Annotated in this window: 109 protein-coding genes, 2 tRNA genes and 2 pseudogenes (1 of these 113 cut by a window edge); 55 read left to right on the top strand and 58 right to left on the bottom strand. The window is 61.9% G+C overall.

Annotation, left to right across the window (positions count from 1 at the left end):
* Positions 1-83 precede the first annotated feature (83 nt).
* Entirely contained in the window at positions 84-455 is a 372-nt protein-coding gene (locus KU306_RS01240; RefSeq protein ID WP_007542764.1) for a hypothetical protein, read from the top strand.
* Between the two features lie 134 nt (positions 456-589).
* Here the strand turns inward: KU306_RS01240 and KU306_RS01235 are convergent, their stop codons facing one another.
* A complete protein-coding gene (locus tag KU306_RS01235; protein ID WP_007542766.1) occupies positions 590-2818 on the bottom strand; it encodes a CDC48 family AAA ATPase in 2229 nt (742 codons plus the stop codon).
* 196 nt (positions 2819-3014) lie between these two features.
* On the opposite strand from KU306_RS01235, the gene larC reads away from it, so the two are divergent.
* Entirely contained in the window at positions 3015-4616 is a 1602-nt protein-coding gene (gene larC, locus KU306_RS01230) for a nickel pincer cofactor biosynthesis protein LarC (RefSeq protein WP_258302628.1), read from the top strand.
* Positions 4617-4634: 18 nt separating this feature from the next.
* Here the strand turns inward: larC and KU306_RS01225 are convergent, their stop codons facing one another.
* The 3 genes from KU306_RS01225 to KU306_RS01215 all read right to left on the bottom strand — a co-directional run bounded on the left by KU306_RS01225 (position 4635) and on the right by KU306_RS01215 (position 6963).
* Positions 4635-5054, bottom strand: coding sequence for a VOC family protein (locus tag KU306_RS01225; protein ID WP_007542770.1), 420 nt, complete (start codon positions 5052-5054; stop codon positions 4635-4637).
* Positions 5055-5173: 119 nt separating this feature from the next.
* On the bottom strand, positions 5174-6097 hold the full coding sequence (locus tag KU306_RS01220) for an alpha/beta fold hydrolase (protein ID WP_258302627.1): 924 nt from the start codon (positions 6095-6097) through the stop codon (positions 5174-5176).
* Between the two features lie 134 nt (positions 6098-6231).
* Complete coding sequence (locus KU306_RS01215; RefSeq protein WP_258302626.1) at positions 6232-6963, bottom strand: hypothetical protein; 732 nt, start codon at positions 6961-6963, stop codon at positions 6232-6234.
* 96 nt (positions 6964-7059) lie between these two features.
* Between KU306_RS01215 and radB the strand changes: the two genes are divergently transcribed.
* Positions 7060-7749, top strand: a complete 690-nt coding sequence (gene radB / locus KU306_RS01210; RefSeq protein WP_049918751.1) for a DNA repair and recombination protein RadB — start codon at positions 7060-7062, stop codon at positions 7747-7749.
* 86 nt (positions 7750-7835) lie between these two features.
* On the opposite strand, the gene KU306_RS01205 is transcribed toward radB, so the two are convergent.
* Positions 7836-8978, bottom strand: a complete 1143-nt coding sequence (locus KU306_RS01205; RefSeq protein WP_258302625.1) for a CBS domain-containing protein — start codon at positions 8976-8978, stop codon at positions 7836-7838.
* A gap of 468 nt (positions 8979-9446) precedes the next feature.
* Between KU306_RS01205 and KU306_RS01200 the strand changes: the two genes are divergently transcribed.
* The 6 genes from KU306_RS01200 (at position 9447) to KU306_RS01175 (ending at position 19213) form a co-directional block, all read left to right on the top strand.
* Positions 9447-11540, top strand: coding sequence for a type II/IV secretion system ATPase subunit (locus tag KU306_RS01200; protein WP_258302624.1), 2094 nt, complete (start codon positions 9447-9449; stop codon positions 11538-11540).
* Positions 11530-13662, top strand: coding sequence for a type II secretion system F family protein (locus KU306_RS01195; RefSeq protein ID WP_193788115.1), 2133 nt, complete (start codon positions 11530-11532; stop codon positions 13660-13662). The genes KU306_RS01200 and KU306_RS01195 overlap by 11 nt, the downstream gene beginning before the upstream one ends.
* A gap of 4 nt (positions 13663-13666) precedes the next feature.
* Positions 13667-15895: a head GIN domain-containing protein gene (locus KU306_RS01190; RefSeq protein ID WP_258302623.1), complete on the top strand. Its 2229-nt coding sequence runs from the start codon at positions 13667-13669 to the stop codon at positions 15893-15895.
* Positions 15896-15898: 3 nt separating this feature from the next.
* Positions 15899-17689 carry a DUF7289 family protein gene (locus KU306_RS01185; protein ID WP_258302622.1) on the top strand — a complete coding sequence of 597 codons (1791 nt, stop codon included), beginning with the start codon at positions 15899-15901 and terminating at the stop codon, positions 17687-17689.
* An 86-nt stretch (positions 17690-17775) separates the two neighbouring features.
* Entirely contained in the window at positions 17776-18153 is a 378-nt protein-coding gene (locus tag KU306_RS01180; RefSeq protein WP_258302621.1) for a DUF7980 family protein, read from the top strand.
* Positions 18154-18313: 160 nt separating this feature from the next.
* Positions 18314-19213 carry a hypothetical protein gene (locus KU306_RS01175; protein WP_258302620.1) on the top strand — a complete coding sequence of 300 codons (900 nt, stop codon included), beginning with the start codon at positions 18314-18316 and terminating at the stop codon, positions 19211-19213.
* Positions 19214-19285: 72 nt separating this feature from the next.
* On the opposite strand, the pseudogene KU306_RS19015 reads toward KU306_RS01175, so the two are convergent.
* The 4 genes and pseudogenes from KU306_RS19015 to KU306_RS01150 form a co-directional block, all read right to left on the bottom strand.
* Positions 19286-20667: pseudogene (locus KU306_RS19015) on the bottom strand (dihydrolipoyl dehydrogenase family protein).
* Positions 20668-20776: 109 nt separating this feature from the next.
* Positions 20777-21721 (bottom strand): DUF7282 domain-containing protein, encoded by a 945-nt coding sequence (locus KU306_RS01160; RefSeq protein ID WP_258302618.1) that lies wholly within the window; start codon positions 21719-21721, stop codon positions 20777-20779.
* 475 nt (positions 21722-22196) lie between these two features.
* Positions 22197-22631: an ester cyclase gene (locus tag KU306_RS01155; protein WP_258302617.1), complete on the bottom strand. Its 435-nt coding sequence runs from the start codon at positions 22629-22631 to the stop codon at positions 22197-22199.
* A gap of 191 nt (positions 22632-22822) precedes the next feature.
* Positions 22823-23251, bottom strand: coding sequence for a DUF7979 domain-containing protein (locus KU306_RS01150; RefSeq protein ID WP_258302616.1), 429 nt, complete (start codon positions 23249-23251; stop codon positions 22823-22825).
* A 116-nt stretch (positions 23252-23367) separates the two neighbouring features.
* Between KU306_RS01150 and KU306_RS01145 the strand changes: the two genes are divergently transcribed.
* From KU306_RS01145 to KU306_RS01135, 3 genes are all read left to right on the top strand, one after another.
* Positions 23368-23769: a hypothetical protein gene (locus KU306_RS01145; RefSeq protein ID WP_258302615.1), complete on the top strand. Its 402-nt coding sequence runs from the start codon at positions 23368-23370 to the stop codon at positions 23767-23769.
* A gap of 304 nt (positions 23770-24073) precedes the next feature.
* Entirely contained in the window at positions 24074-24835 is a 762-nt protein-coding gene (locus KU306_RS01140; protein ID WP_258302614.1) for a hypothetical protein, read from the top strand.
* Between the two features lie 17 nt (positions 24836-24852).
* Positions 24853-25389: a hypothetical protein gene (locus KU306_RS01135; protein WP_258302613.1), complete on the top strand. Its 537-nt coding sequence runs from the start codon at positions 24853-24855 to the stop codon at positions 25387-25389.
* A gap of 385 nt (positions 25390-25774) precedes the next feature.
* On the opposite strand, the gene KU306_RS01130 is transcribed toward KU306_RS01135, so the two are convergent.
* The 5 genes from KU306_RS01130 to KU306_RS01110 all read right to left on the bottom strand — a co-directional run bounded on the left by KU306_RS01130 (position 25775) and on the right by KU306_RS01110 (position 27577).
* Positions 25775-25849: transfer RNA gene (locus KU306_RS01130), tRNA-Val, on the bottom strand.
* 71 nt (positions 25850-25920) lie between these two features.
* Positions 25921-26169: a hypothetical protein gene (locus KU306_RS01125; RefSeq protein ID WP_007542799.1), complete on the bottom strand. Its 249-nt coding sequence runs from the start codon at positions 26167-26169 to the stop codon at positions 25921-25923.
* A 264-nt stretch (positions 26170-26433) separates the two neighbouring features.
* A complete protein-coding gene (locus tag KU306_RS01120) occupies positions 26434-26640 on the bottom strand; it encodes a hypothetical protein (protein ID WP_258302612.1) in 207 nt (68 codons plus the stop codon).
* 164 nt (positions 26641-26804) lie between these two features.
* Positions 26805-27338: a cob(I)yrinic acid a,c-diamide adenosyltransferase gene (locus KU306_RS01115; RefSeq protein WP_007542801.1), complete on the bottom strand. Its 534-nt coding sequence runs from the start codon at positions 27336-27338 to the stop codon at positions 26805-26807.
* The gene (locus KU306_RS01110) at positions 27335-27577 is read right to left on the bottom strand and encodes a glutathione S-transferase N-terminal domain-containing protein (protein ID WP_007542803.1); all 243 of its coding nucleotides are present in this window, start codon (positions 27575-27577) and stop codon (positions 27335-27337) included. The genes KU306_RS01115 and KU306_RS01110 overlap by 4 nt, the downstream gene beginning before the upstream one ends.
* Positions 27578-27776: 199 nt before the next feature.
* Between KU306_RS01110 and KU306_RS01105 the strand changes: the two genes are divergently transcribed.
* The 5 genes from KU306_RS01105 to KU306_RS01085 all read left to right on the top strand — a co-directional run bounded on the left by KU306_RS01105 (position 27777) and on the right by KU306_RS01085 (position 31460).
* Positions 27777-28868 carry a metal ABC transporter substrate-binding protein gene (locus KU306_RS01105; protein WP_007542806.1) on the top strand — a complete coding sequence of 364 codons (1092 nt, stop codon included), beginning with the start codon at positions 27777-27779 and terminating at the stop codon, positions 28866-28868.
* A complete protein-coding gene (locus KU306_RS01100; protein WP_258302610.1) occupies positions 28865-29665 on the top strand; it encodes a metal ABC transporter ATP-binding protein in 801 nt (266 codons plus the stop codon). Before KU306_RS01105 ends, KU306_RS01100 begins: the two co-directional genes overlap by 4 nt.
* Positions 29665-30660 carry a metal ABC transporter permease gene (locus KU306_RS01095; RefSeq protein ID WP_007542809.1) on the top strand — a complete coding sequence of 332 codons (996 nt, stop codon included), beginning with the start codon at positions 29665-29667 and terminating at the stop codon, positions 30658-30660. Before KU306_RS01100 ends, KU306_RS01095 begins: the two co-directional genes overlap by 1 nt.
* 122 nt (positions 30661-30782) lie before the next feature.
* Positions 30783-30911, top strand: a complete 129-nt coding sequence (locus KU306_RS01090; protein ID WP_258302609.1) for a hypothetical protein — start codon at positions 30783-30785, stop codon at positions 30909-30911.
* A gap of 132 nt (positions 30912-31043) precedes the next feature.
* A complete protein-coding gene (locus KU306_RS01085) occupies positions 31044-31460 on the top strand; it encodes a hypothetical protein (RefSeq protein ID WP_258302608.1) in 417 nt (138 codons plus the stop codon).
* Positions 31461-31470: 10 nt separating this feature from the next.
* Here KU306_RS01085 and KU306_RS01080 read toward each other — a convergent pair whose 3' ends face one another.
* Positions 31471-31959: a hypothetical protein gene (locus tag KU306_RS01080; protein ID WP_258302607.1), complete on the bottom strand. Its 489-nt coding sequence runs from the start codon at positions 31957-31959 to the stop codon at positions 31471-31473.
* A gap of 81 nt (positions 31960-32040) precedes the next feature.
* On the opposite strand from KU306_RS01080, the gene KU306_RS01075 reads away from it, so the two are divergent.
* Positions 32041-32223 carry a DUF7838 family putative zinc beta-ribbon protein gene (locus KU306_RS01075; protein ID WP_007542815.1) on the top strand — a complete coding sequence of 61 codons (183 nt, stop codon included), beginning with the start codon at positions 32041-32043 and terminating at the stop codon, positions 32221-32223.
* Between the two features lie 22 nt (positions 32224-32245).
* Here the strand turns inward: KU306_RS01075 and gcvPB are convergent, their stop codons facing one another.
* The 5 genes and pseudogenes from gcvPB to KU306_RS01050 all read right to left on the bottom strand — a co-directional run.
* Positions 32246-33667 (bottom strand): aminomethyl-transferring glycine dehydrogenase subunit GcvPB, encoded by a 1422-nt coding sequence (gene gcvPB / locus KU306_RS01070; protein ID WP_007542817.1) that lies wholly within the window; start codon positions 33665-33667, stop codon positions 32246-32248.
* On the bottom strand, positions 33667-35010 hold the full coding sequence (gcvPA, locus tag KU306_RS01065; RefSeq protein WP_258302606.1) for an aminomethyl-transferring glycine dehydrogenase subunit GcvPA: 1344 nt from the start codon (positions 35008-35010) through the stop codon (positions 33667-33669). Before gcvPA ends, gcvPB begins: the two co-directional genes overlap by 1 nt.
* A 1-nt stretch (position 35011) precedes the next feature.
* Entirely contained in the window at positions 35012-35392 is a 381-nt protein-coding gene (gcvH, locus tag KU306_RS01060) for a glycine cleavage system protein GcvH (protein ID WP_007542820.1), read from the bottom strand.
* Positions 35392-36483 carry a glycine cleavage system aminomethyltransferase GcvT gene (gene gcvT / locus KU306_RS01055; RefSeq protein WP_258302605.1) on the bottom strand — a complete coding sequence of 364 codons (1092 nt, stop codon included), beginning with the start codon at positions 36481-36483 and terminating at the stop codon, positions 35392-35394. The genes gcvH and gcvT overlap by 1 nt, the downstream gene beginning before the upstream one ends.
* 912 nt (positions 36484-37395) lie before the next feature.
* Positions 37396-37563 (bottom strand): annotated as a pseudogene (locus KU306_RS01050) (hypothetical protein); the annotation flags it as partial.
* Between the two features lie 93 nt (positions 37564-37656).
* Between KU306_RS01050 and KU306_RS01045 the strand changes: the two are divergent.
* Together KU306_RS01045 and KU306_RS01040 are read left to right on the top strand one after the other, a co-directional pair.
* On the top strand, positions 37657-38646 hold the full coding sequence (locus KU306_RS01045; RefSeq protein ID WP_258302603.1) for a glycine zipper family protein: 990 nt from the start codon (positions 37657-37659) through the stop codon (positions 38644-38646).
* Positions 38647-38781: 135 nt separating this feature from the next.
* Entirely contained in the window at positions 38782-38913 is a 132-nt protein-coding gene (locus KU306_RS01040; protein ID WP_258302602.1) for a hypothetical protein, read from the top strand.
* A gap of 71 nt (positions 38914-38984) precedes the next feature.
* On the opposite strand, the gene KU306_RS01035 is transcribed toward KU306_RS01040, so the two are convergent.
* Positions 38985-40241, bottom strand: a complete 1257-nt coding sequence (locus KU306_RS01035) for an aminoacyl--tRNA ligase-related protein (protein WP_258302601.1) — start codon at positions 40239-40241, stop codon at positions 38985-38987.
* A 726-nt stretch (positions 40242-40967) separates the two neighbouring features.
* Here KU306_RS01035 and tuf point away from each other — a divergent pair.
* A complete protein-coding gene (gene tuf / locus KU306_RS01030; protein ID WP_007542834.1) occupies positions 40968-42230 on the top strand; it encodes a translation elongation factor EF-1 subunit alpha in 1263 nt (420 codons plus the stop codon).
* 52 nt (positions 42231-42282) lie between these two features.
* Here the strand turns inward: tuf and KU306_RS01025 are convergent, their stop codons facing one another.
* From KU306_RS01025 to KU306_RS01015, 3 genes are all read right to left on the bottom strand, one after another.
* Positions 42283-42549, bottom strand: a complete 267-nt coding sequence (locus tag KU306_RS01025) for a DUF7999 family protein (protein WP_258302600.1) — start codon at positions 42547-42549, stop codon at positions 42283-42285.
* Positions 42550-42908: 359 nt separating this feature from the next.
* Positions 42909-44201 (bottom strand): ATP-grasp domain-containing protein, encoded by a 1293-nt coding sequence (locus KU306_RS01020; protein WP_258302599.1) that lies wholly within the window; start codon positions 44199-44201, stop codon positions 42909-42911.
* Positions 44202-44456: 255 nt separating this feature from the next.
* Complete coding sequence (locus KU306_RS01015; protein ID WP_007542839.1) at positions 44457-46025, bottom strand: S8 family serine peptidase; 1569 nt, start codon at positions 46023-46025, stop codon at positions 44457-44459.
* 219 nt (positions 46026-46244) lie between these two features.
* Between KU306_RS01015 and KU306_RS01010 the strand changes: the two genes are divergently transcribed.
* The 6 genes from KU306_RS01010 (at position 46245) to hmgB (ending at position 54523) form a co-directional block, all read left to right on the top strand.
* The gene (locus KU306_RS01010; RefSeq protein ID WP_007542841.1) at positions 46245-46721 is read left to right on the top strand and encodes an NYN domain-containing protein; all 477 of its coding nucleotides are present in this window, start codon (positions 46245-46247) and stop codon (positions 46719-46721) included.
* Positions 46722-46865: 144 nt separating this feature from the next.
* Positions 46866-47714: a TatD family hydrolase gene (locus KU306_RS01005; RefSeq protein ID WP_258302598.1), complete on the top strand. Its 849-nt coding sequence runs from the start codon at positions 46866-46868 to the stop codon at positions 47712-47714.
* A 137-nt stretch (positions 47715-47851) separates the two neighbouring features.
* A complete protein-coding gene (locus KU306_RS01000; protein ID WP_007542845.1) occupies positions 47852-48439 on the top strand; it encodes a DUF2150 family protein in 588 nt (195 codons plus the stop codon).
* Between the two features lie 87 nt (positions 48440-48526).
* Positions 48527-50101 carry a hypothetical protein gene (locus tag KU306_RS00995; RefSeq protein ID WP_258302597.1) on the top strand — a complete coding sequence of 525 codons (1575 nt, stop codon included), beginning with the start codon at positions 48527-48529 and terminating at the stop codon, positions 50099-50101.
* Positions 50102-50230: 129 nt separating this feature from the next.
* Positions 50231-53122, top strand: a complete 2892-nt coding sequence (locus tag KU306_RS00990) for a type IV pilin N-terminal domain-containing protein (RefSeq protein ID WP_258302596.1) — start codon at positions 50231-50233, stop codon at positions 53120-53122.
* A 63-nt stretch (positions 53123-53185) separates the two neighbouring features.
* Positions 53186-54523, top strand: coding sequence for a hydroxymethylglutaryl-CoA synthase (hmgB, locus tag KU306_RS00985; protein WP_258302595.1), 1338 nt, complete (start codon positions 53186-53188; stop codon positions 54521-54523).
* A gap of 169 nt (positions 54524-54692) precedes the next feature.
* Here hmgB and KU306_RS00980 read toward each other — a convergent pair whose 3' ends face one another.
* Positions 54693-54995, bottom strand: a complete 303-nt coding sequence (locus KU306_RS00980) for a DUF5789 family protein (protein WP_007542850.1) — start codon at positions 54993-54995, stop codon at positions 54693-54695.
* A gap of 138 nt (positions 54996-55133) precedes the next feature.
* Positions 55134-55841, bottom strand: coding sequence for a helix-turn-helix domain-containing protein (locus KU306_RS00975; protein ID WP_007542851.1), 708 nt, complete (start codon positions 55839-55841; stop codon positions 55134-55136).
* A gap of 141 nt (positions 55842-55982) precedes the next feature.
* Here KU306_RS00975 and KU306_RS00970 point away from each other — a divergent pair, with 141 nt between their 5' ends.
* Positions 55983-56621 (top strand): metal-dependent hydrolase, encoded by a 639-nt coding sequence (locus KU306_RS00970; protein ID WP_258302594.1) that lies wholly within the window; start codon positions 55983-55985, stop codon positions 56619-56621.
* A gap of 50 nt (positions 56622-56671) precedes the next feature.
* Positions 56672-57199 (top strand): GNAT family N-acetyltransferase, encoded by a 528-nt coding sequence (locus KU306_RS00965; protein ID WP_258302593.1) that lies wholly within the window; start codon positions 56672-56674, stop codon positions 57197-57199.
* 25 nt (positions 57200-57224) lie between these two features.
* Here the strand turns inward: KU306_RS00965 and KU306_RS00960 are convergent, their stop codons facing one another.
* The 5 genes from KU306_RS00960 to fabG all read right to left on the bottom strand — a co-directional run bounded on the left by KU306_RS00960 (position 57225) and on the right by fabG (position 61583).
* On the bottom strand, positions 57225-57806 hold the full coding sequence (locus KU306_RS00960) for a DUF7978 family protein (RefSeq protein ID WP_258302592.1): 582 nt from the start codon (positions 57804-57806) through the stop codon (positions 57225-57227).
* A 102-nt stretch (positions 57807-57908) separates the two neighbouring features.
* Positions 57909-58634: a GNAT family N-acetyltransferase gene (locus tag KU306_RS00955; RefSeq protein WP_258302591.1), complete on the bottom strand. Its 726-nt coding sequence runs from the start codon at positions 58632-58634 to the stop codon at positions 57909-57911.
* On the bottom strand, positions 58631-59269 hold the full coding sequence (locus tag KU306_RS00950) for a GNAT family N-acetyltransferase (RefSeq protein WP_258302590.1): 639 nt from the start codon (positions 59267-59269) through the stop codon (positions 58631-58633). The genes KU306_RS00955 and KU306_RS00950 overlap by 4 nt, the downstream gene beginning before the upstream one ends.
* 99 nt (positions 59270-59368) lie before the next feature.
* Positions 59369-60673 (bottom strand): MFS transporter, encoded by a 1305-nt coding sequence (locus tag KU306_RS00945; RefSeq protein ID WP_258302589.1) that lies wholly within the window; start codon positions 60671-60673, stop codon positions 59369-59371.
* Between the two features lie 172 nt (positions 60674-60845).
* Positions 60846-61583, bottom strand: a complete 738-nt coding sequence (gene fabG, locus KU306_RS00940) for a 3-oxoacyl-[acyl-carrier-protein] reductase (protein ID WP_049918756.1) — start codon at positions 61581-61583, stop codon at positions 60846-60848.
* 141 nt (positions 61584-61724) lie between these two features.
* Between fabG and KU306_RS00935 the strand changes: the two genes are divergently transcribed.
* Positions 61725-63188, top strand: coding sequence for a replication factor C large subunit (locus tag KU306_RS00935; protein WP_258302588.1), 1464 nt, complete (start codon positions 61725-61727; stop codon positions 63186-63188).
* A gap of 30 nt (positions 63189-63218) precedes the next feature.
* Here KU306_RS00935 and KU306_RS00930 read toward each other — a convergent pair whose 3' ends face one another.
* The 7 genes from KU306_RS00930 to KU306_RS00900 form a co-directional block, all read right to left on the bottom strand.
* Positions 63219-63923, bottom strand: coding sequence for a UbiA family prenyltransferase (locus KU306_RS00930; RefSeq protein ID WP_007542863.1), 705 nt, complete (start codon positions 63921-63923; stop codon positions 63219-63221).
* A gap of 162 nt (positions 63924-64085) precedes the next feature.
* Positions 64086-65675, bottom strand: a complete 1590-nt coding sequence (locus KU306_RS00925) for a histidine kinase N-terminal 7TM domain-containing protein (protein ID WP_425499530.1) — start codon at positions 65673-65675, stop codon at positions 64086-64088.
* 472 nt (positions 65676-66147) lie between these two features.
* Positions 66148-66381, bottom strand: coding sequence for a DUF8106 domain-containing protein (locus KU306_RS00920; protein ID WP_258302586.1), 234 nt, complete (start codon positions 66379-66381; stop codon positions 66148-66150).
* Between the two features lie 58 nt (positions 66382-66439).
* Positions 66440-67168 (bottom strand): amino acid ABC transporter ATP-binding protein, encoded by a 729-nt coding sequence (locus KU306_RS00915; RefSeq protein ID WP_007542869.1) that lies wholly within the window; start codon positions 67166-67168, stop codon positions 66440-66442.
* The gene (locus KU306_RS00910) at positions 67165-67998 is read right to left on the bottom strand and encodes an amino acid ABC transporter permease (RefSeq protein ID WP_258302585.1); all 834 of its coding nucleotides are present in this window, start codon (positions 67996-67998) and stop codon (positions 67165-67167) included. Before KU306_RS00910 ends, KU306_RS00915 begins: the two co-directional genes overlap by 4 nt.
* A gap of 45 nt (positions 67999-68043) precedes the next feature.
* Positions 68044-68847 carry a basic amino acid ABC transporter substrate-binding protein gene (locus KU306_RS00905; RefSeq protein WP_258302584.1) on the bottom strand — a complete coding sequence of 268 codons (804 nt, stop codon included), beginning with the start codon at positions 68845-68847 and terminating at the stop codon, positions 68044-68046.
* 223 nt (positions 68848-69070) lie between these two features.
* Complete coding sequence (locus KU306_RS00900; RefSeq protein WP_193788122.1) at positions 69071-69862, bottom strand: COX15/CtaA family protein; 792 nt, start codon at positions 69860-69862, stop codon at positions 69071-69073.
* Positions 69863-70039: 177 nt separating this feature from the next.
* Here KU306_RS00900 and KU306_RS00895 point away from each other — a divergent pair, with 177 nt between their 5' ends.
* The gene (locus tag KU306_RS00895; RefSeq protein ID WP_258302583.1) at positions 70040-71146 is read left to right on the top strand and encodes a M24 family metallopeptidase; all 1107 of its coding nucleotides are present in this window, start codon (positions 70040-70042) and stop codon (positions 71144-71146) included.
* Between the two features lie 131 nt (positions 71147-71277).
* On the top strand, positions 71278-73533 hold the full coding sequence (locus KU306_RS00890; protein ID WP_258302582.1) for an NADP-dependent malic enzyme: 2256 nt from the start codon (positions 71278-71280) through the stop codon (positions 73531-73533).
* A gap of 142 nt (positions 73534-73675) precedes the next feature.
* On the opposite strand, the gene KU306_RS00885 is transcribed toward KU306_RS00890, so the two are convergent.
* A complete protein-coding gene (locus tag KU306_RS00885; protein WP_258302581.1) occupies positions 73676-74362 on the bottom strand; it encodes a twin-arginine translocase subunit TatC in 687 nt (228 codons plus the stop codon).
* A 155-nt stretch (positions 74363-74517) separates the two neighbouring features.
* Between KU306_RS00885 and KU306_RS00880 the strand changes: the two genes are divergently transcribed.
* The gene (locus tag KU306_RS00880) at positions 74518-75294 is read left to right on the top strand and encodes a sulfite exporter TauE/SafE family protein (protein WP_007542882.1); all 777 of its coding nucleotides are present in this window, start codon (positions 74518-74520) and stop codon (positions 75292-75294) included.
* 107 nt (positions 75295-75401) lie between these two features.
* On the opposite strand, the gene KU306_RS00875 is transcribed toward KU306_RS00880, so the two are convergent.
* On the bottom strand, positions 75402-76034 hold the full coding sequence (locus KU306_RS00875; RefSeq protein ID WP_007542884.1) for a ribonuclease H family protein: 633 nt from the start codon (positions 76032-76034) through the stop codon (positions 75402-75404).
* A gap of 151 nt (positions 76035-76185) precedes the next feature.
* Here KU306_RS00875 and KU306_RS00870 point away from each other — a divergent pair, with 151 nt between their 5' ends.
* From KU306_RS00870 to KU306_RS00845, 6 genes are all read left to right on the top strand, one after another.
* Positions 76186-77817, top strand: coding sequence for an ABC transporter substrate-binding protein (locus tag KU306_RS00870; protein WP_258302580.1), 1632 nt, complete (start codon positions 76186-76188; stop codon positions 77815-77817).
* 3 nt (positions 77818-77820) lie between these two features.
* Positions 77821-78819 (top strand): ABC transporter permease, encoded by a 999-nt coding sequence (locus tag KU306_RS00865; RefSeq protein WP_007542888.1) that lies wholly within the window; start codon positions 77821-77823, stop codon positions 78817-78819.
* 16 nt (positions 78820-78835) lie between these two features.
* Positions 78836-79900, top strand: coding sequence for an ABC transporter permease (locus KU306_RS00860; protein WP_007542890.1), 1065 nt, complete (start codon positions 78836-78838; stop codon positions 79898-79900).
* A gap of 1 nt (position 79901) precedes the next feature.
* The gene (locus KU306_RS00855; protein ID WP_258302579.1) at positions 79902-81068 is read left to right on the top strand and encodes an ABC transporter ATP-binding protein; all 1167 of its coding nucleotides are present in this window, start codon (positions 79902-79904) and stop codon (positions 81066-81068) included.
* Positions 81061-82392: an ABC transporter ATP-binding protein gene (locus tag KU306_RS00850; protein ID WP_258302578.1), complete on the top strand. Its 1332-nt coding sequence runs from the start codon at positions 81061-81063 to the stop codon at positions 82390-82392. Before KU306_RS00855 ends, KU306_RS00850 begins: the two co-directional genes overlap by 8 nt.
* Before the next feature lie 99 nt (positions 82393-82491).
* A complete protein-coding gene (locus KU306_RS00845; RefSeq protein ID WP_258302577.1) occupies positions 82492-83430 on the top strand; it encodes a DMT family transporter in 939 nt (312 codons plus the stop codon).
* Positions 83431-83436: 6 nt separating this feature from the next.
* Here the strand turns inward: KU306_RS00845 and KU306_RS00840 are convergent, their stop codons facing one another.
* Positions 83437-83718, bottom strand: a complete 282-nt coding sequence (locus tag KU306_RS00840) for a DUF8072 family protein (RefSeq protein ID WP_258302576.1) — start codon at positions 83716-83718, stop codon at positions 83437-83439.
* Positions 83719-84082: 364 nt separating this feature from the next.
* Here KU306_RS00840 and KU306_RS00835 point away from each other — a divergent pair, with 364 nt between their 5' ends.
* The 4 genes from KU306_RS00835 to KU306_RS00820 all read left to right on the top strand — a co-directional run bounded on the left by KU306_RS00835 (position 84083) and on the right by KU306_RS00820 (position 86336).
* The gene (locus tag KU306_RS00835; RefSeq protein ID WP_007542901.1) at positions 84083-84346 is read left to right on the top strand and encodes a DUF8028 family protein; all 264 of its coding nucleotides are present in this window, start codon (positions 84083-84085) and stop codon (positions 84344-84346) included.
* A gap of 126 nt (positions 84347-84472) precedes the next feature.
* The gene (locus KU306_RS00830; protein WP_007542902.1) at positions 84473-85456 is read left to right on the top strand and encodes an aldo/keto reductase; all 984 of its coding nucleotides are present in this window, start codon (positions 84473-84475) and stop codon (positions 85454-85456) included.
* A 68-nt stretch (positions 85457-85524) separates the two neighbouring features.
* Positions 85525-86094 (top strand): DUF1684 domain-containing protein, encoded by a 570-nt coding sequence (locus KU306_RS00825; protein WP_007542904.1) that lies wholly within the window; start codon positions 85525-85527, stop codon positions 86092-86094.
* Between the two features lie 53 nt (positions 86095-86147).
* Entirely contained in the window at positions 86148-86336 is a 189-nt protein-coding gene (locus KU306_RS00820) for a DUF8178 family membrane protein (protein ID WP_007542906.1), read from the top strand.
* A 52-nt stretch (positions 86337-86388) separates the two neighbouring features.
* On the opposite strand, the gene KU306_RS00815 is transcribed toward KU306_RS00820, so the two are convergent.
* From KU306_RS00815 to KU306_RS00800, 4 genes are all read right to left on the bottom strand, one after another.
* Entirely contained in the window at positions 86389-86862 is a 474-nt protein-coding gene (locus tag KU306_RS00815) for a type IV pilin N-terminal domain-containing protein (RefSeq protein WP_258302575.1), read from the bottom strand.
* Positions 86863-86964: 102 nt separating this feature from the next.
* Entirely contained in the window at positions 86965-87396 is a 432-nt protein-coding gene (locus KU306_RS00810; RefSeq protein WP_258302574.1) for a type IV pilin N-terminal domain-containing protein, read from the bottom strand.
* Positions 87397-87500: 104 nt separating this feature from the next.
* The gene (locus KU306_RS00805) at positions 87501-87977 is read right to left on the bottom strand and encodes a type IV pilin N-terminal domain-containing protein (RefSeq protein WP_258302573.1); all 477 of its coding nucleotides are present in this window, start codon (positions 87975-87977) and stop codon (positions 87501-87503) included.
* On the bottom strand, positions 87978-88400 hold the full coding sequence (locus KU306_RS00800; RefSeq protein ID WP_258302572.1) for a type IV pilin N-terminal domain-containing protein: 423 nt from the start codon (positions 88398-88400) through the stop codon (positions 87978-87980). It abuts the gene before it with no gap.
* A gap of 852 nt (positions 88401-89252) precedes the next feature.
* Here KU306_RS00800 and KU306_RS00795 point away from each other — a divergent pair.
* Both KU306_RS00795 and KU306_RS00790 read left to right on the top strand, forming a co-directional pair.
* Positions 89253-91973, top strand: a complete 2721-nt coding sequence (locus tag KU306_RS00795) for a DUF7827 domain-containing protein (protein ID WP_258302571.1) — start codon at positions 89253-89255, stop codon at positions 91971-91973.
* A 231-nt stretch (positions 91974-92204) separates the two neighbouring features.
* Positions 92205-92492 carry a hypothetical protein gene (locus KU306_RS00790; protein WP_258302570.1) on the top strand — a complete coding sequence of 96 codons (288 nt, stop codon included), beginning with the start codon at positions 92205-92207 and terminating at the stop codon, positions 92490-92492.
* A gap of 77 nt (positions 92493-92569) precedes the next feature.
* Here the strand turns inward: KU306_RS00790 and KU306_RS00785 are convergent.
* A tRNA-Met gene (locus KU306_RS00785) sits at positions 92570-92718 on the bottom strand.
* 128 nt (positions 92719-92846) lie between these two features.
* Between KU306_RS00785 and KU306_RS00780 the strand changes: the two genes are divergently transcribed.
* On the top strand, positions 92847-93908 hold the full coding sequence (locus tag KU306_RS00780; RefSeq protein WP_258302569.1) for a DUF7115 domain-containing protein: 1062 nt from the start codon (positions 92847-92849) through the stop codon (positions 93906-93908).
* Between the two features lie 12 nt (positions 93909-93920).
* Here KU306_RS00780 and KU306_RS00775 read toward each other — a convergent pair whose 3' ends face one another.
* Together KU306_RS00775 and KU306_RS00770 are read right to left on the bottom strand one after the other, a co-directional pair.
* Entirely contained in the window at positions 93921-95153 is a 1233-nt protein-coding gene (locus KU306_RS00775; RefSeq protein ID WP_258302568.1) for an RNA-guided endonuclease InsQ/TnpB family protein, read from the bottom strand.
* 128 nt (positions 95154-95281) lie between these two features.
* Complete coding sequence (locus tag KU306_RS00770; RefSeq protein ID WP_007542925.1) at positions 95282-95653, bottom strand: DUF5830 family protein; 372 nt, start codon at positions 95651-95653, stop codon at positions 95282-95284.
* A 90-nt stretch (positions 95654-95743) separates the two neighbouring features.
* Here KU306_RS00770 and KU306_RS00765 point away from each other — a divergent pair, with 90 nt between their 5' ends.
* Complete coding sequence (locus tag KU306_RS00765) at positions 95744-96385, top strand: TVP38/TMEM64 family protein (protein WP_007542927.1); 642 nt, start codon at positions 95744-95746, stop codon at positions 96383-96385.
* A 5-nt stretch (positions 96386-96390) separates the two neighbouring features.
* On the opposite strand, the gene gpmI is transcribed toward KU306_RS00765, so the two are convergent.
* On the bottom strand, positions 96391-97986 hold the full coding sequence (gpmI, locus tag KU306_RS00760; protein ID WP_258302567.1) for a 2,3-bisphosphoglycerate-independent phosphoglycerate mutase: 1596 nt from the start codon (positions 97984-97986) through the stop codon (positions 96391-96393).
* A 126-nt stretch (positions 97987-98112) separates the two neighbouring features.
* On the opposite strand from gpmI, the gene KU306_RS00755 reads away from it, so the two are divergent.
* The gene (locus KU306_RS00755; RefSeq protein ID WP_258302566.1) at positions 98113-98805 is read left to right on the top strand and encodes a DUF1405 domain-containing protein; all 693 of its coding nucleotides are present in this window, start codon (positions 98113-98115) and stop codon (positions 98803-98805) included.
* Positions 98806-98870: 65 nt separating this feature from the next.
* Positions 98871-99542, top strand: a complete 672-nt coding sequence (locus tag KU306_RS00750; RefSeq protein ID WP_258302565.1) for an ArsR/SmtB family transcription factor — start codon at positions 98871-98873, stop codon at positions 99540-99542.
* Positions 99543-99554: 12 nt separating this feature from the next.
* Here KU306_RS00750 and KU306_RS00745 read toward each other — a convergent pair whose 3' ends face one another.
* Complete coding sequence (locus tag KU306_RS00745) at positions 99555-100046, bottom strand: hypothetical protein (RefSeq protein ID WP_258302564.1); 492 nt, start codon at positions 100044-100046, stop codon at positions 99555-99557.
* A gap of 106 nt (positions 100047-100152) precedes the next feature.
* Positions 100153-100308, bottom strand: a complete 156-nt coding sequence (locus KU306_RS00740; RefSeq protein ID WP_007542756.1) for a hypothetical protein — start codon at positions 100306-100308, stop codon at positions 100153-100155.
* Positions 100309-100628: 320 nt separating this feature from the next.
* Here KU306_RS00740 and gatD point away from each other — a divergent pair, with 320 nt between their 5' ends.
* Together gatD and KU306_RS00730 are read left to right on the top strand one after the other, a co-directional pair.
* Positions 100629-101876: a Glu-tRNA(Gln) amidotransferase subunit GatD gene (gatD, locus tag KU306_RS00735; RefSeq protein ID WP_258302563.1), complete on the top strand. Its 1248-nt coding sequence runs from the start codon at positions 100629-100631 to the stop codon at positions 101874-101876.
* Positions 101877-101880: 4 nt separating this feature from the next.
* Entirely contained in the window at positions 101881-102801 is a 921-nt protein-coding gene (locus KU306_RS00730; protein WP_258302562.1) for a GNAT family N-acetyltransferase, read from the top strand.
* Between the two features lie 18 nt (positions 102802-102819).
* On the opposite strand, the gene KU306_RS00725 is transcribed toward KU306_RS00730, so the two are convergent.
* Positions 102820-103845 carry a sensor histidine kinase gene (locus tag KU306_RS00725; RefSeq protein WP_258302561.1) on the bottom strand — a complete coding sequence of 342 codons (1026 nt, stop codon included), beginning with the start codon at positions 103843-103845 and terminating at the stop codon, positions 102820-102822.
* A 156-nt stretch (positions 103846-104001) separates the two neighbouring features.
* Positions 104002-105084, bottom strand: coding sequence for a glutamine-hydrolyzing carbamoyl-phosphate synthase small subunit (gene carA / locus KU306_RS00720; RefSeq protein WP_258302560.1), 1083 nt, complete (start codon positions 105082-105084; stop codon positions 104002-104004).
* Positions 105085-105181: 97 nt separating this feature from the next.
* Here carA and KU306_RS00715 point away from each other — a divergent pair, with 97 nt between their 5' ends.
* The 4 genes from KU306_RS00715 (at position 105182) to KU306_RS00700 (ending at position 107407) form a co-directional block, all read left to right on the top strand.
* Positions 105182-105595, top strand: coding sequence for an Lrp/AsnC family transcriptional regulator (locus KU306_RS00715; protein WP_007542948.1), 414 nt, complete (start codon positions 105182-105184; stop codon positions 105593-105595).
* A gap of 74 nt (positions 105596-105669) precedes the next feature.
* Positions 105670-106239: an NUDIX hydrolase gene (locus tag KU306_RS00710; protein WP_007542949.1), complete on the top strand. Its 570-nt coding sequence runs from the start codon at positions 105670-105672 to the stop codon at positions 106237-106239.
* The gene (locus KU306_RS00705) at positions 106226-106645 is read left to right on the top strand and encodes a desampylase (RefSeq protein WP_258302559.1); all 420 of its coding nucleotides are present in this window, start codon (positions 106226-106228) and stop codon (positions 106643-106645) included. Before KU306_RS00710 ends, KU306_RS00705 begins: the two co-directional genes overlap by 14 nt.
* A 63-nt stretch (positions 106646-106708) precedes the next feature.
* The gene (locus tag KU306_RS00700) at positions 106709-107407 is read left to right on the top strand and encodes an SDR family NAD(P)-dependent oxidoreductase (protein WP_007542951.1); all 699 of its coding nucleotides are present in this window, start codon (positions 106709-106711) and stop codon (positions 107405-107407) included.
* 52 nt (positions 107408-107459) lie between these two features.
* On the opposite strand, the gene KU306_RS00695 is transcribed toward KU306_RS00700, so the two are convergent.
* The 5 genes from KU306_RS00695 to KU306_RS00675 all read right to left on the bottom strand — a co-directional run.
* Positions 107460-107642, bottom strand: coding sequence for a hypothetical protein (locus KU306_RS00695; RefSeq protein ID WP_007542952.1), 183 nt, complete (start codon positions 107640-107642; stop codon positions 107460-107462).
* A 44-nt stretch (positions 107643-107686) separates the two neighbouring features.
* Positions 107687-108964, bottom strand: a complete 1278-nt coding sequence (gene kynU, locus KU306_RS00690) for a kynureninase (RefSeq protein ID WP_258302558.1) — start codon at positions 108962-108964, stop codon at positions 107687-107689.
* A gap of 96 nt (positions 108965-109060) precedes the next feature.
* A complete protein-coding gene (locus tag KU306_RS00685; RefSeq protein WP_007542954.1) occupies positions 109061-110086 on the bottom strand; it encodes an AIR synthase family protein in 1026 nt (341 codons plus the stop codon).
* Between the two features lie 341 nt (positions 110087-110427).
* A complete protein-coding gene (locus KU306_RS00680; RefSeq protein ID WP_258302557.1) occupies positions 110428-111378 on the bottom strand; it encodes an alpha/beta fold hydrolase in 951 nt (316 codons plus the stop codon).
* Positions 111379-111531: 153 nt separating this feature from the next.
* Positions 111532-113137 carry the 3' portion of an amino acid permease gene (locus KU306_RS00675; protein ID WP_258302556.1) on the bottom strand. The gene runs 620 nt beyond the window's last position, so the window shows 1606 of its 2226 coding nt (coding positions 621-2226); its start codon lies beyond the right edge, outside the window; it ends in the stop codon at positions 111532-111534.

Below are 113137 nucleotides of genomic sequence, written 5' to 3'. Positions count from 1 at the left end.
ATTCTGAACCAATAGGTTAAGGATTGACAGACCCGCCTCACGTCTGACTCAACACTTTTATGTCTATGTTTTGTCTCGAAAGCATGGCTGACTCCAAAGCCCTCTCGATTGGTGTCCTCGCTAGCGTATTCGCGTCTGGGGTGTACTATCTCGATGGGTCGTGGGACGCACAATTACTGTTGGTTCTCGGACTCACGTGGGGCATCGCCGGGTGGGTAGTGACCCGAAACCGGTCCGCTTTGAAGAACCCGAACACTGTGCCGCAGATTCTGTTCGTTCTCTTGGTGATGGGACTCCCGCAGTTCGGTATTCACTCGGACCTTTCACTTGGAACGCTTCGAAGTCCGCTTATACTGTTCGTGATGGGTGTCGCAGTTGCCGGAATTGGACTCGGAGCAGAGGTGAGTACGTCACCCGCTGAAGAACAGAGTACTACGGTCGCTTCTGCCGACTGACCCGCTGCCGGATTTTCCTCTAGTCAAGACGCTATCGCTATCGTACCCCTCGGATTCGTCAGAACCGAATCGTCAGACAGCGCGTCCGCTACCGTCCCAATACGCTAAAAAACGAAGACCCCGCAGGCGTCGGCTTACTGGAAGCCGATACGGCCGTCGCGGGTGTCGGGCGAGAGTCCCTCGCGGGAGCCACCCTTGAACTGGTCTTGAATCTCTTCGTAGTAGCGCATCAGGTCTTCCGTGATGGTCGGCCGCACCGACTCCATCGCCTTGCGGAAGTGCCGCATCTCGATTTCCTCGGCGTCGTCGCTCTCACGGAGTGCCTCGATAGCTGCCTCGCGGCAGATGGATTCGAGGTCCGACCCGACGTAGCCGTCGGTAATCTCGGCGATTTCGCGGAGGCTCACGTCCGGCGCGAGCGGGCTCGACTGGGTGTGGATGTCCAGAATCTGCTCGCGGCCTTCCTCCTCGGGCTGGCCGATGAGGACGAGCCGGTCGAAGCGACCCGAACGGATGAGCGCGGGGTCAATCATGTCCGGGCGGTTCGTCGCCGCGATGACCATGACGTTGCCGGCGTCTTCGAGGCCGTCCAACTCGGTCAGGAGTTGGTTGACGACGCGCTCGGAGACGTTGTTACCCATGTCGTTGCCGCGGGCTGGCGCGAGGGCGTCCAACTCGTCGAAGAAGATGATGGTCGGCGACACCTGCCGCGCCTTGCGGAAGGTCTGCCGAATCGCCTTCTCCGACTCACCGACCCACTTCGACAGCAGTTGCGGCCCGCGCACCGAGATGAAGTTCGCGTTCGTCTCGTTGGCGACGGCCTTCGCGATGAGGGTCTTCCCCGTCCCGGGTGGGCCGTAGAGGAGAACGCCTTTCGGTGCCTCGATGCCCATGCGGTCAAACTTCTCGGGAGTGACGAGCGGCCACTCGACGCTCTCTTTGACCTTCTGTTTGGGGTCTTCGAGACCGCCCACGTCCTCCCACGTGACCTTCGGAATCTCGACGAGCACCTCGCGCATCGCCGAGGGTTCGACCTCACCGAGGGCACCGCCGAAGTCGTCGTTCTTGACGACCATCCGGTCGATGAGACTCGGCGGGATGTCCTCGCGGTCGAGGTCGATTTCCGGCAGGTAGCGGCGCAATGCCTTCATCGCCGCCTCCTTGGTCAGCGCCTCGATGTCGGCACCGACGAAGCCATGGGTGTCGTCGGCCAGCGTGTCGAGGTTCACGTCGTCCGAAAGCGGCATGCCGCGGGTGTGAATCTGGAGAATCTCCTTGCGGCCCTCCTCGTCGGGCACGCCGATTTCGATTTCGCGGTCGAATCGACCGGGACGACGCAGCGCGGGGTCGACAGAGTCGACGCGGTTCGTCGCCGCGATGACGATGACCTGACCCCGGGCTTCGAGGCCGTCCATCATCGTCAAGAGTTGGGCGACGACGCGGCGTTCGACCTCGCCGGTCACGTCCTCGCGCTTCGGCGCGATGGAGTCGAGTTCGTCGATGAAGATGATACTCGGCGACTCCTCTTTGGCGTCCTCGAATATCTCGCGGAGTTGCTGTTCGGACTCGCCGTAGTACTTCGAGATAATCTCCGGGCCAGCGATAGAGAAGAAACTGGCAGAGGTCTCGTTGGCGACCGCGCGGGCGAGGAGCGTCTTCCCCGTCCCGGGCGGGCCGTGAAGCAGCACCCCTTGCGGCGGCTCGATGCCGAGCTTTTGGAAGATTTGCGGGTGCTTCATCGGCAACTCGACCATCTCGCGGACGCGCTGAATCTCGTTGGTCAGGCCACCGATGTCCTCGTAGGTGATTCCGCCGCCGGTCTTCTCGAATCCCGAAATCGGCTCCTCGCGGAGGTCGACCTCGGTGTCCTCGGTGACGAGGACGACGCCTTCGGGCTTCGTCTCGACCGAGATGAGCGGAATGGCCTGTCCCGGCGACCGCATGAACGGGTGGTTCGTACTCGACATCACCGGGACGATGTCGCGTTCGACCACGGGCCGCTTGAGAATCTGCCGTTTGACCATCCCGGCCGCGTCGGAGCCGAACTGCACGCTCGCCTCCTCCGGCGGCGCGAGCACGAGCTTGTCGGCCTTCTTGGCCTCTGCTTTCCGGATGGTCACGCGCTCGCCGATGCTCACGTCGGCGTTCTGCCGAGTGAATCCGTCGATGCGAACCGTATCCGTATTCCAGTCTTGCCGGTCTGCCCGCCACACCTTCGCGGCGGTCGTCTTCCCTCCTTCTATCTCGATGATGTCGCCCGGTGAGAGCTTGAGATGGAGCAGGGTGTCCGGGTCAAGACGGGCGATACCGCGCCCCGAGTCGTTCGGGTACGCCTTCGCCACTTCGAGTTGGACTTCGTTCATAGTATCCTCGCGGGGATGCTGATACCTGTGAGATGCCTTCGGATAAGTTCTTCCCCGAGTCGACCTCGGCGACAGTACTCCCGCAGGTGACAGCCTACCAGACCCTACGGCAGGTAGCTACTAATCCCTACCGACTAAACACCCCCCGGCCGCGACGATGCCGGGCGTTTTTACCCTTCGACAGCAACGAATTGGTATGCGACTGCTCGCGTTCGACGGCCGGATGGGTGCCAGCGGCGACATGCTCCTCGGTGCGCTCGTCGCCGCCGGTGCCGACCCGGACGTCCTCTCCCCCGTCGAGGATGCCCTCGACGTCTCCTACCGTGTCCGTACCGTCGACAAAAACGGCATCTCGGCGACCAAAGTCGACGTGCTTCTCGCCGAGACCGACGGTGGCGACCCGCGTGGCGAAGGCCACGACGCGGACGAATACGGGCACGAAGACGATTCAGACGCCGATGCTAGCGAGGGCGTCGACGACGATGCTAACAGCGACACCAGCGACACCAGCGACACCAGCGACGCCGGCGACGCTAACGACGCCAGCGACGACGACCCACGCCGTGAGCACCACCTCCGTGGCAGTCTGGCCGGAGGGAGCGGCCACGGGCACAGTCATTCCTACGAGGACAGGCACGGTCATTCCCACGAGGACGGACACAGTCACGGTCACGGGCACTCTCACGGGCATTCCCACCACCACGGTGACGACGGTCACCACCACCACGACCACACTCACAGCCACGGCGACGGCGACCATCACGAACACTCCCACCATCACGACCACACCCACGCCGAGGGACACGGCCCACACCGAACCTATCCCGAGGTCGTCGAACTCGTCGAGTCGATGGACCTGCCGGACTCGGTCGTCGCGGACGCGACGGCTATCTTCCGCATCCTCGGCGAGGCCGAAGCCGAGGTCCACGGCACCGACCTCGAAGCGACCCACTTCCACGAGGTCGGTGCGGACGACGCCATCGCCGACGTGGTCGGAACGTGTCTCCTCCTCTCGGACCTCGACGTCGAGCGCGTCGTGACCGGCCCCATCTCGGTCGGCGGCGGCGAGACGACGATGAGCCACGGAACCTACCCGATTCCCGCGCCCGCGGTCCTCAACGTCGTCGAACAGGCCGACTGGTCCATCCGCGGCGGGCCGGTCGAGGCCGAACTGCTCACCCCGACCGGGGCCGCCATCCTCGCGCACGTCGCCGAGGGCGTGGAGACGCTCCCCTCGATTTCGGTCGAGTCGTCGGGCTACGGCGCTGGCGGGTGGGACTTCCCCGACCACCCGAACGTCCTCCGGGCAATCGTCGGCGACGGTGGCTCACGACTCGTCCGAGACGACATCTCCGTCCTGGAGACCAACCTCGACGACGTCGAACCCGAGGTTCTCGGGAGCCTCCAAGAGACGCTGAAAGACGCCGGCGCGCGCGACGTGACTATCCTCCCGACGACGATGAAGAAGTCCAGACCCGGTCATCTCGTGAAGGTCATCGTCAAACCCGACGACGTCGAGCGCGTCGCCTACCGCCTCGCCGTCGAGACGGGAACGCTCGGAATCAGAGAACACGGCGCGGGGCACCGCTGGACGGCACGCCGCGAGTTCGAGACGGCGTCGCTGGACATCGACGGCGACACCTACGAGGTCGCGGTCAAGGTCGCAAGCGACGTCGACGGCGACGTCTACGACCGCAGCGCCGAGTACGACGACGCGCTCGCGGTGGCGAAAGAGACGGGTCTCGCAGTTCGAGAAGTGATGCGCCGAGCGGTCGATGCAGTCGTAGAAAACGACTGACTGCACCGACTCGACTGCTCAATCGTCGGTGAGTTGCGGATACGCGACCTCCCACAGGTGGCCGTCAGGGTCGGCGAAGTACCCTGAATAGCCGCCCCAAAACACCTCTTGTGCGGGCTTGACGATGTCTCCGCCCGCGGCTTCGGCCTCTTGGAGAGCGGCGTCGACGTCCGACTTCTCGGAGACGTTGTGGGCAATCGTGACGCCCGAGAAGTCGCGTTTTTCTGGAGCGGAGACGGCTTCCAGCGGGACGGTCGCGTCCTCGGCGAGCGCGTCCCACGGATAGAGCGCGAGCCACGTCCCGTCGAGCGTGAAGAACGCGATGTCACTGTCGGTGTCGCGGTCGCGCAGGGGGAATCCGAGGCCGTCGCGGTAGAAGCGAATCGACTCGTCGAGGTCCGACACGCCCAGTGTCACGACCGTTATGTTCGGGTCCATTCAGAAGCGGTCGCTCGGTGTGGTGATAAACACAGCGCGGGCGAACGATTCACACCTCACAGCTCTCAGCTCACACCTCACAGCCCTCAGCTCACACCTCACAGCCCTCAGCTCACAACTCACAACTGTTCGAGGAAGTCCCGAACCAGCGGTACGAGGTCGGGGCCGAACTCCTCTTGGACGTAGTGGCCGACCCCGTGGAGTCGGACCGACGAGGAGTTCGCGAACAGTCCCTCGAACGTTCGAAGTTCCGCCGGGCGGAACGCCCTGTCTTCCATCCCCCAGATGATTCGCGCGGGGAGGAACGCGATGCGCTCGCGGCGTTCCCACAGCGACGAGAGCCACGCGGTCGAATCGAGAATCGCCTTCGGAAACACCGCTGTCGCGGTTCTGTCGCCGCGGTTCGCCATGCGGTACTGCTCGCGTGCCGCCGCCGAGAGCTTCGAGCGGTCGGCGAATCCCATCGGCATCACCACCCGCGTAAAGAGGTCGAACCGTTCGATGAGTTCGCGGCCGAGACGACTTCCGAGGAGCGACGAGAAGCGACTGAAGTGCGTCTCGTCGTTCACGGGCCACATCCACGTGTTCATCACGACCAGCCCGCGGACGTTGTCGGGGCGCCCGATGGCGTACGAGAGACCGATTGGGCCGCCCCAGTCTTGGACGACGAGGACGACGTCTTCAAGTTCGAGTTCGTGGATGAACTCCTCGACGACGGCGGCCTGGGATTCGGGCTGGTAGGAAAAGTCGGCGGGGCGTTCCGACAGCCCGAACCCGAGGTAGTCGAGTGCGACACACCGGTATTGGTCGCGCAGGCCGCGAATCAGGTGTCGGTAGAGAAACGACCACGTCGGGTTCCCGTGGAGCATGAGCAGCGTCGCCGCCCCGCCATCGTCCGGCCCCTCGTCGACGTAGTGAACCGCACCGGCCGAGAGACCGAGACACTTCGATTCGAACGGATAGGCGTGTCTATCGACCCACTCTGTTCCGTCGTGAATTGACGAGAGCGACTCGTCGAGCGCGCTCGGGCTGACGGATGTCATAGGCTGGAGATACGCGCCGAACCCGTATAAGCCCGAACCCCGGAACACGCGAATTCGGGAGTTAGACGCGGACTAATCGGAACAATCCGGGACGAAACGAGTGGTTGAACGGCTGGCGTGACACCGGCGACGACTCACGCTTCGCGCTCGCGGTGTTCGTCCAGCGCCTCCTCGACACTCAACTCGCCGCCAGCGACGCGGCGGGCCAGTTCGTCGTCTATCGTCCGGTTGTCCACGGACTGCTCGCGAGACTTGGATTTGATGCGCTGGAGCTCGCCGTCGGTCGGTTCTATCTCGCGGGAGTCGATTCGCTCGCCGTCTATGCGTGCGATGTTGACCGCGGCGAGCACGTCACCCATCCCGCGCGCACCGGAGCCGAGATAGGGGGTCGTACCGGTCTCGTCGACGAGTTCGACCGGTACGTCGTCGAGGTCGTTGATGATTTTCGCACCCTGGAGGCGCGCGCCGTCGCCGATTCGGACTAGCGGGTCGACGGCGTCGTCCGTCTCGCTTCGGATGACGTCGACGGCGTCTGCGAGCGGGACGTGGAACGCCGCGACGACCGTCTCACCCGAGAGGACGGCGATTCCGGGTCTCGTTCCCGGGTCGACGCCGACGACGATTCGTCCGCCGCCGCCGCGGAGTGTCGCGAGCGCCTCGTCGACCGCGCGGCGAGCGTCGTCACCGGTCGCGGTCACTCGCGAGCAGTCGGTTTCGACCTCGTCGTCGGGGCTGGTGATGACGACTCGGGCGCGGTCCGGCAGGGGGTCACCCGGTTCGACGGTGGTGAAGGTGACCCCGCGACTTCGGAGTTCGGCCACGGCTTCGTGGTAGAGTTCGAAGTCCGCGGTGGCGACGACTATCACGCTGAGAGCTTCGTGACCGAGCGGATAAAGCGTATCGCGATTTCACACCCCGGCTGGACCGAGGACTTTTTCGGTCGGTGGCGCACACCTTTCGTCGTGACAGAGCCAGTCTCCACCGGGTGTAAACCCCTCGACGACCTGCTCGACGGCGGCTTCGAGCGCGGGACGGTCACGCAAGTCTACGGCCCGCCGGCGGCCGGAAAGACGAACGTCGCCCTCTCGGCAGCCGTTCGCGTCGCCGCCGAGGGTGGAACCGTCGTCTACATCGACACCGAGGGACTGTCGGTCGACCGGTTCCAACAACTCGCCGAAGCGGTCGCCCCCGGCGACGTGGAGGCCGTGACATCTCGACTGATGATAAGCGAGGCGTACGACTTCGAAGACCAAGAGCAGGCTGTCCGCGACGCCAGCGAGTTCGCCGAACAGGCCGACCTCATCGTCGTCGACTCCGCGACGGGGTTCTATCGCCTCGAACGCGCCGGCGAGGGCGACGGCGGCGAAACGCTCCGCCGCGTCGCGCGACAGGTGACGCATCTCCTCTCGATTGCGCGCAAACACGACATCGCGGTCGTCCTCACGAATCAGGTGTACTCCGACCCCGACTCCGACCGCACGCGGGCACTCGGCGGCCACACCCTCGAACACTGGACGGGAACGGTGCTCCGTCTCGACCGCTTCCGGGGCGGAAACCGCCGGGCGACGCTGGAGAAACACCGCGCGAAGCCTGCCGGAGAGAAGGCGGCGTTCAAAATCACCGACCGCGGGCTGGCCGGAACCGAGTTTTAACTGGAATTAGGCGACGCTGTCTGGATTCGGTCTCAAAAAAAGCGTTCGAGCGCGGTTCGGTGCGTTCTGACGGCGTTTTCGCCGAGTTACAGTTCGTTGAGCTTCCGCAGGAGTTGGCCGCGGTAGCGCTCGTCTGCTTCGAAGCCCTTCACTTCGAGGACGTTGCGTTCGAGCTTGTCGAGCGCGACGTGGAACGCGTGTTCGGCACCGTAGCCTTCGCCGCTTCCTGCCAGTTGGCCGTGGCTCGTGCGGAGCCGAATCTGGCACTGGATGAGTGGCGTGCCGCGGAGTTTCTCTTTGTGTTCGTGGAAGCGAACGTGGGCGTGGTGGACGTTCATCCGCTGGTATTTGTCTGCCACCTGCGTGATGGCCGAGACGATATCGCCGCGCTGGAGCGTCTCCAGCAGGTCGATGTTCGTCACCTGGACGTCCATCTGTTCTTCTTCCGTGTAGGTGAGCGCGCGGAGCACGTCGGTCTTGGTCAGGACGCCGAGGACTTCGCCGTCGTCCTCTTCGGGCGTGACGACCAGCCCGGCGATGTCCTGTTCGAGCATCCGGGCAACCGCATCACGGACGCTCTCGTCGGGCGTCGCCGTGAGTGCCGGACTCGTCATCAGGTCGTAGACCGGCAGGTCGAGCATCCGGTCGGTGTCGCCGCGGCGGTCCTGCTTGCCCTGTCGCCCCTCGTCGCGCACCATGAACTCGACGAGATCGTAGGTGGTCAGAACGCCGGTGAGGCGCTCGTCCCGGTCGATGACCGGCAGGCGCGAGATACCGTGTTCGCGGAGCAGGTTGATGGCCTGTCCGAGGTGGTCGCGCTCGCCGATGGTCACGACGTCGCTCGTGAAGATTTGCTCGACAGTCAGCGTGTCGAGATTTTCGAGGACCGCTTCGAGGATGGCGTTCTGGGTGATGATGCCGTACTGCTTTTCACCCTCGTAGACGGGAGCGACCTTCGTGTCGCCCTCGACGAGCATCCGTGCGACCTCTCGCACGTTCTCGTGACGGTCCAGTTTCGGGACGGGTTTCATCAGCGCCGACGCCTTCGTGTCGTCCTCGACGTGCGAGTTGATGAGTTGCTTCTCACCAATCACGCCCGCGTATTCGCCGCCCTCGCCAACGATGACGCCCTTGGGGTTCTCGCGCTCGAAGATTGCGCGGACCTTGCCTAATCGCTCGTTGGCATCGACCTCGACGAAATCAGGAGTGGCGATATCAGCAATATCCATAATACACGTTGATATAGAACCCATCCTCTCTTGAAACTTCGTCCCATTTTTACCCCACAAGAAACAGCGAAATCGCAAGGCCTCGGAGGGGTAGAACCCCCGAATTCGAACGATAGACGCGCCAATGACTGTGTTTGGCATACTCATGGTATAGTACGACATGATTTTTCGAGTACATCATCGGTCAGTGGCCCGGGCAGCGACGACACGCGGCCGGGGTCGCGCCGACGATTAGGGTTGATGTCGTGCGCGCGAGGAGCGTACTCAATCGTTCTCGTTCGACAGAAATTTCGTTCTCGTTCCACAGGAATCCCGTGTTCGAGCGCGCGCTCACCTCGTCGGGACGGATATAATTCACAAATCCGAAGATGGCCGAATTCGGGCAGTAGGTGTGCCCTAACCTACTGAATTCGAACCCGTAGCCGCTCCATACTTACAGGTATTCCTACCGTTCTCTCCTCCAAGACAATGACGGCCCCTGACACGAACCCGACGAACAACGAAGACGGTACCGAATCGGCCCGAACCGACGGTTCCGGCACGGAACTGGTTCCAACGACTGGACCGGAGGAGATGACCGAGCGCGTCTCGGAGCTTCCTATCCCGGCGTCTGACCGAATCGAATACGGACCGACCGAAAACGTCACCGAAGCGTTCAAACACGAAGACGAAATCGAACGGCCGGAGACGCTTCGCGAGGCGGTGCTGAAGGAAGTCAAAGCGTACTTCGCGGGCATCGACCCCGAGACCGCCTTCGCGCCAGCGCCTCCCGAGGAGTTCATCGAGACGCGATTCTTCGACTTCTCGTTCCTCGAAGGTTCCGAGGACGTCGAACACTACTGGGTGAACAAACCTTTCGCGTTCGTCTCCATCCTCTACGACCCCGAACTCCGCGAACACCGGTACCACGTGAGCGAACCGCAACTCGACACGTTCGAGAACTTCGTCCGCGACGACCTCACGAAGATTCTCCGTAACAGCCTCCTGTACCGCGACCTCGAAAACGAGGGCGAACGTGAGGAAGTGTTCGACGAAGAAGCCCGAGACATCATCTCCGAGCACGCCGCGACGGTCGAAGACGGCTCTCTCTGGAAGCTGTTTTACTACCTCCTCCGCGACTTCATCTACTACGGTCGTATCGACCCAGTGATGCGCGACCCGGGCATCGAAGACATCTCCTGTGACGGCGACGAGGTCCCGGTGTACGTCTTCCACGGCGTCTACCGCGACATGCCGACGAACGTCGTGTTCGACGACGGCGACCTCTCGTCGTTCACGATTCGCCTCGCGCAACGCGCGGGCAAGCAGGTGACTGTCTCCGACCCGCTCGTCGACGCCAGCCTCCCCGACGGGTCGCGCGTGCAGTTGACCCTCGGCTCCGACATCGCCACGCGCGGGTCGAACTTCACCATCCGGAAGTTCTCGGACGTGCCGCTGTCGCCGGTGGACCTCGTCCGGTGGAACACCTTCAGCGTCGAGCAGATGGCGTACTTCTGGCTCGCCATCGAGAACAACCGCTCTCTCATCTTCGCGGGCGGGACGGGGTCGGGCAAGACTACCTCGATGAACGCGGTGTCGTTCTTCGTCCCTGGCCACGCGAAGGTAGTCTCTATCGAGGACACCCGTGAAGTCACGCTCCCCCACGAAAACTGGATTCAGTCGGTCACGCGCGACACCTTCACCGCCGACGGTCGCGGCGAAGTCTCGATGTACGCGCTCTTGCAGGCCGCCCTCCGGCAGCGTCCCGAATACCTCCTCGTGGGAGAGATTCGGACCGAAGAGCGCGTCGCTCTGACCTTCTTCCACGCCATCGCCACGGGCCACACCGCGTACACGACGTTCCACGCTGACTCCGCGGAGGGCGTGGTCCACCGGATGCAGAACGAACCGCTCGGGGTGCCCGAACAGATGCTGTCGGACCTCGACATCATCTCGGTCCAAAAACAAATCTACCTCGACGGGGACCGGACCCGCCGCAACGTCGGCGTCACGGAAATCGTCGACGCAGACGGCGAGGGGTCGATAGACCTCCACGACGTGTTCCAGCGAAACCCGACGAACGACACCCACGAGAAAGTCGCCGACTCCGAGGTGCTCGCCGGTATCGCGGCCGAACGTGGCTGGACCAAGGCCGACCTCGAATACGAACTGGATATCCGCGCCGACGTCCTCCGATACCTGGCCGCAGAAGGTATCGACGACTACCGCGACGTGGCCGCGATGATTCGCCGGTTCGAACGCGACCGCGAGGGTGTTCTCTCGCTCGTCTACGAAAACACGTCGCTCGCGACGGTCGAAGACGCAGACGGGGATTCGGCGGGCGAGTCGTACGACGAAGACGACGAACTCTCCGCCGAGACGGAGGAACTCCTCGAAGACCTGTTCGACCTCCACATCGGCGACGCGGCCGACACCGGTGACGACGGCTCTGGTACTGCGGACGACTCGGACTCCGAGATGATATTCGGTGAGCCGGACCCCGAGGTTGCGAACGGCGACCCAGACCCCGCCGACGCTGGCACTGGGGACGCCGACGACGAGGAGGATGCCGATGAGCTCTGATACCGAGACTTCGGTCCCGCTGCCCGACTACGAGGTCGAGCAGTACTTCCCACGGGAACACCTCGACGAGTCGCCCGAGGAGGTCCGTCGGCTCCGCGACCGATACGGATACATCCGGGCGTACTTCAAGCGCCACCCGTCTGGACACCGCGACTTGCAGCGCTGGCTGAACCAGGCACGGGTGGGGACGACCTACGACATCTACCTCACGCAGTCTATCAAACTGGCCTTCATTACGACGCTCGTCGGGGCTGTTCTCGGGGGCGTCGCGGCTGTGGTACTGGCCCGGCTGGGCATCCTCGCGAACGTCTCCAGCCCCCTGCGGCTCGGTCTCTCGTCCGAACTCATCGCGCCGCTCCTCCAGTACAAAGTCGCCATCCTCGCGTGGGCGCTCGTGCTCCTCGCAGGGCTTATCTTCGGAGGCGGGACCTACTACGCCCGATACTACATCCCGAAGAGCCGAGCCGAGATGCGCGGCCGGAGCATCGACATCCTGCTCCCACACGCCATCGTCTACATGTACGCCCTGAGCCACGGCGGCATGAGCTTCCTCGAAGTCATTCGCTCTGTCGCCGAGGCAGACGACTACGGCGAGGTCTCCCGCGAGTTCGAGATGATTGCCCGCGACATGGAACTGTTCGGCAACGACCTGTTCACCGCGCTCCGAAACTCCCGGAACCTCACGCCCTCGATAAACTTCGAGCAGTTCCTCGACGACTTGCTGTCGGTGCTCGACTCCGGCGGCGACGTCACCGCGTTCTTAGACCGCGAATCGTCGACCTACCTCGAAGAGGCCCGCGACGAGCAAGAGGAGTTCATCGAGACGCTCTCGATGCTCTCGGAAGTGTTCGTCGCGGCGTTCGTCGCCGCGCCGCTGTTGCTCATCGTGACGCTGATGGTCATCAGCTTCCTCGGCGGCGACACGCTCGTCCAACTGTACGCGCTGAACTACCTCATCTTCCCACTCGGGATGGCGTTGTTCCTGCTGCTCGTGGACGTGCTGTCGGCTCCGTACACGCAGGACACGGTCGAAACCCAACACGACGTGACCGTCGTCGAAGAGCTTCGAGAGGCAATCAGCGACGCGGCCTCGGTTATCCGCCGCGAGATTGAACGCACCCGAGCGGAACGCTGGGGTGACGGCAACGTCGTCGCCTCCGACGGGGGAATCGTCGACGTTCGATACGACACGTACCGCCGCTCGAACGTCCTGTACACGCTCCGTGACCTCGTCGGCAACCCCGTCGACCTGATGAAGCGGCAACCGTACCTCTCGGCTGTCGTCACGGTCCCACTCGCGCTCGCAGCGATGGTCGCGGTACTCGTGCTCGGATTGGCGACGCCGACCCTCGACGCGATGCTCGCGAATCCCTACAACACCACCGTGTGGCTGGCTGTGGTGCCCTTCGGCATCGTCGCGGTTCCGCTGATGGTGTTCCACGAGATGCGCGTCCGCCGCGAGCGAAACCTCGAACGGCGGTTCCCGGACACGCTCAACCTGCTTTCGAGTGCCAACCAGATGGGTATCCCACTCGTCGAGTCGCTGGCACTCGTCGCACGCTGGTCGAACGGAGCCCTCGCGGACGAACTCCGCGCACTCCGCAACGACATCCGGTGGAACCACGACGCACACGCCGCCCTCATGTCCTTCGCCCGGCGACTCGGCGTCCCGCAACTGTCGCGGGTCATCCGCCTCATCGCCAGTGGTGGCCGGACTAGCGGCGACCTCTCGCGCGTCCTCAGTGTCGCCGCCGAGGACACCCGCAACCGGTACAAACTGGAGAAGTCCCGCCGTCGCGCCATGGGTTCGTACATCGCCATCGTGGTCATCGGGTACTTCGTGTACCTGTTTGTCATCCTGATGCTCGGCGCGAGCTACCTCGCGCCGCTCGCCGAGATGACTGCCCCCGAGACGTCCGCCGCCAACGGACAGAGCCTCCCCATCGGCATCTCGTCGATTCCAATCAGCAGTTACCACATGGTGTTCCTCCACTCCGCGCTCATTCAGGCGATTGGCAGTGGGCTGCTCGCCGGAAAACTCGCCGACAACAGCGCCCTCAGCGGGCTGAAGTACGCACTCGGTCTCGCTGCGCTGGCGCTCGTCGCGTTCGCACTGGTGTAAGACAATGACTCGAAATACCCCCTCCAACAGACACGACCATTCGCCTCGCAGGCACGACCACTCGTCACGTAGGCACGACCACTCGCCACGCAGACACAGCCTCCGCGGAGTCGTCGCGAACGCCGTTCGCGGCTGCTCGCGCTTCCGAACCGACGACCGGGCGGCTTCGGCCGTCCTCGGGACGATGTTCGCCTTCGCGCTCGTCGTCTCGGTCGTCGCGATGGTCCAGGTCTCGGCGGTTCCCGCGTGGAACCAACAGACCGAGTTCGAACACCTCACCGAGGCCGAAAGCGACTTCGCCGCGTTCGACGAGAGCGTGTCGAAAGCGGTCGACAACCGACAGACGCGTGCGACCATCGACGCCGGCGTCGACTACCCGACCCGCGCGCTGTTCCTGTCGCCCGCAGCCGGCTCCGGAAACCTCCGGACGACTGCCCCTGCGACAGCCCGTATCGACGGTGCGGTTGCGACCGGCGAAGCCGGCACCTACTGGGACGGCTCCGAACACACGTTCGACACCCAGCAGTTCGTCTACCGCCCGGACTACCGCTACCTCCAGAGTGAACCCGCGCTCGTTCACGAAGGAACCACGCAGTACACCGCCTACGCCGGAAGCGAGGTCGGTGCGACCCAGTCGCTCATCGACGGAACGAAGATTTCGCTCGTCTTCCTCGAAGGGAACATCGACACCTCGGCCGGCGAGGCCCAGACGTTCAGCGTCGTTCCGCTGAGTTCGGGTACCGACTACATCACGGTCTCCGACACCGGCACGCCGATTACCATCTCCGTGCCGACCCGTCTCTCGGAATCGACGTGGCGGTCGATGTTGGCCTCGGAGCCGAACGTTCAGTCTATCACGTACACGAACGGGACCGACTACAACACCCTGACTGTCGAACTCGCGCCCGGAAAGACGTACGACCTCCAACTCTCGCGAGTCGGCATCGACACGCCGGGTGCGACCCAAGAACCGGCCTACATCGTGGACGTCGAGGGTGACGATGCTGTCGTCCCGCCGGGGGCGACCCACCGCGCCGTCGTCGAGGTCCGTGACGCCCAGAACAACCCCGTGCCGAACGCGGCTGTCAAGGTGAACACCGGGTTGACCGACGAAAGCGGCCGTGTCGCCGCCCGCGACAACGGAACCATCTCGACTGTCACCGACAGCGACGGTCGAGCGACGTTCGTCTACACAGCGACGAGCAGCATCGACGGCGTCACCGCCGACCAGTTCGACGTCATCGTGGAGAACTCCTCTGGTACCGAAGTCGACCGCGTGACGTTCGACGTGCAACTGCAACAAGGCGGCGTCACCGACCCGCTTCGCGGGCTCGTCGCTGCCATCGGTGACCCCGGATTCGCCTACGCGGACGTGGATGAAAACGGTGAGTTCAACGGAGCCGACTACCGCGTCAACGACACCGGAAGCGGCTCTGACGTGGTCTACGACGCCGGTTCTGACCGACTCGTCGTGCCCCCGAGCGTCGGAACAATCGCCACCGACGGCGACGTGACACTCGAAGGTGAGGGCGTCTCACTCCACGTCGACGTGGTGACGACCGGTTCGAACAGCGATATTACGGTCGACGCGCACTCCAAGTCCGTCGAGGCGGTCGGCGTGGGACTCCTCTCGGTCAAAGGCAAGGACGTCGAGGTGACGGCCGGTGACGAAATCGACCTCTCTGGGGCCTCGATAAACCAAGGTGGCAAGGGTGACGTCACCGTCTCCGCCACCAACGACCTCGACCTCGACAACGCCGGAATCAGCTCTATCGAGTCGAACCGTGACATCACCGTCGAGTCGACATCGGGGGTCATCAGCGCCCGAAGCGCCGACCTCAGCGGAAACGGTGACGTCAGCGTCATCGGCGAGAACGGCGTCGACCTCACGGGTGCCGCAGTCTCAGGTGTCAAGGACAACCGAGGTATCTACATCGACTCCGCATCCGGTGGCATCAACCTCAACGGCGTGGTCATCCTCGGTGACGGCGGGTCCGAAATCGACGCCGAGGCCAACATCTACGTCGTCGGTTCCAACATCGCCTCCTCGAAGGGAAGCGCGAACAGCGACGTCATCATGACGTCCCACACCGGGATGGTCAGCGGCCGCGAAGCGGCCATCTCCGCGAAGCGTGACGTCGTCATCACCGCCGCGACGCGCATCTCCCTGCCGAACTCCTCGATAGAGGACAAGGATAGTCCCGAACTGAACGCTCCGGTGGTGGAGACATAAGCCATGTCTCGGTTCACCACTTCCAGCCGAGGAACCTCCGAAATCCTCGGACTCGTCTTCGCGTTCGGCCTCGTCGTCTCCGTCATCGCGATGGTCCAACTCGCGGGCGCACCGGTCTGGACGGCCGGTGACGAAGCAGACCACAACGAACGCGTCTCGAACGACCTCGCGTCGCTCGACACTGAAATCTTCCGCGCGTCGGGGCTCGACTCCGGCGGCCGCGTCGCAGTCGACAGCGACGTCTCGTACCCCGAGCGGTATCTCGTGGTGTCACCGCCAGACAGCACTGGCACCTTCCGAGTCGACGATACTGATTCGGTCACTATCACGGGCGTGTCGGCCGTCGGACCTGAGTCGGTCTTCTGGAATGGGTCGAGCCACACCTACACGACCAGCTCCATCGTCTACGCGCCCGAATACGCCGAGCGCGACGAATCCAGGTTGATTATCGAAAGCGGCGTCTCGTACCTCGACGACGACGGAAACGCCGTCGTCAACCGCCAGTCGCTCGTCCGTGGCACGTCAGTCACGCTCGTCTTCTTCGAAGGCGACCTCGACGGGCACACGACTGCCGGTGACACCGTCTCGGTCTCGCCGGTTTCGGTTCGCACCGAATCGCTTTCGGTCTACAACGCCACCGACCCGGTTCGCATCTCGGTTCCGACCTCGCTGTCACAGGCGGAGTGGAACGACCTCATGGCGGAGGAACCGCACGCACAGGTGGCCTCGTACACGCCGAGCGGTGACCACGCTATCGTCACTATCGAACTCGACGCGGGCGTTCAGTACGACTTCCGAATCGCCCGCCTCGGCGTCGGCGAAGCGCTAGAGCCGAGCCCCGCTGCCTACGCGATTCCAGTCGAGGGTGAGCACGCCGCAGTTCCGGCTGGAGGGTCCACGGCACTCGTGGTCCGAGCGTTCGACCGATACGGCGCGCCCGCAGCCGGTGCGACCGTGACTATCCAGTCGCCCACGCCACTCGGTGGGACCGTCGCCCCAACTCATGGAACCACGGCTGTCGCCGACGAATCGGGGCGAATCCGGCTCTTGTACACTGCGCCGGGCAACGTCACCGGTATCCAGTCCGACAACGTTACCCTCACGCTCGACGGCGCGAGCGGTCCCGGCGAGACCATGACGATTCCGCTGGAAGTCCGCGGTGTTGGCGAAACGTACGACATCACCGGTGCGGCCGCGACGCCGACACCCACGCCGACGCCCACGCCGACACCGACTCCAACACCAACGCCCACGCCCACGCCGACTCCAACACCGACACCGACGCCGGACAACGACTTCACTATCGACGACGGGACGGTCATCCCCTCGGTCGACTTCAGAGGTGACTTTGAACTCCTCGGAAGCGCCATCAAGAGCGGTAACAGAGACGTTCCAGTCGAAGTGACGTTCACCGTCGGTGGGGAGACCCACTCACCTGCGGACTGGGAGAACGTCAACGATGGGAACGAGCGGTCGTTCAACGCGACCGGTAACGCTGGTGAAGAAATCCACCTCATCGCCGCTGCCGACGGGTACGTCACGGCAAACTCCTCGGAAGACCACGACCAGGTCAGAGTGCTCCGCGACGGTGACCCGGTGCCGGACATCAAGGGTTACAACGGCCAAGACGACGCAGAGGAGTTCGTCCAACCCTACATCAGTGATGACGGACAGACGATGGAACTGGACGACAACCAGGCTATCTACCTGTTCGAACTCGGGACGAGAAACGAGAACAGCGGCGCGTACGACCTCCAAGACGCCGTTATTCTCGTGACGCTCTGGGAGGACTAACTCGACTCCCACCGCATCCCACTCGGGACAGCCACGACGCTGAAAATGATAGCAACAGTATTCTTCTTGGCAGACAATAGCTAGCAATGGAACCGCGTAGAGTCAAGGGCGGACTCTTCGCACTCATCGGATTCGTTCTCTCGCCGCTTTCGTGGTGGAACGACCTCGTGGTCAACCTACCACTCGCGTACGGGTTCGGTCTCCTCGTCGCACTCGTCGCCCGCGAGTGGTTTCTGCCGGGCGTCGTCGCAGGATACTGGCTGACGAACATCGTCGGCTTCGTGCTCCTGCACAAGGGCGCACTCGATGTCGTGTCCGACGAACCCGTTCCGTATTCGAAACACGCCCTCGCGAAGGACCTCGCGCTCTCTGTCGGGTACACGCTCGTCGTCGTCGCGCTCATCTGGTACGGCGTTTTGACCGTCCCGGACGGCCTCCTCAGCGCCGCGGGAAACGGTCCATAAGCGTGACTGTTGTTTCGGTTTTCGCCGAGTAAACCCCACTCGTATCAGGTTATGTGAGGATGAATCGACAGGAATTCCTGACAATTGTTTTATAACAATATCGGCTTGGGTCGTCTCTCAGGTATAGTGGCGAGTTGGTCCTGGCCACTCGACTCGAACAATGACTCACGACGAACAACTCGAATCATACGGACTGACGCGGCGGGTGCTGTTGAAGGCCGCCGGGACGGCGACCGCACTCGGTGTGAGTGCTGGTGCATTCGCCGGGACGGCGCTGGCGGGCGACTTACCGGACGACATCTACTGGTGTAACTGCGAATCGGTCAAAGCAACTGGGTTCCGCAAAGACGCGTTCGACAAACTGGAAGTCGTCGTCTACGACGGCGGGTTCACGTACGTCGAAATCCCCAAGTCGGACTTCAAATCGATGGACGGGAAGTACTACTTCGAGTACGAGGCGTCGACTAGTCAGTCGCTCATCGCTTTCCGGGTGATGGTCGACAGCACGTGGCGGTACTATCCCAACCCGAGCGAGTGCGCCGAGGAACCACTCGAAACGTACGTCGAAGAACGCGGCCCAGTCACCCTCGGGGACATCGAAGGCGAGAGCAAGAACGTCTGCGGGAGGCTCTGCCCGCCCCCGGACGACGTGTGGTTCTGTGGCTGCAGCCAAGTCAGCGCGTACTGCCCCGAAAACGGAAACGGCGGACACGGCTACACCCTCGTGTTAAAGAAAGAGGGAAGCAGCGAACTCCACACCATGTTCGTCGCCGCCGACAGTGATGGCCTTGTCAACAAGGAGGTCTCAGAACCCTACGGTATCGTGGGTCTGAAGACGTCCGACGGCGTCATCCTCAACCCGAACAACTGTGCAGTGCGGTGGCACAGCGCGGTCGAGGGAGCGTACGAAACCCTCGAATTCGACCTCGAAAACATCTGGACGGCCGCCTGTGGCAGCCGTAAAAAGGTGAAAAACGCCGCGGACGGCCCCGGTCCAGAGCGCGGACGCCGTCGCGGTCGTGGTCGTGGTCGCGGACGTGGACGCGGTCGCGGCAGATAAGCGATAGCGCAGACACCTGCGTCATCGCTCCGGAAGACCGCACCCGAACCCGACATCCTCTTTTCGCGCCCGCTATTCGTGAGCCACCCGCTCGCTCGCGTCCGAGAACGCGTTCGCCATCACCTTGTTCAACGCCGGATGGACGTGGATGGTATCGGCCAGTTGGTGGACTGACAGGCCGTGTCTGACCGCAATCGTCGCCTCGTGGATGAGCATCGATGCCTCGTGGCCGATGGCGTGGACGCCGAGAATCTCCCCGTCGGCCGGTGACGCGAGGACCTTGACGAATCCGTCTTCGAGCTTCAGCGCCCGCGACATCGCCGTGTCTGTGAACGCCGCTCGGCCGACCACGTAGTCGGTGCCGTCCTCGCGTAGCTCTTGTTCTGTCGCACCGACACCCGCGACTTGCGGGTCGGTGAACACCGCGTGTGTGAGCCCATCGAAGTTCGCTTCGCGGACCTTTCCGTGGACGATGTTGTCCGTGACGACCTCGACTTCGTAGTCGGCCGAGTGTTTGAACATCGCGTTGCCGGCGATGTCACCCGACGCCCAGACGCCCTCGACGCTCGTCTCCAGTCGGTCGTTCGTTCGAACGAATCCACGCTCTCGAGTTCGACGCCCGTTGCATCGAGATTCAGACGGTCGGTGTTCGGTCGCCGACCGAGCGCCACGAGGAGGTCGTCGCCGGAGACAGCGACTGTCTCGCCCGACTCGTTCTCCGCGTGGACGGTGACTGTCTCGCCGTCCGAGGAAACGCTGGTCGCGCGGAAGCCGGTGTACACCTCGTGTCTCGTCTCGGCGATGTCGGTGAACGCCGCGGCAACGTCTTCGTCCTCGCGCGGGAGGAGTGTGTCCATCATCTCGACGAGCGCTACGTCGGTCCCGAGCGACTGGAAGTAGTAGCCGAGTTCGGCGGCGATGTACCCGCCGCCGAGGATGACCAGTCGGTCGGGGAGGTCGCGGAGTCGGATCGCCTCGGCGCTCGTGAGAGAGTCGGTCTCTCGAAGACCGTCGATTGCACCCGGAACCAGCGGTCGACTCCCTGCCGCGATGAGAATCTGGTCTGCGGTGTACTCCCGCCCGTCGATTTCGACGGTGTGGTCGTCGACGAACCGTGCTTCGTGTTTGAACAGCGTGAGGTTCTCCTGTTCGACTTTCTGCGACGCCATTCGCTCGGCGATGGGGTCGAGCGTGCCGAACACGTCGTCGACGATGCCGGGCACGTCCACCGATTCGACGCTCGATTCGATTCGGAACCGGGGCGCATTCCGAATCTGGTTCAGACGCGTCGCGTGCTGAATCAGCATCTTCGATGGGTTACACCCGCGATTGAGGCAGGTGCCACCGAGTGGTCCGGGTTCGACGAGTGCGGTCTCCAACCCTTCGGCGGCCGCGTTCGATGCCACCGTGTTTCCGGTTCCGCCGCCGATGACGACGAGGTCGAAGTCTGTCATAGATTGACAAACTCCCGATTCCCGAATAAGGTCACGCCGCTTTGGGGGTCCGGTCGCACAAACGGCGCGTCTGTGCCCGTCACCCCACAGTTCGTTTTGAACTACCGTCTCACACGACGAGGACGGACTGGACAGTCGTCGTTTCGTTCGGCGTGGTTGCGGTTTCGTTTGGCGAGGTCGTCGTTTCGTTCGGCGTAGTTGCGGTTCCGTTCGGTGTAGTCGTCGTCTCGTTTGGCGTGGTCGGCTCCGATACGACGGTTACGAGCCCTTCGTCGGTGACTGGTGCTCCGTCGTCCGTGTAGGGGCCGTCTTCGCTCCCGTTCGTCTGCACGAAGTCGAACGTTTCGTTACCGTTGGTGTCGAGGTGCGGCATCGCAGTCAGGGTGGTGTTTTCGACCACTGGAGTGTCGAGCATCACCGACACGTTCGTGTGGGTCCCGGGAGCGAGATGCGCCGACGCACCGACGATTGCGCCGCTCTCGTTGTGAATTGCGACGAACCCGCCGTCAGAGAGCGTCGCGTTCGCGACGGTCACCGACGTTCCATCGGTGGTCTGGTTGTCGAACACGACGCTGGCCGTCGGGGGTGGCGTCTCCGACACCGTCAGGGTCGTCACCTCACCCGTGTCTCGCGCTTCGATACCGTGGATGTACGTCCCCTCGTCGAGACCCTCGGCACTCACCGTGAACGTGATTGTCTCCGTCTCGTTCGGGTTCAACGCCCACCCTCGTCGCTCGACGACGTCACCTTCGAACCGGAACTCGACGCACTGAATCAGCGGGACGTCGTTCGGATTCGTGACGTCCGCCGACACCATCACCTCGTCGCCCGGTTGGACGGTCGATGGTGCCGAGAGATTCGACACGTCGAACGACTCGGAAGACGTGTTCGCGGGGAACGGACACGTCTGTGTCTGTGCGTGCTGGGCTGTCTGTACTGCTCGGTCAGTGGCGTGTGTGCCGTCGTCGACGGCCCCGATTCCGGGGGCTGCGGCCGCCACGGTGACGGCCACGACGACGACGAGCGCGCCAGTGAGGTACATTCTCACACTCATGTTCCTGCGGAGACACGCTACCGAGCGAACTGACAAATACCAGTGCGACCGTTTCACTGATTTTTCGACTCACGTGTCGCGTTACGTGACGACATACGCGGTTAGACCGTGTTTGATGGCCGTTCGGGAATGGATCTGTTTCCGAACCGTGACCTGTCGAGGCCCACGATATTTCACGCACGACTGTGTCGGTTAATTGTCATTCCATCGAGTCTGTGTCGTTCGTGAGAGAGTCGTTCCGGCGAGACTGACTTCGGTTAGCAACGGTGACGTTCGACTGGGAGCTTCAGTCGGCTCCGATATGGGAGGAATCGCCGGTGACGGTGCTCGTCACTCCGAGTGGTCGAGTGGCGATTCGTCGGGTCCCGTTTCCGGAGGTGTGAGAGGCCGAGCATTTGGTCTCGCAGTACACCGGCTCACCGGCTCTCGGATGAGTACACGGCAAAAAACCCGCCTCGGAAGGCGGGGGCGATTCTCAGTCGGCGGGTGACTCGACGACCCCGAGTTGTTGCATGACGCCCATCATATCGGCGAGGGGCCACGATTCGACGAGTTGGTTGTCTACGATGCGATTGATGACGATGCCCTCGGATTCGACCTCGACGCCGGTCGGTTCGACGCCCATGAACTCACCTTCGTGGGTGCCTTGGAGCGTCACCCGACTGACGACCTTGTCCCCCTCGACAATCGTGTCCGCTTCGGTGAGCGTCAGGTCGGGAAACGCCGTTCGGAACATCTCGACGCTCTCTTTGTAGTCGGCCGGCCCGCGAGCATCGTGCGGGACTGTCGGATTGTGCTCGACGTAGTCCGCAGCCACGATTTCGTCTACGAGGTCGAGGTTCCCCTCGCTCCAGATTTCACTATGCAGACGGTGGACTACGTCTTTCTTCTCGGCTTCGGTCGTTGCCATCTTCTCCCCCTCCGGTGCTCGGTCGATTCGCTCGCCTCCTACCGGTCTCACTGCGACCCACGCTGTCCCCCGGTGAGCACCATTTGCACTTCGGCTTGTGCAATGTTAACTATTGTCAATTATGTGGGTGAGGGGTTCCGTTCCACCAACTGATGAGGTGGTGATTCGGTAGCGCCCGTTTCGGGCCGTACTCACCTGACTGCCACGCGGACGAAGTACCACGTCCCGTCGTGGTTCACGAACTCGGGGCGGCCTTCGTCGTAGTAGTCGAACGGATTGGTCTCGTTCGGCCGGAAGGTGAGTTGGCCTTGGTTTCGGACTCGCTGGAACGTCTGTTGCTGGTCGGCCGTGAGGTTCTCGAAGGTGCGACAGTTGACGGCCTCCGACGAACAGTTGCCGGGGTCGTTCTGGCTTATCGAGACGAACTGCGTGCCGTGGGCGTATCCCGACGTTGCCGAGGTCGGGGTGGGTGTCGCGGTCGCCGTGGTCGTTCCCGCTGTCGTGGGTGTTCCCGGAGTTGTGGTCGTTGCTGAGGGTGTTCCTGCCGGACTCGTCGTGGCACAGCCTGCGAGAACCACGACACACACCACAAGGACAGCCTGGAGGGCAATTCGTGGCATTCAATTTTCACTTTGGCCGGGGCTGGTAAATGAGTTCCTTCCGTCGTTTTCTGCGGTTGTCAGTCGAATCTCCGACCCCCAGAAGGCACATATCCCCCTTCGTACACTGTACTGGCATGGAAGACACGTCCCGCCGACGCATCGCCGGTCTCTCGGCGCTCGCCTTTGCCGTCTGCTTCGGGGGACTGACCGCGCTGCGGGTGTGGCAGGCCGCACCCCCGACGCCCGTCCAGTCGCTTGTCGTCGACGTGGTGCTCCTCCTGCTCGTCGCTGCCATCGCATACTTTGTCTACCGGGGCGGCGGTGCCATCGAGAGTTGGCTACTCGCGCTCGGCCCGAGTCTCGCGTTCACGTTCAATTTGTTCATCCCCGTCTCGGCGATGGAGTCGGTCGTGTGGGTTCTCTACCCCCTCGGGAGTGGCGTGCTCATCGCGGTCCTCCTCGGCGGGATGGGCTTTGGCGTGGGCTACGCCGGGCGGACGTTGCGGAGGGCACAGGAAGTTGGTGAGTCGTCGTAGGGCGAATACCAAGGAACAGGAGCCCAAGCCTTGGAACTTACTCCCCTATCTTGAGTAGCCTTGATCCAGATTATGCAATTACCGTACACCATACTGGAATCACGTGTCCTGATATTCCAATTCATATAAGTCGATCTGGGAATGGTGGGAGAGAAAAGAACCAGGTTGAGTACTTTAGACCCGGTTGTGTCTGAAAAGTGCTTATAATATTTGTATGGCCGAGATATCCTGGACATCTATGGCGCGCATATATGGCGGTCGGGCGCGATAGATTTATGGCGGGAGATGTCGTACCTGTAACGTAATGACATCCGTCGAACTTCCTAGCCGAGCCAAACCAGAGGTTCTTCACGCCGTCTGTGGCCACCTCCGGCAATTTGACGGCTCAAAAAAGCAGAACCTCTATGACGAAATGAAGACTGACCAGCGCCAGATTCGTGCCGCGTTAGATTATGGTGCCAAACTAGGATTCTTGACGGTTGAAGACGGGTTTGCCACGAACACGGGAAGAGGATCAGGCCTCAGCTACGCTAGAAATATCGAAGACGAGTCCTCACAAACTGTGTTTCAGGAAGCCATTGAATCCTATGACGCGTACCGAGACACGTTACTCAGGATTCACGCAGAAGACTTGGTAGAGGATGTCAAGGATAAGCCAGCGATTAAACAGAGTTCTTTTAAACAGAAGGCAGAGGAATCGACTGGAGATAGCCATGCAGATCGAGCAATCAACCTCTTAATCAAGACGTGTCAGGCGGCTGGGCTAGGGAAGTTTGTTACGGGTAGGAAGGGATTCGAAACACGTCTTGAGATTTCTGACGAATATGATGAATTCATCAACAAACTTGCAGATAAATACCAAACACCAGAACCAGAAGAAACGGTTGAAGATGAGCCAACTATAACTAAAGGAGGTGCCAAAGGCGATTCCACAGATATTGATGAGATAGTTCTCAAAGCAGATCAGGTCTCGGAGCAGTTGAAATTAAAAGTCGAATACGACGTTACTAACAAGAGCGAAAACCAAATTGCAAGTCTTGTCCAGCATATTCGGAGTTATAACTGAGTTCACGGAGTCACCACATGGAAGGCCTACTGAAGGTACTCAGCGTGCTTGTTCCGTTGGCAGTAGGCTATGCGACTTGGCTCGGAACTGTTACTGAAGCACCTTACGAGAGACGGACTCGTGTGAGACGCGCAGTCGAAGGGAAAAAATTCTCTTCAGGGGAGCTCACCATTCGAGCCGGTCGCGTGACGTTTTCAGAAAAGAAAACCTACCGGTACAAATTCAGAAAACTCATTCCTACCTTCCGAAGGTTGGATGGGGAAACAGTTGTCAGGCTCCATTCTGACGGAGGAGAGATTTCGATTCGGGCCGATGGGTTCGGCCCAACTGAGTATCTAGATGGGGCACTTAAAACCACGACCCGTCTCAAAGAAGGGCATCCACATTTTGAATGTGACAGGAACTACGGAGAAGATGAGACTGTGAAACTCAGGATTGAATCGTGGGAGGTATCACCTATATTGGAATTGTTAGAAGGGGTCCCGGCACATCTTCACGAAACACTTGATAATTATCCAGGGGAGTCGGAATACAGGTTTAAGAGTCAAAGGTAATGTGTTGTTATCTGGCCATTCTTGAACTATCTATGAGAGGTACACTACTTTGTTTGAGGTCACTCTACTAGAAAATTTGATAGTATTGGCCGTTGTCTTGTTGAATCCAGACATAATACTACCAACTCAGAATCCAGACATAATACTACCAACTCAGAATCTCGTAGTTGCCTACTCCCCACTAAAGGACTGAGGCAATGGATAGGACAGATTCGGACTTCGTGAGACGACTGTCTCACGTACTCACGCTCGCTTTGCTCGCGTGAACCTCACTCGCAACGAGTTGCTCGCTGGTTCGAATCTGCCGTCTCCATTTTCGATTCCACGGACTCCTCGCGCTGCTCACTCCGTTCGCTATCGCTCGGAGTTGCGAGGAATCAGAAAATGGGTTGGGGCAGATTCGAACTGCCGACCTGCTCCGTGTGAAGGAGCCGTCATAACCTGGCTAGACCACCAACCCGGCTACAAAGTCTGCTTCCCTTCGCCGTCAATTAAGACTTACGTTGTGGCCCGATTAGGGGGACCGAGCCACTACTCAGTCCGCTCGACGCGACGGCGAACCTTTCTGGCGGCCCGCCGCCCGCGAGTGGCCGCCCGGCGCGCACCGTACTCCACGCGCTCGCGCCGCGACTGCGGCCCCATCTCCTCTTCGTCCATCTCTCGTCCCATCGCTTCCATGATGCGCCGACGCAGCGGTTCGCTCTCCTCTTTCAATCCGGTGTAGAGGTGGTCGAACCCGCGTCGGAAGTAGTACCGTGCATCGCTGAAGTGTCGATTCATACCTGAAGATAGTCTCGGAGAAAAGAAAACGATTATGCTATTCGGTACCGAGTGTCATATTCTCCTGAAAGAGCGATACACTTTAGTAATTCTTAGGCATGCCTAAAACACGGGCAAGTCGGCCACCGACTTTGCCGACACCCCCGTCATGCGTCTGTCCCTCCGGGACGGTAGAACCGTGGGCACGATTCATCCGTCCTGGACTCTCTTCTCTCGCCGAGCAGTGCGTCTAAACCCCTCGTACAGCGGTCTCGCCGCGTCGTCTCACTCCGGTTCGTCGTCCGGCACCCGGTCGTACACGCCGCAACTCGTCGTGGTTATCTCGCCCGCCGCGACTAGCCGCGCGCAACAGGCCTCGACGGTGAACAGGTGCGAGTCCAGCATGAGCGCGACTTCGGCGGCGTGGAGCGGTCCGCGACGTTCGAGCACCTCGACCACTCTCGCGTCGAGGTCCATCGCGTTAGTCTGCACCCTGTGGTTCCCACCACGAGCACTCGCTACAGCGGTCGATTCCGGTTACGAGTGTGGTGTCGCCGCCGCAGTTTGGGCACGGTTGTCGTGTCATCGTACGCAGTCGGTCACACCGCATTCGATAGGAAAGGGTACCCAACCATAGACGGGTTCAGTTCGGAATCTCAGTATGTCGGCGATTCTTCGGGCACGCCATCGCGCGCGTTCACCAGTCGAGCGTAGACGAACAGCGCGTCCGAGAGGCGGTTGAGATACGCGACGACCGACTCGTTGACCGACTCCTCACCGGCGAGCGCGACGACACGGCGTTCCGCGCGGCGGCTCACCGCCCGTGCGTGGTGAAGCTTCGCTCCCGACTCGCTTCCGCCGGGGAGGATAAACGACGTGAGTGGGTCGAGTTCCTCGTCCGCGGTGTCGATCCAGTCTTCGAGGTCGTCGACGTGTTCGTCTCGAATCTGCGGGTCGTCCTCGTCCGGGTCGGGGTTCGCGAGGTCGGCCTGCACGATGTGGAGGTGGTTCTGAACCAGTTCGAGTACTTCGTCCACGTCGTCGTAGCCCGTCGGTCGGACCGTCCCGAGCAGCGCATTAAGCTCGTCGACGGTGCCGTATGCCTCGATTCGGTGGCTCGTCTTCGACACCCGGGTCATGTCCCGGAGGTCGGTCATCCCCTCGTCGCCGCGGCCGGTGTAGACCTTCATTGTGCTAGTGTCTGGTCGATGTACTGCAGGATGTTCTCGCTTTCTGCCATCGTCACGCCCCGTTCCTCGTCGACGAGGACGGGGACGGCGCGCTGGCCACTCACTCGCTTGACCTCGTCGCGGTCGGAGTGGAGTGGCTCGACCCAGTTCGTCTCGTAGTCGATGTCGGCGGTCTGGAGGGCGTCGTGGACTGCCTCACAGTACGGACACCCGTCGAGCGCGTACAGCACGGTTTCCATAGCCCGGCGTTCGGTCCCCGCGGCCAAAGAGATACTGGAGGCTCCCGCTCTCGTTCACCCCGGCCAGGAAAAACCACGCGTTCAGATTCTCTTGGCATGGTTTTCAGGCTCCTTGGGCGGCGTTCTGGTGCTTTTTAGATTCGTCTAAACATCAGATTAGAACAGCAATCATAAATACTGTCACTGTACTACAACTGAGATGATGGAAGACGAAACCCGCGCAGACGGAACGTATCTCTCTCGCAGACGTGTCCTCGCAGCAGGTTCGAGCCTCGCCGCAGCAGGGCTCGCCGGATGTACCGGTGGCGCTGTAAGCGGAGACAATGACGAGAACTCCGGGTCGGGCGAGAACGCCGACTCCGAAGATGGTCCCGTCGCTGTCGCGTCTTTCTTTAGTTTCTACGACTTCGCTCGCAAAATCGCAAAAGACACCCCGGTCACGGTGAAGAACCTGATTCCGACTGGGCTTCACGGCCACGGCTGGGAACCCGACGCAAGCGTCACGCGCGACATCATCGAAGCGGACGCGTTCATCCACGTCGGCAAGGACTTCCAACCGTGGGCCGACCGTGCGATTCAGACGCTGAAAGACGACGACGTCGACACCCAACTCATCAACGTCCGCGAGGGCGTCGAACTCGTCGAACTCGCCGCCAGCCTCGACAGGGACGAAGAGGGTGTCGGCGAAGGACGCGGCAAGGACCCTCACTTCTGGCTCGACCCACAGCGCGCGAAAACCTCCGTGGACAACATCACGGAAGGGCTCGTCGAACTCGCCCCCGACCACGAAGAGACGTTCCGAGACAACGCATCGACCTACAAGACCGACGTTCTCGACCGAATCGACCAAGACTATCAGGACATCTTCGACCGTGCATCGCGGGACGTCGTCCAACTGGCCGCCCACAACGCGTTCCAGTACATCGGCGTCCGCTACGGTGTCGAGATGCGCCCACTCGTCGTCAACCTCGCGGCCAGCGGCGACGTGAAGCCCTCCGACATCACGGAGGCAAAGCAGGTCATCAGCGACAACGACATCAAGTACATCGGTGCCGGAGTCTTCGAGACCCGAAAGCCCGCGAAACAGCTCATCGCTGAGACTGCAGTCGAGGCGTACTACCCCGTGACCCCGTACGCGGGCGTCCGCAAGGATTGGGTCGAGAACAACTGGGGCTACGAAGAAATCGCGTACAAAATCAACATGCCCACCTTCGAAGTCGTCCTCGGCAACAAGTCCCCGGCCGAGGCGGGCTACGACGGATGGGACAGTGAGTGGAGGAACTTCGAATGAGTATCTTAAACGGTGAAGAACAGTCAGAAGCGGAATCGACCGCCGAGTCACCGGCTGAACCAGCGGACCCGCTTATCGAACTGTCGGACGTCGAGTTCGGCTACACCGCGGCCCCCGTCGTGGAAAACATCTCGCTCAGTATCGCACAGGGCGAGTACGTCGCCATCGTCGGCCCGAACGGGTCGGGCAAGTCGACGCTGATGAAACTCATCCTCGGCTTGCTCCGCCCCGACGAGGGCTCTGCATCGCTCTTCGGCGAACCGTCGCACACGTTCGACGACGGTGCCCGAATCGGGTACGTCGCCCAGCACGCGAGCGCCTCGAAGGAGATGCCCATCACTGTCCGCGAAGTCGTGAAGATGGGGCGGTTCCCCCACGTCGGCTTCGGGATGCTCTCGGCCGACGACCACGAAATCGTCGACGAAGCACTCGCGACAGTCGGCATGTCGGACTTCGCCAACCGACGAGTGACCCAACTCTCCGGCGGCCAACGACAGCGAGCATTCATCGCTCGCGCGCTCGCGGGCGAAGCCGACTTGCTCGTCCTCGACGAGCCGACCGTCGGTGTCGACGCCGAGTCGGTCGACGCGTTCTACGACCTGCTCGAATCGCTCAACGACGAGGGCATCACGATTCTCCTCATCGAGCACGACCTCGGCGCAGTCACCGACCACGCAAAGCGCATTATCTGTCTCAACCGCGAAGTATACTTCGACGGCCCGACCGACGACTTCGTCGAGAGCGACGCACTCGCGCGGGCGTTCGGGACGGCCGCGACGGTGATGGGTGAGACGTGATGCACGTCGAACTGTTCACCCTGTTGCAGGCCGGGCCGTTAGACACGGCGCTCGCACCGCTCTACTGGTTCCTCTCGCTTTGGTCGGACCTGCTGTTCTTCGTCGAGGGCGTGACTGGACTGGAGTTCCTCCAGTACCGGTTCATGCACCGTGCCATCCTCGTCGGACTCTGTATCGGCGTGATGGCACCCCTCATCGGGACGTTCCTCGTCCACCGGCAACTCGCACTCATCGGCGACGCGTTGGCACACACCGCCTTCGCCGGTGTCGCAGTCGGGTTGTTCCTCAACGGCGTGTTCAGCCTCGGCGTCTCGCCGTACCTGACTGCCGTCATCGTGGCCGTCATCGCGGCGCTCCTCATCGAACTCATCTCCGAGGCGACCGACGCCTACAACGACGTGTCGATGGCAATCGTGCTCTCGACCGGGTTCGCGCTGGGGACGGTGCTCATCAGCCTCAACGCGGGCGGTCTCGCGGTCGGCATCAATCAGTACCTCTTCGGGAACCTCTCGACGGTCTCCGCCGAGAACGCGGCCATCCTGCTCGTTCTCTTCGGCATCATCGTCGCGACCGTCGGCCTCACCCGGAACCAACTGCTCTACGTCACCTTCGACGAAACCGCGGCCGCGGTCTCCGGCATCTCGGTCACGTGGTACAACCGCGTGATGGTCATGCTGACCGCCTTGGTCGTCGTCGGTGCGATGCAGATTATGGGTGTCATCCTCGTCGCCGCGATGCTCGTCGTCCCCGTCGCGGGCGCGGCGCAGGTCTCGAAGAGCTTCACCCAGTCGCTTCTGGTCTCTGTGGTCCTCGCTGAACTCGCGGTCCTCCTCGGTATCGGTGTGTCCTACTACGGCGGTGCGACCGCCGGGGGCGTTATCGTCCTCGTCGCCGTCGCCATCTACGCCGTCTCTGTCATCGTCGGCAAACTGCAGGAACGGGCGAGCGACGATTCTGTCCCTGAATTGGGAAGCATCGACTCCACCGAAGCGTAGCCAGACACTGAACGCCGCAGCGATTCGCTTCATGCTCGCATCTCGACACTGAGTGGGAGCGAACGCGATAGCCTCCGTCTCCGAAAAAGACATCATGAGTCCAACAGAATTGGGGATATACGATGAGCACTCACTCACATGACGGTATCGGTGGCATCCTCGTGTACACGCTGTTCCTCCTCGGGACAGTGATTATCGGCCCTCTCGAAGCGGTAATGGGGCTCGCGCTCTACTGGCTGTTCAGTAACTAGAACAGGCGATGCCCAAGACGACCGAACGCCGACCGACTCGTCGCCAAATTCGGCACGTACTTCGTCGAGTACGGAACCGAACTCTACGAGGCGGCGGCGCCACACGAGCGACTGGACGCAGTCGTCCCGGACGTGTTCGACTACCTCCAAGCGAGCCGCGACCGACTCCCAGAATCCCCCTCGCCGTCGATTCTCGTCACTGACTTCTCACCGGCGAACCTGATGAGTCGAGATGGGACCCCACCGGAGAGTGTCGAGGAGCTCACGGGCGTTATCGACCTCGAACGAGCGAAAATCGGCCCGCTGGAGTTCGCCGCCGTCAACGCCGAGTATCTGCTAACCCGCTACATCGACGACCCGGAGCCTGTTCGCGAGGCACTCTACGACCCATTGCCGTTCGGACCAGATATTCCGCAACGTGACTTCTACCGCGTGCTCGCTATGGGACGGTCGGTGGCGGCGCTTCCGTTTTGGTACGACCCCGAAAGCGACCTGTACGAACAGCGGGCGAGTGCGATTGCGAGCGAACTCGACCGAATCGTTCGCTGAATCCAGTCTCTCACTTCGAGTCGCTTCCGTAGACGTTGCCTGTCGGGTCCCAAACGAGGTCGACGACGCCGCCGATACCGAGCAGGATGAGCAAGATGGGCAGGTCTGTCGGTGCGCCAAGAATGTACGCACCCACGCCGATGACGCCGAGGGGGACTGCAGCGATGCGACTGATGTGCGGTATCTGCTGCGAGAGCAGATTACTCCCGGCGTACGCCGTCAGCGAGGCGAGAAGCACGACGCGAATCGCTGCTTGCCCGCGGGCGACCGACCAGATAGTCATCGCACCGAGGAGAACCGTGAGTAGGCCGAACACGAGTCTCCGAACGGTTCGCGCAGTTGGGTTCACGAGGGCGAGCACGGCCACCGTTTCGTCTGGGAGGACGATAATCTTTTGACACGTGGGCGTAGGTCGCGCGCCGGTGTTCGTCGACCGACTGGCGTCTACGCCAGATAGTGGCCCGGACGCGTCTTCTTTCGAGGCTAACCACCATTTCATATCGCGTTATTTGATTTATAAGAGCTGTCACAGCGCCCACGAACCAATATCTTCAACAACGACTACAACGGATTCGACCCCATGAGCGACCTCGAAATCGAACGCGAATGCCCCGAGTGCGGCAACGACACGTTCTACCTCGCCGCCAGCATGGAGATTCACCTCGGCAAGAAGACCAAGTGGAGTTGCACCGAGTGCGACTACGGGTACATCCACATCACGGACGATATCGAGACGTACGCGAAAGCGGAAGCGGAAGCGTAAGGCCGCAAAAAGAGAGTTTTCGTTATTCGTCGTCGCCGAGCGCCTGCCACGAGAGCCGTGGGTTCCGCGCCGCAGAGACTTGGTCGATGCGGCGGGCGCTCGTCTTCGTCGGCGCGGTTTCGAGTGCTTCGTCGGAGTCCGCGTAGGCGGCGTTGAAGGCGTGCGCGAGGTCGTCCAAAGACGCCTTGTCTTCGACTTCCGTCGGCTCGGTGAGCATCGCCTGCGAGACGAGTTCGGGCCACTTCGTCGTCGGCGGGTGGACCCCGTAGTCCAGCATGCGCTTGGCAACGTCCGCAGCGTCGCGGTCGCCCGACGTCGCCGCGAACTCGTGGTGGAACGGTCCGTACGGGACTTCGAGGTCGAGTTGCGAGGCCAGATAGTTGGCGTTCAACACGGCCTTGGCGCTGGCGTCCGACAGGCCCGAATCGCCGAGGCGGGCGATGTAGGCGTAGGCCTTCACGAGGACGAGCCAGTTGCCACCGAAGCCGTGGACCTTGCCGATAGACGACTCAGGCTCGAAGAGTTCGTAGCCCGCGGCCGTCTCTCGGACCATCGGACTCGGAAGGTAGTCGGCGAGTTCGTCGACGACACCGACCGGTCCAGCACCGGGTCCGCCGCCGCCGTGGGGCGTGGCGAACGTCTTGTGGACGTTGTAGTGCATGATGTCGAAGCCCATGTCGCCGGGGCGAGCGCGGCCCAGAAGGGCGTTGAAGTTCGCGCCGTCGTAGTAGAGCAGGCCACCGGCGTCGTGGACCATCTCCGAGATTTCGAGGATGTCGCGCTCGAACAACCCGAGCGTGTTCGGATTCGTGAGCATGAGCGCGGCCGTCTCCTCGGAGATAGCGGCGTCGAGCGCCTCGATATCGACGCGACCGTCCTCGTCAGACGGGAGTTCGACCACGTCGTAGCCCGCCAGCGCGGCGGACGCGAAGTTCGTCCCGTGAGCGGACGCCGGGATGATAATCTCCGAGCGGTCGTCGCCTCGGGCCTCGTGGTACGCTTTTGCGATGAGAATGCCGGTGAACTCGCCTGCGGCACCAGCGGGAGGCTGGAGCGTCACGGCGTCCATGCCGCCGATTTCGGCGAGTTGCTCCTGGAGGCCGTGGAGCAGGCCGAGGGTCCCCTGAATCGTCCGGTCCGAGCGGTCCGGGTGGACGGCGGCGTTCGGGTCGGCCGCGACGTCCTCGGTGAACGAGGGGTTGTACTTCATCGTACAGGAGCCGAGCGGGTACGGACCCAACTCGACGCTGTAGTTCATCTGCGAGAGGCGCGTGTAGTGGCGCGCGAGTTGCGGTTCGGACAGCCCCGGGAGCGTGAGTTCGTCACGCGTCAGGTCGTCCGGGAGGACGCCGTCGGCGTCCACTTCGACCGTCGTGCTGTCCTTCTCCGAGAGGAGCGGTTCGTAGTGGTCGTCGCGGCTGAAGCGTGCTTGGTCGAAGTTCATCAGGCTACCTCCTCGAAGGCCGCGACCAGTCTGTCGGCGGCATCGGCGTTCACGTCGGTGATACAGACTTGCAGGTGGTGGTCGTCGAGCGTGTGGACCGCAAAGCCGCGCCCCGCGAGGTCGTTCGCGATGGCGGGTGCTGGCTGGTCCGTGTGGACGACGAACTCCCGGAAGTGGTGCCGGTCGTAGACCGGTGCTCGCAGGCCGGAGATGTCGTCGAGTCGCGCTGCGAGGTCACGCGCATCGGTGACTGCGCGGGTCGCGAGGTCGACGAGGCGGTCCGGGCCGAGCCACGCGATGTGCATTGCGGTTCGGAGCGCGACCCACGCCTGATTCGTACAGATGTTGGACGTGGCGCGTTCCTTCCGAATGTGCTGTTCGCGCGTCTGGAGCGTCAGCGTGAACGCACGCATGTCTTCGGCGTCCTCGGAGGCACCGACGAGACGGCCCGGAACCTGCCGGAGGAACTTCTCGCGAGTCGCGAAGATTCCGAGGCCCATCCCGTAGGAGGTGCCAAGCCCGAGGGCGTCGGCCTCGCCGACGACGACGTCGGCACCGACGCTCGCGGGTTCTTCGAGGAGCGCCAGCGCGACCACGTCGCTTCCGAGACAGAACAGCGCGTCGTTCTCGTGGGCGAGGTCGCCGATTTCGGACAGGTTCTCTTCGATAACGCCTCGGACGGTCGGACTCTCGGCGTACACCATCACAGTCTCGTCGCCGACGAGGTCCGAGAGGGCGTCGAGGTCGACAGCGCCGTCGTCCATCGGGTAGTCGCCGATTTCCATATCGGCACCGTCGAGATAGTTTTCGAGGACGCCCAGTCGCCCTTCCTGAAGGTGTTCGGGAACGAGGACGCGGTGGCCGCTCGCACCACGTCGAAGGCGGTCTGCGAGCAGCGCGGCCTCTGCGAGGGCCGTCGCGGCGTCGTACATCGAGCAGTTTGCGACCGGTAGGCCGGTCAGTTCGACCAGCATCGACTGGTACTCGAACAGGGCTTGCAGGAAGCCCTGTGCGATTTCCGGTTGGTACTGCGTGTAGGAGGTGAGGAACTCCGAGCGACGCGAGAGGTCGTCCACCAGCGCGGGCACGTAGTGGGCGTGGTGGCCGCGACCGAGGAACTCGGTCAGCTCTTCGTTGCGAGCGAAGAGGTTCGCGATAGACTCGCGAAGGTCGCGCTCGTCGGTGGCGTCGATGTCAAACTCGCCGTCGAATCGAACGTCTTCGGGGATGTCGAAGAGCGATTCGGCGCTCTCGACCCCGACGGCGTCGAGCATGGCGGCTTCGTCCGCGTCAGTGTGTGGCGCGTAGGGACTGCCGTCCCGGCGTCCGTTTCCAGCCGTCATCTCACTCCGTCTGCTCGCGGTACTCCTCCGGCGAGAGGAGGTCGTCGAACTCGTCGGACGAAGACGGTTCGAGTTCGAGCATCCAGCCGTCGCCGTAGGGGTCCTCGTTGACGAGTTCCGGCGCGTCGAAGAGGTCCTCGTTGACGGCGACGACCGTCCCCGAGACGGGGGCGTAGAGGTCGGAGACGGCCTTGATACTCTCGACGACACCGAATTCGTCGCCAGCGGTAATTTCGTCGCCCTCGTCGGGGAGTTCGACGAACACGACGTCGCCCAGTTCGTCCTGTGCGAAGTCGGAGATGCCGATTTTGACGGTGTCGCCGTCGGTGGTCGTCCATTCGTGCGATTCCAGGTACTTTCGGTCGTCGGGAATTTCGAACATTAGTTGTCGATGAAGGGTGGTGTAACGATTTCTGCGCGTTTCTCACGGCCGCGAGCGAGGACGGTGAGTTCTGTTCCGTCGTCGGCGTACTCGACGGGGACGTATCCGAGTCCAATCGGCTCAGAGAGCGTCGGACTCATCGTTCCGCTCGTCACGGTTCCGATGACGTCGCCGTCCTCGGTGGCGATGTCGTAACCGTGTCGGGGAACACCTCTGTCGAGGAGCGTGAGGCCGACGAACGTCTCGTCGACGCCCGCGTCGTGCTGCTGTTCGAGGGCGTCGCGGCCCACGAACTCGGTGTCTAACTTGACGACGAAGCTGATTCCGGCCTCGTACGGCGTTCGCGGTTCGTCCTCGGGGTCGAAGTCTTGCCCGGAGAGCAGGAATCCCATCTCCATGCGGAGGGTGTCGCGGGAGCCGAGTCCGCACGGGATGGCGTCCAGTGCCGACCACACGGTCTCGGCGTCGTCCCACGGACAGAGGACTTCGAAGCCGTCCTCGCCGGTGTAGCCCGTTCGGGCGACCCAGCACTCGACGCCAGCCACGTCGGCGTACTGCGCTTGGAACTTCGAGAGGTCGCCGACTGGTTCGTCGGTCGTCGCAGAGACGGTTTCGAGCGCGTCGGGGCCTTGTACCGCGAACATGGCCCAGTCTTCGGTCACGTCCTCGACGGTCGCATCGAGGTCCCACTCGTCGCGGAACGAGGTCCACCGGTCGTACATCTCTTCGTCGTGTCCGGCGTTCGGGATGAAGAGATACACCGGGTCGTCCCGGTCGGGAAGACGGTAGACGACGGTGTCGTCGATGATGATTCCATTGTCGTCCACGATGGCCGAGTACTGCGAGTCACCCGGTTCGAGGACCGTCACGTCGTTCGTCGTCAGGCGTTGCATCAGCGCGGTTCCGTCCGGCCCGGAGACTTCTATCTCACTCATGTGTGAGACGTCGAAGATACCCACGGACTCGCGAACGGCCGCGTGTTCTGCCCTGATGGAGTCGTACTCCACGGGCATGTCCCATCCGCCGAACTCGGTGAACTGTGCCCCCGCGTCGGCGTGGACATCGTACAACGGCGGCTTGCGAAGGCCCATACAGGCCACTGCGAACTACGGTAAGTAATGCTTTGGTATCTTCCCTCTCGGTGTGTGCACGATAGTGCATCATTTGGTACTTGGATTCGGGAGAAAACACCACAATCCCGCACTCACCTGCGAAAAAATTGCCGTCCGAGCCGGTCTTGGAAACGCTGCCGAATGTGGAGATAAACCAGATGCTGCAATACAGAATCGGATTTCGTCGAGCCAGTCGGAGCAAAGCGGCTGGTTGTATCGTCGCTTCGGCAGTGTAAGATTCGGACGAGTGTACGAACTCGTCGAGTGGCCGACCTACGAGAGCGGTCCGTACCCAGACATACCCGCCGGCGAGCAGCTATTCGACCGCCAGGACGTCGCGGACATCATCAACGGCGAGTTCTGAAAACGGAGCAGAGCCAATTACCAACTCCTGAGTACCCCACTCAGTTGAATGTCGATTCGGAGGGGGTACTCTGTCGAGACCGTTCGTTGGGAACCGGAGCCAAGTGTACGAGTTCTCCGGCGTCCGTTTCCATCCACTCTTCACCCGTCTCTGAGTTCCAACAACAGACGCGCCAGATTCCGTCCTCTAATCGCTCCCAGATTTCGACGTCTGAGTAATACTGTCCGTCCGACCCAGAGTAACAGGTGTTCATTACGAGCCGGCCCTCCCCACACCGAACTGTCCGGGCATTTCGTCGAAGTTCATGGTTTTCTCTCCCAACCGAACCGACCACACAGGTGCACCACGACCAGTCTGACCCACACCAGACTGAGACGACTGAGGCACCCATCATGAAGACTGGGTCAGAGTCGTGCCCACCACAACACTGTTTCGTGGTCCACCGTGCAGACGGTATCCGCACTAACGCTCTTCTCCGACACGAATCTGACACCTAGTCACCTAGGTGAGTGCAGAGCAGAATGCGGCTAGCTACCTAGGTCGAAGATCGCTCGCCGCCGGTTTTTCTGTGGGTCGGTCGCGAAGCTGTCGGCGAGTTCGACGTCGCCCGTCTCACGGAAGCGGTTCCCGAGGACGACCTTTCGGGGAATCCCGAGGAGGTCGCTCTCGGCGAATCGCTCACTGATAGTCTGGTCATTCAACGGAGCATGTTCTCGACTTCCACACTCCGTCAGGAGTTAACAACCCTGCCACAATTTTTTATCAATTGTCTAACTATAATGAATTGGATGTTTGACAAGATAAACCGACGAAGATTCATCCGCGTTAGTGGTACCACTCTTGGATTGACTTCCCTCACCGGACTCGCATCTGCAAATGGTTCTGACGAAGAGGAGGCTGTTGAGGTAAGAATCGATACGGCTGTGGAGAATGGAACAAAGTATGCCGTCTCAATTGCTCGTAACAAAACGACAAAAGAGATCGATGGAACGATTCTCCCAGTTCCAGTTGACGAAGATGATAGATTAAAAAAGGATGATGATTCAAATAGTGACAACCTTACTATGTACGGGATTTCTGATGACATTCTATCAGAGATTCAACCATCCGTTTTCAACGAAGAAGGGAGCAGAGCAAATGACGGGGGTACTACGATTTCTCAGACGGATTCAAAACAGTCTGACATCTGGGGTCCCCTCCGTGACGTTGCAAAGCAATCTAGTTCTAATTCAAAAATAGTCACTACCCAGGAAGAAGGCCTCCTAGAGAGCGTCGTGAAGGAGATTGCTGCAGGCACAAAGGAGTCAATTAACCGGCTGGGTGTGTATTATATTGAAAGTCCAGAAGGTACGGACTGTGACGCGACAAAGAACAAAAATCCCCATCGGCAATTCTGTGGGTCAATTGATTATGAAAAAAGTCTTGGTGAGTTCACCGAGGTCATCGTTTCAGGCACTCTTGGAGCTATTGTTGGTGCTGCAATATCCGGAGGAGTTGGAGCGGGAATCGGCACGGTAGTTGGTGGAATTGCTGGATTCGCGATTAAGGAGCTCAAAGACAAAACAAACGCTTCGTTTGTGTTCCGAGATATTGATAAATGTGCATTTGGTGCCTGCGCACCAGTTGTCAAACCATATGTGAGTGGTTTATGCATGGACGAAGATGAGGACCTCCTTAGTATTGACGTGGGTGGGATTCGTGACATCCCAGGAGCTCATCTTGAAAATGGGGTCTCAGTCTCCACTGGATACCGGGATGTGTACAAAATCTCAGACTAGTTTAATAAATAACTCAGAGTAAAGCAATAACATATCATGAAAAAAGAGATAGTCGACTTCTGGGAGGTGGTTAATCAGGGTTTCGAGTATCCGCTACTGAGCGCTCTAATTGTTGGGTTATTCGTTGGCCTCGGAATGATGTTGATCGAAGATGTCGCTACGACCGTCGTCAGCGCTCCTGACGTTCTCGTCGTCGTCACGATGATTCTCGGTGGAGCGACGGTCGCACTGGTCATCTCGGACTCGCTCTTGAAAGCAGGCCTCTGATACCGACACCATCTACGGTAGTCATTCGAGGTGGTGGGTGCGGCTGACTGGGAGAGTTTCCCAGGGTACGACTACCCGGTGATCACGTCCGAAACCACCTCGGGCGCGACGAATCGGGTCTCGCCGTCTCGCGTTTCGAGTTCGACGTCGCCCGTCTCACGGAAGCGGTTCCCGAGGACGACCTTTCGGGGAATCCCGAGGAGGTCGCTCTCGGCGAATCGCTCACCGATAGTCTGGGCATCGTCGTCGAACAGAAGCACCTCGTCGCGACCGCACGCGTCGTAGATGCGGTCGGCCGCGTCCGCGAGGTCACCCTCGTATTCGAGGGGGATAATCGAAACCTCGTAGGGAGCCACGCTTCCGTGGTCGGTGCCGGGCCACCGAAGCCCCTCGTCGTCGCCGTGTTGTTCGACGAGCGTGTGGAGGAGGCGCTCGACGCCGATTCCGTAGCTTCCCATCTGGACGAGTCGCTTCGAGCCGTCGACCGTGTCGAGCGTGAGGTCGGCGGGCTTGGAGTATCGCGTCCCGAGTTTGAACACGTGTCCGACTTCGATGCCCTCGCCTGCGACGAGGGTCTCCCCGCAGTCGGGGCAGGTGTCGCCTTCGCCGAGGGTGGTGCCGGGCGATTCGTCGGTGACGCCGACGCGACACCCGTCAGTCTGGCAGTAGACGAGTTCCTCGGACCCGGTTTCGACGGGGGCGACGAACTCCTCGGAAGTCGAGCCACCCATCACGCTGTTCGACGCGTCGACGACGACGAAGTCGAGCCCGACCGCGTCGAAGATGCGACAGTAGGCGTCCCGGACGCGAGCGTACCACTCGTCCAGCGACGCTTCGGTCGCGTGGAGGCTGTAGGCGTCTTTCATCGTGAACTCCTTCGTTCGGAGCAGTCCGTTTCGGGGATGGTCGTCGCGGTGTTTCCGTTCGACCTGATACAGGAGGAGGGGAGCGTCCTCGTAGGACCGAACGGTGCCCTCGACGAGGTGGACGATTCCTTCCTCGTGCGAGGGCGCGAGACACATCGCCTGCCCGTCGCGGTTTTCGAAGGTGAACATCTCACCTTCGAAACTCCCCCAGCGACCGCTCTGTCTCCAGACGTCGCTGTACTGGAGGCTGGGGAGGCTGACGGCCTGTCCACCGATGGCGTCCATCTCAGTTCTGATTCGGGTGATGAGCTTCTGTCGGACACGCTCGCCCGTGGGTGTGAACCCGAACAGGCCGCTTCCGAACTGTCTGACGAGTCCGGCACGTACCGCGAGTTCGACAGCGTCGTTCTCCCAGCCTTCGGTCTCGCGGCTGGTGAACAGGGTCGCGTCGCTACGCCGCATTGCGCTCACCTCGGGCGTAGCGGGTGCTGTGGAACTTGACGGATGACAGTGAACTGCTCGTCAGTACTCGGGGAGAAACAGCGTCGATACGACTATCGCGGAACCCAGCCGTGAGCCACGTCCGACTCACGGCTTCGAATGCAGGTTCGGTTGCTTCGAGTCATGCGACCGGAACGACTCGGTTCCTGTTATTAAATCCCCGTGACACTACTGTCGAAGTCGGGTGTGGTGCTCCTGGTCATCTCGGGTTCTCGAACAGTTCCGCCAACCGCAGATAGATTTATCAACCCAGAGTGCGACTTAGTTACTATGATAGTTGTAAAGAATTCCGAACTCGACACCACCGCTCGCCAGACAGCAGTCCGCCGCACGGCCACCTTCTCCGAGATGGCCGAAACGATGCGAAGCATCTGATTGCGTGAATTTGCGCACTCGTTTTCGGTCCTTTGACCATTAGTCCCTGACAGTCACGCTCGGCAGTTTCACGTGAGGGCCACCCCTAACAGTCACTTCTGACAGTTACACCTCACTTGGTACTTGCTCCGACAATCGCACGTCGGAATTCTAACACATCGTGTCTAGTAACATATGTTCTGTAAGAAATATCAGTTCAATTGATATACCTAAACCGCCGAATTTCAGGTTCTCACAGCGTACATTTCGGGACAACGGATATACTCTTGGATGTCATATTCAACTAGAACGGGCGACAGCGCCCTGGATACTATGGCAGACAAACCACACCAAAACCTGGCCATCATCGGGCACGTCGACCACGGGAAATCGACCCTCGTCGGCCGACTCCTGTTCGAGACAGGCAGTATACCCGAGCACATCATCGAGCAGCATCGAGAAGAGGCTGAAGAAAAGGGGAAGTCCGGATTCGAGTTCGCGTACGTGATGGACAACCTCGCCGAAGAGCGCGAGCGCGGCGTCACCATCGACATCGCTCACCAGCGGTTCGACACGGACAAGTACTACTTCACCATCGTCGACACGCCCGGACACCGCGACTTCGTCAAGAACATGATTACGGGCGCGTCGCAGGCGGACCACGCGCTTCTCGTCGTCGCCGCCGACGACGGTGTCGCGCCGCAGACCCGCGAGCACGTCTTCCTCGCCCGGACGCTGGGCATCGAGACGCTCATCGTCGGGGTCAACAAGATGGACGTCGTCGACTACAGCGAAAACACCTACAAACAGGTCAAAGAGGAGGTTCAGCAACTCCTCCAGCAGGTCCGGTTCGACTCGGACGACGCCCACTTCATCCCCATCTCCGCGTTCGAGGGGGACAACATATCCGAGCACTCGGAGAACATGTCGTGGTTCGATGGACCGACGGTGTTAGAGTCGCTAAACAACCTTCCGGAACCGTCGCCGCCGACCGACGCACCGCTTCGCGTCCCGATTCAGGACGTGTACACGATTTCCGGTATTGGGACAGTTCCCGTCGGCCGCGTCGAGACGGGAGTGCTCAAAACCGGTGACAACGTTCGGTTCATGCCCTCGGATGCGGGCGGCGAGGTCAAGACCATCGAGATGCACCACGAGGAAGTCCCGGAGGCAGGCCCCGGTGACAACGTGGGGTTCAACGTTCGCGGTGTCGGCAAAGACGACATCCGCCGCGGGGACGTCTGTGGCCCGGCCGAGGACCCGCCGTCGGTCGCCAAGACCTTCCAAGCGCAAATCGTCGTCATGCAGCACCCCTCGGTCATCACCGCCGGGTACACGCCGGTCATCCACGCCCACACGGCACAGGTCGCGTGTACGTTCGAATCAATCGACCAGAAGCTCGACCCGGCGTCCGGCGAAGTTGCAGAGGAGAATCCGGACTTCATCAAGGCTGGCGACGCCGCAATCGTGACGCTCCGGCCGCAGAAGCCACTCAGCATCGAACCGTCGTCAGAAATCGCCGAACTCGGAAGCTTCGCCATCCGCGACATGGGCCAAACCATCGCGGCCGGCAAAGTCCTCGAAGTCAACGAGTGAGCCTATCGCCGGCCTCGCTTCACTCAGCCATTTTCTCGCACTCACAGGGCAGTTAGCGATTGCTCTCGGCGACGTGCTCTCCCGAGTAGAGTGCCGACACCTTCCAGACGTTCGCTCTGACACCTGCTCTCACGAGGTCCATTCGAACCCTGTCACCGGGCCGGTGGTCTGCGAGGTACGAACGAAGCATCTCGTCGGCGTACGCCGCGACGTGATAGGTCGACCCGTTGTCCCCTCGGACTGTCGCTGTTCCGTGGTCGTTCACTTCTCGAACGACCGTGTACACTTCCGGCTCCCCCACCACCATTGTCTGGGACATAGTCGTTAATCACGGGTACATTGCCAATAAATCTGCCTCAAAAACCAATAAACGAGACGATTGTTGTCTTTCTGTGTGCTGAATACCCATATTTGTAATTGCAGAGTGGTGGCGGACGTGCGACGGCCGACAGAAAGGGTCGAACCCGAAACCGCTCCGTGAACGAATACCGCTCTCCGACCGATTGTGGGATGGGTGGAGTGGGACATCTCGCGGGGTGGACACCATCCAGAAGAATGGTGGTGTCGTGGGAGTCGACACGCCACACGAGTACGGTCTGTCAGCAACGGAGGGCCGGGCTCGGAAGGATGTATGAAGGAACGAAGGATAACGAACAGGCTTGATATGGCAAGGTCGGTTTAGGTGTCCGAGTCGTCTTTGACGCGGCGACGAACGTCGACGTAGAAATTCCGCAGGACGTCGCGGCCGATGTGGAGTGGGTCGTCTGGGTCTTCGACGAGGACAGCCGTCACGGTCTGGCGCTGGTCCGCGAGTTCGACGACGACGTCGACCTGCGGTTGGGCGTCCTCGTCGTCGAGGACTGACGGTGGTTCGGCGCCGACTTCGGTCGCGAGCGCCGCGTCGATACGCGTCTTGGCCGCGCCCGTGTCGATGCGGGCCAGCACTTCCTTCGAGCCACTGATTCCCGTGACGGTGACGCGCTCTGCGTAGCCGACGACTGGAACACGGTCGTCGTGGACTGACGACGGGGCGTCTTCCGGGGGCGACCCGTCGAGGACGTGGGACAGGCGCTCGACTGTCTCGTCATCGATGGTGTGGCCAACTCGTTCGAGCGCGAGGCGGGCGATGTACACCGCCGGAGAGCGCCCGGTCGCTCGGAAGAGCCCGCGGAACCCGGCCGTCGGATTGACCTCCAAGACCAGCCACCCGTTTGGTCCTTCGATGAGGTCGACGCCCGCGTAGTCGAGGCCGAGCGCTCGAACTGCACGGAGTGCGATTCCAGCAGCCTGTTGGGACAGGTCGTCGGTGGCGTCTTCGACTGTCCCGCCGAGGGCGACGTTCGTCCGCCAATCGCCTGCCGGAGCGTACCGATACATAGCCCCGATGATTTCGTCGCCCACGATGTAGACGCGCAGGTCGCGGTGGTCGCCGTCTTCGGGGTCGAGATACGTCTGGATGAACGCACGCCGACCATCCACCGTCGGCGAAATCGTCTTGTCGTGGTCGACTAACCAGGTTCCGCCGCCGTTGGTTCCGATGGCGGTCTTGTAGACGAACGGGAGTTCGAACGCCGAGCGCGCGTCGTTCAGATGTGCTTCGTCGGTCGCGAGGTAACTGTGCGGGACCGGGACGTCAGCCGCCGCGAGGCGTGTCGCGGTCGCGTGTTTGTGGATTGAAAAGAGGACGTTTCGCGGGTCGTTGAGAACGGGGCGCGCGGCGGCGTAACAACTGGCGATAGAGAGGTCTTCGAGCGGTGTCGACGACTTCGAAAGGAGGAGTCGATTGACGACGACGTCTACGTCCGGTTCGAATGCAACACCCGTCTCCGAGACGTCGATGCCGATTGCCTCCTCGTGGAGCCAGACGGCGTCGTGGCCGACTGCTGCAACCGCGTTGCTAATCGCCTTCGTCTCGCGGCTATTGTGAAACGACAGGATTCCAACCGTCACTGTCGCCGAGTCCCCAGACATACGAGACGTAGGCGACGAAGGTGTATCAGCACGTCGGGCCCTGTGATGGGAGACGTTCGTCCGCAAGAGGCGTCAGCCCGAGCGACGGGCTTTCGCCTGTGATGGCGCGCGGGAATTCGGGCCCACCGTGCTCATGAAGATGTCACAGTCATGGACACTAGCACCACGCTCCCACGTGGTGATTCTGGTACCTGCTCGCCGGGAATCGGAGACGGCGGGACTGACGTCAGCCTGCCGTCTCCGCTGGAGTGGTGCTTACTCCTTCTCGGTGATAGTCACCGTGTAGCTGCCACTTCCCGAGTAGCTGTCGACCATCATGGCGAGGTCGGCCGACGTGTCGGGGTTGTCGATGGTAATCTGCTCGTTGCTGTCGGTGGTCCACGAGCGGTAGTCGTAGGTGCTCGTCGAGGGGCACGTGCCGGAGCCCTCGTTGACGTAGAGGTCGAAGTCGGCGTTGGTCGGGCCACTGAGTTCGACGACGACCTGGGACGGGGAGCTGTACTCCCACGTGTAGGACCAGCAGTCGGAATCGGCGTTCGACGAGAGCGAGTCGTCGATGGTCGTGGTGGTCGACCCACCGCCGCCACCGCCACCACCGCCGCCGCCACTTCCTGGGTCAGTGGTGACAGCGTTGGCAGCGTCGACGCGGCCTGAACCCTGCTTCGCGGTGCTCAGTCCGACGTCGACCGCCGTGTTCTTCAGGTGGTTCCGAAGGTCGGACGGCGAGAGGTCGTAGACGTCGAGTGCGAGTCCGGCCACGCCGGAGACGACGGGCGTCGCCATCGACGTGCCGGAGATTTCCTTGTACTCGGTGCTGGTCGTCCAGCAGGAGAGCACGTTGGTACCGGGTGCGGCGAGGTCGATTTCGTCGCCGTAGTTGGAGTACCGCGCAAGCGTCTCGTCGGGGTCGAGCGCCGAGACAGCGAGACACTCGCTGTAGGCGGCCGGGTAGGAGACGTTGCGGCGACCGTCGTTGCCGGCAGCGGCGACGACGAGCGACCCCTGCTGGGTCGCGTAGGTCACGGCGTTCTTCATCGTCGAGGAGTAGCCGCCACCGCCCAGCGAGAGGTTGATGACGTCTGCACCCTGGTCTGCGGCCCACTCGACGGCGTCCGCGATGTCACTCGTCGCACCAGAGCCGCCCTCGGAGAGTGCGCGCCCGGAGAGAAGCGTCGAGTTGCTGATGCCGCCGACGCCCTCGTTGTTGTCCGTCGTCCCGGCGGCGATGCCGGCGACGTGCGTCCCGTGGTACTCGTCGGAGAGCACGTCCGGGTACGGGTCGTTGTCGTTGTCGACGAAGTCTTGGCCTTTGTCCGACCCGAACCGCGCGGAGAGGTCGGGGTGGTCGTACATGACGCCCTGGTCGACGACGGCGACAGTCACGTTGGAGCTACCGAGCGTCGTGTCCCACGCGGTGTCTGCGTTGACCTGCTGTGGGGCATACTGGCTGCCATACTTGGGGTCGTTCGCCGTATAGAGAGCTTCGAGCGTCGCGTTCTCTTCGGCGTACTTCACTTCGTCTTTCTTCGTGATTGCCTCGATGAAGTTCTCCCGAGCGTGCGAGGGAGCCTTCGAGGGGAACTTGACTGCCGCGTAGCTGAGCGACTTGTTTTCGTGAACAACCTCGGCGTTACCCGGAACGTGTTGTTCGACGGCCGCTTGCGGGCTGTCGGCAGTCTTGGAGACACCAACGAGAATCTCGTCTTTCTTCGGCCCGGGCTCGCGTCCGGGCGTCGCGGAGGTCACGCCAGCCATTCCGGCGAGACCTGCAGCTGCGGACAGTTTCAGGAACGTTCGTCTGTCGAAGTTCGGTGTGCCTGCCATGGGCAAACAATGCTCAGTGGGGTAGGGCAATATTTGTTAGCTTGACTGAAATTCGGATTTCACCATTGGCTTCAAGGTGAAGTTGGAAGAACTCGATAAACCTAAATAAATTCTATAACGATTTTGGTCAGATTCGAACAATTGGGTTCGGCGTGTCGTGTTCCCGACTGCCGGAGACTCGCTCGAAATGTATAAACCGGAAACTGGGAGAGGTTGTGTATGGACCTCCTGCGGCGATTGTTCGGTCCTGAGGGCCTTCCCTCGGGACGAGTCGCCCTCTTCGTGGACGGGCCGAACGTCCTCCGCGACGAGTTCGACGTCGACCTCGACGATATTCGGAACGCTGCGCGGTCGCTCGGCGACCAGACGAGCGCGATGCGCCTCTACCTCGACGAGCACGCCACGCCGGGACTCATTCAGGCGGCCGAGGCACGCGGTTTCGAAGTCGTCATCACGAGCGGCGACGTGGACGTGAAACTCGCGGTCGACCTCACGCGCTTTGCGGCCGACGGGCGCGCAGACGTTATCGCCGTCGCCTCGCGAGACACCGATTTCAAGCCCGCACTGGAAGTCGCAAACGAGTACGGTCTCCGAACGGTCGCTATCGCCCCCGGAAGCTACGGCCGGTCGGACGCACTCCAAAACGCGGCGAACCACGCCGTGACGCTCGACGAACTCTCCGACAGCGACGACTGAGCACTGCCGACCGCGACGACGACACACCACCGACCGCGACGACGACACACCACCGACCGCGACGACGACACACCACCGACCGCGACCGCCGAGCAGTCGCACGCGAACGGTTCGTTTTTTCCTGCTCCACTCGACCACTCGACCATGCAGACGTTCGATACGCCGGTCGTGGACAACCACCTCCACCTCGACCCGGACCACGGTCGCGGGTTAGAGGCGGTGAAAGACTTCGCTCGAAGCGGCGGCACGCACCTGTTGGTCGTGAACAAACCGTCGTGGCTGTTGGGACACGATGTCGAGACGGGCGAGGACTTCCGGCCGGTCTTCGAGACGACTATCGACGTTGTTCGGGAAGCGTCAGAACTTCTCGACGGCACAGCGTGGCCCGTCCTCGGTGTCCACCCCGGACTCGTCTCGAAACTCGTCGACGACCGCGGCTACGACCCGGCCGGCGCGCGCGACCTCATGTGCGCCGGTCTGGATGTCGCCGCCGAATACGTGCGCGCGGGCGACGCGCTCGCACTCAAATCAGGTCGGCCGCACTACGACGTCACCGACGCCGTCTGGGACGCCTCGAACGCAGTTCTCAGACACGGACTCGACCTCGCCGCCGACTGCGACTGCGCGCTCCAACTCCATACGGAATCGACGACCGACCTCTCGGACGTTGCCGAGTGGGCCGACGAGCGCGACGTCCCACGTGAGCGCGTCGTCAAGCACTACGCGCAGGGGCACCTCACCGGCGGCACGCCGAGCGTCATGAGCGACAAAGACCGTCTCGAAGAGGCGGCCGAGCGTGGCGTCCCGTTCCTCATGGAGACCGACTTCGTCGACGACCCGAACCGCCCCGGCGCGGTGATGGGACCGAAGACGGTGCCCCGGCGGGTCGATTGGCTCCTCGACGAGGGCCACGACACCGCGGTCCGAAACGCGCACGTCGAGACGCCGGCGCTCGTCTACGACATCGACACCGAATCGACGCTCGACAGATAACCCGGACGCATAGAATCGGGGAAACGAGAGACACAGTCGGCTCAGGCCCCCTGTCGCGGAAACACACGCTTCCGAATCACACACAGTTGCCAAGAGGATAAGAAAGGCATTTGAGTCCGGCACGGGAGGGTGTAGGTATGACCGAGGCCGAGGAACGATACTACTCCCCGGAACGCTGGCAGAACTGGTTGACGCGCGTCGAAGAAGAAGACCTGGACCTCGAAAGCGAGGAGACGGGTCGGCTTCTGATGAACATTCAGAACGACGCCGCCATCGCTATCGCCAAGATTCTGACCGCGCACGACGACGACACGCTCGACGAAGACGAAGCGCTCGACGAACTCGCGACCGTCCACGACATCGTCATGGCGGAACCCGAGTTCGAATCCGAAAACGAAGAAGCGGAGATTCTCATCGGAAGCGTCCAGACGAGTCTCTCGTGTGCGTTCTTCGCGGCCGAAGAGTACCTCGTCGCAGGTCCGTCCGAGCTCGAAGACGAGATGTCGGCGTACATCGTCGCCGCCGCGGACGCCGAAGAAGCAGACGACCTCGACGCTGCACTCGGCTACATCGTGCAGGTCGGCACGAACGTCATCGCCGGTGAGGAACTCGACCTCGACGTGCTCGAAGACATCGAGTTCGGTCTCGTGACCGAGTGGGTCGACGGCATCGAGAGCCTCCAGAGCGGACTGGCGGAACCCGAAGTCGTCGAAGAGGAAGACTGAACTCGGCCTCTCTCGTTCGTTTCTCCCTTTCAATCGGTGAGAACTGGAGGGGAGGCTTTTTACTTGTCTGTTACCCGTACACGGACGATGAATTTCTGGGACGACCGGCGCGGGGTCGCAGCGCAGGTCGGCGCTGTCCTCTTGCTCGGGTTTATCGTCATCTCGATGTCCGTCTATCAGGCGACGGTCGTCCCACAAGAGAACCGAGCGACGGAGTTCGAACACAGTCGGGCGGTGCAAAGCGACATGCAAGAGCTCCGGGCGTCGATTCTGCGGACGGCGTCGTCGGGTACCCACACACCGACTGTCGTCTCGCTCGGGACACAGTACAAACCGCGGACGGTGTTCGTCAACCCACCACCTCCGACGGGGACGATACGGACCGAACAACTCGGAACCCTCACCGTCCGGAACGCGCTCGCGGACGTCGGGTCGACACCCGGTGACGACACTCCCGAGACTGACGATTTCTGGGACGGCGAAACCGACCACGAGTACGAGACGTCAGCGCTCGTCTACGAACCCGGATACACCCGATACGAAGACGCACCGACGACAGTGTACGAAAACACACTGGTCGTCAACCAATACGACAACGGAAACGTCTCGCTCGTCGATCAGGCGACGGTCGACCAGAAGAATATCTTCGTCGTCGTCGTCGATGGGGAACTGTCCCGAGCGGCGGCGAGCAACATGGTCATCACACCACAGGCACTCAGCACCGCCACCACGACGATTCGGGTGACGAACAACACGAGCGACGAGCCAATTCAAGTCGACATTCCGACGCGGCTCAGCGCCGCCGAGTGGCAATCGAATCTCGAAGCGACCGGCGACTACGACCCCTCGTGTGACACGGACACGAAAGCGACGGCGTACGTCTGCAACGTTCAACCGGGGCCAGACGGGACGGTCAAATTGACGTTCGAATCCAACACGACCTACCAACTTCGGATGGCGAAAGTCGGCCTCGGGAGTGGGGCCACTAGCCCAAGTACGGAGTATCTCACGGATGTCGAGCGACTCGAATACGTGACCGAAGAACAGCGATACCAGTTCGTGGTCGAAGCCCGAGACAAGTTCAACAACCCGACGACGGCGTCGGTCAGAGCCGAGTCGCAACACAACGGCGTCGTCGATGGCATGGAGTACGTCGACGCCGACGACCGATTCGTCTTCACCTACGAGGCACCGAACGCGACGACGAGCGGGGGCCAAGACCTCATTAACGTAACTTACGACGACTTGAACACCGGGTTCTCGCCGGAGAACGTCGAAGACGTGCAGTTCGACGTCACGGTTCGGTCGGCATCCGGTGGGTCGGGTGGAACCGGAGGCAACGACCCCCCGAGTGCGACCATCGAGAGCGTCACGGACAACAGCGAGTGTAGAGGGAACAACTGTAACGGGCAAGACTACGCCGAGTTCGACGTGACGTGGAGCGCGACGGACTCCGACGGCAGCGTTCAGAGCGTCGACATCGAGTTGATTCGAGACGGGTCTGTCGTGGACAGTACGACCGTGAATTCGTACACTGACGGACAGCCCCGGACGACGACGCTCCGGGAAAATGGCGGACACGGCGAAGACTATGTTATTCGCGTGACCGCAGGCGATGGGACGGACACCGGGTCTGACCAAACGATCGAGACCGCCGGTTAACCCGGTGAACTCGTGTTTTCAACTTTGGTAACGAAGGGGAGTGTTCATATCCTTGTCCCCACTACACACTGTAGCGACATTCTCTACTACGGGATAGTCACAGAGGACTGAAAAGACATGAGGGGACCCATGCGATTGCACGCCGACACGCGGGGACAAGTAGAACAGATAGGGACGATTCTACTCGTTGGCATCGTCATCCTCTCGGTCGGTACGTTTGGCGTGTTCTACATGGGGCAGACCCAGAGTGGTGGTGCGGGCGACGCGAACGCCGAGGCCGTCGCGACGGCGGACTTCCGGGCGACAGTGTCGCAATCGACGCTCAAGCTTCACCATCTCGGCGGTGACCCGTTCTCGACGGACGACCTCCGAGTTATCGCCAGAAACGAGAGCCGAGAACAGACGTTCTCTCTCACTGCCGCCAACCTCACAGGAGACGACGCGGTGTTCCATTCGGGGGAGACAGCGGCCGTACAGTGGAACCAGCCCCCGGGAGAGGTAGTGACGGTCCTGCTGGTCGATGACGACGGAGACCGCGTCGTCTTCCGAACCGAGGTGGTCATCGACAACGAGAACGAAGACCTCGAATCCGAAATCGGCGTCGGGCAGGAAAGCGGGAGCAACCCCGGTGCGAAGACAGACCCGACTGCCGACGCCGGGAATCAGGTAACGATAGATGGGATAGAGGGTGAGACCGCTGAGTTCTCTGGCGACGGAACGGACCCCGACGGGGGGGACGTGACCTACCAGTGGCGTATCGTCGACTGGGACGGCCTCTCCGACTCACAACTCGACTTCACCAGCGGGACGGAGTCCAAGACGCCCGTGGTCGAGATCAAACAGAACATCACCGATAGAGACCACGAACTCACTGTCGAACTCGAAGTCGAAGACGACGAGGGCAACACAACGACCGACCAGACGACGCTCGTCGTCGAACGTCTGAACCGCCCGCCCGAAGCGGACGCCGGAGAGGACCAGGGAGGTGCTGACGATGAGGGCGATGGTGACGATGGCGACGATAGTGACGAGGACGATGGCGACGAGGATAACGAAGACGACGATAGGGATGAAGACGATAGGGATGAAGACGACGGAGACGAAGATGACGATACCGACCGAATCGAAGGCCCAGTCTTCGATACGACACGGGACGATGGCGTATTCGCTCGTATCGACGGACAGCGAGTGCAGGCGACGATTGGGAACGGCGGCATCCTCACGTTCTCTCTCGATGGGTCCGGAAGCTTCGACCCCGACGGCGACGAACTCTCCTACGAGTGGACCGTCGCCGAAAACGATAGCGCCCCGATTCTCGAACACATCTCGCTGACAAATTCGGGGAGCGTCACCCCCACGCTCACCGTCTCACCACTGTCTCTCGCCGAGAACCGAACGATTACGGTGCAACTCACCGTCACCGAATCCTCGACCGAAGAGCGACTCAGCGACACGGACACGGTGAACATCACGCTGCTCGCGAACAACGAACAGCCGACGGCGCGACTCGACGCCGATTGTACGGGACTCACCTGTGCGTTCGACGCGAGTGCGTCTTCAGACGGCGACCTCGGTCTCGGGGTCGGACAGTCCGATTCGCTCAGCTACGAGTGGGACTTCGGCGACGGAACGACACAGACGACGGACTCGCCGACTGTCACCCACACCTACGGTGAGAGCGACGAATACGACGTGAGCGTCACCGTCTCTGACGGCAGTGCGTCGGATTCAGTGACGAAAACCGTCCGAGCGGGGACGCTCCGATACGTCACGGGGACCGGCGTCGCGACGTGCGGCCAGACGAACGACCGTAACAGGGGCCACGGGAACGACTGCGACGGGTACGACGAGGATAACCCAGGTGCAAGCAACGGTGCCCAAGGTCGACCCAACGAAGAGGCAGACCACATTCGGTTCGATATCCGAAACGACGCCGAAGACGAGGTTCGAATCACCGGCGTGAGTATCGTCGATACCAGTGCGGGCAACGTGTACGTCGAAGAGGACTGGTGGCCGTTCGACGACCCATCGGGCGAAACCGTGGCAGCCCTCGCCGGGAGTCTCTCGGGAGACTGGACTCGCCTGACTGGTGTATTCGAGTTCCTCTACGACGCTGAGACGCGCGACCGACTCGACGCAGACTCACGGTTGGTTCCAACTGTGGACCCCGTCTCCTCGGCCGTCTCTGACCGCACGCTCGACCCGGACGAGGAAGCCACGGTCACACTTGGCCCGCTATACAGAGACGCGAACGGGAACCGTGAAATCGACCTCTCCGACGAAGACGTGACCGTCCGAGTCACGTACGAGTACGTCGAGGCTGACGGCACGACGAGCGACGAAACGCAGTTCACCTTCACCGACGGCGAAGACGATTCGGACAACGAACCAACCATCCGCGGACTTCGTCTCGAAGACCAGAGTCAGTATTCGAACGCCGAGTACGACATCTCCTACGACGTCTCGAACGCCGACCCCAACGGCTGGGTCGAGGTTGCTGTCGACAACCGAGACAACACGTGGTCTGATAGCCTCTTGTGGACTTCCGGTACCCGAGGAACGGCGTGGTATTTCCACGGCGGGACCATGGGCGACACGTACGAAATCACGGTGCGCGCGTACCGCGCCGACGGGACGCTTCTCACCGAAGAGTCCATCGTCGACGTTGCGGACGGCACCGACCCGTCGCAGAAGGGGACGCTCACCAAACCGACCAGTCCGACGATAGAGAGCGTCTCGGTCAAAGACAAGACCAAACGAGACAACGGCGACTATCAGGTCAAAGTCAAAGTCGACGACGACCACGACGAGTTCTCTCGCACCGAAGTCGTCTTCCAGAACAACGACCACTCGTGGGCAACTCGAACCGAGTCGAGTACGCAGAAGAACGCCGTGTTACGATACCGACGGGGTGGCGTCGAGGACGATTCGTACGACATCGTCGTCCGCGTCGTCGATAACGACGGTATCGTCGTCGACGAGCAGGTCGTGGCCGACACGGCCGACGGGACCGACCCGTAATTTCGACGTTCGACGTAACTCCTCATCGACAAAATCTTATCCCCCGGATTTGTATCACCGACCATGACTTCCGTCGGCATCGACGCCATCGAGATTTGGACGGGGAAACTCGTTTTAGACCTTCCTAACACCTTCGCGCCGGTGAAGGGCGAAGACCCGGAAAAGTACACGAAAGGCCTCGGACTGGAGACGTCGTCGTTCCCCGACGTCTACGAGGACATCGTGACCATGGGTGCGAACGCCGCGAAGAACCTGATGGTTCGAAAGGGCCTCACGCCCGAAGACATCGGCCGCATCGACGTGGCCACCGAGTCGGCGTTCGACAACTCCAAGCCGGTGTCGACGTACATCGCCGGCTGTCTCGAACAGGTGTTCGAGGGCGACTTCCGCCACGCCAACAAAGGCGAGCGGAAGTTCGCTTGCATCGCCGGGACGCAGAGTCTCGACGACGCGTACAACTGGATTAAGGCCGGTCGCAACCGCGGGCGCGCGGCACTCGTCATCGCTACCGACACCGCCCTCTACGAGCGCGGTGACCCGGGTGAGGCGACGCAGGGTGCCGGTGCGGTCGCGATGCTCATCGACGAGGACCCGGACCTCGTCGAACTCTCGACCGAGCAGGGCTACGGCAGCATGGACGAGACGGACTTCCTGAAGCCCAACCAGCAGTTCCCCTCGGTCGACGGCAAGCGCTCCATGCAGGTGTACCTCGCACGCATGCGCGAGGCGCTCGAAGATTACGAGAGCGTCGCGGGCCGCACGCACCCCGACCTCTTCGAGTACATTCCGTTCCACACGCCCTTCCCGGGCATGGTGCGCAAGGCCGCACTCCTCGGGTTCCGTCACATGACCCGCGACACCGACATCGAGGACGACCTCGAATCGGAAATCGGTCGCCAGCCGCGCGAGGCTGACTTCGAGACGTGGGACGACTACGAGGAGGCCATCCGCGCGTACATGGACAAGCTGAAAACGACCGAGGAGTACCGCGACTGGTACGGTCGCGTCATCGAGCCGACGCTCGACATCTCCAGTCGCGTCGGCAACTGGTACACTGGCTCGGTCCACATCGCCCGCGCGTCGGCGCTGAAAGCCGCCGCCGAAGCGGGCAAGGACATGGTCGGCAAGAAGCTCCTCGTCGGCTCCTACGGCTCCGGCGCACAGGCCGAGATTCACGCCGAGACCGTCCAAGAGACGTGGCTCGACGAAATCGAAGCGCTCAACGTGGACGAGCAACTCGCCGCGCGCAAGGAGATTACCTTCGACGAGTACGAACTCATCCACGACGTACACAACCACGAAAAGGAAGTCGAAGTCGAGGAACTCACCCAGCCCGAAGACGAGTTCGTCTTCACCGGGTGGGGCCGGATGAACGAGCGCCGCTACGAGTACGTGGAGTAGCGGGAACCGTCCGCACGAACGAAGTGAGTGCGGAGACGAAGCGCCCGCTGGCGCTTCGGAAATACGAGTACGTCGAGTAGCGGGGACCGTCCGCACGAACGAAGTGAGTGCGGAGACGAAGCGCCCACTGGCGCTTCGGAAGTACGAATACGTCGAGTAGCGGGGGCCGTCAGAACGACCTGTTTTTCTCGCTTACGACACCCCACGACTCCGCCGGGTCACCGCCGCGGTCGTCGTAGAACTTGCGACCGATGTAGTCGTCGGTCACGCTTCCGATAATCGTCGTGAACAGTTCGTCGCCCGAGACGTAGGTCTCCGAGCCCAGTCGAGCCAGAATCGACTCGATTGTCTCGGAGTCTTCGTGGTCCGGCGCGTCGACGGCGACGTGGCCCGCCTGCTCGACGACGTGGTCGGTGGTGACTGGGTACGTGAACTCCCGTTCGACGAACGAAGCGAGTTCGTGAAGATTCATGAACAACCGTTGTCGGTCGCGACGTTTCGGTGTTTTTTGCCTTCGCGGTGACAGTCAGGAAAGACAGAGAGAGTTGGACTATCCTAACGCGACGGGGAGAGGTCGGTCGAACGACCGAAGAACGCGCAATTCGAGCCGTTACGGGAGTTTCCGCAGCGCTTCGAGCATCTCGTCGAGGTCGCGGTTCGTCACGGCGAGACCGAAGCCGTCGATGGTCGCGAGCGACGGTGCGTGTTCCCAGAGGTCGTCTTCGGTGAGTCCGTGGAGGACGACCGCGTTCGGCGTGGGGGTGACGACTCGCATGGCGACGAGCGGCGACTCACCGCGGGTGACGTCGGTGAAGACGAGCGAGCGACTCGTCGATTGGCCGTAGAGGCGGTAGAACTCCTCGGAGGAGAGGCGCGTAATCGCCTGGATGCTGTTGATGACGGTGTGGCCACTGATTCGGTCTTCGTCGCCGCTGACGATTTCGGTCGCACCGATGGCGTCGTAGAAGCTGTCCAGCGGAATCGACGTCGGATACTCCCGCAGGTCTTGGACGATGTCGCTTTCGAAGCCGGCCGAGAGGACGCGCGCGTACTGTCGGATGCGACTGCCGCCGCGGGCTTCGTCGATGTCGAGGAGCGCTTCGACCATCCGGCGAATGACGCCGATTCCGGGGCTTTCGCGGCGGCCGCTTTCGTAGTCCGAGACGACCGACGAGGAGACGTCGAGTTGCTCGGCGAGGGCAGTCTGTGAGATGTCGAAGTCCGTGCGCCACTTGCGGAGGGTCGCGCCGGGGTCGTTAGAGAGCGTAATCTCGCCCGCGATTCGGCGGGCGAGGTCGTCGCGAGGTGCTGCGGTCACCGGGCGCACCTCCGTACGACGGGGAGGTCGGACATGCGAGACAGTGCGAGAGTGTCCCGCAAAAGCGTGTCGAAAGGGGACATCGTCGCCTGACGAATCTCTCGGGGAACGCTTCAAGTCTATCGCGTCCCACGAGAGGGTATGCCATCGACACTCGTCCACGTCGCGGTGGGCGGACTCGTCGGGGCGGCGCTGCTCGGTCGCTGGTTCGACTCGCGGAGCATCGCCGTCGTCTTGGTCGCAGCTGCGGTTCCGGACCTCGACTCGTTTACCAGTACCCTCCTCCCCGGCAGTCATCGAGCCCTCCTGCACACACTGTTGCTCCCGCTCGTACTCGGCGCGGTCGTGCTGTACGACACCAGAATACGCGAGAAGTCACAGATTCGAGGTCGGTGGGGATTCCGCGGCGTCGTCGTCGCGTGGGTCGCCATCGCCGCACTCCTCGGTGGCGGCATCTTCCCCGACCTGTTTACCAACGGCGTCAACGCCTTTTACCCCGTCCACGACGCGTTTTACTCGGTGACTGGGAAAGCCGAGTTGTCGAGTACGCGGGGATTCGTCCAGACGTTCTTCGAACTCCAGACCGACTCGGCTCCGCCGACGACGGAGAACTTCCACTACAGCACCGCTGTCGACCCGACGCCGGGAGCCGACCCCGAGAACGTCGAGCGAATCGCCCCACTTGCCTCCTCGGGGCTCGAACTCATGCTGGTTTTACTCGGGGGCGGTGTCGTCGGGGGACGACTTCTCTCGGAGCGATGGCGGCGGTCGGCGGAGTAAGCGCGGCCGGTCTCCGAGAGTTCATAACGGATGCCGACCCACCGCTTTCTATGAGCGACCTACCCGAGGGTGTCGCGGTACGCCCGTACGAACCGACCGACGCCGACGCATTCTGGGAACTCAAACGCGGGTTCGAACTCGGAATCGGCGAGGGGACCGGCGGCGACGACAAACTCGACACGTACGAGGCGAAACTCACCGACGACTACCGCGAGCGATACCTCTCGTGGGTGGCGCGCTGTACGACCGACGACCCTGGATGTGTCGTCGTCGCCGAGGCAGAGAAGGGTGAAGACGACACGGAGCCGTCTCTCGCTGGCTACGCCTTCGCACTCCCCGAGGAGATGACGTTCATCTGGGACGCGGCGGTGCTCAACGAGATATTCGTCGCGCCCGAGTTCCGCGGGACGGGTGTCGCCGACGCGCTCATGCAGGCCGTCCTCGACCACGCGCGCTCGCAGGACCTCCCGTTAGACCGGATGGTCCTCGACGTCGACGAGGCGAACGACCGGGCGCGGGCCTTCTACGACCGCTACGGGTTCGACCACTGGGGCGAACTCGTGGCACGCGACCTCTGAGGCGGTCTGCAAACAGCAGGGAGAATTACCGAATCGCGGAGGCTGCCACACCGCCCACGATGCCGAGGACGGCGGGATAGACGATACCGGCGAGGAGCACCGACGTCACCGGGTCGGGTCGGGCGACAGCGTCGCCGATGGTGATAGCGAACAGCGCGAGTCCGGCGAGCGCGACAGGGAGATAGCCCAGCACGGTCGAGCCACCAGCCATCGCACCCGACTTCGCCGACGATGCGCCGCAGGCGACGGCCGAGACGACGCCTGCCGCGAGGAGTGCCACCGCGGGGACGGCGTACAGCACGGCCGAGAACGCTTCGACGCCCTCGATGAGGTTTGTTGACGATGTCGTTCCGAACAGGCCGGGGAAATTCGTCGTCACACCGTGGGCGTTCATGAACACCCACCCCACGACCTTCCACGTGGAGATGTCCGACCCGAGTGCTTCGAGTACTTGGCTCGCGGTCGAATTCTCGATGGTCGACGAGGTTGCGACGTAGGTGGCGAGGTACCCGAGGAGGGCCGCACCCAGCCCGGCCACCGCACCGATACCGACCGTTTTCGCCGTCGATTGCGCCGAATCGCTGGCTGACCCGGTTGTCACTGACATTGTGTCGGATGCGATTGTGCGTCTCCGGTATATGTCTCGTGGCCGTCGTGTGAGGCGTGTTCGTGAAGCGTGCGACACCGAATCACGCCGCAGCGAGACGGTTCAGTTGTCGGTGTTGGTGTCAGCGTTGGCGGTGGCGTCGTCGTCTGCGGCGGCATCGTCGTCTGCAGCGGTGCCGATTGCGACGCTGGCGTCGGCAGCGCCATCCCAAGCGAACTCGGCGTCGTAGTCGCCGCCGGTCGCATCCAGCCACTCGTCCTGTGAGACGCTGTAGACGAACTGGTCGGCGACGCCGTCTTCGACCGGCAGACTGTTTCGGTCCCGTCCGTCGCGGCCACCGCCGAGTGAGCCCATGTACTTCTCGATGGCGCGTTGGGACTTTTCGTTCTCGACGGCGTGTTTGACCTCGACGACTTCGAGGTCGAGTACGTCGAACGCCAGTGCGGTGAGGGCGTCGGCGCGCTCGCCCGAGTAGCCCCGGCCCCAGAATTGCGGGCGGAGCCAGAAGCCGAGCGTGCCAACCCGACGGGGCCACTCGGTGTGGATACCACCGAACCCAGCGAGTTCGCCTGCCCCATCCTCTCCGTCCCGCGGGTAGACCGCGTACTGGGCGCTCTCGGCGTCGTCCCACTTCGACGCGCAGTCGTCGAGGAAGTCTTTCGAGACCTTCGGTGTCTCGTGGCGCGACCACGGCATGTACGTCGTCACCTCGTCCATCTCCGGTTGCGAACAAGCCTCGTACACGTCGAGCGGGTGGACGTTCTCGGGGCGGGCGGCCACGAGTCGCAGACGCTCGGTCTCGACGACATCGGGATAGAGGTGACTCATTGGCGGTCCTCCCAGTGGAACTCGGCGTCGTAGTCGCCGCCTGTCGTGTCTTTCCACTGCTCGCGCGTCACCGAGTAGGTGTGAACGTCGTGGGGAGTCCCGTCCATATCGACCGACACGTTGCGGAACAGACCGTCGTGCTGCCCGCCGAAGCGGTCGATGTACTTCTCGACGGCCCGAATCGACTGCTCGTTTTCCGGGACGACCTGCACGTAGGCGAGGTCGAGGTCGAGCACGTCGAAGACGGTGGCGAAGAGCGCGGCGGCGCGCTCGCCCGAGTAGCCCCGGCCCCAGAACTTCTTTCGAAGCCACATGCCGAAGACGGCGCGCTGCGTGTCCCACTCGGGGTTGAAGCCAGTCGTGCCAGCAAATTCGCCAGCGCCGTCTTCGCCCCCGCGGGGGAAGATGCCGTAGATGGCGTTTTCGGCCTCGCGGTGGCCCTTCTCGGCCTGTTTCAGGAAGTCGAATCCCTCTTTGGGAGTCTGGTAGGGGTTCCACGTGACGTACTCGGTCTCTTCTTCGATGGTGTCCGACCGCGACGCCGCGAAGTAGTCGTATACGTCTACAGGGTCGACAACCTCCCGCGACAAGGCGCGAAGCCTGAGTCGCGGGGTGACAATTTCGTCGGGAAACATGGACCAGAGCGCACTCGGAGGGGAGTAATAAATTTTCCGTGTATTGACACCCGAGAACATTGGACAGTGTACAGGTATCTACCTTGGGCCGTCGGTCGGTTAGTCGTCTCCAACACCCTCGGTGGCCACCCCTGCCGACGTGTGATAATCGCCAAATTCGGGGTGTGTCTCGCGCATCCACACGAAGGCGATGCTACCGGAGAGAAACATCGCAGCGGCGGTCGCGTAGAACGCCATCTGGACCGAGACGAGATCGGCCGCGAGGCCGATGAGTATTGCACCGAAGCCATAGCCGGCGTCGCGCCACATTCGATACACGCCGAGGCCGGTCGCGCGCCACGTCGGATGGGCCGCGTCGCCGACGACAGTAATGAGATTTGGATACAAGAGTGCCATCCCGAAACCGGTGATGCCGGCGGTAATCGTCCACGGGACGAGTCCCGAGACGAACGTCGTCGCCAGAACGCCGCCGCCAGCGACGAACATCCCCGCGACGACAGGGGGCCGACGCCCGATGTCGTCGGCGAGTTTCCCGGTGTACAACTGGAGGAGACCCCACACGCCACCGTAGACGCCGACCACGACGCCGACATCGACGACGGACTGCCCTGCCGAGGTGAGATACAGCGGGTACGCAATCCACACCAGCGCGTCGACGAATTTCTCGACGCTCCCAGCCTGTGCGGCGGCGAACAGCGTCTTGTCACCCCACGTCGCCCGCTTGAGAATCGTCGAAAAGGGGAGGTTTGCACCCGAGTCGGTACCTTCGCCTGGTGTCTCTGCTTCTGCCTCGGCCTCGGCTTCGGCCTTCGCGTACGGAAGTGTCTCCTCGACGAAGAACACCGCAACGAGAAGACCGAGGACGACGACGCCGGCGAGGAAGACGAACGGGGCGGGCCGGAGTCCATACTGTCCGGCGAGGACGCCCGTCACCCACGAGCCGACGGCGACGCCACCGTAGCCGAACGCTTCGTCCAAGCCGACCGCGAACCCGCGGCGTTCGCTCCCGGCGAGGTCGATTTTCGCGTTGACGCTCATACTCCACGCAAGCCCCTGATTGACGCCGAGGAGGACGTTTCCGACCGTGACCCACCACCAACTCGGTGCGAAGATGAGGATGGCGGGAATCGGCAGGGCGACGACCCACCCCGCGACGAGAATCGGTTTTCGACCGTACGTTTCGGCCCACTTCCCGCCGTAGAGGTTGAGAAGCGCCTTGACGAACCCGAAGCTGACGACGAACGACCCGATGACGAGGACCGATTCGACGCCCAGCACGTCTCTTCCGAGAATGGGGACGACGTTCCGCTCCGACCCGATTGTCAACCCCACCGCGAACACCGTCAGTAGTTGGAGGACGAACTGCCGCCAGTTCTGGCGAATCCCCTGCGTGTACCCTGTCATCTCCGTGTACGTCGTCGGGGATGGCCCCATTAATAGTGTGTGTTTTCCACTATATTGTGTATTGGAGAGTACGAGAGAAAAGTTGGTTGGCTGTGTCGTCGCGTCGACTGGACTCTCGGTCTCTGTGTGTTCTTCGAACGGCTATCGAGAACTGTCTCGAAGGGCGGAGTTATCAGAGGTCTTTCCCACCGTTGACGTCGATGACTTCGCCCGTGATGAACGACGAGCGGTCGCTCGCGAGGAACGCGACGACCTCGGCGACTTCTTCGACGGTGCCAAGTCGGCCGAGTGGCGTGTCCTCCCGGATACGGTCTTTTATTTTCTCGGGAAGTTCCTCGACCATCTGTGTCGAGATGAACCCCGGTGCGACGCAGTTGGCAGTCGTACCTTCACGAGCGAGTTCGAGCGCGAGCGTCCGGGTGAAGCCGAAGATTCCGGCCTTCGCAGTCGCGTAGTTCGCCTGCCCGAAGTTGCCTCCCTTGCCCACGATACTGGAGATGTTGATGAGGCGGCCCTCTTCGGCGGCGACCAAATCGTCGTAGAACGTCTGCGTGCAGTGGAACGTCCCGTCGAGGTGCACGTCGAGAACGACGTCCCAGTCTTCGTGGGACATCTCCTTGAACAGGATGTCCTGATTGATACCCGCATTGTTCACCAGCACGTCGACCGGTCCAAAGGTCTCGTGGACCTCTGCGCGCATCTGCTCGACTTGGTCGACGTCGGTCACGTCAGCCTGCACCGCGATAGCCGACCCACCTGACGACTCGATTGCGTCGACGACCGCCTCGGCCTCTTCCGGAGAGGACCGGTAGTTGACTACGACCTCACAGCCTTCGTTCCCGAACCGCTCTGCGATTCCGCGACCGATTCCACGCGACGACCCCGTGACCACGCACGTTTTCTTCCGCATAGTACCGTACATACAGTCCGAGTCATAAAGTAATCTAGCGGTGACACTATCGGCGACCGTTCTCGGCCGTTTACTCCGACGTCGGTGGCCGTCGAACAGCGCTCCGCAACCACTAAACGCGCCTCGGTCCTTCCTCCGGTAATGGTAGATTGGACGGAGAAGTACCGCCCATCGACGCTCTCGGAGGTGCGCGGGAACAACAAGGCCCGGGACGCACTCGCCGAGTGGGGCAAATCGTGGGATGACCACCGAGAGGCGGCCATCGTCCACGGCAGTCCGGGTATCGGGAAGACCTCCGCCGCCCACGCGCTCGCGGCCGATATGGGGTGGGAGACAGTCGAGTTGAACGCCTCGGACCAGCGGACCGCCGACGTCATCGAGCGCTTCGCCGGTCGCGCCGCGAAGAACGCCACGCTCGCCGGGTCGTCGTCGGGCACGTCCACTCGGCAGTTAGTCATCCTCGACGAGGCGGACAACATCCACGGCAACTACGACCGCGGCGGTGCCAGCGCCATCACGAAACTCGTCAAGTCGTCGAGCCAGCCTATCGTTCTCATCGCCAACGAGTTCTACGACATGAGCCGCGGCCTGCGGAACGCCTGCCGCGAAATCGAGTTCCGAGACGTGTCGGCGCGCTCTATCGTCCCCGTCCTCCGCGACATCTGTCGAAAAGAGGGCGTCGAGTTCGAGTCGGCGGCCCTCGAACGCATCGCGGACATGAACAGCGGCGACCTCCGCTCGGCGGTCAACGACCTCCAGGCAATCGCCGAAGGCCGCGACCAAATCACCGAAGAGAACGTCGTGATGGGCGACCGGGACCGCTCGGTGGGGCTCTTCGAATTCCTCGACGCCGTCCTCAAAGAAAAGCCCGCACAGGAGGCGCTGTACACCGCCTACGACGTGGACGAGACGCCGGACGACCTCACGAAGTGGATAGAGGACAAGGTGTCTCTCGTCTACGAACCGGACGAACTCGCGCGGGCGTACGAGTTCCTCGCCAACGCGGACCGCTGGCTGGGTCGCGTCCGCGCCACGCAGAACTACTCCTATTGGCGCTATGCGACAGACAACCTCGCCGCTGGCGTCGCCGCATCGCGAGACCGCACCCGCGGTGGATGGACCCGATACGGTGGCGCACCGTATCGCTCGACGCGAGACAAGACGCGCGACACCGTCGTGCGGAAGATTGCCGAACACGGGGGGTTCAGCATGGCCACCGCACGGCGTGAAGTGCTGCCGTTCCTCTCGGCTATCACGCACCACTGCAAACCGCGTGAGTTGACCGTGGCGATGACGGCGTACTACGACTTCGACACCTCGCACGTCTCGTTCGTCACCGGAAGCGGCGAGACGACGAACAAGGTCCAGTCCATCGTCGAAGACGCCGAGGAACTGCGCGAGGAATTAGTCGAAGAACACGCCGGCGGTGCCTTCGCCGGGATGGACGACCTCGAAACCGGCGGTCCGGGTGACGGCGAACGAGTCGATGGCGACACCGACACCGGCTCCGACGACGTCCTCGATAGGGACGCCGACGAGACTGCCGAGACGGACGACGCGTCTGCGACGGACGACGGACAGGCCGGGCTGTCCGACTTCTTCTGAGTTCGAGCGGCGTCAGCTATCGATAGCTGGTCACTCTCCGACGTGGGGCGTCTCCCACCGAGTCAACGCCCGAAAGAGCCGGAGGACGACGAGATAACAGAGTGCCAACCCGGCGACGACGCGGCCCGAAACGACCCAGAAGGTAATCACACCGAGCGATTTCACGACTCCGACCAGCGCGATGGTTGGCTTACGACCGAGATAGCCTGCTAGCGTGGTCTTGTTCGACTTCGAATCACCGTCGATATCTTGGATGTTCCGCGATTCGACGCCGGCGAACGCAATCAAAAACCAGCCGACGAAGACGCCGCCGAGTTCCCATCCAATCGTGACGGTCGTCGAAACCAGCAGTGAGAAGACGACGACGAACGCCCACGTCGCCCCGACAGCCAGCGAGTCGAACGTCGGGTGTTGCTTGAGGTGACCGTAGACGAGCAAGACGAGCAGCGGAAGGTGCCCGAGAGCGAGGTACTCGACGCCGAGGTCCGGGCGTTCGAGAACGAGCATCACCAAGAGGGCGACGTATCCGAGCAAAGCGAGCAGTTCCGTCACGAGGAGGGCAAACTGATGCCGTCGCACCAATTCGGTTCGGTACGGTTGGTTCACCTCGTCTTCTGGAGCGACTCGCCGTCTGTCTTCGACGTAGATGAAATAGAACAACAACGGGGGAAGAACCAACCCGACGCCGACGGACGAAAGCGGAATCGAGAGTGCCGTCGCAGAGATTGCGACCATCAGCGACGACGCCAGACACAACCAGATATTCAGTTTTAAAAACAGAAACCGTATTTCGTGGAGGGACATGTGAATTAGTCAGTCGTTGGTTGTTACGCTTGTTGCCAGTGCTGTCGGCCAAATCGGGTCAGTTCTTCGGTTACAGTCGTCATTCTGATGGTGTTACTGGGCTGCGACGCTTTCGGCCTCTGACGTCGTTTGGTTCTGTGGCAGGCGTGGAAGGGTGATTTCGATTTTGGTACCCGAATCGGTCACTTCCGTCGTCAGTTCTCCGTTCGACCGGGCGACGATCCAGTGGACTAACCACAGGCCGATTCCGGAGCCGTGTTGCAGGTCGGTCTCTTCTTGCGCCTTCAGCACGCTGACTTCGACCGAGGGGAGTCCTGGGCCGTTGTCTTCGACGACGAGGGTCACACTCGTGTCGGTCAGCTCGGTGGAGACGACGATGTCAGCCGGTTCTGAGCCGTGGTGGTGTGTAAGGGCGTTGTCGATGAGTTCCAATACGGCGAGGTCGAATCGTGGGTGGACCTCGACTTCCACGTCGTCGATGTCGAACGAGACGGTTGCGGGGGGTGTGACCTGATATTCTTCTCGGGCTTTCTCGATGTCTTCTCTGAGTGACCGCTGGACCGTCTCGTCGTACGAAAACACCGACTCGATTTTCCCCGCCTTCTCGGCTTGCTTGACGATTTTCGTCGACCGGTCGTTGATTCTCTCCGCCCACTCGGCGACGTCTCCGCTGGACGCGTCTTCGATGATTTGTGCGTACCCAGAGATGACGTTGAGGTCGTTGCGGATGTTGTGCCGGAAGACGCGAGAGAGAATCTGTTTGAGGAGGTCCAACTCGTTTTCGCGTTTCTTGAGCGCAGTGATGTCGCTCAATACCATTATTTCACCTTCGAGGCCCCTCCCGTACGCAATCGTAGAGGTCTGGACCGAGAAGAACCGTGTCTCGTCGTTACGCCGGAATTCGAGGGTCTCAGCCGCCCCTTCAGTCGAGGTCACGTGCTCAGAGAGGACGACGTCGATTTGTTGTCCGATGATTCCGGCCCCGAACAACTGTCCGGCCGCGTCGTTCACGTCGACGACATTCCCCTCGGGATTGATGACAAATATCGCATCAGAGACCTCCTGGAACGTCTGTTCTCGGGCCACGGGGACGAACTTCATGAATCCGTTTTTGCTGATGGAGAATGCGAAAAACACGCCGGAAAACGAGTAGACCACGGAAGTCAGGTCGAAGTACACCGGCACCAACTCCGCGACCTTGACCACCGTCGAGAGAACGAGCATCGAGAAGATGACCAAGAGATAGAGCGTCTGCCGGCGATGGGTGCCATTCGTCCGGAGCGCCTCACCGACGAACATCCCTGCGGCTAAGAACACCAGCAAGTATCCGTATATCTTCGTGACGAAGATTTTGAGCGGCCCGCCCAAATCAGGGGCATGCAAGTAGCCGTTTGGTCCGACGTGGTATTCGGGTGTGTACACTAAGTTGTCGGGGTTGAACCACGACAAGACGAACAACACGAGTATCGGGAGGAACGAAGCGACGGCGACCCGTCGTGAAACGTTGTGCTTGAAGACGAATTCGTAGGCGAGCAGGAACATCGTGACCGCTGCGGTCGGTATCATCACCCAGAAGAAGTTTGCAAGGGCGAGTGTGAGACCGGGGTCGGAGACGAGTGTAAACGTCGCAAAGAGGAATGCCCACACACCACCGGTCGCCATCGACAGGATGAACCATATCACACCGGGCTTGCGTCGGTCTCCCCAGAGGACGTAACTGTTAGCTATCGATGGAATCACTCCAAGATACATTAAAGCGATAGCAATTTCGGGAGTGAGCCAACTTTCCATTCGCACGTGTGCAATTCTGGAGGGTACTATTCAATTGTTCGCCTACCTGATGGTCAATTATTCTATCTATTGACAATAGACACGAGAGGGGTATATAAAAACCCGATAAAAATGAGATATAAAGAAGGGAACACAGGAGACGGTATATGTCTATACGAGATACTACCGGTATGTCTGATTATTGGTGTATTAATCGGGTTCGTCGAAATCTGCTGACGAGTCGACGTTCACAGCTGTGATTGAAATTCGACTATTTTGGGACTGCCAGCGCGACAGGCTGGACACCCTCTGCTGTCGGTCTCGATAAAAACAGTCTCGGTCAGTTCGGTTCCGAAACGGTGTGCCGGTGCGTGGCGTCTCGAGCTCAGGGAATCGGTGCCGACACGGTACGGCCCGACCTGTCGTCGTCAGCGGTAAACCCACGCCACACGGTCGCTCCGCAGTCTGGACAGTCGATACGCTGGAGTTGGCCGTCTACTTCGTGTGTGGGCCAGTCACCGAGCGCCGCCGCGCGGCCGCACGTCTGACAGAACAGTATCGCCTTGCGGCGGTCGAAATCGGGGGGGTCGGTACTGAATTCGCAGGGTGTGTCGCTCATGCCGCCACAACCGTGATTTCCGGCAATAAGACTGTTGGGAGGTGTGTTCCCGAGTAGCTCAGAACAGCTTCGAGAGGAACTGCTTCCCGCGGTCGGTCTTGGGGTTCTCGAAGAACTGTTCCGGCGGTGAGTCCTCGACGACGCGACCGTCGGCCATGAGGACGATACGGTCGCCGACTTCCCGAGCGAAGCCCATCTCGTGGGTGACGACGAGCATCGTCATGCCCTCGTCGGCGAGGCCGTGCATGACGTCGAGCACTTCCCCGACGAGTTCGGGGTCGAGTGCGCTCGTGACCTCGTCGAAGAGCATGACACGTGGGTCCATCGCGAGTGCGCGGGCGATGGCGACGCGTTGTTGCTGGCCGCCGGAGAGTTGGTTCGGGTAGGAGTTATCCTGGTCGGCAAGACCGACCCGGTCGAGTAACTCTTCTGCCCGCCGGACGGCGACCTCTTCGTCGAGGTCCTTTACCTTCTTCGGGGCGAGCGTCACGTTCTCCAGCGCCGTCTTGTGCGGGAAGAGATTGAAGCTCTGGAACACCATCCCGATGCGCTGCCGAAGGTGGTTGATGTCCGCGTCAGGGTCGGATATCGAGGTACCGTCGAGTCGAATCTCTCCGTCCTGAATCTCTTCGAGACGGTTCGCACAGCGAAGGAGCGTGGACTTCCCCGAGCCAGATGGCCCGATGATGACGCACACTTCGCCCTCTTCGACTTCGAGGTCGACGTCTTTGAGGACGTGCGTCTCGCCGAAGTATTTGTCAACCTTGTCGAATTCGAGGAGACTCATCGACGGTCACCTCCCCAGTCCGAGCGGTTTTCGAGGTATCTGACCACCTTTCCGAGTGGCATCGTGATACCGAGGTACGCGATAGCCACGAGGAGAATGGGCGTCCACGGGTCGAACGTCGTGGAGTTGACTTGCCGGAACGCGCTGATGAGTTCGGGGACAGCGATGACCGTCAGGAGCGAGGTGTCTTTCACCAGAATGACTTGGTCGTTGCCGATTGCAGCAAGCGCATTGCGCCATGCCTGCGGGAGGACAACCTCGCGCATCGCCTGCACGTAGGACATCCCGAGCGAACGGGCCGCTTCCATCTGTCCTTCGGGGACGGCGCTGATACCACCGCGGACTGCCTCACCGACGTATGCAGCGTGGTTGAGCGTCAGGCCGATGATGGCGGCCGGAATCGCCCAGTTGCGGATGGGGAACTGCCCCGGAGGCCAGAATGCCGGAATCCCGAAGAAAATGACGATGAGCTGGAACAGAAGTGGCGTTCCGCGGAAGAACTCGACGTAGCCGGTCGCAACCGTGTTGGTGATTCGAGTCTTCGAGACGCGGCCGAGTCCCACAAAGATGCCGGAGATAATAGACAGGACACTCCCAGCGAGGAAGATGCCCAACACCAGCAGGTACGCGTTGACGAACTGCGGGTAGATTATCTCCACGAAGAGGTCGAAATCGACCTGCGTGAAGATAATCGACCCGATGAACAGCCCAACCACCAGTGTGAACACTGACGCAACGGCTGCACCTGCGAACTTCAGCGTCTTGTCGTTCAGAAACTGCTCTTGGAACTCGTCGTCCGTGCTCTGCCCCTCAGAGTATGATTCTGCCATTGGTAATGGTTCTCACAGAGTTAGTATAAAAACGCGGTGCGCGAGTTAGCCCGAGAAGTACTCCGAGTAAATCTCGTCGTACGTCCCGTTTTCTTTGATGGTCGCGATAGCCCCGTTGACTTCTTCACGGAGGTCATCGTCGTCCTTGCGGAATCCGATACCGTACTCTTCGACGGTGAGCGTCAGGTACGGCGGTGCCTCTTTGCCCTGCTCTTCGGCAGCACCAGACCCTTCGAGGAATTTGACGTTGTCACTCTGGTTGACGAACTCCGCGTTGACAGTATTGTCGTTGACGACTGCGTCGACCTGGTTGTTTCTGAGTGCGTCGAACGCACCGGTAATCTGGTCGTAGCGCTGGATGGTCAGGTCGCCGCCGAACTCCTCTTTGAGTCCGTCGGCGGCTGATGCACCGGTCGTCCCCTTCTGGACACCAATCGTTGTCCCCTTGAGGTCTTCTTTCGCTGCGATGTCGCTGTCGTTCAGGATGACGACCGTCTGGTAGGCCGTGAAGTACGGGTCGGAGAAGTCAATCTTCTCGGCACGGTCTTCGGTAATGGTCATCGCGGACATGATGACGCGGAAGTTACCGTTGTTCAGCGCCGGGATGATGCCGTCGAAGCTCGTCTTCTGGAACTCGTAGTCGTAGCCGAGTTGCTCGCCGAAGACGGCCTCGGCGATGTCAACGTCGAATCCGACGAGTTCGCCCTCGGTCGTCTCGTATTCGAACGGGCGGTACGGGATGTCCGACCCGATAGTAATCGTATCACCGCCACCGCCGCCGAGACAGCCGGCCATCGTGAACGTGGCTGCAGCCCCTGCGGCACCCTTCAGATAGGTACGACGTTGCATAACAAGGCACAGGTAGCACATCCGCCTATAACACTTCTTCGGTCCGTCTCCCGATTCACGTTTGTTTTGGTGAAATTTGCCAGAAAAACGGTAGAATGAATAAGAAATCAGCATATCATAGGAAATCTAACAATCTAAGTTAAGAATGTTGGTCAATGATACAACATAGCAAGGATGTTTCGATTCGCCAAACTATGCTCGTCGTGAAAATCAGGGCGAGAAGCTAGTCTGCGTCGTTGGTGACAGCGGCCCGAGGTGCGGGGAGGCCACCACGGACAACGGAGAACGCAGCTACGACGAGGACGAGCGCGACGACAGTGCCGCCAAGGTGGGCGAGTTGGAGCGTCGGCCCATACACCTGCCGGCCGACGATGAGGAGCGCGACGACAATCACGCTCGCGGGCGCGACAAGTAGCCGTAGTTTGCCGTATGCATCCTTCTGCGCGCCGTGCGCTGCAGAGGCCCAGAGAGTCGCACAGATGAGTGCGGCGTAGGTGGCGAGGCCGACGACGTAGTAGGTTGCCTGCGTCGTCGGGCCGAAGGCGACGAAGCTGTGCGGTGTGAGGACGAGCATGATCGGCATCCCGAGGAGTGCCAGTCGGACTGCGTCAGCGGTGCGTCCGATACCGCGGTCGGCGAGCCCCCACGCAGCGGCGGCGACGACGGCAGTGAAGATGGACGTCGCGACGACGTAGTGGGCGGTCAGGATGACCCACTCGTACTCGGTGACGGTGAGCGCGCCGAGGACGATTTGGAACGGGAGGATGACCGTCGCGACGACGAGCGCGTAGCGAACGCGGGCGGCGACGCCCTCGCGCCACGCTTTCACCGTCGTGCCGAGGATGACGAAGCCGGTGAGCATCGCGACGAGGCGGTGGAACCACTCGATGAAACTGCCCCAGTTGGCCGGAAAGAGACCGAGAAAGCCGTCACAGAACGGCCAGCGGCCGGCACAGGTGAGTCCAGCGCCCGACGCGGCGGTGTAGACGCCGAGGACCATCAGAACGCCGGTCATCACGGCACCACCGGCGAGGAGGCGACGAAGCCGAGGTGTCATACGCGGGGGTCAGGTCCGCGTAAACTTATATCTCGCAGGTATGGTCGTCGAAGACCGCGTCTCCTGTAAGTCGTCTCGGTCCGACACCGACCACGAGCCGTCCCATTCAAGTCGATTCGGTTGGACGCCCGAGATATGAACGAGCGACTCGCATCACGGGCCGAGCGTCTCGACGCGTACCTCGCCGAGCAGGACGCCGAGGCGGTCTGGTTCGCCCGCCCGAACTCCTTTGCGTGGCTCCTCGGTGGCGACAACGTCGTCGACCGCGACTCCGATATTGGGGTCGCGGCCGCCGGATACGACGGCGACGAGTTCCACGTCGTGACCGACAACATCGAAGCGACCCGACTCCTCCACGAAGAAGTTCCCCACGAAGACGTGCAAATCCATCAGTACCAATGGTACGAGGGTTCTCTCGCGTCCGCCGTCGCGACTGTGTCGCCGACGCCCGCAGCCGCCGACTTCGACGTCCCGGGCTTCAGTGAGGTCGATGCCGGAACCCTTCGACAGCCACTCAGCGAAGACGATATCGAGTCCTACCGCGCCCTCAGCCGCGACGTGGCCGACGCCGTCGAGCGCGTCTGTCGCGAACTCCATCCCGACGACACCGAACACGAAGTCGCGTCCGGCCTGCGTGTGACGCTCCACGCGATGGGTATCGAGACGCCAGTGGCCCTCGTGGGTGGCGCGCGCCGGGCGCAGAAATACCGGCACTACACGCCGACTAAAGAGCGACTCGGCGACTACGCGTTGGTGTCGGTGACGGCCCAGCGAGACGGGCTTTACGCGAGTTGCACGAGAACTGTCGCATTCGACGCCCCCGAGTGGCTCGAAGAACGCCACGAGAAGACGACGCGCGTCGAAGTGAACGCGCTCGGGGCGACACAGCGCGTCGCCGCCGAGGGAGGAACCGCTGCCGACGTGTTCGATACCATCCGCGACACCTACGACGAGGTCGGCGCGCCCGACGAGTGGCTGAACCACCATCAGGGCGGCGCTGCCGGGTTCGCCGGACGTGAGTGGTTCGCGCGCCCCGACGCCGACGACGAGGTTCGCGTCCCGATGGGCTACGCGTACAACCCGACTATCGAGGGCGCAAAGAGCGAAGACACGGTGCTCGTCACCGAGGACGACGCCGAAGTGCTGACGACGACCGGTTCGTGGCCGACTCGAACCGTCACCGACGAGACTGGCACCTTCGAACTCGAACGCCACGAAATTCTTCACATCGATTTGGAGTAATTTTTGTTCGCGCCCGGCGTCGAAGCGTCGCGTTCATCGAACTTCCGTCTGGCGACGATTCGACAGCCGTCGAACTCAATATTCGACGCCCTTGGATAGTTTTTTGCCTCCGGACTGAGGACCACTGAGTCATGGGACTGGACGACGACTCACGGGAATACCACCGACGGGACCCGCCCGGAAAGATAGAGATTGCGACGACAAAACCGACGAACACGCAGCGTGACCTCTCGCTCGCGTACTCGCCGGGTGTCGCGGCACCGTGTCGCGATATCGACGAAGACGAAGACGCCGCATACGAGTACACCGCGAAGGGGAACCTCGTGGGCGTCGTCTCCAACGGGACGGCCGTCCTCGGCCTCGGTGACATCGGCGCGTCGGCGTCCAAGCCCGTCATGGAGGGCAAAGGCGTCCTGTTCAAACGCTTCGCCGACATCGACGTGTTCGACGTCGAACTCGACATCACCGAAGTCGACGACTTCGTCGCGGCGACGAAGGCCATGGAACCGACGTTCGGCGGCATCAACCTCGAAGACATCAAAGCGCCGGAGTGCTTCGAAATCGAGCAACAACTCCGCGAGTCGATGGACATCCCGGTCTTCCACGACGACCAGCACGGGACGGCCATCATCTCCGGTGCGGCGCTGTTGAACGCTGCGGACGTCGTCGACAAGGAACTCGACGAACTCGATATCGTCTTCTCCGGTGCCGGTGCGTCGGCTCTCGCCACTGCTCGGTTCTACGTCTCTCTCGGCGCGAAGAAAGAGAACATCACGATGTGCGACTCCTCGGGTATCATCACGGAGGCGCGCGTCGAGGCGGGCGACGTCAACAAGTACAAAGCCGAGTTCGCTCAGCCAGTCGAAGAAGGCGACCTCGCGGACGCGATGCGGGGCGCAGACGTGTTCGCCGGTCTCTCGGTCGGCGGCATCGTCTCGCAGGAGATGGTTCGGTCGATGGCGAACGACCCCATCATCTTCGCGATGGCGAATCCGGACCCAGAAATCACCTACGAGGACGCCAAGAACGCCCGCGACGACATGGTCATCATGGCGACGGGGCGCTCCGACTATCCGAATCAGGTGAACAACGTCCTCGGATTCCCCTTCATCTTCCGCGGCGCGCTCGACGTGCGCGCCACCGAAATCAACGAGTCGATGAAGCGCGCGGCCGCCGAAGCGCTCGCCGAACTCGCTCGGCAGGACGTTCCCGACGCGGTCGTTAAGGCCTACGGCGACCACCCGCTTCAGTTCGGTCCCGACTACCTCATCCCGAAGCCACTCGACCCGCGCGTCCTGTTCGAAGTCGCGCCCGCGGTGGCACAGGCGGCGGTGAACTCCGGTGCGGCCCGCAAGCGCGTGGACCTCAACGAGTACCGCGAGCGCCTCGAAGCCCGCCTCGGGAAGTCCCGCGAGATGATGCGCGTCGTCCTCAACAAGGCGAAGTCCGACCCCAAGCGCGTCGCTCTCGCCGAGGGGACCAACGATAAAATCATCCGCGCAGCCTACCAGATGCAGGAGGAAGGCATTGCACAGCCCATCCTCATCGGCAACACCAAACGTATCCTGCGGAAGGCGGAGGAACTCGGCCTCGACTTCGACCCCACAATCGCTAACCCACGTGACGGCGAGTGGGACCACTACGCCGACCGTCTGTACGAACTTCGCAAGCGCAAGGGACTCACGAAGTCCGAGGCGAGCGAACTCGTCCGCCGCGACTCCAACTACTTCGCCAGCGTGATGGTCGAGACGGGCGACGCCGACGCGATGCTGACGGGCCTCACCCACCACTACCCCGGTGGCCTTCGCCCGCCGCTGCAGGTTGTCGGCACGGCCGAAGACGCCGACTACGCGGCCGGTGTCTACATGATGACGTTCAAGAACCGCGTCGTCTTCTGCGCCGACGCGACGGTCAACCTCGACCCCGACGAGGAAGTTCTCGCGGAGATTACGAAGCACACGGCGGAACTCGCCCGGCGGTTCAACGTCGAACCCCGAGCAGCCCTGCTGTCATACTCGAACTTCGGCAGTGTCGACAACGAAGGCACGGCCAAGCCACGGAACGCCGCGCGGTTGCTGCAGGACGACCCGGACGTGGACTTCCCGGTGGACGGTGAGATGCAGGCCGACACGGCGCTCGTCGAGGACATCCTCACGGGCACCTACGAGTTCGCAGACCTCGACGAACCCGCGAACCTGCTCATCTTCCCGAACCTCGAAGCAGGGAACATCGGCTACAAACTCCTCCAGCGCCTCGGTGGCGCGGAGGCTATCGGCCCGATGCTCGTCGGTATGGGCAAGCCCGTGCACGTCCTTCAGCGCGGCGACGAAGTGAAGGACATCGTCAATCTGGCTGCGACCGCTGTGGTCGACGCACAGAACGAGTAGTCGCCCCCGAGCGGAGCGAGGGGGATTTTTGGTCCAGATTTTTCAAGGAGTGGTCGCCGGAGGCGACCCGACGCAGAAAAAGGTGGTTGTCGACGCACAGAACGAGTAGTCGCCCCCGAGCGGCGTACCCGTTTTCTAACTTCTATCGAAAATCGACCCACGCGACAGCGACGCCGACGCCAGCGAGCGGCGGGGCCGCATAGAGCGCGAACGTCGTCGGGTCCGGCGGCGAGAAGAACGCGGCGAAGGCGACGATGAAAAGCAGCGCCACGCCACTGGGTCGACCACCGAGTCGAGACCAGAGCGCATTCGCCCGGACTAACCCGACCAAAAGCGGCGGAGTGGCCGCACCGACTCCGACAGCGACGGGAAAGAAGAGTTCGAGTTCGAGCACCGCTTGTCGGGCCGAGAGCGTGAGCCGGTCCGCTCCGGCGAGGATATCGAGGAGCGTCGGCGTGGTGAGCCACGCGAGTCCGGTACTGACGACGAACAAGACCGCGGCGGCGACGAAATGGGGCACAGCAGTTCGAAGGGAGACGCTGGAGTCGCGGCCGGTCAGCGAGACGAGGTGCGTGCCGCCCGCGAAGACGCCCACGAGGGCGGCCAGTTCTCCGCGAACGAGGAGGTCCGAAGACGTACCCAGTACCTGGCGTCCGAGTTCCGCAGTTGGTGAGAGGTGTCCCGAGTCGGACACGAGCGCGAAGACGACCGCCGATGCGACGAGGCTACTGACGGCGACGTTCAGTGCTCGACATCTGAGCGTCGCGGCAAGCGGGGACAACCCGCGGCCGCGCGGGTCGAACGACTCACCGGTTTCCGTCGCGTCCATGAGCGCCCGTCGTCATACTTCGTTGTCAACTTTGTGCCGAGGGCTTGCTGCCTGTTGCTTCTCTGCGGCCTCCCGTTCGCGGCGGGAGTATCGCCCCTGTACAGCGGGCGCACTCGGGACGCAGATTCATACCCGTCTCTTCCGAGAGTCGTCCTATGGAGGTCACACTGACCACCGCAGCGCTCGTCTTCGGCATCGTCGCGTTCGGTGGCTTCGTCACCGGTGTCAACGGATTCGGATTCGCCGTCGTCGGCACGGCACTGCTCGCAGCGACGATTGGCCCGCAACTGGCGGTCGTCGTGATGATTCTCCCGATACTCGCCGGTAACGTCTCGCTCGTGCGCGAACTCGACCGGTCGAGCCTGCGGTCGTGTGTGCGCCGCTTTTGGCCATACGTCGCTGCGGCGGCGGTCGGAACCGTCGTCGGGATGGTGCTCCTGTCGGCGATTCCGACCGGACCGCTGACTCTCGCGCTCGGCGTGTTCGTCCTCGTCTACGTCGCTATCTCGCAACCGTGGATGTCGATTCCGGGTGAGGGCCGGTTCCGAGCGGTCTGCTTCACTGAGGGGCCAGGCATGAAAGCGGCGCTCGGTCTCGTCTCGGGGGTCGTCTTCGGCGCGAGCAACGTGGGCGTACAGGTCGTCGCGTACCTTCAGAGCCTCCGACTCGACCGCTCGACGTTCGTCGGCGTCGTCGCGCTGATATTCCTCGGTATCTCGACGGTTCGCGTGGCGTTGGCGGCGTGGCTCGGGTTGTTCGGCGGGACCGACCTGTTGGCACTGTCTGCGGTCGCTTCACTGCCGGGATTGGTCGGAGTGGAGGCGGGAAAATGGGTGCGACCGAAGATTCCGCAGTCGTCCCAGCAGGCCGCGACGATGGGCCTGCTCGCGCTCATCGGACTCCGGTTGACGACTCGTGGGATTGGGCTCTGAGAGCGAGGGTGGGCCCTCAGTACGTCCCGCGAGCGCGAGACTGACCCATAGCGGGAGTGCGGGTGAGGGTCACCCGCACCGGGAGTCGAGGGGCGTTCGTTCGGGACTTAGTCGCCTGCCTGCCCTTCGAATCGAGAGGGAGGGAGATAGCTCGCATCCTGCTCCGATTCGAAGCCGAGGGGGTCCGGGAGGACACACCGGTCCGGTTGCTCGTTGACGTGTTTGTACTCGTTCGGTGAGTTTGCCAACGGATGGGCCGGGTTCTCTCTCCCGTCGATACTTGCGGCGCGAACCTCTTCGAAGCCCGCGATGCGGGCTCGAATCCCGCGCCAGTGGTATTCGCTTCCGGCGGGGACGCTGATTGGTTTCGGCGGTTTCCAGTCGGGGTGGTCCGACGCGAGTACGGCGTTGTTCACGTTTGCAGCCAGGTCGTCGAGGTCGACGAGGACGCCAACGCGGGCCCCGGGCGGCGCTCTATGGGCGAGCACGTCGAGTCCGAGGTGAAGTGCGCGATACTCCGAGACGTTGTTGTCCGGAGCCACGTCGGGAAGCGAGAGTCGGGTCACTCGTTCGCCATCGCGGGTTTCGATTACCACACCGAGTCCACCGGAGTTCGGGCGGTACGACCCGTCCGTCGCGACGTAGAAGTGACGCCGATGCGTCCACGGCGGGTGCGCGATGTGAGGCGTGGGCGACTCGTCGAACAAGTCCCTGAGTGTGGGACGGCCGGTCACGGCCATACCGAATCTTCTGCTATGGAGGATAATAAGCGTACCCCGGGTTTGTGTCGGTCTAACTCTATGTTATAACGTGGCAATATATAGAGCAGCTGTACTGGATGGGGCCAAAACAGGCAATGGTTATAAGAACGACGGCGTCATTTTTCCTTCGATGACTGATAACAACCCACACATTGGCAGACGCAAATACCTCACACTGGCTGGTGGCGCGGCAGCTTCTGCCGCAATCGCTGGGTGCGCCGGCGGTGGCGGCGAGGAGACGACGACCACCACGGAAGACGACGGGGAGATGACAACCACGGAAGGCGGCGACGAGACGACCGCCACGCCGCAGGAGTCGTTCGATGTGACGATTACGCAGGGACAGATGCCGTCGGGTCTCGACCCGCACGACCACCGTGAGACGCCGACCGACATCGTGGTCCTCCACGCCTACGAGGGCGTGCTCACCCGTGATGCGGCCGGTGCGATGCAAGAAGCGCTCGCGACGAACTACGAGCGCATCGATGGCGAGAACGCGGTCCGGTTCGACCTCCGTGAGGGTGTCACGTTCCACAACGGCGACGAACTCACGCCCGAGGACGTCGCGTACAGTATCAACCGCGTCGTCGACGAGGAAGTCGGCTTCGCGAGCCCGCAGAGTGACCAGCTTGCTGGCGTCACCGGCGCGGAGGCTATCGAAGGCGAGATGGCGGTCAAGGTGAACAACGACGGGCTGAACCCCATCGTGTTCTCCGAGTTCGCGACCTACCTCGACGTGATGCAGCAGTCGTGGGTCGAAGAGCGCAGCAAGGCCGAAGTCGGCCAGCAGATGAACGGGACTGGACCGTTCCAACTCAGTTCGTACACCGAAGACGAGGAAGTCGTCCTCACGGCGTACGAAGACTACTGGCAGGACCCCGCTGCCGTCGACACGCTCACCTTCCGCGCCGCCTCGGAAGCGAGTACCCGCGTCAATCAGCTTCTCCAGGGCGAGACGGACGTTATCGTCAACGTCCCGCCGCAGGAAGTCTCGCGTGTCAACAACTCCGAGAACGCTCGGGTTGCCGCCGCACCGTCCACACGCATTATCTACAACGCGATGCGCTTCGACGTGGAACCGTTCACGTCGGTCGAATTCCGGCAGGCGATGAACTACGCAATCGACCTCGAAAGCATCGTCCAGAACGTCCTCGGCGGCTTTGGTGCGCAGACGAGTCAGCCGACGCTCCCCGAGTTCGTCGGCCACAACGCCGACCTCGACCCGTACCCCTACGACCCCGACCAAGCCGAACAACTGGTCGAAGACTCCGGGTTCGCCGGTGCCGAAATCGAGCTTCACACGCCGGTCGGCCGGTATCTGAAGGACCTCGAAATCGCGCAGGCGGTCGCGGGCTACATCGACGAACTGCCGAACGTCACAGCCACGGTTCGCCAGCGCGACTTCGGGTCGCTCGTCGACGAACTCCTCGCCGGGTCCATCGAGGCGCGACCGCCCTGGTTCCTCATCGGTTGGGGTGAAGCGACCTTCGACGGTGGCCTCGTCATGCAGGCGCTGCTCGCCTCGGACGGGACGCTCACCACGTGGCAAAACGAGGAGTTCGACGCACTCCTCGAAGAAGCCGGGACACAGACCGGAGACGCCCGCGACGCCACGCTTCAGGAGGCCAACGCGATGGCGCACGAACAGTGCCCGTGGATATTCCTGAACCAGCAGTTCAGCGTCTACGGCGTCAACGACGCCATCGCCTGGGAAGCCCGCTCCGACGAGCGCATCGACGCCTACGCGATGAGCCTGAAGTAGTCAATGTCGCTGTCGAGGTTCCTCGTCAAGCGCTCGCTGCAAGGGCTGTTCGTCATCTGGGGGGTCATCACCGTGGTCTTCGGACTGCGGTTTATCTCCCCCGGCGACCCGGCGAACGTCCTGTTACCGCCGGACGTCGACCCGGAGGTCAGAGCGGAGGTCATCGCCGAACTCGGGTTGAACGAACCCCTCTACGTCCAGTACTGGGACTTCATCTCGGGCATCCCACTCGGCGACCTCGGCTTCTCGCTCGTGACGCGAACCCCCGTCGCAGCGCGTGTACTGGCAAAGCTACCGGCCACGCTCGAACTCGCCATCGCGGCGACCATCGTCGCAATCGTCATCGCCATCCCGCTCGGTGTCATCTCGGCGACGCGCCGACACCAGCCCGCCGATTACGGGGCGACGGTGTTCTCACTTGTCGGCATTAGCACGCCGAACTTCTGGCTGGGTGTGATGCTCATCATCGTCCTCGCGGTGCAGTTCGACCTGTTCCCGACGAGTCAGCGACCTATCGGTGTCGACGGGATTGTGCTGCTCTTCGTGAGCGGGAGTCTCGGCGAGGCCGTCGATGGGCTGACGACGTGGCTGTGGCACATCACGTTGCCCGCAATCACGCTCGGGACGTACTTCACGGCGCTCATCACGCGACTCACCCGCAGTGGGATGCTCGACCAACTCGGGCAAACCTACGTCCGGGCGTCGCGCGCGAAGGGGCTTCCCGAGACGCTCGTGCGGTACAAACACGCACTTCGGAACACACTCATCCCGGTCATCACCGTCATCGGCCTCCAACTCGGCACCCTCATCGGCGGGGCCGTCATCACGGAGGCCGTCTTCGCGTGGCCGGGATTGGGGACGTTGATTATCAACAGCATCAACGCGCGCGATTGGCCGGTCCTTCAGGGCTCGCTCATCGTCGTGGCTGTCGGCTTCGTCCTCGTGAACATCCTCGTTGACGCGCTCTACGCGTACGTCAACCCACAGGTGGCATACGATTGAACCACGTCGTCTATCGATGATATCGGAACGCACACTCAGGAATCTCCGCCGCGAACTCAGGCGGAGCCTTCTCGCGAAGATTGGCATCGCCGTCGTCGTCTTCATCCTCTTGATGGCAGTCTTCGCGCCGTTCATCTCGCCGTATAGCCCGGGCAAACAGAACCTCGACGAAGCGCGTCTCCCCCCACTCGGCTTCAGCACTGCCGAGACAAAGGAGGTGACAAAGATGGAAAACGGGAGCGTCGTCATCGAAGGCGGTGAGGTCGTCACCGAAGAGCGAACCGTCTACACGAACGCGACCGCGGCCCATCCGCTCGGCACCGACGGGAACGGGAGAGACATCCTCTCACGCGTCATCTACGGCGCGCGAACGTCCATTCTCGTCGGTATCTTCGGAACCTCGTTGGCCGCTCTCATCGGCGTCCTCGTCGGGCTGACAGCGGGGTACTACCGCGGCCGCGTCGACGACGTGTTGATGCGGAGCGCCGACATCATGTTGGCGTTCCCGTCGCTCGTCCTCGCTATCGCCCTCGTGGGCGTCTGGGGCCAAGCGCAAGCACCCATCCCCGACCCGTTCGTCGTGACCGGGCTCGCACCCGCGTTCCGGTCGGCGCTCGGGTTCACGACGGGGATGCCGGACACGGTGGTCTTACCGGGGACCGTCATCGTCGTCGTCGCGCTCGTCAACTGGGTGTGGTTCGCCCGCGTCGCGCGCGGCGAAGCGCTCTCGATACGCGAAGAAGAGTACGTGAAGGCCGCGCGCGCACTCGGCGCGAGCGACGGGTGGACCGTGCTTCGGCACGTCCTCCCGAACGCCATCACGCCAATTCTCGTCCTCGCGACGATTCAGGTGGCGGCTATCATCCTGCTCGAATCCGCACTGTCGTTCCTCGGATTCTCCGGGGCCGACGTGTCGTGGGGCTTCGACATCGCGCTCGGTCGCCAGTACCAGTCCACTGCGTGGTGGATTTCGACGATACCGGGGCTTGCAATCGTGATTACCGTCGTCGGCCTCAACCTCGTCGGCGACTGGCTCCGCGACGCGCTCGACCCCGGCATCGAAGGTGAGGGGGGTGTCTGAGATGGCCGACCCCATCCTCAAGATTCGCGACCTCTCGACTAGCTTCTTCACCGAAGAGGGGAAAGTCAACGCGGTCGATTCGGTCACGTTCGACGTCGAAGACGGTGAGATATTCGGCATCGTCGGCGAGTCCGGGTCGGGGAAGTCGGTGACTGCGCTGTCTGTCATCGACCTCATCGACTCACCCGGTCGCGTGACCGGCGGCGAGGTCTGGTACCGAAACGCCGACCTCGCCGAGGAGTTCCGCGGGTCGAGGCCTGAAACGGTCGACGGCGACTTCGTCGACGTGCGCCGTCTCCCCAAGGGTGTCCGTCGGTCGCTTCGCGGGCCGTCGTTCAGCATGATTTTCCAGGACGCCATGAGCAGTTTCAACCCCTCGATTACCGTCGGCGAGCAAATCGCCGAGGCCGTCGAGGTACAGCGTCGCGCCCGCGCTAACCCGCGACGCACGCGCTCGCGGACACAAGGCTACGGACTCGGGTCTGCCATCCTCGATACGTTCCTGCCCAACCGAGACTACGTCTCGAACGAGAGCATGGACCGTGCGGTCGAGTTGCTCGACCAAGTCGGGATTCCGGACCCCGAAGACCGTGCCGAGGAGTACCCACACCAGTTCTCTGGCGGAATGCTCCAGCGGGCGATGATTGCACAGGCGCTCGCGGGCGAACCGGACATTCTGGTCGCCGACGAACCGACTACGGCGCTCGACGTGACGATTCAAGCGCAGATTCTCAACCTCCTGCGCGACCTGCAAGAACAGGAGGGCATGAGCATCCTGATGATTACGCACAACTTGGGCGTCATCGCCCGGATGTGCGACCGCGTCGGCGTCATGTACGCCGGCGAAATCGTCGAGCGCGGGCCACTCGGCGACATCTTCGAGAACCCGGTTCACCCGTACACGCAGGGGCTACTGGGGTCGGTACCGGACATCGACGACCCCTCGGACCGCCTCGAACCCATCACGGGCAACGTCCCGAGCCTCCTCGAATCGGAGATGCCCGACGCGTGCTACTTCGCGGACCGCTGCCCGAAAGCGATGACAGACTGCATGACGCGCATCCCAGAGTACGACCTCGACGGCCGTCACAGCGTTCGCTGTGTCCTTGCCGAACGCGAGTACGACGAAGCAGACGCACTGGAACAGGAGGTGATGGCCGATGACTGAGCCACTCCTGTCCGTCCGCGACCTCCAGAAGTACTACTACGAGCAGGACACGTTCGTCGATACCCTGCTCGGCCGAGAGCGACAGAGTGTCAAGGCAGTCGACGGCATCTCCTTCGACATCGAACCGGGCGAGACACTGGGACTCGTCGGCGAGTCCGGATGCGGGAAATCGACGACTGGTGAGACGCTGCTCCGACTCCGTGAGGCGACCGGCGGGGCAGTCGAGTTCGACGGCGAGAACGTCTTCGAGATGGGCTCGGACGAACTCAAAGCGTTCCGAAAGGACGCCCAAATCGTCTTTCAGGACCCGTTTTCGAGTCTCGACCCGCGGATGACTATTGGCGACATCATCGCCGAACCGCTTCGGATACACGATATGCCCACCGACCCGGGCGACAAGTCGAAACGGGAGTGGCGACGCGACAAGGCGAGTGAACTATTAGAGCGCGTCGGCCTTTCGGCGACCCAACTCGACCGCTATCCGCACGAGTTCTCCGGCGGGCAGCGCCAGCGTATCGGTGTCGCCCGCGCACTGGCGCTCGAACCCGAGTTCATCGTCCTCGACGAGCCAGTGTCCGCACTGGACGTGAGCGTGCAGGCCCAAGTCCTGAACCTCCTCGACGACCTCCAGACGGAACTCGGCCTGACGTACCTGTTTATCGCCCACGACCTCTCTGTCGTCCGGCACATCTGCGACCGCGTCGCCGTGATGTACCTCGGGAACATCGTCGAACTCGGACCGACGGACGAACTGTTCGAATCGCCGAAACATCCCTACACGGAGGCGCTGTTGGAGAGCGTCCCGCGGCCGTCGACGCGTGAGCAGGGTCGCCGCGTGGACGCGCTTTCGGGCGACGTTCCATCGCCGCGGAATCCGCCGTCCGGGTGTCGCTTCCGGACGCGCTGTCCGAAGGTCATCCCGCCGGACGACCTCGACATCGACCAAGAGGCGTACCGGGCCGTGATGGACCTCCGCGACGCGTTGGTCGTCGGCGACGTGAACCCAGACCACATCTGGGAGACGGCCGACCCCGAGCGCGTCGACGAAGAGGCGTTCATCGAAGAAGCCCGTGCTCGACACGTCGACGCCGAACTCAGAGGCGACGTCGCCAGCGTGGTAGACACCGCACTCGGCCACCTCGTCGACGGCGACGTCGAGCAGACACAGACGGTGCTTCGCGAGACGTTCGAAAGTCCCTGTGAGACGCGCCGCCCCGGCGTCGGTGATACGACTCACCCCGCGGCGTGCCACCTCTACGAAGGCTCAGACGAGGTCGAAGTCATCGAGACGACGGCAGACGCGCCCGTCTCAGCCGACGACTGAGCGTTCCGGTGGACGGGTCCCCGTCGATATTCCCGTCCATCTTCCGGCGAAACCACCCCAGAACGAAACGTTCAGGCACTCGCATAGCACATCACCTGTGTGACACGGTACCGCAACCTCGGACTCTTCGTCGTTCTCGCAGCCGTATGGGGCTCTGCGTTCATGGCTATCAAAGCCGGATTGGCGTACTTCCCGCCGGTGCTCTTCGCCGCGCTCCGCTACGACGTGGCCGGCGTCGTGATGCTGGGGTATGCGTTTTATGCGACCGACACACCGCTTCCGCGAGGTCGCGCAGAGTGGACAGAAGTGGCGATTGGAGCCATCTTCCTCATCGCCGCCTACCACGTGTTGTTGTTCATCGGGCAAAACGACCCCACGGTGACGAGCGCCGCTGCGGCCGTCATCGTGAGTCTCAGCCCGATTCTCACGACCGGGTTCGCGCGCGCACTCCTCCCGAGTGAGCGACTGACTGCACTCGGCATCGTCGGAATGCTGCTCGGCCTCGTCGGCGTCGCCGTGCTGTCGGAACTCGACCCGGCGAACCTCCTTGCGGGTGGCACCGTCGCTAAACTGCTCATCTTCGGGGCGGCGGCCGCGTTCGCCCTCGGCGCAGTCCTCACCCGGCGGGTCGACTCGGACCTCCCCATCGAGACGATGGAAGCGTGGTCGATGCTCGGCGGCGCGCTGTTGATGCACGTCGTCTCACTCGGTCTCGGTGAATCGTTCGCCACCGTCGAGGTCAACTTGCAGTCGATGCTCGCGCTCGGTTACCTCTCGATTGCAGCGAGTGCACTCGGCTTTCTCATCTACTTCGACCTCTTGGAACGGCTCGGCCCCATCGAAATCAACCTCGTCTCCTACGTGGCCCCGCTGTTCGCCGCACTCGCGGGGTGGGCGTTCCTGAGCGAGGTTCCGAACACAGCGACTGCTGGCGGATTCGGACTCATCTTCGTCGGATTCGTGCTGCTGAAACGCGCCGCGATTCGCCGCGAACTCCGGCATCGATTCGGGGACAGCGGCCTCGACGCAGCAGATTAAGCGACCCTACAAGTCGACTCGTTCGACAGACGCGACGTTTCCGACCATCTGCCAGCCGTCGCCGTCGGGGTCCTGTCGGCCGACGATGACTGCGTCGTTGTCTTCGGTCGTCGTAAACCGATAGACCGCGTCGTCGCCTTCGAGGCTTCCTTCGGCCTGAAAATCAGTCTGGAAGAACTCTGCACTGTCGAGGGTGAACGTCCCCTCGATGTCCTCGCCGACGACGAGACGCATCGGCTTCGGATGGATGTTGTACATGCGCTTTGCGACGCGATTGAGGTCGGCCATGCCTCGTCTCTCGTTCCGGTTGAATAAATCGGTGCGGGAATCTCGTCGCGAACGGCGGTATCAGCGTGCTCGAATAGACCGATTAACCCGATACTTGCGCTTACTCTCCAGTATTCGAGACGCTCGTATTTTCTGTGGACGTTTGGATAGATATTCAACCAGTTGCGACTGTACAATAAGTGAGAGTGAATATCCGAATAAAAGAGTTAGCGAACGTTATGAATCGTTAAATCGATTTTGAGAGAGCGATAAAATTTCACATTTATAAGAATATACTGCCTAAACGACCATAAAACGAGCCGAATTCTCGCGCGGAATTATGACCCCTCACGTCGATATACAGACTGTAGGTGAGCCCTCCACTATGTCAAACTCCTCATCGACGGTCCCCCGAGAACGCCTCGCCCAAGTATGGGACGTTCTCGCGAACGTACAGCACAACAACACCGGCGTCAAACTCGTCGCCGCCCCGCTCAGATTCGTCGGCTTCTGGACCGCTGTTGCCCTTCCCTTCCTGTACCTGCCCCTCCTCCACGGTGGTCTCGAGTCGAACGAACTCTCGGTGTTCGTCGCGCTCGTCGCCGTAAACGCCGTCGCGCTCGTCGTCGGGCACAACTACGGCCGGTAACGAACGCTCCCGTCCCTCCCCGCTCCGTTTTCGATTGTTGGCTGTCACGCTCGCGAGTGAAACAGCCGTCGAACAGTTCGACAAAAAATCGTGGACCTTTACCACCAGCCTTCCTTCGGTCTTCGTATGTCGCTCGAGACGGTTCCACTGGGACGGACCGGGACGAAGGTATCTGAGATTGCCTTCGGGACGTGGCGGTTCGGTCGCCGTAACGACGCCGACGAGGTCGAAGTCGACGCCGACCAGGCGCACGAACTTCTCGACGCGTACGCCGCGGCCGGCGGGAACTTCATCGACACCGCCGATATGTACGGCGAGGGCGCGAGCGAGACCTACATCGGCGAGTGGCTCTCGACGCGAGACCGCGAAGACTTCGTCATCGCCTCGAAGATTTTCTGGCCGACGAGAGACGACCCGAACGGGCGCGGACTGAGCAGAAAGCACCTCCGACGGCAAATCGACCGCATCCTCGACCGCCTCGGAACCGACTACGTCGACCTCCTGTACATCCACCGCTGGGACGACGACACGCCGGTCGAGGAGTTCATGCGGACGCTCGACCAGTTCGTCCGCGACGGGAAGGTCAACTACCTCGGCACCTCGACGCTCGAACCCAACGCGTGGAAGGTCGTGAAGGCGAACGAACTCGCGGACAAACGCGGCTACGAACCGTTCCGCATCGCTCAACCCCGATACAACGTCGTCAACCGCGAAGTCGAAGGGAACTACCTCGATATGTGTGACGACTACGACATCGGTGTCGTCCCATGGTCGCCGCTTGCCGGTGGGTTCCTGACCGGGAAATACACCCGTGGCGAGTCACCGCCGCCGAATTCCCGGGCCGCGACCGACCAGCGATTCGCCGACTCGTATCTCACGTCGGCGAACTTCGACGTACTGGACGCGGTCGAGGCCGTCGCCGAGGAAGTCGACGCCACGCCCGCGCAAGTCAGCCTCGCATGGCTCGTCAACCACCCGCAGGTCACGGCACCCATCATCGGTGCCCGGACTGTCAACCAACTTCGGGAGGACCTCGCCGCTGCGACTATCGACCTCTCGTCCGAGCAGTTCACCCGGCTTTCGGCCGCCAAACGAGACCACTCCGTCTGAGGCGAGAACGCCTCGCCAGTCCGTGCTGAACCGTCAGGTGTAGGTGTGGCCGGTGGGTATCCCCGGCCATGACCGACGCTGACGCGTTCGACCCCGAGGCCTACGCGACGTCGCTCCGGGCGAAGCGCCGCGAGAAAGACGAGTTCTTCGACAGCCACCCACAGTCCCCAATTCCGCCCGCAGACCGCGACGACTTCGACGGACTGGATTTCTTCGACCCCGACCCCGAATTTCGCGTGACGGCGACCGTCGAGACACACGCCGACCCCGAACCGGTCGTGATGGACACCTCTGCCGGTCGGGAGGTTCGGTACCTGCGCGTCGCGACGTTCCACTTCGAACTCCGTGACACCGACCTCGAACTCGGAGCGTACCGACAGGAACACGACGATTCCCAGACGCTCTTCGTCCCCTTCCGCGACAAGACGACCGGGCAGCAGACCTACGACGGCGGGCGGTACATGGAACTCACGCCGGACGCCCCGCTCGACGAACTCGACGAGGTCGTGGTCGATTTCAACCTCGCGTACAACCCCTTCTGCGCGTTCACCGACACGTTCGACTGTCCGTTGCCCCCGGAAGAGAACTGGCTCGACGTGGTCGTGCCCGCGGGCGAGAAGAAGTACGAGTCAGCGTAGTTCCTCGCCCAAAAGCGCAAGTTCCATATCGCCCCCTTCCGCAGAGACACGACATGGGACTACTCACCTCGCGCAAAGCGCTCATCGGACTCGTTCTGATGGTCGTCGGTACTCTCGGAATCATCCCGGGTGCGCTCCCCGGTTCCGCACAGACGATGACCTACGCACTCGTCCCCGCCGCGGCCGCACTCACCCTCGGGACGTGGCTCGTCGGGACGTCTGAAGGCGGCCGCCCGGTCTAAACGCGGTTACTCGACGAGGAATCGGCGTTCGAAAAAAGAGTCTTCTCCGCGGTTACGCGTTCGGTCCAGTCCACTTCTGGAGCGTCGCAGACGAGGAGCCGGACTCGGAGTTCCAGACGACGCGGACGGTTTGGTCGGCGAGAGTGGAACTAGGCTCGGGGTAGATGGTCACACCTGACCCTGCCTTCACATCCTCTGGACCATTGTTGAGGAACGTCCACGATACACTGTTCGAGTTCTGGTTGCTCGTGTTTGCTGTGGAATTGATCTCTACACCAGTACTCACACTCAGCCGGTCCGAGTTAATCGCTTCACCGCTTTCGTGGGTGATGTTCAAGTAGTCGTCAGCGCTCTGGTTGTATTGGAAACTGAAGCTGGCTTGTGGAGCGGTCTCCGTCTGCTCACCGAGGCCGAGGACGAACGTCCCGATAACTGCGGCGAGGATGACGGTGATAGCCACCATCAGAATCACCCCGATGACGGGCGATACTGCGTCGTCGTCTGTGATGAGTTCGTGGAGTTTCATAGTTCCTGAATGTGTTAACGATTGACTGTTCTAGTTGATTTCACCTAAGGCTATCGGGGATTTGAGAGTCAAAGAAAGCAGCAGAAGGTATTCGGTGCTCTGTTAGGCGTCGTAGGTCCACTTCTGGAGTGTCGACGAAGTGCCGCCACTCTCAGATGTCCAGACGATACGCACAGACTCACTGTCGTTAATCTGGTTTGTGAAGTCCACTTGGTGGTTGTCTCCAGCGGTGATCTTGTTATCGTCTGAGTCGAGCCAGTTCTGTGAGGTTCCGTTCGGCGGAACGACAGTCACCGACTCGTTTGCAATCGCTTCACCGCTCTCGTGCGTGATAGTCAATAGACCGTTGGTACCACCGCTCTCGTTGTAGTCGAAGCTGAAGCTGGCTTGTGGAGCCGTCTCTGTTTGCTCACCGAGGCCGAGAACGAACGTCCCGATGACTGCGGCGAGGATGACGGTAATAGCCACCATCAGGATGACACCGATAACCGGGGAGACTGCGTTGTCGTCTGTAAGGAATTTTTGGAGTTTCATAGGTCGTGACTGTGTGTGTAGATGACTATTCGAATTGCCACACCTAAGGCTATCGGGTAGTTATCACATCTGAAGAAGAACGGATGACTGAAGGTTGGTGCCGATTAGGCGTCCGGTCCAGACCACTTCTGCAGGGTTGCAGACGTGGAGCCGGATTCTGCGGTCCACACGACGCGGAAGGTCGCGCTATCGAAGTCGTTTCCTGCGACGTTGACTGAGTTGCCAGCGGTGACGTCACCCGAGACGTTCATCGAAGCGAACGTCTTCGAGGTCGACGCACTGTCAACGAGTCCATCGGCAGTAGTGTACTCTTGGAAGGTCACACCCGACGAGAGGTTCACGCTGTCCGCTGTGATTGCTTCACCGCTGTCGTGAGTGACGGTGAGGGTGTCGTTACCTGCGTTATCGACGTAATCGAAGCTGAAACTCGCTTGCGGTGCTGTTTCGCTCACTTGGTCCCCCAGACCAAGGACGAACGTCCCGATAACCGCGGCGAGGATGACGGTAATTGCCACCATCAGGATGACGCCGATGACGGGCGATACCGCGCCGTCGTCAGCGAGGAGTTCTTTGACGTTCATTTACCCGTTGTAAGTCCACTTCTGGAGGGTGGACGAAGTACTGCCACTTTCGGAGGTCCAAACGATACGGACGGTGTCGCCGTCAGATGCAGTGCCGATGTTTAGTGTATTACTTTCTCCAGCAGTAATTTTCCCGTCGTTGTTGTTGACGTTGTCATCCCACGCCGTTGTAGACGATGAGTTCACTAATTCAACATTTCCTGCGGTGACTGACTCACCACTTTCGTGGGTGACAACCAGATGCGTCCCGTTGTAGTCGAACGCGAAACTCGCCTGTGGTGCCGTCTCCTGCACTTGGTCGCCAAGCCCGAGGACGAACGTCCCGATAACGGCTGCGAGAATCACGGTGATGGCCACCATCAGGATAACCCCGATGACTGGCGAAACTGCGCGGTCTTCTGTGAAGAGGTTCTTAAGCTTCATGTGTTGCGTTGTGTCCCACACCGAGACGGCCTGAGTACACCCCGTTACAGATGTACTAAAGGGGTGGGTTGCACTCCCCCTCTGCCCGGTGGCCGTCCTAGTGTGTCCAACCGATGGTTATCGTGGGGTGACTTAAAACTGGGTGCCAAATTAATGGTATGTTAGGACCGATAAATTCTCTCTTAATATAGGGTTTATATGGGGTTTATTCTCGGAATGGCACCCGAAATCGGCTGTTCAATAGGAACCATTGACACGTTTGGGAGAGTTGCACACGCTTGGGGAGTTGTCAATCTCTGCTGTACACGTGTGGTCGGGAGGCAAGGGTGACGAACTCCCAGAAGGGGCCGACAGAAAAGTCCCTGCCGAAAAAATAGATTTCGGGAGCGTATTTTTGAGAATTTATATCTTGTTAGAGCGCGCTCGCGCGAGAGAACAACTTGGTTGACTACAGTTCAGTCGAATCCGACGAAGGGACGACTCAGAATCAGTTGTCGAAGGAGGCGCGTCCGCTCTACAGTTTGTTTCGTCGAGAACGAAGAAGTCCCCGGCGAACCGGGGACATCGTTCCTACCCAAGGTGGCGTGCGCACGCGTTGAACAGGTACACTTTCTGGCTACATATGTTTTGTGGGGTACATTGGCTCATTCGGGCCTCTACTGCATGATTGTTAACGTTTCAGATTAGGTCAATCACACAAAGTATTTACCGTGAACGCCCAACAGGTCCAACCGTACCCCTGCCCATGGAGACACCTGTGAGTACCCCACCTCGGTCCGGGTTCTGCCCGGTTCGACTCAATCCGAGGATCGACGAAAACGGTGTCCCCGACTGCAACACCCATCAACAACAATGACACGTAACAAACAGATCCGTGCAGTGCTTCTCGCTGCGCTGATGGTCTTCTCGGTTTTCGCTGGGTCCATCGCGTTCTCGGGTAGTGCTGCTGCGGCTGCGTCTAACGTCTCCGCATCTGTGAGCGGCGATACGCTGACGGTAAGCGGCGACAAGGCGTCTGGAGACACGAACGTCACTGTTTTCGTCGACGAGAACGGTGACGGCGACTTCCAGGCAAGCGAACCGCACACGAACAACACCTCTGCTGGCTCTGGTACGACCTTCTCCGAGACTATCGACATTTCGAGTCTCGATGAGGGTCAGTCCTACACGGCTGGCGCAATCGCTGCTGGTACCCCGACGTCCGACGGCACGGCCGCGGACGACACCGACACGTTCTCGGTCTCGGACAACAGCGCTCCTGAACTCGATTCCGCCGTTCACTTCGTGAACGACACGAGCACGAACGTCGTCGAACTCGCATTCAGCGAGGAAATCGACATGAGCAATGTCGATACGGGCGACTTCGCGCTCCACCAGGACGACGACGAACAGACCGGTGCCATCACGGACGTCACTCAGAAGAACCCCGGTCAGCTTCTTCTGACGACTGACGAAGTCTACACCGGCGACATCGAGGTCACGATTGGCGACGACGTCACTGACCTCGATGGTAACAACGTTGACGAGCTTGACGATGACAACAACGCGTCCGTTACGGTCGCGACGGTTACGGTTACAGACGACAACTCTGTTTCCACCACCAGTGCCTACAAGGGCGAAGTCGTCGCTCTGACCGGCGGTAGCGCCGCACAGGACGTCTCGATCGAGTCCGACGAGAGTCAGGACGACAACGAAGGCTTCTTCCGCGACGGTAGTACCGGCTCGAACTCCGAAGTCTTCGTCTTCGACACGTCTGACCGCAACACCGAGCGCTACAACATCACCATCGGCTCGACGATGGACGAGAAGGTCCAGATCCGTGACCTCGGCCTCAACGTCACCATCGACGACCTCAACGTCACCGACGAGGACCTCATCGAAGGCGATGTCAGCGCTCGCGCCCACCAGCGTAACATCGAGATTCGTCTCCTCGACGACGACGGAGACGAAGTCGAAGAAGTCACCATCTCCGCGACCACGGACGGTCAGGGTGACTACGAATTCGAATTCAACGCCTCCTCCGAGGACATCGACACGGGCGACTACACGGTCGAAGTCTTCGACAAAGCCTCCGGCGTGACGGTTGAATCCGACACGATCACGGTCACCGAGGCTGGAGAAGGTAAGGCGAACTTCGCTCAGAGCGTCGTCACCGACCAGCGTGGTGACGTCGTTGCAATCCCCGTTACGCTCTCGAACACTGACCAGGCTACCGTCACGATCGGTACCGAAAGTCAGGGTTACGAAGCTAACGTCACCGTCGAAGACGGCGACGAAGACGGCGAAGTCGTCATCCTCTGGGACAGCTCTGAGTCCGAATCCACGACCCTCGCTGATGTCTTCGACGTCGAAGACGGCGACGACGAGGTTCTGACTCCTAACGATGGCGATACTGACGTCAGCCAGCCTACCAGCGATCTCATCGACTCCGGTGACTACGACCTCGAAGTCCGCACCGGTACGGACGACGCGAAGGACGCCGACAACGTCGGCACCCTCGTCCTCGAAGATGCGTCTGTCGACACGGTCGCAATGTGGACCGCGCCCGACGCTGAGTCCTTCAGCGACCTCGACGACGTCAACGAAGCACTCGAAAACGGTAACATCACGCAGGACAGCAAGATCGCCTTCGGCGACAAGGCTGTCGTCCAGATCGTCGCACCCGGCCTCGAAGGCTCGGTCGGCGCTCAGGACGACGAGACGCCGAACTTCTTCAGCGGCGACTACAACGACTCCTACCGCCTCACGGTCAACCAGAGCAACCCTGGTCCAAACCGTGACCCGAAGATCATCAACGTCAGCAACGCGTCGGTCATCGCTGACGGTGACAACGACACGTACTTCGTCGTGTTCAACACGGAAGAAATCGAAGCGGTCCGTGACGAAAACGACAACGGTGTCATCGACAACGGTGAAACCACCGACGTCGACCTCGAAGACGACGACGCGTTCAACGTCGAATTCAAGATGATCGCTGACGAGGACGTCTCCTCGTCCGGCATCGGTCTTGTCGACGAAGACACCTCCATGACGACCTCCTTCGAGAACATCGAAGCAGAGCACACGTTCGACATGGACCCGGTCAACGTCACGAACGCGGACGGTCAGACCGTCACGGGTACGACTGACGTCGCACCCGGTACGGAACTCACCATCCGCGTGAAGTCCGACGGCGACACGCAGCCGCGCTTCCTCAAGACGGCGACCGCCTACGTGACCGAGAACAACACGTTCTCCGCCACGTTCGACTTCTCCGAGCAGAACGTCGGTGACACCTTCACCGTGACTGCATCCGGTGCTGGCGATGTCGCCTCTGACGAAGAGGTCGACGGTAACGTCGTCGAATCTGTCGAGACGACCGAGACGCCGGAAGAGACGACCGAGACGCCGGAAGAGACGACCGAGACGCCGGAACCGACGACGGAGACTCCTGAGCCAACGACGGAGACTCCTGAGCCAACGACGGAGACGACGGAAGAGACGACCACGTCGACCGGAACGCCCGGCTTCGGCATCGCCGTTGCTCTCGTCGCGCTCGTCGCTGCGGCGCTCCTCGCAGTCCGTCGCGACTAACTCGGATAGCTAACCACCGGGATTTTCCCGGCTCTATCTTTTCTTTCGACGCTACACCGAGAGCCGCAGCACTCGTCGGCGCGAGGTTGCTGCTTCCGTTTCAGTATCCTGCTGAGTCAACGCGGGAGATACCTCTCGACGAGTACTCGCTAGCGGACGTGAAGCCTGGCTGTACCACAATTGCGAGTACTTTGGTGTCTGTTCGGCGTCACTGCTAGTCGAGTATCTACCATGACCTCGTACCTCGGCGTCGACTGGGCCGGTGGCTGTTGGGTTGTCGTCGAAGCCGGCGACAAGCCGAACGTGACCACGGAGCCGTCAATCTACAACGTCTGGCACGAACACGGAAAGCGAGACGACATCCTCGACGCCGCCATCCTCGCAGTGACGGCCGAGAAAATCGACCTCCAACCACGGAGTCACGACGCCGAGTATCCGGCACTCCCAAAAACCCACGAGAAGACCCCAGTTCTCGGCGTTCCGATGGAAGTCGTGTATCCGGGTGATTCAGCGTTGTGAGTTTCCGCTTCCGCTTCCAGAAAAGCAGCAGTCGCGTAGCCACTCTCTGTTCGGTTAGTGTGTTGAAATTGAAGTAATGCCCGGGGTGGGCTCCGAACCCACGATCTCCGCATGTCCCAGGTGCGAGGCCGGCATGACCTCGCGAGGGGCGGAGGCTTCCAAGGCGTTCCGCACCGATTGTGAAACCCTATGAGTGCGGCGCTATGTCCAGCTAAGCCACCCGGGCTCAACTTCCCGTTGTGTGCTGGTTGTATTTAAGCTTCTCATCTCCGACGGCTTCGAGAGGAGTCACCACGGGACTCGATTGGCCGCATCACCCACGGATTTATGCCCTAACACTGGGTGACTCAACCCATGAGCCAACCGGAGATCGTCCAGTCCATCCTCGACGAGGAGACCGTGGTGTCTCGCGTCCACCTCGGGGGCGAGGACGAACTGTTTGTGACTCCGAACCGGACCCTCGTCTACCGCGCAGAGGGCCTGCTCTCGGACGAGTCCGTCGACGAATTTTCGCACGCCGCCGAGCGGGTGTCGGTAAAAGAGGGACGACGAAAAGCAAAGATATCGCTCGACTACGGCCTCGACGGGTCCGAAACGTTCGGCCTGTCGGCGAAGCGTCTCGACGAAGCACTGCAACCCATCCTCGAAGGCGTTCTCACGAGCGCGGGCGTCGTCGACGACGACGAGCGCCTCGTCGAGGCGTTCCGATTCAGCGAACTCACGTTCGTCGTCACCGAAAAGCGCGTGGTCCGACACATCGGAAGCGCGGTGTGGGACGAAGACTACGAGACGTACCACTACGACGACGTCACGGACCTGACGTTCGAGTCGGGGAGCGTCGCCACGACGGTCGTTCTCACGGTCGACGGCCGCCAAGAGCGGTTCAAGACGCCGAACGAGGACGCACGCCTCGTCCGCGAGAAGCTTTCGAAGGCAATCTGTGACCACCACGGCGTCGGGAGCCTCGAAGAGTTCCGGGTCAAGATGGCCGAAGCGCAACAGCAGGCGGAAGCAGAGCCCGAGCGTGACAACACCAACTTCGGAGAGGGGCCCGACCCACTGAGCGCCAACCCGGCGGAACTCTCCGAGGAACCGACGAACTCGACACGTGAAGAAGAGCACGCCGAGAGCGTCGAACGACAGCCAGTCGAGGCAACACCGACGGCGAGTGGGCAAACAGAGACGGAGACAGAGACGGAGCCTGTCGAGTCGGCGAACAGTACGGTCGCAGACGCCGGGGACCTCGGATTCGAGGGGTCCGGCTTCGAACCCGCCGACGAGGCGGTGTCGTCGGAGGAAGATATCGTCGCTGAGATTCAGTCGCTCCGCGAAGTCGTCGAGGCACAGGGCGAGCAGATTCGCTACCAGCAGGAACTCATCGAACAGCTCATCGAGGAATTGCGACGCGGCCGGTGAATCGCCTCGGGGTCAAGCCCCGAGGCTTCCCGTTTCCACGACGCGCTTTGCAGATACCGAAGTGGTATCCGTAGGGAGCGCAGTCTCCACGGGCGTGTCTTCGGGCCATCCCAGCCCTAATTCAGAAAAGCCTCTCTTTAGAACGTTCATCGCCGCATTCGCATCCCTATCTGTCTTAAACCCGCAACTCGGGCAGGAGTGTTCTCGTACCCAGATGGGTTTCGCCGTCTCCACACCACACGATGCACACTCTTTCGTCGTGCCACGGGCCTCGACTTGAACGACGTGTGTGCCGTACAGGTCTGCTTTGTATTCGAGGAGTGTGATGAACTGTCGCCACGCAACGTCCTGCTTGTTCCGAGCGTTCCCGTCTCCCTGAAGCATACTCTGGACGTTCAGGTCTTCAACGAATACGGCGTCGTACTCTTTGACGAGCCACGTCGTGATTTTGTGCTGGTAGTCCAGCACTTTCCGTCGAATCCGACGTTTGACTTTGGCTACTTTGACTCGTTGTTTCTCGTAGTTGTTCGATCCTTTCTCCTTGCGAGACAACTTACGCTGTTCGCGTTGGAGTCGCTCGTAGTCGTCTTCGAGGTTGAGCCAATCCACAGTCTTTCCATCGCTGGTGTGGATGTAGTTCAGGATACCGAGGTCAATCCCAACGCTGTTACTCGCGTTGAGCGAATCTTCATCGGGTTTCTCGGGCAGGTCACTCTCGTCTGTCTCTAACCCGAAGGAGACGAACCATTCGCCGGTCGTCTCCTTTTTGAAGGTGACTTCTTTGATGGTGGCGTGGTCGGGAATCAGGCGGTGATAACGGATTTTGACCCAGCCAATTTTGCTGAAGCGGACGTACGCATACTTGTCGCGGCCCCTCTTTTCATCGAGGTCGAAACCAGACTGGTTGTACGTCACACTTCGGTACTCGGCGGGTGCTTGCCGCTTGAGACGACCAACGTTGTACCCCTTCTCTTTCTTTTTGCGAAGGTTTGAGAGGTTGCGATGGAAGCGTGCGACGGTCTCTTGGGCGGCTTTCGAGTGTAGCTCGCTGAATACCGACCACTTCCGCTTCCATTCGGGGAGTCTGTTGTTCTGGTCGTACTCACTCGGCTTATCGTCTTCAGGACTGTTCTCGTAGTCCCAGCGGACGTGGTTGTAGAGTTGGCGATGAACGTTCAGATGGTATTCCAGTTCAGCCGCTACCTCTTGTGTTGGGTAAGCGTGGTAGCGGTGACTGTATTCCATCGCTGTCTCTTGATTAGCAATGTTTCCTTAATGGTTTGTATCACGAGTTGTCGGCTTCATCCCCGAGGTCAAGCCTCGGGGTATTCGCCTTGACTTTTGATAAAGACCGCGAGCGAGTCTCCGCGGTTCTATTCTCTTCCGAGTACTTTTCTGATACACGACGACCCGAAGGGACCGAGTTCGCCCGATTCGAACTTGACGAAGTGACCCGTCGTTATCGACGCACCGCAGCGCCGACAGTCGAACTCGCCTTCTTTTTGGACCACTTGGCTCTCGAAGCGGACGAACGTCCCACCGCGATTGTGACGGATTCGACCGCCTTCGCGGTCGATGATACCGCGCACCTCGGCCGTATCGAGGATGTCGCGTGTGAGCGTCGGGTCGGTCGTCACCGTCTCGATGCGGTCGACGACCTCGGCGAGCGAGAGTTCTTCGGCTTCGAGGTGGGCGAGGAGTTCGAGCGCGAGTTCCACGCGCTCGTCGCGTGTCGGACCAGTCACGATTCGACTCTGTCTCGGAGCGGTGCGGGCTAAAGCCCACCGAAGCACAAAGCGTTTGGTCGCCGCGAGCACATCCACGGTCGAGACCCCGTGCCCCGTACCCGCCTCGTTGCTGGACTCGCCTTCCTGTTCGTCCTCGCGGGCGCACTCGCCGTCTCTCCAGAGACGGTTTTCGGCCACATCGCGTGGTTGGCTGCCGACCCAGTTCGGCTCGTCGTCGCGGTGAGTGCACTCGCACTCGTCAGACCTCTCGTCGCGTGGCCGACGACACTCCTCGCACTCGTGGCTGGGTTCGGACTCGGTCCCACGGCGATTCCGCTCGCGCTCGTACTCATCGTCCTGACGAGTGTCCCACCGTTCTTGTTCGCCCGGCACGTCGGTGGCGCGGGCAGGCTCGCAGACGTCGGCGAGCAGACCGTCGCGGTGACTGGCTCGGTTCGCGGCGTGACCGCGAGCCGACTCCTTCCGATTCCTTCGGACGTCGTCTCGGTGGCCGCGGGCGTGTCGAACGTCTCGCTCGGTGCGTTCGTCATCGGGACTGCGGTTGGAGAACTCCCGTGGGCTGTCGCGGGCGTCGTCGCGGGCGCGTCCGTCGAGACGCTCACGACCGAGTCGCTACAGGCGGTGATTCAGCCCGAGTTCGCTGCCCTCGCTGCGCTGGCGGGGGTGTCGCTTCTCGTCCCGCCGGCATACCGTCGTTATCGTAGCGGAGTTGGCGTCGACGGAGGATAAGTCGCTTAGTCGAGCAGCGACTCGCCTGTCATCGCGGATGGCTGGTCGAGACCGACCAGTTCGAGCAGCGTCGGCGCGATATCACACAGCGACCCGTCTTTTCGAACCGTTCGACCGCCGGAAAGCGGACGGTCCGGGTTGTTCTCGTCGTTCCTGTCGTTCCCGCCGTTTTCGTCAGGGTGAGGCGGCACTTCCTCTTCGTCGTCCGCTTCGGGAACCAAGTAGACGAACGGGACCGGATTGAAGGTGTGCGCCGTGTGCGGGTCGTCTTCGGTCCCCATGTCGTCGGCGTTCCCGTGGTCGGCCGTGAGACAGACGTGGCCGCCGTGGCTGCGAACCGTCTCGACGAGTCGTCCGAGTTGCTCGTCCACCGCTTCGACCGCTTCGATAGCCGCCTCGTAGTCCCCCGTGTGGCCGACCATGTCCGGATTCGCGTAGTTGAGCACCATCACATCGGGGTCTTCGGTCTCGACGAGGTCGATTGCTGTGTCGGTGAGTTCGGGTGCGGACATCTCCGGCTGGAGGTCGTAGGTCGGAACGTCCGGACTCTCGACGATGCGTCGAATCTCACCCTCGAACTCGATTTCGCGCCCGCCGTTGAGGAAGTAGGTGACGTGAGGGTACTTCTCGGATTCGGCGAGGCGGAGTTGCGTCATCCCGTCTTCGGAGAGCACGTCGCCGATGGTGTCTTCGGGCTGTTCCGGCGGGAACGCGACCGGAAGGTCGAACGTCTTGTCGTACTGCGTCATCGTCGTCAGCAGAATCTCCGGCGGCGTCGTCTCGACGGCCCACTCGGGTTCGATATCGGCGAGCATCCGGACGAGTTGGCGAGCACGGTCCGCGCGGAAGTTGAAGAAGATGACTGCGTCGCCGTCGTCGAGTGCGGGCGCGTCGTCGACGAGCGTCGGTTCGACGAACTCGTCGGTGTCGCCGCGGTCGTACGAGTCCGTGACCGCATCGACGGCCGTTTCGGCGGTCCACTCGGCCTCGCGCTCGACGATGGCGTCGTACGCGCGCTTAGTGCGCTCCCAGTTCTCGTCGCGATCCATCGCGTAGTAGCGCCCGCTGACGGTCGCGACCTGCCCGGTACCGTGTTCGGCCGCGACGGATTCGAGGGATGAGAGGTACTCCTCGCCGCCGTGTGGGCTGGTGTCGCGGCCGTCGGTGAAGGCGTGGGTGACGGCCTCGATGCCGCGGTCTGCGGCGAGTTCGATGAGCGCGTAGAGGTGTTCCTGGTCGGAGTGGACGCCCCCGTCGGAGACGAGCCCCATGAAGTGGATGCGGCCGTCGTTCTCCTCGGCGTAGTCGAACGCGCCCGTGAGCGCGTCGTTCTCGAAGAACGAGCCATCGTCGATGCTGTCGCCGATGCGCGTGTAGGCCTGTTTGACGACGCGACCGGCACCGATGTTGAGGTGGCCGACTTCGCTGTTGCCCATCTGCCCGTCCGGGAGGCCGACGCGGCGACCGTCGGTGACGAGCGTGCCGAAGGCTCCCGTGTCGCGGTAGCGGTCGAAGTTTGGCGTGTTCGCTGCCTTGACGGCGTCTCGGCGGTCGTGGTCGCCGAGACCCCAACCGTCGAGGATGACGAGGGCTGCTTTCATTATCGGCCATTCAGTGTGCCCGGCTAATTGTCCTTCGCTCTCGGCAGTCACGAACAGTGGTGTGTGGGAAGTGTGTTGAACGCAAGCCCGACGGTCTTTTCTCCTGCCGCCTCCTCGATTTCGCCGATGCGTCGCCGTGACTTCGATTTCGACGAACGGGTCGACGAGTGGGTCGAGTACTACCTCGGAAACGGCCCCAGTCTCGTCGTCTTTCTCGTCCTCACCGGCTCGGCGTTTCTCGTCGGCGTGAGCTTCTACGTCCACTCGGACCCGTCGCTTTCGGACCTCCCGACGTTTCTCTACCCGCTTTTCGGTGACTCGCCGACCGCGCTCGCGTTGCTGACGCTCTCGGCTGCGACGTTGCTTCCGAACCTCGGGCGACCGGTTTCGGACGCGCCGGTCAACCGCCCACTCGCGTATCTCCACACGCTCGCGTTCGTCTGGCTCGTGAAGTACGGCATCTGGACGTTCGTCGCCCTCAACCTTCGCCCGGACCTCTACGTGGGCTTCTCCGGGGCTGCGCTCTGGGACTACTGGGGCATCATGCTGACGCACCTCGGGTTCCTCGTCGGCGCGTATCTCGTCCCGCGATACGGCGCAACGACACGGGGCGCGCTCGCCTTCGCGCTCGCGCTCGCGCTCGTCAACGACGTGTTCGACTACGGGTTCGGCTACTACCCGCCGCTGAAGTACGACGCCGGTCTCTTACTGGCCGGAATCACCGTTGCACTGTCGTTTGTTGCGGTGGCGCTCGCCGCCCGCGCGTTCGACCGCCTCAACCTGACAGGGGACGACTACTCTGACCCACGGAAACAGTAACCGCACGACTGCGGTCGATTGTCCATGAGAAGGGCTTTTGCCCGCCCACGGACTATGGTCGGATAATGGACTCCGCGGTACTGCTCGACTTACTCGGGAACGAAAACCGGCGACGAATCCTCCGGTTGCTCTCGCACAAACCGTGCTACGTCACCGAGATCAGCGAGTACCTCGGCGTCAGCCCGAAGGCGGTCATCGACCACCTTCGAAAGCTGGAAGACGCGGGACTCATCGAGTCCCGGACCGACGACCAGCGCCGCAAATACTTTCACATCTCTCGGAACCTCCGACTGGAGGTCAACGTCTCGCGCTACGGATTCGGTGCCAAGAGCGCCTACCCGCCGAGTCCGAGCCTCGACATGGCCGGTCGGTGCCCCCACGTCTCGCTCGAACTCGACAGTAACGACACGGACGACATCGCCGAACTCGCACGCGAACTCGGGAAGTTAGAGGACCTCGACAACGAACTCTCGCTCGCACAGCGCTGGGTGCAAGGCAAACAAACGGAGGTGTTAGACCGCATCAACGACCGCCTCGGCGTCGACGCGGACAGCCGCTTCTACGCGGAGATTCTCGCAGCACTGGCGAACGGGTCGAGCGCGACCGAAAGCGTCGCGCGGGACGTCAACGCCGACCCCGAGGCGGTCGACGCCGCACTCCGTCACCTCGCCGACAACGGTCTCGTCACCTACGACGGCGACAGGTGGGATATCGCGTCGTCGACGGTCGACCACTGACGACAGCTTTTTTCAGACGTCGCGGGTCAGCCCGTCACGCAGGTCGCGCCCGAAGTAGTGCCCGACGAGTCCTGCGAGCCCTCCGCTGAGCGCGCCGACGCCCGCGATGGCGAGACCGTAGTCCGCGAGCAACTGCACCGCAAACGGCGCGAAGACTGAAGCCAGCGTCGAGAGGACGAACGCGAGTCCTGCGGCGATGGCACCGGCCAGTCCGATTTCGACGTACCGGCGTTTCGAGCTGACGAGTCCGAGCAGGAACCCGGCGGCGGCGATACCGACAAAGCGGCCGATAAAGCCGACGATGGGGACGGCACCGCCGACGACGAGGCCGCCGATGGAGAGCGCGAGCGCGAGCAGGAACGTCCGGGCAGAAAACAGGCCGTCGAAGCGTCCCGTCTTGCCGCCGCTCGACTGTGTCGGCGGCGACTCGTCTTCGCCGAGGTCGAGGTCCGAGAGGATGTCCTCGGCGGACCGCTCAGACTCGCGTTGGTCTGACCGTTGCATGGGTGACAGGTGGTTCGGGAGGGTGATGGCTCTTGTGCCGCGGTGGTGACCGCTCGATACCTCCAATCAGTGATGGTTTGTCGATGGTGTGCTGAATACAGTAGCACTACTGGCCGTTCGGAGGTTCGTAGTCGTCTGAGAGGAAGATGCTCTGTCGGTCCGGGTCGAAGTAAACTTCTAACGCCCGAAGCGTGCCGGCATAGGCAGCACCCATCACGAACACGAATCCAATCAGGGCTGGCAGGAGGTACTGAAAGACCATTGCTTGCACTGTTTCACAGCCGTCGATAAACAGATACTGGTCACGAAGCACACCTATCTAGCGGCTGTTTCGTCACTGGTCGCGTGAAACGAACATCGAAGTCTTACTGAACTCAGCCTCTATATTCAGCACGCCGATTCTTTCAAACTCTGGAGAGTACTTGGATGCCGTGCGGTCGAATCCTGCCTGCGTTGCACCGAGAGACGAGCGGTAGCGAGTCTCTCGGCCTTTTTCCCTCCAGGTTTTTGTCGGAGGGGTGGCAGAGCCACCCCTCCGGTAAAAAGGTGGGTTTGAAGTCTGACCCCGCGGTATCCCGCGATATGAACGCAGGGGACCTCGTCCGCGTCACCCGCGCGGGCGTCACGAACGAAGGCGTCCTGATGCCCTCTTCGACAGAGGAGTACCTCGTCGTCAAGCTCGACGGCGGGTACAACATCGGCATCGCGCGCGAGGACGCAGACGTCGACGTACTCGAAACCGACGTGTACGACATCGAAGACGCACAGACCGACAGCGACGGGACCTCCGAAATCGAGTTCGACGAGGACCTGCCGACCATCTCGCTTATCTCTACCGGCGGGACCATCGCCTCGACCGTGGACTACCGCACGGGTGCGGTGACTGCGCAGTTCGACGCCGAAGACGTGCTTCGGGCCGTCCCTGACCTCGCAGGGCGGGCGAACTACCGCGGCCGCGTCGTCGCCAACATCCTCTCGGAGAACATGACGACCGACGTGTGGGTCGACCTCGCAGAGGCCGTCGTCGAGGAAATCGAAGCCGGTGCCGACGGTGTCGTCATCATGCACGGGACCGACACGATGCAGTTCTCCGCGTCGGCGCTGGCGTTCATGCTCGATACGCCCGTTCCAATCGTGTTCACGGGCAGCCAGCGCTCGGCGGACCGCCCCTCGTCGGACAACGTGATGAACGCCGTCTGCGCCGTCGAGGCCGCGAAGGGCGACGCCGCGGAGGTCATGATTTGCATGCACGCCTCCGAGTCCGACGACGCCTGCGCGCTCCACGAGGGGACGCGCGTCCGCAAGAACCACACCTCGCGCCGCGACGCCTTCCGGACCATCGGCGCGAAGCCACTCGGTGAGGTGGACTACGAGAACGAGGAAATCACGTTCCGCCGCGACTACACGCCGCGAGGCGAGGCCGACCTCGCGCTCCACGCCGACCTCGACGACGAGGTCGAACTCGTGAAGTTCACGCCCGGGATGGACCCCGCGGCGCTGGACTACCTCGACGGGAAGTCCGGCCTCATCATCGAGGGGACGGGTCTCGGACACGTCCACACCGACTTCATCCCGCGTATCGAGGAACTCGTCGACGACGGCACCGTCGTCGCGATGACCTCGCAGTGTCTCGAAGGCCGCGTCTGCGACCGGGTTTACGACACGGGTCGCGACCTGCTCGACGCGGGCGTCGTCGAAGCCGGAGACACCCTGCCGGGAACGGCGAAAGTGAAGCTCATGTGGGTGCTTGCGAACCTCTCGGACCCGGCGGAAGCGATGGGCCGAGACATCGCCGGGGAGTTGACAGAGCGCTCCGTGCCGTGGGAGTGACCTGATGGAGATACGCCCCGCTCGACCCGAGGATTACGACGCGGTCGCAGCGTTCACCCGCGATACGTGGGCCGACCGCGACGGCTCGGACTACATCCCCGACATCTACCACGACTGGATTGCCCCTGACGACCCCACACAGGCGACCCTCCTCGTCGATATGGGCGACGAGACGCCCTCAGACGATATCGCCGCCATCGCGCAGATGGTCATGCTCTCGGAGTACGAGGCGTGGGCGCAAGGGATGCGCGTCGCCCCCGCCTACCGCGAGCAGGGGATTGCGACGACGCTCACCCACGCGCTGTTCGACTGGGCGCGCGAGCAGGGCGCACGTCGCGCTCGGAACATGATTCACTCGTGGAACATGCCGAGCCTCGCGAACGCCCGGCACGTCGGGTTCGAACCCGGCGTGGAGTTCCGGTGGGCCATGCCGGAACCGGACGCTGACGCTGGACGCGACAGCGAGTCGGACTACCGCGTCGGCGACGATGCGGACGCGGCGTGGGCGCTCTGGACCGGCAGCGAGATGCGAACCAAACTCTCGGGGCTCGCGCTCGACCCCGACGAGTCGTGGGCGCTCTCGGAGTTGACCCGTCAGCGACTCCACGACGCTGCGGCCGACGACCGACTCTTCGTCGTCGCCGACGAGCGAGTGGCGGGCTTTACCCACCGGGTTCGGACCTACACTCGCGAACCCGAAGACGAAGGAGAAGTAACGTGGGCGGAGTACGCAGTCGCCGCGTGGACCGACGCAGACGCCTGCCGAGCACTCATGGATGCGATTCGCCGCGACGCCGCGGCGGTCGGTGCCGACAGGACGCGAGTGCTCGTTCCGGAAGCACTCGGGTGGCTCTCCGATGTCGCACTCGCCCGAAGCGACCTCGCAGAAGAGCCGACGTTCGTGATGGAAGCGGACCTCACGTAGACCGCAGCGTCGGCACGCTCAGGTCCACGTCACTCCGCCGACTTCGTATCTCGAACCGCCGAGTTCGGAGTCAGTGACTTCGAGTCGCCAGCCGTGGAGGTCGGCAATGCGGGAGACGATTGCGGTGTCGACCATCTCGTAGTCGGCACCGAGAAGCTCGTCGTCGGAGAATTGAGCGCGCTCTTCAGCCGGCATTTGCGGGCCGTCGTCGTCGATGAAGAACCCGTCGGCTGTCGTGCCGACGATGATTCGCGAGAGGGACGCGGCGGTCGCGTCCCGATGGCTGCTGTGGTTCAGAAGCAACTTACAGAACAACCCGAAGAGGTGAGCGTCGGCCATGAGATGCCCGTGCCCGACGATTCGAAGCGAGACACCGGCGTGGTCGATGTCCTCCCACGCGACTTCGATTGCCGACCGGAAGTCGACCGGTTGCGTGTCGACCCGTGGGCGCTGGTTCGACAGCGCGATGCTCTGCTCGACGACGCTGTCCATACGCTCGAGGGCCTCGGCGAGCACCGCGGCGTCTGCTCCATCTGCGGCGACCAGTCGGCTGGCGGTCTCCATCGCCGACGAGAGCGGTTCTCGAAGCTCCGCCGAGAGAAACCCGACGAGCATCGCGAGTTGGCGATTCTTTCCACTCACCTGCAACTCCGCGAGGCGGCGCTCGGTGATGTTCTGGTGGACGACGAGGACGAATCGGCCATGTCTGGGTGTGTCGAACGGTACCGCCTGCATCGTGAACCACCGAAACTCCGACGATGAGTGACACGGGTACTCGACCGAAAAGAGGTCCTGTGTTCCCTGCAAGAGGTCCCGAATCCCGTCGGCGACGACGCCCGCGACCTCCTCGTCGTCGCGGGCAGCATCGCACGTGTCTAGATAATTGACTCCCAGCGAGTCCGGCGAGCCGACGTAGCCGTTCGCGCTGGCGAACGTTCGCCAGGCTCGGTTCGTGTAGACGATGTCGCCGTGACTATCGAGTATCGCGACTTCCGTCGGTAGTTCGTCGAAGGCCAGTTCGAGAAACGACACCTCTCCTTCCATGGCTACTAATGACACCCAAACGGCTTTGACCTTTCTGTGGGCTGACGGTCTCTCGTTCGAGAACACTCGGAAGAGACGCACAGCTACCTGCGTCGAGAAGATGAGAGGAGCCTACAGCTATCCGTGTCGAGAAAGCGAAACCGTGCGGCTGTTCGGTCAGTCCGAGGCGACGACGCGCCGCTTACGCCCGTTTCCCTCTGACTCCGTCATCGCGAGGACGTCGTCGAAGAAGTCGAGCGTGTCGTTCGGGCCGGGGTGGGCTTCGGGGTGGTACTGGCGCGTGATGACGTCCAGTTCCTCGCTCGCGAGGCCCTCTGCGGTGTCGTCGTTGACGTTGATTTGGGTAACGTCGAGGTGTTCACCGGGGTCAGCGACGGTGTACCCGTGGTTCTGGGTGGTCATGACGACGCGACCCGTCTCGATGTCGCGAACGGGCTGGTTCACGCCGCGGTGTCCGAACGCCATCTTCTCGGTGGTACCGCCGAGCGCGCTGGCGATAATCTGCTGGCCGAGGCAGATGCCCGCCATCGGAACGTCGCCTGCGAAGTAATCGACGAGTTCGTGGGTCGGCTCGTAGTTTTCGGGGTCGCCGGGGCCGTTGGAGATAAACAGGATGTCGGTGTCGAGCGCTTCGACGTCCTCGGGCGACGCGTCGTACGGAAGGACGTGAACCGTGGCGCCGCGCTGGACGAGCGAGTCCACGATGGACTGCTTGGCACCGCAGTCGACGAGCGTGACGGTGGTGTCGCCGTCGCCCTCGTAGGTGGTCGGCTCGGGCGTCGTGACCTGTGCGCCGATTTCGGTGTGCTCGCTCATGCCCTTGCACTTGGCCAGTTCCGCTTTTGCGGCTTCGGGCGTCGCGTCGTCGCCGACCGCGATACCGACTTTCATCGCGCCCTCCTCGCGAATCGAGGTGACGAGGTCGCGCGTGTCGAGGTGGTCGACTGCCGGGACGTCTTCCTCGGCGAGCCACTCGACGACTTCTTCGGTGAACTCACGGGCGACGGCGGCGCGCGGGTGAATCCGGTCGGATTCGAATCGCTCCGCTCGGACGCCGTAGTTCCCGATGAGAGGGTACGAGAAGGTGAGGACCTGTTCTTCGTAGGATGGGTCAGTCAAGCTCTCTTCGTACCCGGTGTATGCAGTCGTGAACACCAGTTCACCACGTGTACGTCCCGGAACACGACCACGCGCTTCGACCACGCGGCCATCTTCAAGGGCCAGATAGGCGTCCGACATTACGAGAAACGAACGGAACACGGGTGCATAAGTGTTGCTTTCGAAGCCGAGTTACGAAATTCGTAATCGGTAAGTCGCTGGGGTGGTCAGGAGGGATATGGACGAGTTGGATAGGCGAATCCTCGACATCCTCCGACGGGACGCACGAACCCCGAACACGGAGATTGCGGCCGAAGTCGGAACGTCCGAAGGGACGGTCCGAAACCGCGTCGAGCGACTCGTCGACGAAGGCGTCATCGAGCGATTCACTATCTCGACCCGGACGGGGAACCTGAAGGCGATGATAGAGGTGACCGTCGCGGTGGACGTCGACACGCACAGCGTCTCCGAGCGGATGGCCGACTGGAAGGACGTCGACTTCGTCTGGCAGGTCTCCGGCGAGGAGGATATCGTCCTCGTCGTCGACGCCGCCGACACGCGCGCCGTGAACGAACTCATCACGCGAGCGCGCGAGCACGACGACGTGAAGAGCACGAAGACGCGTCTCATTCTCGACGAACGGTTGGGCTGAAGACCGCACTCCACCCGCCGACCTCACCGCGTCGCATCGAAGCTTAGTTGTCCCCCGACTTCGACGAACGTGACATGAGCGACACACAGGCCTCTCAAGCGACTGAACTCCACAAGAACGCCGAACAGGACGTCATCGCCGTCGACTCCGACGACAACGCCGAGGGAACGGTCAACCGCCTCGACGCCCACACGGGCGATGGCATCCGCCACCGGGCCTTCACGTGTCTCGTGTTCAACGAAGAGGGACAACTGCTTCTCGCCCAGCGCGCACCGAACAAGCGTCTCTGGGACACCCACTGGGACGGCACCGTCGCCTCCCACCCCGTCGAGGGACAGACGCAGGAGGAAGCAACCGAAGAGCGCCTCGAAGAGGAACTCGGCATCACGCCCGACCAGTACTCCGACCTGCGCGTGACGGACAAGTTCGAGTACAAGCGCTACTACGGCAACTCCGGTCTCGAATGGGAGGTCTGCGCCGTACTCAAGGTCACCCTCGAAGACACCTCGCTCGACCCCGACGAAGACGAGATTGCCGGTATGCTCTGGGTGGACTACGAGCACCTCAACGACCACCCCAAGTGGTACCGTCAACTGCGTCTCTGCCCGTGGTTCGAGATTGCGATGCGCCGTGACTTCGAGTAAGCTCACGCTCGCCGCCGCAGTCCGCGACGAGATTCGTTCGCACGCACGCGACGGGGCCGCCCGCGACCCTCCAGCAGAAGTCTGTGGCGTCCTCGTCGGCGACCGAACCACCACTACCATCTCCGACTCACTCCCCGTTTCGAACGTGGCCGACGAGCCACGCGTCGCCTACGAACTCGACCCTGCGGAGACAGTCGGTGCCTTCGACGAGGTCAAGGCTGCGGGCGACGAAGTCGTCGGGTTCTATCACTCACACCCCGAGTCAGCGCCGATTCCCAGCGCCGCCGACCGCGAGCAGGCGTCGTGGCCGGGGTACGTCTATCTCATCTGCACTCCTGACGGGCGACTCACCGCCCACGAGTGGACCGGCGACGAGTTCCGCGAACTCGATATCGCCATCGAGTGACTCCGGCCCTCCGGTTCGGCCGTTTTCGGTGAGAATAACCCGGGCGAGTGCTCACGGACTCGCATGGAACCCGACATCTACGACGACCTCGACGGACAGGTCGCCCTCGTCACGGGCGCGAATCGGGGAATCGGCCGCCAAATCGCCGAAAACCTCCGCGACCTCGGCGCGACAGTCTACGCCGGGTCCCGAAGCGTCACGAACGAGACGCCCGAGGGGACAGAGCGCGTCCTCCTCGACGTGACCCAAGAAGGCGACATCGAGGACGTCGTCGATGGTCTCTTCGCCGACCAGGGGAAACTCGACATCCTCGTCAACAACGCCGGTATCGGCGGAGATGGCGAGGATATCGTCGCCGAACCGACCGACAAAATCGACCGCACCCTCGGTGTCAACCTCCGCGGGCCGATGCTCATGTGCAAACACGCCGTGCCGCTTCTCCTCCAGAGCGACGCCGGCCGCGTCGTCAACGTCTCCTCCGGGATGGGTGCGCTCGAAGAAGGCCAATCCGGTGGGTTTCCCTCGTATCGAATTTCGAAGACCGGTCTCAACGGCCTCACAGTCTACCTCGACGGCCAGTACGGTGACGACGGACTCATCGCCAACTCGGTCTGTCCCGGGTGGGTCCGAACCGACATGGGCGGCGAGGAAGCCGACCGCCCCGTAGAGAAGGGTGCCGAGACACCGACGTGGCTTGCGAGATTCGAAGCGGGCAGTCCGTCGGGAAAATTCTGGCGCGACAAGGAAGTTCTCGACTGGTAAACGGGCGAGTCCAAGACCCGGAACGCTGCTCTCCTCTTGCTCTCGACGATAGCTACTCGTCGAACGTCAGCCCGAACCAGACGACGACGAAGAAACCGAGCATGCCGAGAAGCGGCATCACACCGGGCAGAGTCGAATAGTTATTCGACGCCATGTAGTAGGTCTGAACGATGAGAAGCAGCGAGATGAACATGAGCCACCGCTGTATCGACAGGAGTTGCGTCTCGGGGTCCATACGAACGTGTTCTGCTAACTTGTTATATTTCTGACTGCATCGAATTACGTCACCCCGCCGCTTTGCTTCACAAACTCCTCGTACTCATTCTCGTCCAGAACCTCACGCAGGTTCGAAACCGCCCGAAACACGTCCTCGAAGCCGACGTAGGACGGGATGGGCGCGATGCGAATGACGTTCGGTTGGCGGAAGTCCACGACGACGCCGCGCTCCTTGAGCGCGAGGCTGATGCGGTACGCTTCGGGGTGCTCGACCGCGACGTGGCCGCCGCGGGAAGCAGGGTCGCGTGGGGTGCCGACCTCGCAGTCGGGCAGTTTCTCGTCGACGAGGTCGATGAGGAAGTCGGTGAGCGCGAGTGATTTTTCGCGGAGCGCGGCCACGCCACCGGCGTCTTCGACGATATCCAGTGCGCCGTCGAGGGGCGCAGTCGAGAGGATGGGAATCGTCCCGGTCTGGAACGCGGCGGCGGAGTGTTCGGGGTCGTAGGTCAGCGCCATGTCGAACTGCGTCTCCTTGTCGTTGCCCCACCACCCGGCGAGCGCGGGCGTCACACCGAAGTGGCGTTCGTTGACGTAGAGGCCCGCAATCGCACCGGGGCCAGCGTTGAGGTACTTGTAGTTGCACCAGACGGCGAAATCGACACCGATGTCGGAGAGGTCGTGGGGGACCGCGCCAATCGAGTGCGCGAGGTCGAACCCGGCCAGCGCGCCCGCGTCGTGGGCTGCCTCGGTGATGGTCTCGATGTCGAACAGTTGGCCGCTCCGGTAGAGGACCGAAGGGAGAAACACCATTCCCACGTCGTCGTCGATGGCGTCGAGCACGTCTTCGGTGGCGATAGTTCGGCCGTCGCGGCTTTCGACCACGCGTAGTGCTTCGTCGGGGTCGCGGCCGTGCTGGCGGAGTTGCGCCCGAATCGCGTAGTGGTCGGTCGGGAAGTCGAGGTCGTCGACGACGATTTTCTCGCCGCGGTCGGGGTCGTAGAAGGTACCGACGAGCGTGTGGATGTTGACGGTCGTGGAGTTAGCGACGACGACCTCTTCAGGGTTCGCGCCGACGAGCGGGGCGAGACGCGCGCCGAGTCGCTCGCCGTAGGTGTGCCAGTCGGGGTCGGCGTCGGTCCATCCGCGAATGGCGAGTTCGCGCCACTCCTCAACGACGTGTTCGAGGGCCGCTTCGGCGTCTTTCGAGAGCAAGCCGAGCGAGTTACCGTCCATGTACAGGTCGCCATCGGGGATGTAGAAACGGTCGCGAAGGTCCGAAAGCGGGTCCGCCGTGTCCATCTTCCGTGCGTCTGCGATGGTGATTGAATCGCCGTCACTCATACCCATTGCTACGGCGTTTCATGCGAAGTAGGTTCGCAGGCCATACGGCAAGGCATACTCCTCGGGGTGGATAGTCCAAGCGTCGTGGGGTGAGACTTATTCGACGGCCCCGCCAGCCAGTCGGTCGTAGGCGTCCCACGCCGGGTCGACGTCTGGGTGTTCGACGCGCTCGCCGTCGACGACGACACCATCGCCGTCGACGACAGTTCCCGCGACACCGACTGGCGTCCCGCGCGAACTGAGTGCGGCGAGCACGTCGTCGGTGACAGTCGGGTCGGTTGCGACGACGAGCGTTCCGGCGGTCGTCGAGTGCCACGGGTCGATGTCGAGGAAGTCACAGACTTCCCGGACGCCGGGTCTGAATGGAATGCTCGACGTGTCTATCTCCAGTTGCACGCCGGCACTGTTCGCAACCTCGTTGAGTGCGCCGTAGAGACCGCCTTCGGTCGCGTCGTGCATGGCGTGGACGTTGCGACCACCAGCGGCCGAGACGGTCATGGCGTCGCGGACGGCGTCAGTCTCGTCTAGCCTGTCCTGTGCGGTGGCGAGGACCGTCGGGTCGAGGTCGGCGAACCCTTCTGGAAAGAGCGTCGTCAAGAGGCCGGTGGTCTCGACACCCGGGCCTTTGGTGACGAGCACGTCGTCGCCGGGTCGGGCACCGTCCGGGCGAATCAGGTCGTCGTGGTCGCCGACTGCGAGGGCGGTCGCACCGCCAACCCACGGATACGAACAGCCCGAATACCGGGCGGTGTGACCGGTGGCGATGCTCACACCGAGGTCGTCGGCCTCGTCGTGCATCGCGGTCCAGAGTTCGGCGAACTGGTCGTCTGTCATCTCCGGTGGGAGCGTAAAGGAGATGGCGAGATGTGATGGGTCGAGGCCGGAGACGGCGACGTCCGACAGGACGATGTCGAGTGCGAATCGACCCGCGCGGTCGAAGCCGAGTTCCGGAAGGACGGAGAGTGGGTCGGTCGCGAGCGCGACGGCGGTGCCGTCGATATCGAGCACTCCGAAGTCGACGCCGTGTGTCGGGCCGAGCGTCACGTCGTCTCGGGAGGCACCGAGATGGGGGTAGATGTACTCGGTGAAGAAGTCGCGGTCGACCTTTCCGAGGTCGGTCATAATCGCGCTCGGCGGCGCGTGAGTAAGAACGTACTCATCCCGTCTCTGGGTGGTAGGAAAGTGGGACGGTCCCCCGTCCCTGCTCATGAAGAAGGACGCGGCGCGGTACGAAGGGATAGAAAACTCCCACCACCGGACTGCTCCCGCGTCATTGCTGTCTCTTGGCCGGTGATACAAGAACCTCGCTAAGTTCCCTCGGTGGACCTATATAGGGGAATCAAGGAACACCCAAACAGCCCCTACTTTTGCCTGACGGTTTCGATATCGTTCACGCGCGAACCGCTTCGCAGTACACCCAGGGAACCGGGACGGTGACCGGCTTAGATTGGTCAGTGGCTGACTTAGATTGGTCGGTGGCCAGCTTCGTCGGGCGTGTTGTTCGGCGTCCGCCACGCGTCGTCGAAGTGGTCGACCAGCGCCCGGGCGACTGCCACCGGTTCTTCGTGGTGAACCCAGTGTGTCGCATCGTCGAACGTCCGAAGGTGGCTGTCGGCGCAGTACGTGAGGCTCTCTCTGGCCATCTTCTGGCGAAGGAACCGGTCGCGCTTCCCCCAGACGACGAGCGTGGGCGCATCGACCTGTGTCTCTCGTGGTTCTGGCCGACTGCGCACGACAGCACGATACCAGTTGACCATCGACCCGTAGGCGTCGGGGACAGCCCACGCCTTCCGGTAGCGTTCGAGGTCCGTCGGCGAGAACGTCCCCGGGAGCGCCGAGTCCCGAAGTGTCCGTTCGAGGAGGGCGTAGTCACCGAGCGGTGCGAGTAGTTCTGGAACCTTCGGGAGTTGGAAGAACAGCACGTACCAACTCTTGAGCTGTTGTGCCGGGTCGCGTCGCAGATGTCGTGCGAAGACCGTTGGATGCGGGAGGTTCATCGCGGTGAGCGAGTGGACTCGGTCCGGGTGGTGAAGCGCGGTCCACCACGCGACGGCACCGCCCCAGTCGTGGCCGACGACGTGGGCGCGTTCCTTGCCGAGCGCCCGAATGAGGCCGACGACGTCGCTTGCGAGTTCGTCGATGTGATAGGCATCGACGGTTTCCGGGTGGTCGCTCAGATTGTACCCCCGTTGGTCGGGGACGACGACCCGGTATCCGGCCTGCGTCAACGGGCGGAGGTAGTCGGTCCACGCGTACCAACACTCCGGGAAACCGTGGAGGAGGACGACCAAGTCCCCGTCTTCAGGCCCTGCTTCGACGGTATAGAGGGTCACGTCGCCGACGTCGACGTACTTCCCCTCAGCCTCGACCGGAGTGTCTACCGCATCGAACGACAGGCCCGATGTACTCGACATACCGTCCGGTAGGAGAGGGGAGATTATAGATATCGTGATGGGTGTGAACTTATCACAAGTTAAATTGCGTTGGAGATTCGTCGCGTTGAGGACGCGTCGAAAACGGCCAATCGTGGAACACAGAACTCCGATTCGCGGGAGCGGTTGTGCGTCTCAGTCCGACCCGAAGAGTCGCTCGCGGAGGCTCCGCTGTCTGGATTGTTCGGTGAGGAGAACCGAACACTCGACGTCGTCGACGACGTTCAGCACCAGCGCACCTCTGACGAGTCGTGAGAGCAGGCCGCGTTCGGTCGCACCGATGAACAAGAGCGAACAATCGGCCGCGTGCGACTCGATTGCCCGCTCGACGTCGCCGGTCTCGACGACCAGTTTGGCATCGCCGAGGTCCCGCTCTTCGGCCCACTCGCGAAGGAAGGCTTCACCCTCCTGTTTGTCGTCGGCGACGTGCAAGAGCGTCACGTCAGAGTCGTAGAACTCCTGCATGACGGTGGCGACGGACGCCGAGAGGTCGGAGTCTGGACCACCGGCGGTCGGGACGAGCACGCGAGATGGGTCGAAGCCGCGGTCTTTCAGGACCAACACGTCGTAGGACAGCGAGTGGGTCATCTCTTCGATGGCACTCTCTGCGCGGCCGGGGGCACCGTGACTGTCGGGACCCCAGCCCATCACCATGAGGTCGGCGTTGTAGGTCTCTGCGGCGTCGAACACCTCTTCGAACGACCGGTGTGAGAGAACGGTGTGGGTCTCGATTGGGACGCCGAGTTTGTCGGCGTCGATACGGGCCTGTTCGAGCAACTCGTCCGCCTCTGCGAAGTCGAACTCCTCGCGGGCAGATTCGAGTGCCGTCTGGTCGGGCACTTGTTCGATGTGGACGCCCACGAGCGTTCCGTTCCGCGCTTTCGCGACCGACCCGGCGAGTTTGATGAGGTCGGCCTCGCTCTCGGGATTGGCCAGCGGGACCATGACGCGGTAGCCACCGTCAGGTTGGAACGAGGTGGTCGCCGAGACGGCAGCGTCGGGCATCTGCTCCGACCGCGAGAGGATGTACTTCCCGAGGATGCCCTGCTTCGTCGCCTTGCCGCGGGCGTAGACCGCGTACCAAATCATCGCAAACACGACGAACCCAACCGCGAGCAGGACGATTGTGTTGGCGAAGAACGCGATGAGCGCGAACGACGTAATCGCCCCAATGATTGGCGTAAACGGATACAGCGGCACCCGGTAGTCCGGTTGGTAATCTTCGGGGTCGGACACGCGCATCACGATGAGCGCGACGTTGAGCAGGCCGTAGATAATCAGGTGGAGCACGCTCCCGGCGTTCGCGAGCGTTCCCACGTCGGCCAAGAGGATGAAAAGCAGGATGAACCCGCCAGTGATTCCAATCGACCGGTACGGCGTTCCGAACCGTGGGTGAATCTCGTTGAGTTCCGACGAGACGATTTGGTCGCGTCCCATCGCGAAGTTGATGCGCGAGGACGCGAGGATAGAGGCGTTCGCGGACGACGCCGTAGCGAGAAGTCCGCCGAAGAGCATCGCCCCCGCACCAACCGGGCCGATGAGGTGTCGAGCCACGTCGACGACTGCGGTCTCGTTTCCGGCCACGAGGCTGTTATCGACGGCGGCGAGCACCGTCACGAGGACGAGTGCGTACACCGCGGTGACGATGATGACGCTCCCGAGCACGGCACGCGGCAGGTTCTTGCCGGGGTCTTTGATTTCCTCGGCGACCGAGGTAATCTGGACGAACCCGAGGTAGGAG

The organism is Haloferax larsenii, assembly GCF_024730625.1.
GTDB lineage: Archaea > Halobacteriota > Halobacteria > Halobacteriales > Haloferacaceae > Haloferax > Haloferax larsenii.
This window is presented reverse-complemented; position numbering and strand designations above follow the sequence as displayed.

What these genes read in the sequence shown, in the direction of transcription:
- KU306_RS01240 (WP_007542764.1), top strand. Translation starts at nt 84, where the DNA reads ATGGCTGACTCCAAAGCCCTCTCGATTGGTGTCCTCGCTAGCGTATTC.
- KU306_RS01235 (WP_007542766.1), bottom strand. Translation starts at nt 2,818, where the DNA reads ATGAACGAAGTCCAACTCGAAGTGGCGAAGGCGTACCCGAACGACTCG.
- larC (WP_258302628.1), top strand. Translation starts at nt 3,015, where the DNA reads ATGCGACTGCTCGCGTTCGACGGCCGGATGGGTGCCAGCGGCGACATG.
- KU306_RS01225 (WP_007542770.1), bottom strand. Translation starts at nt 5,054, where the DNA reads ATGGACCCGAACATAACGGTCGTGACACTGGGCGTGTCGGACCTCGAC.
- KU306_RS01220 (WP_258302627.1), bottom strand. Translation starts at nt 6,097, where the DNA reads ATGACATCCGTCAGCCCGAGCGCGCTCGACGAGTCGCTCTCGTCAATT.
- KU306_RS01205 (WP_258302625.1), bottom strand. Translation starts at nt 8,978, where the DNA reads ATGGATATTGCTGATATCGCCACTCCTGATTTCGTCGAGGTCGATGCC.
- KU306_RS01200 (WP_258302624.1), top strand. Translation starts at nt 9,447, where the DNA reads ATGACGGCCCCTGACACGAACCCGACGAACAACGAAGACGGTACCGAA.
- KU306_RS01195 (WP_193788115.1), top strand. Translation starts at nt 11,530, where the DNA reads ATGAGCTCTGATACCGAGACTTCGGTCCCGCTGCCCGACTACGAGGTC.
- KU306_RS01190 (WP_258302623.1), top strand. Translation starts at nt 13,667, where the DNA reads ATGACTCGAAATACCCCCTCCAACAGACACGACCATTCGCCTCGCAGG.
- KU306_RS01185 (WP_258302622.1), top strand. Translation starts at nt 15,899, where the DNA reads ATGTCTCGGTTCACCACTTCCAGCCGAGGAACCTCCGAAATCCTCGGA.
- KU306_RS01180 (WP_258302621.1), top strand. Translation starts at nt 17,776, where the DNA reads ATGGAACCGCGTAGAGTCAAGGGCGGACTCTTCGCACTCATCGGATTC.
- KU306_RS01175 (WP_258302620.1), top strand. Translation starts at nt 18,314, where the DNA reads ATGACTCACGACGAACAACTCGAATCATACGGACTGACGCGGCGGGTG.
- KU306_RS01160 (WP_258302618.1), bottom strand. Translation starts at nt 21,721, where the DNA reads ATGAGTGTGAGAATGTACCTCACTGGCGCGCTCGTCGTCGTCGTGGCC.
- KU306_RS01155 (WP_258302617.1), bottom strand. Translation starts at nt 22,631, where the DNA reads ATGGCAACGACCGAAGCCGAGAAGAAAGACGTAGTCCACCGTCTGCAT.
- KU306_RS01150 (WP_258302616.1), bottom strand. Translation starts at nt 23,251, where the DNA reads ATGCCACGAATTGCCCTCCAGGCTGTCCTTGTGGTGTGTGTCGTGGTT.
- KU306_RS01145 (WP_258302615.1), top strand. Translation starts at nt 23,368, where the DNA reads ATGGAAGACACGTCCCGCCGACGCATCGCCGGTCTCTCGGCGCTCGCC.
- KU306_RS01140 (WP_258302614.1), top strand. Translation starts at nt 24,074, where the DNA reads ATGACATCCGTCGAACTTCCTAGCCGAGCCAAACCAGAGGTTCTTCAC.
- KU306_RS01135 (WP_258302613.1), top strand. Translation starts at nt 24,853, where the DNA reads ATGGAAGGCCTACTGAAGGTACTCAGCGTGCTTGTTCCGTTGGCAGTA.
- KU306_RS01125 (WP_007542799.1), bottom strand. Translation starts at nt 26,169, where the DNA reads ATGAATCGACACTTCAGCGATGCACGGTACTACTTCCGACGCGGGTTC.
- KU306_RS01115 (WP_007542801.1), bottom strand. Translation starts at nt 27,338, where the DNA reads ATGAAGGTCTACACCGGCCGCGGCGACGAGGGGATGACCGACCTCCGG.
- KU306_RS01110 (WP_007542803.1), bottom strand. Translation starts at nt 27,577, where the DNA reads ATGGAAACCGTGCTGTACGCGCTCGACGGGTGTCCGTACTGTGAGGCA.
- KU306_RS01105 (WP_007542806.1), top strand. Translation starts at nt 27,777, where the DNA reads ATGATGGAAGACGAAACCCGCGCAGACGGAACGTATCTCTCTCGCAGA.
- KU306_RS01100 (WP_258302610.1), top strand. Translation starts at nt 28,865, where the DNA reads ATGAGTATCTTAAACGGTGAAGAACAGTCAGAAGCGGAATCGACCGCC.
- KU306_RS01095 (WP_007542809.1), top strand. Translation starts at nt 29,665, where the DNA reads ATGCACGTCGAACTGTTCACCCTGTTGCAGGCCGGGCCGTTAGACACG.
- KU306_RS01090 (WP_258302609.1), top strand. Translation starts at nt 30,783, where the DNA reads ATGAGCACTCACTCACATGACGGTATCGGTGGCATCCTCGTGTACACG.
- KU306_RS01080 (WP_258302607.1), bottom strand. Translation starts at nt 31,959, where the DNA reads ATGAAATGGTGGTTAGCCTCGAAAGAAGACGCGTCCGGGCCACTATCT.
- KU306_RS01075 (WP_007542815.1), top strand. Translation starts at nt 32,041, where the DNA reads ATGAGCGACCTCGAAATCGAACGCGAATGCCCCGAGTGCGGCAACGAC.
- gcvPB (WP_007542817.1), bottom strand. Translation starts at nt 33,667, where the DNA reads ATGAACTTCGACCAAGCACGCTTCAGCCGCGACGACCACTACGAACCG.
- gcvPA (WP_258302606.1), bottom strand. Translation starts at nt 35,010, where the DNA reads ATGACGGCTGGAAACGGACGCCGGGACGGCAGTCCCTACGCGCCACAC.
- gcvH (WP_007542820.1), bottom strand. Translation starts at nt 35,392, where the DNA reads ATGTTCGAAATTCCCGACGACCGAAAGTACCTGGAATCGCACGAATGG.
- gcvT (WP_258302605.1), bottom strand. Translation starts at nt 36,483, where the DNA reads ATGGGCCTTCGCAAGCCGCCGTTGTACGATGTCCACGCCGACGCGGGG.
- KU306_RS01045 (WP_258302603.1), top strand. Translation starts at nt 37,657, where the DNA reads ATGTTTGACAAGATAAACCGACGAAGATTCATCCGCGTTAGTGGTACC.
- KU306_RS01040 (WP_258302602.1), top strand. Translation starts at nt 38,782, where the DNA reads ATGATGTTGATCGAAGATGTCGCTACGACCGTCGTCAGCGCTCCTGAC.
- KU306_RS01035 (WP_258302601.1), bottom strand. Translation starts at nt 40,241, where the DNA reads ATGCGGCGTAGCGACGCGACCCTGTTCACCAGCCGCGAGACCGAAGGC.
- tuf (WP_007542834.1), top strand. Translation starts at nt 40,968, where the DNA reads ATGGCAGACAAACCACACCAAAACCTGGCCATCATCGGGCACGTCGAC.
- KU306_RS01025 (WP_258302600.1), bottom strand. Translation starts at nt 42,549, where the DNA reads ATGTCCCAGACAATGGTGGTGGGGGAGCCGGAAGTGTACACGGTCGTT.
- KU306_RS01020 (WP_258302599.1), bottom strand. Translation starts at nt 44,201, where the DNA reads ATGTCTGGGGACTCGGCGACAGTGACGGTTGGAATCCTGTCGTTTCAC.
- KU306_RS01015 (WP_007542839.1), bottom strand. Translation starts at nt 46,025, where the DNA reads ATGGCAGGCACACCGAACTTCGACAGACGAACGTTCCTGAAACTGTCC.
- KU306_RS01010 (WP_007542841.1), top strand. Translation starts at nt 46,245, where the DNA reads ATGGACCTCCTGCGGCGATTGTTCGGTCCTGAGGGCCTTCCCTCGGGA.
- KU306_RS01005 (WP_258302598.1), top strand. Translation starts at nt 46,866, where the DNA reads ATGCAGACGTTCGATACGCCGGTCGTGGACAACCACCTCCACCTCGAC.
- KU306_RS01000 (WP_007542845.1), top strand. Translation starts at nt 47,852, where the DNA reads ATGACCGAGGCCGAGGAACGATACTACTCCCCGGAACGCTGGCAGAAC.
- KU306_RS00995 (WP_258302597.1), top strand. Translation starts at nt 48,527, where the DNA reads ATGAATTTCTGGGACGACCGGCGCGGGGTCGCAGCGCAGGTCGGCGCT.
- KU306_RS00990 (WP_258302596.1), top strand. Translation starts at nt 50,231, where the DNA reads ATGCGATTGCACGCCGACACGCGGGGACAAGTAGAACAGATAGGGACG.
- hmgB (WP_258302595.1), top strand. Translation starts at nt 53,186, where the DNA reads ATGACTTCCGTCGGCATCGACGCCATCGAGATTTGGACGGGGAAACTC.
- KU306_RS00980 (WP_007542850.1), bottom strand. Translation starts at nt 54,995, where the DNA reads ATGAATCTTCACGAACTCGCTTCGTTCGTCGAACGGGAGTTCACGTAC.
- KU306_RS00970 (WP_258302594.1), top strand. Translation starts at nt 55,983, where the DNA reads ATGCCATCGACACTCGTCCACGTCGCGGTGGGCGGACTCGTCGGGGCG.
- KU306_RS00965 (WP_258302593.1), top strand. Translation starts at nt 56,672, where the DNA reads ATGAGCGACCTACCCGAGGGTGTCGCGGTACGCCCGTACGAACCGACC.
- KU306_RS00960 (WP_258302592.1), bottom strand. Translation starts at nt 57,806, where the DNA reads ATGTCAGTGACAACCGGGTCAGCCAGCGATTCGGCGCAATCGACGGCG.
- KU306_RS00955 (WP_258302591.1), bottom strand. Translation starts at nt 58,634, where the DNA reads ATGAGTCACCTCTATCCCGATGTCGTCGAGACCGAGCGTCTGCGACTC.
- KU306_RS00950 (WP_258302590.1), bottom strand. Translation starts at nt 59,269, where the DNA reads ATGTTTCCCGACGAAATTGTCACCCCGCGACTCAGGCTTCGCGCCTTG.
- KU306_RS00945 (WP_258302589.1), bottom strand. Translation starts at nt 60,673, where the DNA reads ATGACAGGGTACACGCAGGGGATTCGCCAGAACTGGCGGCAGTTCGTC.
- fabG (WP_049918756.1), bottom strand. Translation starts at nt 61,583, where the DNA reads ATGCGGAAGAAAACGTGCGTGGTCACGGGGTCGTCGCGTGGAATCGGT.
- KU306_RS00935 (WP_258302588.1), top strand. Translation starts at nt 61,725, where the DNA reads ATGGTAGATTGGACGGAGAAGTACCGCCCATCGACGCTCTCGGAGGTG.
- KU306_RS00930 (WP_007542863.1), bottom strand. Translation starts at nt 63,923, where the DNA reads ATGGTCGCAATCTCTGCGACGGCACTCTCGATTCCGCTTTCGTCCGTC.
- KU306_RS00920 (WP_258302586.1), bottom strand. Translation starts at nt 66,381, where the DNA reads ATGAGCGACACACCCTGCGAATTCAGTACCGACCCCCCCGATTTCGAC.
- KU306_RS00915 (WP_007542869.1), bottom strand. Translation starts at nt 67,168, where the DNA reads ATGAGTCTCCTCGAATTCGACAAGGTTGACAAATACTTCGGCGAGACG.
- KU306_RS00910 (WP_258302585.1), bottom strand. Translation starts at nt 67,998, where the DNA reads ATGGCAGAATCATACTCTGAGGGGCAGAGCACGGACGACGAGTTCCAA.
- KU306_RS00905 (WP_258302584.1), bottom strand. Translation starts at nt 68,847, where the DNA reads ATGCAACGTCGTACCTATCTGAAGGGTGCCGCAGGGGCTGCAGCCACG.
- KU306_RS00900 (WP_193788122.1), bottom strand. Translation starts at nt 69,862, where the DNA reads ATGACCGGCGTTCTGATGGTCCTCGGCGTCTACACCGCCGCGTCGGGC.
- KU306_RS00895 (WP_258302583.1), top strand. Translation starts at nt 70,040, where the DNA reads ATGAACGAGCGACTCGCATCACGGGCCGAGCGTCTCGACGCGTACCTC.
- KU306_RS00890 (WP_258302582.1), top strand. Translation starts at nt 71,278, where the DNA reads ATGGGACTGGACGACGACTCACGGGAATACCACCGACGGGACCCGCCC.
- KU306_RS00885 (WP_258302581.1), bottom strand. Translation starts at nt 74,362, where the DNA reads ATGGACGCGACGGAAACCGGTGAGTCGTTCGACCCGCGCGGCCGCGGG.
- KU306_RS00880 (WP_007542882.1), top strand. Translation starts at nt 74,518, where the DNA reads ATGGAGGTCACACTGACCACCGCAGCGCTCGTCTTCGGCATCGTCGCG.
- KU306_RS00875 (WP_007542884.1), bottom strand. Translation starts at nt 76,034, where the DNA reads ATGGCCGTGACCGGCCGTCCCACACTCAGGGACTTGTTCGACGAGTCG.
- KU306_RS00870 (WP_258302580.1), top strand. Translation starts at nt 76,186, where the DNA reads ATGACTGATAACAACCCACACATTGGCAGACGCAAATACCTCACACTG.
- KU306_RS00865 (WP_007542888.1), top strand. Translation starts at nt 77,821, where the DNA reads ATGTCGCTGTCGAGGTTCCTCGTCAAGCGCTCGCTGCAAGGGCTGTTC.
- KU306_RS00860 (WP_007542890.1), top strand. Translation starts at nt 78,836, where the DNA reads ATGATATCGGAACGCACACTCAGGAATCTCCGCCGCGAACTCAGGCGG.
- KU306_RS00855 (WP_258302579.1), top strand. Translation starts at nt 79,902, where the DNA reads ATGGCCGACCCCATCCTCAAGATTCGCGACCTCTCGACTAGCTTCTTC.
- KU306_RS00850 (WP_258302578.1), top strand. Translation starts at nt 81,061, where the DNA reads ATGACTGAGCCACTCCTGTCCGTCCGCGACCTCCAGAAGTACTACTAC.
- KU306_RS00840 (WP_258302576.1), bottom strand. Translation starts at nt 83,718, where the DNA reads ATGGCCGACCTCAATCGCGTCGCAAAGCGCATGTACAACATCCATCCG.
- KU306_RS00835 (WP_007542901.1), top strand. Translation starts at nt 84,083, where the DNA reads ATGTCAAACTCCTCATCGACGGTCCCCCGAGAACGCCTCGCCCAAGTA.
- KU306_RS00830 (WP_007542902.1), top strand. Translation starts at nt 84,473, where the DNA reads ATGTCGCTCGAGACGGTTCCACTGGGACGGACCGGGACGAAGGTATCT.
- KU306_RS00825 (WP_007542904.1), top strand. Translation starts at nt 85,525, where the DNA reads ATGACCGACGCTGACGCGTTCGACCCCGAGGCCTACGCGACGTCGCTC.
- KU306_RS00820 (WP_007542906.1), top strand. Translation starts at nt 86,148, where the DNA reads ATGGGACTACTCACCTCGCGCAAAGCGCTCATCGGACTCGTTCTGATG.
- KU306_RS00815 (WP_258302575.1), bottom strand. Translation starts at nt 86,862, where the DNA reads ATGAAACTCCACGAACTCATCACAGACGACGACGCAGTATCGCCCGTC.
- KU306_RS00810 (WP_258302574.1), bottom strand. Translation starts at nt 87,396, where the DNA reads ATGAAACTCCAAAAATTCCTTACAGACGACAACGCAGTCTCCCCGGTT.
- KU306_RS00805 (WP_258302573.1), bottom strand. Translation starts at nt 87,977, where the DNA reads ATGAACGTCAAAGAACTCCTCGCTGACGACGGCGCGGTATCGCCCGTC.
- KU306_RS00800 (WP_258302572.1), bottom strand. Translation starts at nt 88,400, where the DNA reads ATGAAGCTTAAGAACCTCTTCACAGAAGACCGCGCAGTTTCGCCAGTC.
- KU306_RS00795 (WP_258302571.1), top strand. Translation starts at nt 89,253, where the DNA reads ATGACACGTAACAAACAGATCCGTGCAGTGCTTCTCGCTGCGCTGATG.
- KU306_RS00790 (WP_258302570.1), top strand. Translation starts at nt 92,205, where the DNA reads ATGACCTCGTACCTCGGCGTCGACTGGGCCGGTGGCTGTTGGGTTGTC.
- KU306_RS00780 (WP_258302569.1), top strand. Translation starts at nt 92,847, where the DNA reads ATGAGCCAACCGGAGATCGTCCAGTCCATCCTCGACGAGGAGACCGTG.
- KU306_RS00775 (WP_258302568.1), bottom strand. Translation starts at nt 95,153, where the DNA reads ATGGAATACAGTCACCGCTACCACGCTTACCCAACACAAGAGGTAGCG.
- gpmI (WP_258302567.1), bottom strand. Translation starts at nt 97,986, where the DNA reads ATGAAAGCAGCCCTCGTCATCCTCGACGGTTGGGGTCTCGGCGACCAC.
- KU306_RS00755 (WP_258302566.1), top strand. Translation starts at nt 98,113, where the DNA reads ATGCGTCGCCGTGACTTCGATTTCGACGAACGGGTCGACGAGTGGGTC.
- KU306_RS00750 (WP_258302565.1), top strand. Translation starts at nt 98,871, where the DNA reads ATGGACTCCGCGGTACTGCTCGACTTACTCGGGAACGAAAACCGGCGA.
- KU306_RS00745 (WP_258302564.1), bottom strand. Translation starts at nt 100,046, where the DNA reads ATGCAACGGTCAGACCAACGCGAGTCTGAGCGGTCCGCCGAGGACATC.
- KU306_RS00740 (WP_007542756.1), bottom strand. Translation starts at nt 100,308, where the DNA reads ATGGTCTTTCAGTACCTCCTGCCAGCCCTGATTGGATTCGTGTTCGTG.
- gatD (WP_258302563.1), top strand. Translation starts at nt 100,629, where the DNA reads ATGAACGCAGGGGACCTCGTCCGCGTCACCCGCGCGGGCGTCACGAAC.
- KU306_RS00730 (WP_258302562.1), top strand. Translation starts at nt 101,881, where the DNA reads ATGGAGATACGCCCCGCTCGACCCGAGGATTACGACGCGGTCGCAGCG.
- KU306_RS00725 (WP_258302561.1), bottom strand. Translation starts at nt 103,845, where the DNA reads ATGGAAGGAGAGGTGTCGTTTCTCGAACTGGCCTTCGACGAACTACCG.
- carA (WP_258302560.1), bottom strand. Translation starts at nt 105,084, where the DNA reads ATGTCGGACGCCTATCTGGCCCTTGAAGATGGCCGCGTGGTCGAAGCG.
- KU306_RS00715 (WP_007542948.1), top strand. Translation starts at nt 105,182, where the DNA reads ATGGACGAGTTGGATAGGCGAATCCTCGACATCCTCCGACGGGACGCA.
- KU306_RS00710 (WP_007542949.1), top strand. Translation starts at nt 105,670, where the DNA reads ATGAGCGACACACAGGCCTCTCAAGCGACTGAACTCCACAAGAACGCC.
- KU306_RS00700 (WP_007542951.1), top strand. Translation starts at nt 106,709, where the DNA reads ATGGAACCCGACATCTACGACGACCTCGACGGACAGGTCGCCCTCGTC.
- KU306_RS00695 (WP_007542952.1), bottom strand. Translation starts at nt 107,642, where the DNA reads ATGGACCCCGAGACGCAACTCCTGTCGATACAGCGGTGGCTCATGTTC.
- kynU (WP_258302558.1), bottom strand. Translation starts at nt 108,964, where the DNA reads ATGAGTGACGGCGATTCAATCACCATCGCAGACGCACGGAAGATGGAC.
- KU306_RS00685 (WP_007542954.1), bottom strand. Translation starts at nt 110,086, where the DNA reads ATGACCGACCTCGGAAAGGTCGACCGCGACTTCTTCACCGAGTACATC.
- KU306_RS00680 (WP_258302557.1), bottom strand. Translation starts at nt 111,378, where the DNA reads ATGTCGAGTACATCGGGCCTGTCGTTCGATGCGGTAGACACTCCGGTC.